Annotated in this window: 105 protein-coding genes and 1 other RNA gene (1 of these 106 running past the window's edge); 37 read left to right on the top strand and 69 right to left on the bottom strand. The window is 65.9% G+C overall.

The genetic code is table 11. The features are described from left to right. Positions 1–465 precede the first annotated feature (465 nt). From IPP98_06110 to IPP98_06170, 13 genes are all read right to left on the bottom strand, one after another. Positions 466–3,396: a calcium-translocating P-type ATPase, PMCA-type gene (locus IPP98_06110; protein MBL0178687.1), complete on the bottom strand. Its 2,931-nt coding sequence runs from the start codon at positions 3,394–3,396 to the stop codon at positions 466–468. Positions 3,397–3,734: 338 nt separating this feature from the next. Further along, positions 3,735–4,085 carry an OmpA family protein gene (locus IPP98_06115; protein MBL0178688.1) on the bottom strand — a complete coding sequence of 117 codons (351 nt, stop codon included), beginning with the start codon at positions 4,083–4,085 and terminating at the stop codon, positions 3,735–3,737. Between the two features lie 674 nt (positions 4,086–4,759). Beyond that, a complete protein-coding gene (locus IPP98_06120) occupies positions 4,760–5,416 on the bottom strand; it encodes a TerD family protein (GenBank protein ID MBL0178689.1) in 657 nt (218 codons plus the stop codon). 17 nt (positions 5,417–5,433) lie between these two features. Next, a complete protein-coding gene (locus IPP98_06125; GenBank protein MBL0178690.1) occupies positions 5,434–5,994 on the bottom strand; it encodes a TerD family protein in 561 nt (186 codons plus the stop codon). Between the two features lie 21 nt (positions 5,995–6,015). Further along, positions 6,016–7,659 (bottom strand): hypothetical protein, encoded by a 1,644-nt coding sequence (locus IPP98_06130; protein MBL0178691.1) that lies wholly within the window; start codon positions 7,657–7,659, stop codon positions 6,016–6,018. Positions 7,660–7,667: 8 nt separating this feature from the next. Next, complete coding sequence (locus tag IPP98_06135) at positions 7,668–11,246, bottom strand: hypothetical protein (protein MBL0178692.1); 3,579 nt, start codon at positions 11,244–11,246, stop codon at positions 7,668–7,670. Further along, positions 11,243–12,868: a hypothetical protein gene (locus IPP98_06140; protein ID MBL0178693.1), complete on the bottom strand. Its 1,626-nt coding sequence runs from the start codon at positions 12,866–12,868 to the stop codon at positions 11,243–11,245. Before IPP98_06140 ends, IPP98_06135 begins: the two co-directional genes overlap by 4 nt. A 27-nt stretch (positions 12,869–12,895) precedes the next feature. Further along, a complete protein-coding gene (locus IPP98_06145) occupies positions 12,896–13,309 on the bottom strand; it encodes a hypothetical protein (protein ID MBL0178694.1) in 414 nt (137 codons plus the stop codon). A gap of 30 nt (positions 13,310–13,339) precedes the next feature. Beyond that, positions 13,340–14,788, bottom strand: coding sequence for a hypothetical protein (locus IPP98_06150; GenBank protein ID MBL0178695.1), 1,449 nt, complete (start codon positions 14,786–14,788; stop codon positions 13,340–13,342). Between the two features lie 164 nt (positions 14,789–14,952). Further along, positions 14,953–15,342, bottom strand: coding sequence for a TerB family tellurite resistance protein (locus IPP98_06155; GenBank protein ID MBL0178696.1), 390 nt, complete (start codon positions 15,340–15,342; stop codon positions 14,953–14,955). 198 nt (positions 15,343–15,540) lie between these two features. Continuing rightward, the gene (locus IPP98_06160) at positions 15,541–15,801 is read right to left on the bottom strand and encodes a hypothetical protein (protein ID MBL0178697.1); all 261 of its coding nucleotides are present in this window, start codon (positions 15,799–15,801) and stop codon (positions 15,541–15,543) included. Positions 15,802–16,492: 691 nt separating this feature from the next. Then, positions 16,493–18,073, bottom strand: a complete 1,581-nt coding sequence (locus IPP98_06165; GenBank protein ID MBL0178698.1) for a hypothetical protein — start codon at positions 18,071–18,073, stop codon at positions 16,493–16,495. A gap of 2 nt (positions 18,074–18,075) precedes the next feature. Beyond that, complete coding sequence (locus IPP98_06170) at positions 18,076–18,522, bottom strand: YbjN domain-containing protein (GenBank protein ID MBL0178699.1); 447 nt, start codon at positions 18,520–18,522, stop codon at positions 18,076–18,078. Positions 18,523–18,694: 172 nt separating this feature from the next. On the opposite strand from IPP98_06170, the gene IPP98_06175 reads away from it, so the two are divergent. From IPP98_06175 to IPP98_06205, 7 genes are all read left to right on the top strand, one after another. Continuing rightward, complete coding sequence (locus IPP98_06175; protein MBL0178700.1) at positions 18,695–19,129, top strand: hypothetical protein; 435 nt, start codon at positions 18,695–18,697, stop codon at positions 19,127–19,129. 6 nt (positions 19,130–19,135) lie between these two features. Then, on the top strand, positions 19,136–19,429 hold the full coding sequence (locus IPP98_06180) for a hypothetical protein (protein MBL0178701.1): 294 nt from the start codon (positions 19,136–19,138) through the stop codon (positions 19,427–19,429). 124 nt (positions 19,430–19,553) lie between these two features. Next, positions 19,554–21,206 carry an ATP-dependent Clp protease ATP-binding subunit gene (locus tag IPP98_06185; protein ID MBL0178702.1) on the top strand — a complete coding sequence of 551 codons (1,653 nt, stop codon included), beginning with the start codon at positions 19,554–19,556 and terminating at the stop codon, positions 21,204–21,206. Then, positions 21,203–21,457: a hypothetical protein gene (locus tag IPP98_06190; protein MBL0178703.1), complete on the top strand. Its 255-nt coding sequence runs from the start codon at positions 21,203–21,205 to the stop codon at positions 21,455–21,457. The genes IPP98_06185 and IPP98_06190 overlap by 4 nt, the downstream gene beginning before the upstream one ends. Beyond that, on the top strand, positions 21,454–21,783 hold the full coding sequence (locus IPP98_06195) for a hypothetical protein (GenBank protein ID MBL0178704.1): 330 nt from the start codon (positions 21,454–21,456) through the stop codon (positions 21,781–21,783). The genes IPP98_06190 and IPP98_06195 overlap by 4 nt, the downstream gene beginning before the upstream one ends. A gap of 284 nt (positions 21,784–22,067) precedes the next feature. Next, a complete protein-coding gene (locus IPP98_06200) occupies positions 22,068–23,333 on the top strand; it encodes a PcfJ domain-containing protein (GenBank protein ID MBL0178705.1) in 1,266 nt (421 codons plus the stop codon). Positions 23,334–23,398: 65 nt separating this feature from the next. Next, complete coding sequence (locus IPP98_06205) at positions 23,399–23,881, top strand: hypothetical protein (protein MBL0178706.1); 483 nt, start codon at positions 23,399–23,401, stop codon at positions 23,879–23,881. Positions 23,882–23,925: 44 nt separating this feature from the next. On the opposite strand, the gene IPP98_06210 is transcribed toward IPP98_06205, so the two are convergent. Together IPP98_06210 and IPP98_06215 are read right to left on the bottom strand one after the other, a co-directional pair. Next, positions 23,926–24,366 carry a hypothetical protein gene (locus tag IPP98_06210; GenBank protein MBL0178707.1) on the bottom strand — a complete coding sequence of 147 codons (441 nt, stop codon included), beginning with the start codon at positions 24,364–24,366 and terminating at the stop codon, positions 23,926–23,928. A 298-nt stretch (positions 24,367–24,664) separates the two neighbouring features. Then, complete coding sequence (locus IPP98_06215) at positions 24,665–25,006, bottom strand: hypothetical protein (GenBank protein ID MBL0178708.1); 342 nt, start codon at positions 25,004–25,006, stop codon at positions 24,665–24,667. 161 nt (positions 25,007–25,167) lie between these two features. On the opposite strand from IPP98_06215, the gene IPP98_06220 reads away from it, so the two are divergent. Further along, entirely contained in the window at positions 25,168–25,596 is a 429-nt protein-coding gene (locus IPP98_06220) for a hypothetical protein (GenBank protein ID MBL0178709.1), read from the top strand. Here IPP98_06220 and IPP98_06225 read toward each other — a convergent pair. From IPP98_06225 to mnmG, 10 genes are all read right to left on the bottom strand, one after another. Next, complete coding sequence (locus IPP98_06225) at positions 25,571–26,980, bottom strand: sulfatase-like hydrolase/transferase (GenBank protein MBL0178710.1); 1,410 nt, start codon at positions 26,978–26,980, stop codon at positions 25,571–25,573. The genes IPP98_06220 and IPP98_06225 overlap by 26 nt on opposite strands. Before the next feature lie 64 nt (positions 26,981–27,044). Beyond that, positions 27,045–27,383, bottom strand: a complete 339-nt coding sequence (locus IPP98_06230; protein MBL0178711.1) for a hypothetical protein — start codon at positions 27,381–27,383, stop codon at positions 27,045–27,047. Between the two features lie 479 nt (positions 27,384–27,862). Continuing rightward, entirely contained in the window at positions 27,863–28,045 is a 183-nt protein-coding gene (locus tag IPP98_06235) for a hypothetical protein (protein ID MBL0178712.1), read from the bottom strand. 79 nt (positions 28,046–28,124) lie between these two features. Further along, positions 28,125–29,162: an ABC transporter permease gene (locus IPP98_06240; GenBank protein MBL0178713.1), complete on the bottom strand. Its 1,038-nt coding sequence runs from the start codon at positions 29,160–29,162 to the stop codon at positions 28,125–28,127. Further along, positions 29,159–30,535 (bottom strand): ATP-binding cassette domain-containing protein, encoded by a 1,377-nt coding sequence (locus IPP98_06245; protein MBL0178714.1) that lies wholly within the window; start codon positions 30,533–30,535, stop codon positions 29,159–29,161. The genes IPP98_06240 and IPP98_06245 overlap by 4 nt, the downstream gene beginning before the upstream one ends. An 85-nt stretch (positions 30,536–30,620) precedes the next feature. Further along, a complete protein-coding gene (locus IPP98_06250; GenBank protein ID MBL0178715.1) occupies positions 30,621–31,388 on the bottom strand; it encodes a Nif3-like dinuclear metal center hexameric protein in 768 nt (255 codons plus the stop codon). After that, on the bottom strand, positions 31,385–32,362 hold the full coding sequence (locus IPP98_06255) for a BMP family protein (GenBank protein MBL0178716.1): 978 nt from the start codon (positions 32,360–32,362) through the stop codon (positions 31,385–31,387). Before IPP98_06255 ends, IPP98_06250 begins: the two co-directional genes overlap by 4 nt. An 80-nt stretch (positions 32,363–32,442) precedes the next feature. Then, on the bottom strand, positions 32,443–33,330 hold the full coding sequence (locus IPP98_06260) for a ParB/RepB/Spo0J family partition protein (GenBank protein MBL0178717.1): 888 nt from the start codon (positions 33,328–33,330) through the stop codon (positions 32,443–32,445). Further along, positions 33,327–34,130, bottom strand: coding sequence for a ParA family protein (locus IPP98_06265; protein MBL0178718.1), 804 nt, complete (start codon positions 34,128–34,130; stop codon positions 33,327–33,329). The genes IPP98_06260 and IPP98_06265 overlap by 4 nt, the downstream gene beginning before the upstream one ends. 726 nt (positions 34,131–34,856) lie before the next feature. Continuing rightward, on the bottom strand, positions 34,857–36,722 hold the full coding sequence (gene mnmG / locus IPP98_06270) for a tRNA uridine-5-carboxymethylaminomethyl(34) synthesis enzyme MnmG (GenBank protein ID MBL0178719.1): 1,866 nt from the start codon (positions 36,720–36,722) through the stop codon (positions 34,857–34,859). 609 nt (positions 36,723–37,331) lie between these two features. Here mnmG and IPP98_06275 point away from each other — a divergent pair. Continuing rightward, complete coding sequence (locus IPP98_06275; protein ID MBL0178720.1) at positions 37,332–39,164, top strand: CocE/NonD family hydrolase; 1,833 nt, start codon at positions 37,332–37,334, stop codon at positions 39,162–39,164. 87 nt (positions 39,165–39,251) lie between these two features. On the opposite strand, the gene IPP98_06280 is transcribed toward IPP98_06275, so the two are convergent. The 11 genes from IPP98_06280 to IPP98_06330 all read right to left on the bottom strand — a co-directional run bounded on the left by IPP98_06280 (position 39,252) and on the right by IPP98_06330 (position 50,699). Then, complete coding sequence (locus tag IPP98_06280) at positions 39,252–40,553, bottom strand: ABC transporter permease (GenBank protein MBL0178721.1); 1,302 nt, start codon at positions 40,551–40,553, stop codon at positions 39,252–39,254. Continuing rightward, on the bottom strand, positions 40,550–41,500 hold the full coding sequence (locus tag IPP98_06285; protein MBL0178722.1) for an ATP-binding cassette domain-containing protein: 951 nt from the start codon (positions 41,498–41,500) through the stop codon (positions 40,550–40,552). Before IPP98_06285 ends, IPP98_06280 begins: the two co-directional genes overlap by 4 nt. A 120-nt stretch (positions 41,501–41,620) precedes the next feature. Then, entirely contained in the window at positions 41,621–41,872 is a 252-nt protein-coding gene (locus IPP98_06290) for a hypothetical protein (GenBank protein ID MBL0178723.1), read from the bottom strand. A 5-nt stretch (positions 41,873–41,877) separates the two neighbouring features. Beyond that, positions 41,878–42,300 carry a BrxA/BrxB family bacilliredoxin gene (locus tag IPP98_06295; protein MBL0178724.1) on the bottom strand — a complete coding sequence of 141 codons (423 nt, stop codon included), beginning with the start codon at positions 42,298–42,300 and terminating at the stop codon, positions 41,878–41,880. Between the two features lie 140 nt (positions 42,301–42,440). Continuing rightward, positions 42,441–42,869 (bottom strand): SUF system NifU family Fe-S cluster assembly protein, encoded by a 429-nt coding sequence (locus IPP98_06300; GenBank protein MBL0178725.1) that lies wholly within the window; start codon positions 42,867–42,869, stop codon positions 42,441–42,443. Further along, on the bottom strand, positions 42,869–44,068 hold the full coding sequence (sufS, locus tag IPP98_06305) for a SufS family cysteine desulfurase (protein ID MBL0178726.1): 1,200 nt from the start codon (positions 44,066–44,068) through the stop codon (positions 42,869–42,871). The genes IPP98_06300 and sufS overlap by 1 nt, the downstream gene beginning before the upstream one ends. Next, entirely contained in the window at positions 44,065–45,384 is a 1,320-nt protein-coding gene (gene sufD / locus IPP98_06310) for a Fe-S cluster assembly protein SufD (protein MBL0178727.1), read from the bottom strand. Before sufD ends, sufS begins: the two co-directional genes overlap by 4 nt. Next, complete coding sequence (gene sufC, locus IPP98_06315) at positions 45,384–46,145, bottom strand: Fe-S cluster assembly ATPase SufC (GenBank protein ID MBL0178728.1); 762 nt, start codon at positions 46,143–46,145, stop codon at positions 45,384–45,386. The genes sufD and sufC overlap by 1 nt, the downstream gene beginning before the upstream one ends. 128 nt (positions 46,146–46,273) lie before the next feature. Continuing rightward, a complete protein-coding gene (gene sufB / locus IPP98_06320; GenBank protein ID MBL0178729.1) occupies positions 46,274–47,695 on the bottom strand; it encodes a Fe-S cluster assembly protein SufB in 1,422 nt (473 codons plus the stop codon). 8 nt (positions 47,696–47,703) lie between these two features. Next, a complete protein-coding gene (locus tag IPP98_06325; protein MBL0178730.1) occupies positions 47,704–48,321 on the bottom strand; it encodes a winged helix-turn-helix transcriptional regulator in 618 nt (205 codons plus the stop codon). Positions 48,322–48,539: 218 nt separating this feature from the next. Then, a complete protein-coding gene (locus IPP98_06330; GenBank protein MBL0178731.1) occupies positions 48,540–50,699 on the bottom strand; it encodes a patatin-like phospholipase family protein in 2,160 nt (719 codons plus the stop codon). A 162-nt stretch (positions 50,700–50,861) separates the two neighbouring features. Here IPP98_06330 and IPP98_06335 point away from each other — a divergent pair, with 162 nt between their 5' ends. After that, positions 50,862–51,125, top strand: a complete 264-nt coding sequence (locus IPP98_06335) for a ferredoxin family protein (GenBank protein MBL0178732.1) — start codon at positions 50,862–50,864, stop codon at positions 51,123–51,125. Positions 51,126–51,276: 151 nt separating this feature from the next. Here IPP98_06335 and IPP98_06340 read toward each other — a convergent pair whose 3' ends face one another. Beyond that, positions 51,277–52,077 (bottom strand): alpha/beta fold hydrolase, encoded by an 801-nt coding sequence (locus IPP98_06340; GenBank protein ID MBL0178733.1) that lies wholly within the window; start codon positions 52,075–52,077, stop codon positions 51,277–51,279. Between the two features lie 175 nt (positions 52,078–52,252). On the opposite strand from IPP98_06340, the gene IPP98_06345 reads away from it, so the two are divergent. The 3 genes from IPP98_06345 to IPP98_06355 are packed head-to-tail and all read left to right on the top strand — an operon-like array spanning position 52,253 to position 53,931. Continuing rightward, a complete protein-coding gene (locus tag IPP98_06345) occupies positions 52,253–52,426 on the top strand; it encodes a hypothetical protein (protein ID MBL0178734.1) in 174 nt (57 codons plus the stop codon). Continuing rightward, entirely contained in the window at positions 52,427–53,566 is a 1,140-nt protein-coding gene (locus IPP98_06350) for a ribonuclease D (protein MBL0178735.1), read from the top strand. 44 nt (positions 53,567–53,610) lie between these two features. Continuing rightward, entirely contained in the window at positions 53,611–53,931 is a 321-nt protein-coding gene (locus tag IPP98_06355) for a metal-sulfur cluster assembly factor (protein MBL0178736.1), read from the top strand. Positions 53,932–54,043: 112 nt separating this feature from the next. On the opposite strand, the gene IPP98_06360 is transcribed toward IPP98_06355, so the two are convergent. Continuing rightward, positions 54,044–55,201 (bottom strand): beta-lactamase family protein, encoded by a 1,158-nt coding sequence (locus tag IPP98_06360; protein MBL0178737.1) that lies wholly within the window; start codon positions 55,199–55,201, stop codon positions 54,044–54,046. 33 nt (positions 55,202–55,234) lie between these two features. After that, entirely contained in the window at positions 55,235–56,020 is a 786-nt protein-coding gene (locus IPP98_06365) for a matrixin family metalloprotease (protein ID MBL0178738.1), read from the bottom strand. 81 nt (positions 56,021–56,101) lie between these two features. On the opposite strand from IPP98_06365, the gene IPP98_06370 reads away from it, so the two are divergent. Next, complete coding sequence (locus tag IPP98_06370) at positions 56,102–58,363, top strand: MMPL family transporter (protein ID MBL0178739.1); 2,262 nt, start codon at positions 56,102–56,104, stop codon at positions 58,361–58,363. A 194-nt stretch (positions 58,364–58,557) separates the two neighbouring features. Here the strand turns inward: IPP98_06370 and polA are convergent, their stop codons facing one another. Beyond that, positions 58,558–61,446, bottom strand: coding sequence for a DNA polymerase I (gene polA, locus IPP98_06375; protein ID MBL0178740.1), 2,889 nt, complete (start codon positions 61,444–61,446; stop codon positions 58,558–58,560). Between the two features lie 27 nt (positions 61,447–61,473). Further along, the gene (locus IPP98_06380) at positions 61,474–62,835 is read right to left on the bottom strand and encodes a GWxTD domain-containing protein (protein MBL0178741.1); all 1,362 of its coding nucleotides are present in this window, start codon (positions 62,833–62,835) and stop codon (positions 61,474–61,476) included. A gap of 79 nt (positions 62,836–62,914) precedes the next feature. Between IPP98_06380 and IPP98_06385 the strand changes: the two genes are divergently transcribed. Both IPP98_06385 and pyrE read left to right on the top strand, forming a co-directional pair. Further along, positions 62,915–63,805: a serine/threonine protein kinase gene (locus IPP98_06385; protein MBL0178742.1), complete on the top strand. Its 891-nt coding sequence runs from the start codon at positions 62,915–62,917 to the stop codon at positions 63,803–63,805. Positions 63,806–63,819: 14 nt separating this feature from the next. Then, positions 63,820–64,374 (top strand): orotate phosphoribosyltransferase, encoded by a 555-nt coding sequence (gene pyrE / locus IPP98_06390; protein ID MBL0178743.1) that lies wholly within the window; start codon positions 63,820–63,822, stop codon positions 64,372–64,374. A gap of 88 nt (positions 64,375–64,462) precedes the next feature. On the opposite strand, the gene IPP98_06395 is transcribed toward pyrE, so the two are convergent. Continuing rightward, the gene (locus tag IPP98_06395; protein ID MBL0178744.1) at positions 64,463–65,296 is read right to left on the bottom strand and encodes a helix-turn-helix transcriptional regulator; all 834 of its coding nucleotides are present in this window, start codon (positions 65,294–65,296) and stop codon (positions 64,463–64,465) included. A 133-nt stretch (positions 65,297–65,429) separates the two neighbouring features. Between IPP98_06395 and rnpB the strand changes: the two genes are divergently transcribed. From rnpB to IPP98_06415, 4 genes are all read left to right on the top strand, one after another. Beyond that, an RNA gene (gene rnpB / locus IPP98_06400) (RNase P RNA component class A) lies at positions 65,430–65,820 on the top strand. A 67-nt stretch (positions 65,821–65,887) separates the two neighbouring features. Beyond that, complete coding sequence (locus IPP98_06405; protein MBL0178745.1) at positions 65,888–66,652, top strand: hypothetical protein; 765 nt, start codon at positions 65,888–65,890, stop codon at positions 66,650–66,652. 109 nt (positions 66,653–66,761) lie between these two features. Next, on the top strand, positions 66,762–67,619 hold the full coding sequence (locus IPP98_06410) for a hypothetical protein (GenBank protein MBL0178746.1): 858 nt from the start codon (positions 66,762–66,764) through the stop codon (positions 67,617–67,619). Then, the gene (locus IPP98_06415; GenBank protein MBL0178747.1) at positions 67,612–68,358 is read left to right on the top strand and encodes a transglycosylase domain-containing protein; all 747 of its coding nucleotides are present in this window, start codon (positions 67,612–67,614) and stop codon (positions 68,356–68,358) included. Before IPP98_06410 ends, IPP98_06415 begins: the two co-directional genes overlap by 8 nt. A 140-nt stretch (positions 68,359–68,498) precedes the next feature. Here the strand turns inward: IPP98_06415 and IPP98_06420 are convergent, their stop codons facing one another. The 3 genes from IPP98_06420 to dnaA form a co-directional block, all read right to left on the bottom strand. Next, positions 68,499–70,268, bottom strand: a complete 1,770-nt coding sequence (locus IPP98_06420; GenBank protein MBL0178748.1) for a M28 family peptidase — start codon at positions 70,266–70,268, stop codon at positions 68,499–68,501. Between the two features lie 130 nt (positions 70,269–70,398). Beyond that, positions 70,399–71,511, bottom strand: coding sequence for a DNA polymerase III subunit beta (gene dnaN / locus IPP98_06425; protein MBL0178749.1), 1,113 nt, complete (start codon positions 71,509–71,511; stop codon positions 70,399–70,401). Between the two features lie 229 nt (positions 71,512–71,740). Beyond that, a complete protein-coding gene (gene dnaA, locus IPP98_06430; GenBank protein MBL0178750.1) occupies positions 71,741–73,132 on the bottom strand; it encodes a chromosomal replication initiator protein DnaA in 1,392 nt (463 codons plus the stop codon). A 142-nt stretch (positions 73,133–73,274) separates the two neighbouring features. Here dnaA and rpmH point away from each other — a divergent pair, with 142 nt between their 5' ends. The 5 genes from rpmH to mnmE all read left to right on the top strand — a co-directional run bounded on the left by rpmH (position 73,275) and on the right by mnmE (position 77,247). Continuing rightward, positions 73,275–73,436 (top strand): 50S ribosomal protein L34, encoded by a 162-nt coding sequence (rpmH, locus tag IPP98_06435; GenBank protein ID MBL0178751.1) that lies wholly within the window; start codon positions 73,275–73,277, stop codon positions 73,434–73,436. A 32-nt stretch (positions 73,437–73,468) separates the two neighbouring features. Next, positions 73,469–73,780, top strand: a complete 312-nt coding sequence (rnpA, locus tag IPP98_06440) for a ribonuclease P protein component (protein MBL0178752.1) — start codon at positions 73,469–73,471, stop codon at positions 73,778–73,780. Beyond that, positions 73,777–74,040: a membrane protein insertion efficiency factor YidD gene (yidD, locus tag IPP98_06445; protein ID MBL0178753.1), complete on the top strand. Its 264-nt coding sequence runs from the start codon at positions 73,777–73,779 to the stop codon at positions 74,038–74,040. The genes rnpA and yidD overlap by 4 nt, the downstream gene beginning before the upstream one ends. A gap of 14 nt (positions 74,041–74,054) precedes the next feature. Next, entirely contained in the window at positions 74,055–75,779 is a 1,725-nt protein-coding gene (gene yidC, locus IPP98_06450; GenBank protein ID MBL0178754.1) for a membrane protein insertase YidC, read from the top strand. 130 nt (positions 75,780–75,909) lie between these two features. Further along, positions 75,910–77,247 carry a tRNA uridine-5-carboxymethylaminomethyl(34) synthesis GTPase MnmE gene (gene mnmE, locus IPP98_06455; GenBank protein ID MBL0178755.1) on the top strand — a complete coding sequence of 446 codons (1,338 nt, stop codon included), beginning with the start codon at positions 75,910–75,912 and terminating at the stop codon, positions 77,245–77,247. A 131-nt stretch (positions 77,248–77,378) separates the two neighbouring features. On the opposite strand, the gene IPP98_06460 is transcribed toward mnmE, so the two are convergent. The 4 genes from IPP98_06460 to IPP98_06475 form a co-directional block, all read right to left on the bottom strand. After that, complete coding sequence (locus IPP98_06460; GenBank protein ID MBL0178756.1) at positions 77,379–78,701, bottom strand: DUF58 domain-containing protein; 1,323 nt, start codon at positions 78,699–78,701, stop codon at positions 77,379–77,381. After that, positions 78,698–80,053: a MoxR family ATPase gene (locus IPP98_06465; protein ID MBL0178757.1), complete on the bottom strand. Its 1,356-nt coding sequence runs from the start codon at positions 80,051–80,053 to the stop codon at positions 78,698–78,700. Before IPP98_06465 ends, IPP98_06460 begins: the two co-directional genes overlap by 4 nt. 780 nt (positions 80,054–80,833) lie before the next feature. Next, on the bottom strand, positions 80,834–81,439 hold the full coding sequence (locus IPP98_06470; protein MBL0178758.1) for a DUF4129 domain-containing protein: 606 nt from the start codon (positions 81,437–81,439) through the stop codon (positions 80,834–80,836). Then, positions 81,436–82,182: a hypothetical protein gene (locus tag IPP98_06475; protein MBL0178759.1), complete on the bottom strand. Its 747-nt coding sequence runs from the start codon at positions 82,180–82,182 to the stop codon at positions 81,436–81,438. The genes IPP98_06470 and IPP98_06475 overlap by 4 nt, the downstream gene beginning before the upstream one ends. Positions 82,183–82,283: 101 nt before the next feature. Here IPP98_06475 and IPP98_06480 point away from each other — a divergent pair, with 101 nt between their 5' ends. Genes IPP98_06480 through IPP98_06490 form a run of 3 tightly spaced genes read left to right on the top strand, consistent with a single transcriptional unit; the run spans position 82,284 to position 85,564 of the window. Then, a complete protein-coding gene (locus IPP98_06480; GenBank protein MBL0178760.1) occupies positions 82,284–84,053 on the top strand; it encodes a stage II sporulation protein M in 1,770 nt (589 codons plus the stop codon). Positions 84,054–84,104: 51 nt separating this feature from the next. Beyond that, positions 84,105–85,277, top strand: a complete 1,173-nt coding sequence (locus IPP98_06485; GenBank protein ID MBL0178761.1) for a hypothetical protein — start codon at positions 84,105–84,107, stop codon at positions 85,275–85,277. Between the two features lie 56 nt (positions 85,278–85,333). After that, positions 85,334–85,564 (top strand): CDGSH iron-sulfur domain-containing protein, encoded by a 231-nt coding sequence (locus IPP98_06490; protein MBL0178762.1) that lies wholly within the window; start codon positions 85,334–85,336, stop codon positions 85,562–85,564. Between the two features lie 6 nt (positions 85,565–85,570). Here the strand turns inward: IPP98_06490 and IPP98_06495 are convergent, their stop codons facing one another. Then, positions 85,571–86,407: a hypothetical protein gene (locus IPP98_06495; GenBank protein MBL0178763.1), complete on the bottom strand. Its 837-nt coding sequence runs from the start codon at positions 86,405–86,407 to the stop codon at positions 85,571–85,573. A gap of 119 nt (positions 86,408–86,526) precedes the next feature. On the opposite strand from IPP98_06495, the gene IPP98_06500 reads away from it, so the two are divergent. Then, the gene (locus IPP98_06500; GenBank protein ID MBL0178764.1) at positions 86,527–89,733 is read left to right on the top strand and encodes a PAS domain S-box protein; all 3,207 of its coding nucleotides are present in this window, start codon (positions 86,527–86,529) and stop codon (positions 89,731–89,733) included. Positions 89,734–89,736: 3 nt separating this feature from the next. Here IPP98_06500 and IPP98_06505 read toward each other — a convergent pair whose 3' ends face one another. The 3 genes from IPP98_06505 to IPP98_06515 all read right to left on the bottom strand — a co-directional run bounded on the left by IPP98_06505 (position 89,737) and on the right by IPP98_06515 (position 92,244). Beyond that, on the bottom strand, positions 89,737–90,603 hold the full coding sequence (locus IPP98_06505; protein ID MBL0178765.1) for a rhomboid family intramembrane serine protease: 867 nt from the start codon (positions 90,601–90,603) through the stop codon (positions 89,737–89,739). 104 nt (positions 90,604–90,707) lie between these two features. Next, on the bottom strand, positions 90,708–91,712 hold the full coding sequence (locus tag IPP98_06510) for a D-alanine--D-alanine ligase (protein ID MBL0178766.1): 1,005 nt from the start codon (positions 91,710–91,712) through the stop codon (positions 90,708–90,710). Positions 91,713–91,776: 64 nt separating this feature from the next. Then, positions 91,777–92,244, bottom strand: coding sequence for a damage-inducible protein DinB (locus IPP98_06515; GenBank protein MBL0178767.1), 468 nt, complete (start codon positions 92,242–92,244; stop codon positions 91,777–91,779). Positions 92,245–92,383: 139 nt separating this feature from the next. Here IPP98_06515 and IPP98_06520 point away from each other — a divergent pair, with 139 nt between their 5' ends. Beyond that, entirely contained in the window at positions 92,384–92,944 is a 561-nt protein-coding gene (locus IPP98_06520; GenBank protein ID MBL0178768.1) for an RsmD family RNA methyltransferase, read from the top strand. Positions 92,945–92,976: 32 nt separating this feature from the next. Here IPP98_06520 and IPP98_06525 read toward each other — a convergent pair whose 3' ends face one another. The 16 genes from IPP98_06525 to upp all read right to left on the bottom strand — a co-directional run bounded on the left by IPP98_06525 (position 92,977) and on the right by upp (position 110,898). Next, positions 92,977–94,365 carry a pyridoxal-phosphate dependent enzyme gene (locus IPP98_06525; protein ID MBL0178769.1) on the bottom strand — a complete coding sequence of 463 codons (1,389 nt, stop codon included), beginning with the start codon at positions 94,363–94,365 and terminating at the stop codon, positions 92,977–92,979. Positions 94,366–94,519: 154 nt separating this feature from the next. Further along, positions 94,520–96,187 (bottom strand): Ig-like domain-containing protein, encoded by a 1,668-nt coding sequence (locus tag IPP98_06530; protein MBL0178770.1) that lies wholly within the window; start codon positions 96,185–96,187, stop codon positions 94,520–94,522. Between the two features lie 78 nt (positions 96,188–96,265). Continuing rightward, positions 96,266–96,646 carry a TonB family protein gene (locus IPP98_06535; GenBank protein MBL0178771.1) on the bottom strand — a complete coding sequence of 127 codons (381 nt, stop codon included), beginning with the start codon at positions 96,644–96,646 and terminating at the stop codon, positions 96,266–96,268. Positions 96,647–96,689: 43 nt separating this feature from the next. After that, positions 96,690–97,166 (bottom strand): CGNR zinc finger domain-containing protein, encoded by a 477-nt coding sequence (locus tag IPP98_06540; GenBank protein MBL0178772.1) that lies wholly within the window; start codon positions 97,164–97,166, stop codon positions 96,690–96,692. Positions 97,167–97,250: 84 nt separating this feature from the next. Next, on the bottom strand, positions 97,251–99,968 hold the full coding sequence (gene mutS / locus IPP98_06545) for a DNA mismatch repair protein MutS (GenBank protein ID MBL0178773.1): 2,718 nt from the start codon (positions 99,966–99,968) through the stop codon (positions 97,251–97,253). 98 nt (positions 99,969–100,066) lie between these two features. Continuing rightward, positions 100,067–101,029: an SPOR domain-containing protein gene (locus tag IPP98_06550; GenBank protein ID MBL0178774.1), complete on the bottom strand. Its 963-nt coding sequence runs from the start codon at positions 101,027–101,029 to the stop codon at positions 100,067–100,069. Between the two features lie 53 nt (positions 101,030–101,082). Beyond that, positions 101,083–102,138 (bottom strand): DNA polymerase III subunit delta, encoded by a 1,056-nt coding sequence (gene holA, locus IPP98_06555; protein ID MBL0178775.1) that lies wholly within the window; start codon positions 102,136–102,138, stop codon positions 101,083–101,085. Positions 102,139–102,250: 112 nt separating this feature from the next. Next, a complete protein-coding gene (locus tag IPP98_06560) occupies positions 102,251–102,475 on the bottom strand; it encodes a hypothetical protein (protein ID MBL0178776.1) in 225 nt (74 codons plus the stop codon). Between the two features lie 161 nt (positions 102,476–102,636). Beyond that, positions 102,637–103,308: a sigma-70 family RNA polymerase sigma factor gene (locus IPP98_06565; protein MBL0178777.1), complete on the bottom strand. Its 672-nt coding sequence runs from the start codon at positions 103,306–103,308 to the stop codon at positions 102,637–102,639. 63 nt (positions 103,309–103,371) lie between these two features. Continuing rightward, on the bottom strand, positions 103,372–103,908 hold the full coding sequence (locus IPP98_06570) for an NUDIX hydrolase (GenBank protein ID MBL0178778.1): 537 nt from the start codon (positions 103,906–103,908) through the stop codon (positions 103,372–103,374). Positions 103,909–104,017: 109 nt separating this feature from the next. Continuing rightward, entirely contained in the window at positions 104,018–105,448 is a 1,431-nt protein-coding gene (locus tag IPP98_06575) for an insulinase family protein (GenBank protein MBL0178779.1), read from the bottom strand. Next, positions 105,445–106,800, bottom strand: a complete 1,356-nt coding sequence (locus IPP98_06580) for an insulinase family protein (protein ID MBL0178780.1) — start codon at positions 106,798–106,800, stop codon at positions 105,445–105,447. Before IPP98_06580 ends, IPP98_06575 begins: the two co-directional genes overlap by 4 nt. 102 nt (positions 106,801–106,902) lie before the next feature. Continuing rightward, on the bottom strand, positions 106,903–108,312 hold the full coding sequence (locus IPP98_06585) for an MBL fold metallo-hydrolase (protein ID MBL0178781.1): 1,410 nt from the start codon (positions 108,310–108,312) through the stop codon (positions 106,903–106,905). Continuing rightward, the gene (locus tag IPP98_06590) at positions 108,309–108,851 is read right to left on the bottom strand and encodes a YdcF family protein (GenBank protein MBL0178782.1); all 543 of its coding nucleotides are present in this window, start codon (positions 108,849–108,851) and stop codon (positions 108,309–108,311) included. The genes IPP98_06585 and IPP98_06590 overlap by 4 nt, the downstream gene beginning before the upstream one ends. Positions 108,852–108,901: 50 nt before the next feature. After that, positions 108,902–110,260 carry an MBL fold metallo-hydrolase gene (locus IPP98_06595; GenBank protein ID MBL0178783.1) on the bottom strand — a complete coding sequence of 453 codons (1,359 nt, stop codon included), beginning with the start codon at positions 110,258–110,260 and terminating at the stop codon, positions 108,902–108,904. Further along, positions 110,257–110,898, bottom strand: coding sequence for a uracil phosphoribosyltransferase (upp, locus tag IPP98_06600; protein MBL0178784.1), 642 nt, complete (start codon positions 110,896–110,898; stop codon positions 110,257–110,259). Before upp ends, IPP98_06595 begins: the two co-directional genes overlap by 4 nt. Before the next feature lie 97 nt (positions 110,899–110,995). Here upp and IPP98_06605 point away from each other — a divergent pair, with 97 nt between their 5' ends. From IPP98_06605 to IPP98_06635, 7 genes are all read left to right on the top strand, one after another. After that, a complete protein-coding gene (locus IPP98_06605) occupies positions 110,996–111,916 on the top strand; it encodes a hypothetical protein (protein ID MBL0178785.1) in 921 nt (306 codons plus the stop codon). Then, the gene (locus tag IPP98_06610; GenBank protein MBL0178786.1) at positions 111,913–112,368 is read left to right on the top strand and encodes a YiiD C-terminal domain-containing protein; all 456 of its coding nucleotides are present in this window, start codon (positions 111,913–111,915) and stop codon (positions 112,366–112,368) included. Before IPP98_06605 ends, IPP98_06610 begins: the two co-directional genes overlap by 4 nt. Positions 112,369–112,563: 195 nt before the next feature. Continuing rightward, on the top strand, positions 112,564–113,166 hold the full coding sequence (locus IPP98_06615; protein ID MBL0178787.1) for an ATP-dependent Clp protease proteolytic subunit: 603 nt from the start codon (positions 112,564–112,566) through the stop codon (positions 113,164–113,166). A 128-nt stretch (positions 113,167–113,294) separates the two neighbouring features. Then, entirely contained in the window at positions 113,295–113,606 is a 312-nt protein-coding gene (locus IPP98_06620) for a carboxypeptidase regulatory-like domain-containing protein (protein MBL0178788.1), read from the top strand. Between the two features lie 163 nt (positions 113,607–113,769). Next, the gene (locus IPP98_06625) at positions 113,770–114,291 is read left to right on the top strand and encodes a hypothetical protein (GenBank protein MBL0178789.1); all 522 of its coding nucleotides are present in this window, start codon (positions 113,770–113,772) and stop codon (positions 114,289–114,291) included. Positions 114,292–114,367: 76 nt separating this feature from the next. After that, on the top strand, positions 114,368–114,928 hold the full coding sequence (locus IPP98_06630; protein MBL0178790.1) for a DinB family protein: 561 nt from the start codon (positions 114,368–114,370) through the stop codon (positions 114,926–114,928). Then, positions 114,928–115,343 carry the 5' portion of a DinB family protein gene (locus IPP98_06635; GenBank protein MBL0178791.1) on the top strand. It continues 91 nt past the right edge of the window, so the window shows 416 of its 507 coding nt (coding positions 1–416); the start codon lies at positions 114,928–114,930; its stop codon lies off the right edge, out of view. Before IPP98_06630 ends, IPP98_06635 begins: the two co-directional genes overlap by 1 nt.

A 115,343-nucleotide genomic window follows, 5' to 3' on the forward strand; every position in this document is an offset into this window, starting at 1 on the left:
AAACAACGCAACCAGGAGTTCCTGCCCGAATCGCGGTTACAATCAAATCACGTTGCAACACCCGATTCCTTGTGTCACAGCCATCGGAGTCTTCCTGACTCCAAGCCTGGCCGAATTGATCCCGGGCATACCCTGACTTCGGCGCACGACCCTTGACGGGGATGGCGCTCAGCGCCTCCGCAGCTCCCGGCTGGAGGGTTTGACCGGATAAACTGGTCGGAGTCGACGCGCCCACGAACAGGAAGAGCGCCAACCAAAGTCCTTTCTCAATACCCCCGTGGCCAATCTTCGTTGTGGCCAGCGTGCGATTGCGGGCCGATGCCCATATGAGCCACGCGGTCGAGGGCATGACTTTCCGAGCGCTCGGCATCAGCCGCACCTGGACGAAGTTAGACACGGTGGTCACGTAGCCAGCCGTATGGCGATTCTCCGGCCGAGTGCAACGGCACCGATTGAATGTTGTTTCTAGGAAGTCGACGCGGCTAGATGCGCTCCCCTTTTCGTACTTCTCAGGCGGCTGAGCTCTCCAACTACCAAGACAGGCATAGTGAAAAGTACAATGCGGAGCCAAGTTCCGAGATCGAGGGGGGTTGTACGGAACAGGCTGCCTCCGAAGTTGACGATGGCGACCTGACCGATGACGATGACTGCCACAATTCCTAAAAAGAATCCGTTGGCACCCAACCCACTGAGCCCGCTTCGATCAGTTCCAAACGCCTTAGCGTTAAAGATATTCCAGGCCTGCAGCATGACGAACGTGGTAAAGAAGATCGTCAAGCGCTCAAGTTCCGTGCTCCCGCCGAGAAATGGCGATTTCAAGAGAACCACCAACACAACAAGGAAAGTAAGGCCGGTTCCGAAGATCCTGCGCGCCATTGCACCGCTAACAATGAAATCATCTGGGTTCCGCGGCATGTTAAGCATGACACGGTCATCCGGAGGTGCCGTGGCAAGTGCAAGCGCGGCAAAACTATCCATGATCAGGTTTACCCAAAGCATTTGCGGGACCGTCAGCGGTAGTTCGACGCCAATGAAAGGGCCCAGAAAGGCGATGCCGCATGCAGCCACGTTGATAGTCAACTGGAACAGGATAAAGCGCTGGATATTGATATACAGCGATCGGCCCCACTTTACAGCCGTCGCAATCGACGCGAAGGAATCGTCAAGGATGATGATGTCACTCGCCTCCTTTGCGTACGCAGTGCCTGCACGGCCCATGGCGATGCCCACGCGCGCGTAGTTTAACGCCGGCGCGTCATTTGTCCCGTCGCCCGTCACAGCCACAACTCCGCCCCCTGCCTCCAACGCCCGGACAAGCTTCAGCTTATCATCCGGGCGGGCGCGGGCGAGGATGCGAAGGTCGGACGCGACCCCTATTGCTTCGTCCTCGCTGAGCGCCGCGAAGTCCAGCCCCAGCATCGCGCGACCAGGAACTTGTTCATCCGCTGGGCCCCACAGTCCGATCTGGCGACCGACTTCCTTGGCAGTCTCTATGTTGTCGCCTGTGACTATCTTGACGTGAATCCCTGCAGCCTGCACTTGTGCGACGGCGCCCGGGACGTCGGCGCGGACCGGGTCCGTGATTGCAACAAAGCCGAGCCACGTGAGGGCGGATGAGGCGTGCTGCTCTGGAAAGTCGGTAGCATTGGCCCCTGGAACAACGCAGTACGCGAACCCAAGCGTGCGCATAGCTCGCACTTCATAGGACGCAATTTCGCTACGGAGAGATGATCGCGCCTGATCTGTCATGGGCACTCGCCCTCCAGCGGTGACATGATCCACGCAGCGGGCAAGCACGATGTCGGGGGCGCCCTTCACGTGTAGTACCAGGTCCACCTCCTCGGCGGCCGGGCGGCCGAGCGTGGCCATGTATTTGTACTCAGTGGAGAAGGGCTGCTGGGCGATCAGGTCAAATGATGTACGAACGGTGCCATAATCGATTCCTATCTGCTCGCGCAGCCAAAAAAGCAGCGCTCCTTCCGTCGGATTTCCTACGACCTTGGCCCGACCGTCAGCATCCTCTCCAAGGTGCGCTGTAGCGTTCACAGCCAATGCGTTATGGAGCAGGCTCCGATCCTGGCTCACCTCGTCGACAAAGGGGAATATTGCTGCGTGGACTCGCATCTCGTTGCGAGTGAGCGTTCCGGTCTTGTCCGAGCAAATGTGCGTTGCGGCTCCAATCGTCTCGGTCGCATCGAGGCGCTTCACAAGACAATTTTGCGCAGTCATACGGCGCATATTGAACGCCAGGGAAAGCGTGGTGGCGAGGGCGAGTCCCTCGGGCACCGCGACGACGACGATGGTCACGGCAATCATGAAGTAGTCAAGCACTACCTTGGCGGCGTCAATAGGGATCCACACGGCAGTAACTGGAGTGTTGCTTGCCATCGCAACAATCAGGGCACCGACACTGGCGACAATGGCGCCACCGATCAGCAGGCCCAACCACGTGCCCCAGCCGGCCTCAAGCCATGGAGGTAGTTCCCGTTGCCGGCCAGTCAATTCAAAGAAATCGAATACGATCGGAATCCATATTGGTGCGAGCATCGTCGCGAGACCGATGAGCAGGAAGGGGATGGCGGTCCACTGTAGCGGAGTCATTGGGAGCCCCCCCAGCAGGAAGCCGCGCCCGATGAGTGCCAGGAAGGTGAGGCTGGCGATTCCGAATCCGATCACCCCGATCCATTTCGAGAGGCGTTCTAACTGCTGATCTAGAGGACTCTGCTCTCCCGTCTCTTCGGCTGCCGCGCGTGCCGTGCGACCGACCTCGGTCTGGTCACCAACTTCGGAGATTACCATCCGCCCCGACCCAACCACGAGCATGGTGCCGCGGTAAAGCCGGCTTGGCGAGTAGGTTCCGGGCTCAGACCCTTCGGTAGTCGAGAATTTCGGAACCGGCAGTGGTTCCCCGGTGAGGGAGCTCTCGTTCACCAGCATCGAGATGGACTCGAGGACGTCTCCGTCAGCGGGAACTTCAGCCCCTTGATTCAAAAGGACGACATCGCCAACCACGATCTCCTGTCGCGTTACTTCGGTGACGTGCCCGTCCCGCATGACGGGAATGAGGACGTCGTCACTGCTGCGATTCAGGACGTCAAATTCACGGCGTGCGCGGTGTTCGCTGAAGAAGGCCAGGCCAGTCGCGAGAAGCACCGCACACATAACTCCAACCCCTTCGCCGTATCCGCTCCCGCGTATGATTGCAATCGAGAAACTGATTGCAACGGCAAGGAGGAGGATCCGAATGACCGGGTCTTCAAAATTTCCGAGATAGAGCTTCCACCAGGCCTCACGCGGCGGCGGTGTGAGGACGTTCTTGCCATGCCTCGCCCGACTTTCGGAAACTTGTTCGGAGGACAACCCGGTGACACGAGATGCTGATGGCGCTGAGGCCATGCGTACTCCAACGTGACAAGGGTGAAAGAACTAGAACCGAACTAGACGACTTGAAGCCCCCTTCCGGTATATCAAGTACAGCTACCGGTTCGGAATGGCTTCGTAGGCAGGCTATTACGTCCACATTTTGAGATCGGTCATCGGGTGGGCGCCACCCTAGAGGTTCTGCCTGGTCGCCGAGACGGCTCGCGGCACCGCCTCGACGACATTCATGGGATGAGTGGCAAATCGGCACATCTGCTAGCTCTCAAGCAAGCTGCGCGTCGAGAATATCGGAACCAATGACAGGAATGGACTCAGGAACCGGATGGTCTCGGCTAGGCTCCGTGCGTTTGTGGCTAGAATCGGACTTCGATTCTCCGGTTCCTCGCGCGTCCACTGGCTGTGTCGTTGCTCGCTATCGGGGACTCGGCACCCTTTCCGGAAGCATCGACTCGGGCCACATCCACGCCTTCAGTTGCCAAGTACACCTTGAACGCTTCGGCCCGTCGCACCGAGAGGGCCAAGTTTGCCTGCGGATCGCCGTCACTGCTCGCGTGACCGGTTATTGAGACACGAGCGTTCGCATTCGCCGCAAGGTAGGTCTTGATTTCGGCAACCACGTTCGCCGGGACGAAGCTCAACCAACGACGAATTCGGCCCAAAGTATGCCGGGATGAGTACGCCATCCGCAGTGCGCCTCGGTCCATCCGCAACGCCCCCTGCTCCAGGTGTTCCGAGCGGGGCAGACTGGGTTGCGGTCCTACTAGCCGTCCTGGGCGTTCCTTCGGGTTTTACGCCGGAAGTAGCCGCACTCACCGATCCGTCGATCGACTTTGTGGCGCTCGGACGGCGGACGGCCGATTTATCATTTGACGTGGCAGAATCTCCGCCGCTCGGAGATGAGGAAGGCGTCGCTGCTGCCGCTTCTGCCGTTGCTGGAGCAGTACTAGGCAGTCCCGCGGCCGGTGGGGTTGTCACTGGCGATGGTGCCCCCGCCACTCCAGCACTGTCGGCCCCACCTGCACCCACGGCAAGATTACCTCGCAAACTTGAATCCCCGGCTGTCTCTGTGGCAGGGGACCCCGACCCGCCGTCTGCGACTCGCGGGCGACCAAAGAAGAACCAACCCGCGCCTGCCAAGAGGACGGCAGTCCCGAGTATGAAGGCGCCGCTGCGCTTCCGTTCAGTGGCGACGGGCCCAACCCGGTCATCACCGCCATTGGGTGCCGCTGCGCCTCTCCCTGTTGATCCTACACCGCCACCCTTGGCCAGATTGATTTCTTTCCCTGCGCTGTCGCCCTTTGCAAGGTTGAAATCCTTACCGCTCCCTCCGCCTTTGTCGAGATTGAAGCCCATTATCGTGTCCGGGTTTAGGGGTACGTTATGTGTAGATGCTCATCAGTTCGCCCAGGCTTCCGCTGTGACCTCGTCCCATCGCCTCGAATTGCCATGATATTCCATCTCGGTAGAGGCGGCCAAATTCGACAGCATCCTCATCTCCGAAGCTCTCCTTCAGGTCGTAGCGTGCCAACTCCATGTCGTTCGACTCATTGAGAATGCGAATGTAGCAATCATCCACCATACCGAAATTTTGCGCGAGGGTACGCCGGTCCTTGTTTGTATCGTTGGGGTATTTGCAGATGGTGACGCAGATAATGATCTGTTCAACGGCTGCACTGACCCGTGGAAGGTTGATGAGCATATCCTCTTTGTCGTCCCCTTCACCGCTCCTGCGCCCGTCCGGGTCATCGATTGCGCCAAGAATCGCGCGGTCATCCGAGACAGGCCTGAACAGGCCTTTCTCCTTGGTGTCTTCGATCCCGTTCCCCATGTTAACTTGGCCATAAAAGACAAAATGGCTGTCAGAGGCGATTTTGAACGTCTTTCCAATCGCGAACGCTGAGACGTCAAGGTCAAAGTCCGGGCCGCCTGGTTCTTCATTCGGAGACCAGCCCATCCCAATTCGAACGGTCTGTAACCCAGGTGCCGCCTTTGAGAGATCAAATCGATCCCCCTTCTTCAAGTTGAAGCTTCCCATGGCCACCCATTCCCCGGCTAAGTGTAGAGTCCCACTAACGCTTCCAACCCGCCACCGAATGCATCACCCATCGCTTCAAACTTCCACTCGCGTTCCGAGCGATAGAGGCGCCCAATCATCATCGAGTCGGCATCCCCAAACTGTTCTGTAAGTGTGAAACTGCAGATCTCCTCGTCATTCGACATGTTCACGACTCGAATGGCCGCGTTGCGCACATTCCCGAAATTGTGGCCCCGTTCTTCCGCCTCGTGAATCGTCACCGTAAAGAGAATCTGTTCCACCTGGCTCGCGACTTTGGCTAGATCAACTTGGATGACCTCATCGTCACCTTCGCCCGCCCCGTCACGATTGTCACCCATATGCTCCACGGCGCCGTCTTCGCTAACGAGGTTGTTGTAGAAGACGAAGAACTGTTCACTCGGTACTTTGTTCGTAGTGCCGAGCATGAACACTGATGCATCACAATCCGCTGGTTTGCCGTTGACGATCGTCTTATCCCAGCTGAGGCCAATGTGTATCTTCTGGAGGCCTCGTTTGGTTAAGTCGATCGGTTGCTTCTTCCGTAGTTCAATGGACATTATCACTCCGCGAAAAGAGAGTTATTCTCCGCTGCCCTTCTTTTTCTTAGTCGGCTTGCGCCTCGCTGGTGCCCGGGCGGGTTGCTGCTGGTTAGTTAGAGCCGGGGGAGGAGCGGGTTGAGCTCCTGGATCCGATGGTGTGTCTGGTTTTACGACGGCTTTTGTACTCCGCTTGCCCGGAAGAGGGGGAGGGGCGGGTGTTTGAGTTGACGGCCGTGGCAGTCGACTCACCCTAGATTCCTCCCGAGATTCAACTCGGTCCGGGAGAATCTCTTCCTTGCGCTTTTCAGGACGTCCGACCGGGGGCAGTGGTGGACGAACCGGAGTATTACCACGCATGGGCGGGTGAATAGGCGGCATTGGTGGGGCTGGCACCTTCGCACCCTCACTACTACGGCCGCCTGCTATTCTGATTTCTCTTGACGAAGATCCATGAAGCGGTGGAAGCGGAGGTGGCGCAGGCGGCCTCGGCGGGAGTGGGGGTGGAGTGACTCGAACCTCGCGGGTAGCAGTGGCCCCACCAGAGGCTGGTTTCGTCGTGACCGTGATCTTGATCTCCACCCGCTCTTCACTACCGACAATTTCCTGATCAGAAAGCGCAAAGATCCCGCGGGACAGTAACTCAACGAAGTTATCGAATGGAGGAATCACTTTGGTGGCGCCGAATTCCCGCTCGAAGGACTTCACGAATTCAGGCGAGCCAACCGATATCCCATTAAGCACGATCTTCTCAGTGCGCATCATGGAAGAACAGTTGGATACGAACGACTGGAATCGGAACGCGATGTACTTCAGAGAGCCTGCTGCCATTTGCTCAAGTTCGCGGCGGTCGACAATGACGCGGGCCTTGCAGAAGTCTAGCAATTCAATCACAACGTCTAGTTGATCATACTCGAACCGGTTTATTTCAACCGCTGCCCTCTTGTGAAAGCGCTTGATTTCCTCCTCAAGCAACAACGGATCGAGGAGGATTCGGGATGAGCTGCGCTTGGCAGCCTTCTGCACAAGCAGCTTTGCAAGGTCTCCAACACGGAAGTCTACTCCCTTCCCGATGAGGACCTCTGAAGCGCGCTTCACGATCGCACCATCACATTCGAGATAGTGAAAGCGCATATCTCCAAAGGAGGGTTCGACTATCGCGATGTTGCCTTTGGACGGAACGACTGCCTTCCGCTGCAAGCTCTTAACAAACGCCGAATGGTAATCCGTCGGATTCTGGAGAGCGTACCCATCACCTGCAAAGAATTCACGCAACCTGTCCTGGGCGTCGGGGTGAATACCAGGAACAAAGCAGAGGTGCACTGGTATCGCCGCTTCCATGTCAATGAACTGATCGAACGCCCTCATCCGCTCAGAATACGCGGCCTTCACCTTCTGGCTCACGTCTTGAAGCAATTGGATTGCCGGAATCTCTAGGTCGAATCGCCGAAAGGTCTGCTGCTGATCACGAATGATGGCGTAGAAGTCACCGAACGCGGAGCCGTCCTTGGCTTCATACCGCTCCCTCGCAAAGTCGTCATTTCGTACGTCGCCACCACTTACGAAAAAATAGAGCAACGGCTTCTGTGTCTCGCCAATCGTCAACACCTCCCATGCACTCTCATTCGGGAGAATAGTGCCGACGAAATGGTCCTCAAAAAATATGATGGCGAGCGCTGTATTCATCGATGTATTTATTGACCAAAGAGCTTTGGAGAAAGGACGGTATCCAGGAAGCACATACCTTCCAGGATGATTATTGGCGCCTCAAAATCGAATTTGCTTTGGTCTTCGCCGCCGCCCTGCGCTCTTAGAGTCTCGAGTGCCTTCCGCGCCAGTCGATAGTCGGGAATGTTATCAATGTATGCCTTTAGCCTCATTCCACGAAGATCCTGATCAAGTGTTGGCATATTCACCCCGAAGTATTCTCGCGTGAACTGCCGGAAGATCTGTGCGAAGTCGCCAAATCTCTTAAATTCCTGCGGCGTGGCGAACTGATTGCCGAAGTGTTGGAGGAAGCGTCCCTCTACGGGGGCCAACTCCTCAATTGGGGCGCCATTGTACGTGTATCCCTCCTCACCGATCAGCTCCGCGATGGGTTCCGGAGTCGTCTTGATTACGCGGGAGGCCGCCAAACCGAAGGACACCTCTGCCTTCACATGCTTAGCGCTGGTTGGCCTGATTTGTAGACCAATCTTGTGTTGCCGCGCCTGAGGTCCGTAGCCGGAGAAAAAGCATGCTTCGAAGTAGTCAAGTGCGGCTGCCTCGTTCACTGCGGGCAGCCAGTCAAACATTCTACCACCCTTTCCGAAGCAGCCAATCATGACGTCGGTAAACGTACCGAAGTAGTCTCCCGGGTTTTCCTCCTGCGTTTGGCGGATGCGGGATGCCAACTGGCCCGCATAAAACATTATCAAGCCCGTCATGAAGGCGTTGAGCGTGAATAGTTCAGGGCAATCAGCCGCAATGCTTCGATAAAAGTCAGCGAGTTGCCCTTCGGCATTCAATCTGTCTACGATCTGATTGTAGTAGTAGCTGGCGGTGTTCCCGTTCAGCCGATCGGGTGGCACAGTGATTCCGTGGATGCTTAAAGTTCTCTTTCGACAGAAGGACCTCAATACATCCTGAAACTTTGGAGACTTTCGGGTTGCGTCAGCAAGCCTGCCTGCAGCAAGCCTGATCGATCCTTCCTTGATGAGAGTCTCGCTGAAATCATCCGGACGATCAGATGTCCTATCCTTCTTCTGAGCAATGCAGAGAATGTCCGTCGTCGAGCCACCTACATCGAACCCAATAATGAGACCTCGCTGATCTGCCTGAAAGCCGACGTCGAGGGCATGCTTGCAGACTGAAGCGGCTTCCGTCTGTGCCTGAAGCTCAAGCGGACTTCTTGATCGCGCCCCAAGTGTCGCTACTTTGGCGTTCCCATATTCTCTTTCTGTCGCTTCGAGTGGGTTGAGGGTGCCAACCGCTAGCCACAACTGCTGATAGTGCGTCCGCGTGGGACTGCTCATGGCAGATGGATATGCCCAGACCAGCGACTCGGGATACCTCTCAAGCTCTAGGAGTTCGGCATAGGTGCACAGCCACAACACCTTGAGGAGTCCTTCCTTGTAAGCGTTCTCCTTCTTGTCATGACTCCACTTCATATTGAACTTGATGTAGCTCGGCTGGTTTGTGAATTGCACGGTGTATGTAGAATCCGTAGCTTCCACGACTGGAATGTTGCGCTCGAAGACCGGGAAGCCTCCCTTGATTGCGGCAGCAAGTGCGATACTGGGATCAACGTCTACACCGGGCACACGACATTCATCGTGGGTCATGATCATTGACTTGATCAAATTGCTTGCTGTTTCTTCGTTTTGGAAGAAGAACACTTCACTTGGTGTCGCAGAAACTTTTGTGTTGTTCGCAACATCTGACCCCAGCAGACCAAGACGCCTATTCTTGAATTCGACCAACTTGGGGTCTTGTCCTGCCTCAGCATAGCTGATGCAAATGTTGTTGCTCCCGAAATCGAAGCCCACACGGACCCCTGTCAAATTGCGGGAACGATTGCGCAGGTCCTTGAGGGTATTTCGATCGCCAGAAGTCAGACTACGGAAGACAACGTACCCTGAACACTTGTTCTTAAACTGCAACTCCACGCCCTTGAATGGTTCTGCACTCTCGTAGATTTCATACTTCAGGTCGGTCGTGCCGACCTTGTTGATATCGTACTCGACGACGATTGCGGCCTGATCCTCTTCCGCCACCTTCTTGCCGTTCACGGCGATTTTCCGAAAGCGGTAAGCTCCAGGCTGCTCGTCCACCAGGAGATTGAACCCGACCTTGTCAGCTCGAAGAGGGTAGGCCTTGAGCTCAGGTCCGTTGTGGGGTAGTTCGGAGTACAGGTAGTACTGCTTCCAGATCTTGGATACGAAATTCGGCCAGCACAGAATTCGCTGGCCTTCAATTCGTACTGGCTCCTTGAAGCTCTTTGTGAATGAAGTTGCGTTCCCGTTGACATCGACTTGCAGCGTCACCTGGAGCGACTTTGATGCCATGTCAAAGATGCCCGACATATAGGACCTGATGTCACCACCACTCTGGAGCAGCCCGCCGAGATTGTCTTGGAAGATTGCCAAGCCCTTCTCCGACAGCGGAATCGAGAAGTACTTGTCACCCTTGTCGGATGGTACCTTGAGGAGGTGGACTCCGGCGGATGCGGCTTCTGCGTCATCGTTGAAGATGATCTCTGCGACAGTACTTGTATCCGGGTTCAAGAGAAGTTCGGCCAATTCAACTTCAACGGGGCTGACACCATCGCTCAGTTGCAGTGTTGACTGATCGCCGGAAATTCTCCCTCCCCACCCATACAGTGTGGTCTGGAAGTTGAAGAGTCGATCAAAAGGCGCCGAGAACTTCTTCAAATTTGGGGCGATCGCCTTCTTGTCGAAGTCGAAGCCCTTTCTTGTGGCATATGCCTCGATGTCAGTCATCCACCGCGTGAGGAAGACCTCAACCCTACTGACCGATGGCTTCCGCTTCGTAAAGTGAGACTTATAGTCGTCCATCGACCGAACAATGTGAGCAACATAGGCGTAGAGCTTCTCTACCTCTTCGTGCGTGAGATTCGCCCGCAAGGGATCCGTGAACTTCTTCGTGATTTGGCTGTAGAAGCCCTTCTTTGTGTTGATGTCGTAACTGGGGGCGGTGAATAGGAGCGCCTCGGGCGCCGTACCCCCGATCACAAGCCCGTTGTAGCGGATGATGTAGAGAAAGGGCTTCGCCCTCTTGGTAGTGTCCGTTTGTTCGTGCTGATCACACCACAGCTCCGCATCATCAAAGAGCATGTTCCCGAAGGCGCCCTTGGGTTCATACATATTGGTCGTCTCGCCCTTGTCCCGACCATCCGAATACTCAAGGCGTACCTTTTCGACCGTTATGGGTTGATTGTCGAGGGCGAGGCATGCCACTAGCCCTTTCCATTCGTCCTGAAGTGTTTTGTAGAAGGCCAGCAGTCCACGCAGATCTTCACCGGCCTGGGCGACGTAACTGATGGCATACTTGAACATGGCCGGGCGTGCAAAGGGAGTTGGAATGCCCGAAATCAGCCTGTTCAACTCTTCACTGCTTTCAATGTTTACGTCTGGTGTGACAATCCCGGAAATGAACATGTCAGGAGCCTGGAGCTTATTCCAAGCATACTCCGACCCAGCGGCTTGCCCATGGCTCGTGGTAATGACGAGCGGCTTCAGGTGTTTGGTTCCAGACATAGTGATTTCGCTCAATTGTGGAGAATGTTGAACAGCTTCGTCAACGTGTTATACGCGTGGCCCAGAAACCGCTCATTGAGACGCTCCACTTTCTGCCTCTCAGCAGAGGGCCGAACTGATTGGTCGTCTTGGATCACCTTGCGGAATTCGTCGTAGGGATCACCGGAGCCAAGGCCGAACTTTCCTTTCCTCGCGAACTGGTGCGCTTCATCGGAAAAAATCTTGCCAAAATGGAAGTCTCGGAGTTGCTTCGCGTTTCCGCTTAGAGCGTCCGTGTGAAAGAGGAATGGCCCATTGACACTCTGGCGCACCTGAAAGAGCCAACCAGGGACCACACTCGACGCGGTGAAACTGAAAGCGAATGACTTGAGGTACTCGTCAAGATCCTTGGCGTCATCGAGAGGAAGGTTGATGTAATCAGGAATTCCAAACGTCTTGAATTTCTTGATGAGATTGTCCGTACCATTCTGTCCCTCCCCGGCCCTTTCTCGATTGATTACGATATGGGCCAACGCCAGGAGAGCACCGGCACGATTCATGAAGTCCTTTGCATGCTCGTTTCCGACAAAATCTTGAAAGTCGAACAGAAACGCGTCGTTCTGCCAATCAGCGGAACGGTACACGATGTCGTGTTGTTCCTGGCTTCCGACGCGGTTGAAGAAGTCATGAGCCGCCGCGGCACACAACAGTTCCGTGATGTGGGCGGGGTTTTTCTGCTCGTCGCCGCCCGTGACCGTGCGGCTTGAGGTGTCACCCATGGAAAAATTCGTTTGATGCGGCCAGCCAACGTGGTACATCAGTTGGTAGGTCTTCTTAACTGTTTCATCGTCGTCATAGAACATCAAGGCCGCTTGACTGTTCCTGGAGAAGTTGTTGGAGTCAGCAATAATCTTCTGTTCCTTACGCTGAGCTGCGTCAGGAACATTGAAGTTGAAGTACTCGGTGAGCAGGCTGCAACCAAATCGCGCATCGGGATGGATCCGCGCATTCTTATCACGAATGCGCAGGGCATCATCGAGTGCGCGGGGTAGCACCGGAATGGAGGAGGCCCCTGTTCCGCCAAAAATGGAACCGAAGATGAAGACCCTCGCACGCTCCTCGGCTTGATAGATTTTGTTGATGAAGTCGAGAAGGGACTGATCTGCTTTCCCCGCATGGCCGTCCCGCACCTTTCTGGCCGCATCAACAATACAGTGATACATGAGATGCGAACCAAGATGGGTCTGAGCGCGGTATCCATGGTTGAGCTTGAACTGCTGGACATCCTTGTCAAAAAAGAGATCCGATAGTGCCTGATTGTCTCGCCGAGTCTCTTCGCTGCCACTATTCAGGCCGCTGATCAACTCGTAGGTGAGACGCTCACCGGCATATTCGGGGGCGAACTTATGGAGATTGAGCTTAGCTGAAAAGAACGAATTAGCCGTGGGCTTGCCCTGGTCCATTCCCTTGATGCGAATGTAGCGCTCGATCAGTTGTTCACTCCGCCCCTTATTCCCATTGTTCGTATCGGTATCAATAGAGAGAATATCGATTTCACGATTATCGAACATGCCCATCGCGCACAAATGCGTAAACGCCTCGAGGCAACGCATTCCCGTTCCACCGATTCCGATCACAAAGTACTTGTCTGCAGCCATAGGTAGTGTCGCCAGTGTGATATGTGGCTAACGTCCTGCGGAGAACCAATTGGCAAGCTTTCCCGTTGAGAACACCTTCGTGAGCACGAACCCCACTACTAGATAGGTCAATAGTGCGATCGCGCATCCGGTAGCGTTGATGGTCATAAACTTGGCCTGCAAGTTCGTGGATACTCCCGATGCCACTGCGAATGCGTTGTAGCCAAAGAACGTCGCAAGCATGGCAAAGAGGAGTAGCCAGTAGGAGAGCCGGCGCTTCCCTGGATCCTTGGGCCGTGAGCCTCCTTCGAACTTTATCGAGTGCGCAATCACGACCGCGAGCAGCAGGAATAGCCCCCCAGTAACAGCCCCTGCGATGTACGTGCGCATTGCAAGCGCGTCCAGATCCCTAGGGGTCTTTACTATGACTTGAGGGAGAATCACGAGCAAGGAGCTGAGCATTGTGCCAACCGGGTTTGAGGTAGCTGTGGCCTATCGCGCAATCTTCACGTAGAACGTGTACAGCACTTTACCCTTGATGCTAGCAGTAACGTCTCGTAGTGCTAGACCTACACTGGACCCTAACGAAGGGATCTTGTACCCGCCGCCGTAGCTGAGGGAGAGGACCTCTTCCTGGTCTGAGGAACTCACTAGCGTCGCGGCCGCGACCACAATGTCGATCTGAAACACGGCCGTTCGGGCGTTGCCGGAATAGTCTGGCTTTAACTTGATTCCGACTTCCTTTGTTTCACTATTGTAGACAAAATCGAACATGCTGTCCGTCGGCTCTCCGCGACTGAACGTTGCGACGATTGGCTTGTTCGCCACGGTGTCCTTTTTCCCTGTCTCGACATCCGTCGTGACCTCGGGCGGGGCTTGAGTCGCCGCGTCAAATAGTTGCTCAAGCGGGCCGGAAATGTCGTAGACCTTCATTCCAAAGGTGACGTCCTTTAAAAAGGATACCTTCGAATCCACCCGGACTTTGCTGATAATACGCTTATCCGTTTGACTTGCGTCCTGGTTGAATGCGAGCAAATCCTCGGCATTAAAGTCGTAGTACTCAAAGGCACGCTTCGACGGGCTCGGAGCAAACTCCTGCGGTACGACGTTTTCATTGGCATTGCCCCCGGTTGCTGCTGTGTTATGCGAGACGGTGAATGCACCAGGGTTGTACGCGAAGTGCTTGGTCACGCCCGCGGTTTGATTCCGGTACTGTTCCTCTAGAAATGGAACCACTGACGACGTGAACGCTGTGTCAGATTCAAGGATGCCGCGCGGAGTGAAGACAAGTGTATAGATCCAATTCGGGTATGTCTTGGCGCGATTCTTGTCGAACCAATAGTCTGGTTTTGCGTACTGGGTCGCGAAGATATCAAGCTGGTTGCCAGCGGTTAGCCACTCCTTGAAGTTGTTCTGACCCCAGGCCGATGCATCAATTGGGTGCGGGGCGGGGGAGCCGGGCAGGGATTGCTTGAGTGTTATGTCCTCAACACGCTCGAAGTCGGTCACAAAGAGCGACACGCGGTCCCGGTGAGACACGATTCTGTCGAGCGCTACCTTCAATCGTGATCCTGCATCAACGTAGTTCTTCAGATCCATGAAATTTGCAGCCGGTGACGCGATATCAATCGGCGCTGGCTCCGCAACCGCACCTACGCGGAAATATGTAACGTTGCGACCACCCAAGAAATTCTTGAGTCTGTCATTGATGTCGGCGGTTGCCCGCATCCCTTCGCCCATCCCTGCGGAGTAATCCAGAAAGGCGTCAATCGTTCTTGTGGTCACCGACGGCGTTTCCGGAAAGGCCATCGCATGGTACCGCGTGAGGAGTTCGGCGTCGACGACCATCTCCGGTGGCGGGCAGCCAACAAGAAGAGCGGGTGCGCAGAGCACCGCTCCCAACCTGAAAATTCTGCCACCTAGCAATGCAGCAAACTTCATGATTGTCGCCCCATATCAAGATGGCGAAGTTTGGGACGTGGCGGGACGGCCGCCCATCCCGTAAGACCTGGCCCCACTACTGGCCAATGCAAGTACAGTGTGGCAACGACATCTATCGCCGCACCAGCGAGTTCATCCATCGCGGCGCTCAATGCGCTACATGACTAGTTCTGGGCGGCGATGAAGGCTGTCAAGCGGGGTGGCATACCCGTGGCCCTCTTGGCGAGCATCTCCAAGAGTTGCTTCTCTACCGCGTCGACCTTGCCATCCCCTTCAAGGCGGAGAATTAGCCAGTCCGCTTCACCCTCATCAACTACGCCAGGAGTGCGATCGTCGTCCAGGAGGAAGGAGCAGATCGCCTCAGAAAAGAGCACACCCCAACTTGGGTCATTGTCCGCGCCCGAGCACTTGTTGTTCAATTCGAAGAGGAGGTCCGCTTCTGCTGCATCGATACGCCCGTCTGCATACAAGGCGCCGCGAAGGACCGCGACTTCACCTGCATCGATCTTCCCGTCCAGCAAGATGGCCTTGGAGAGTGCATTTAGATCAGTCATCACATTGCTCCCAATCATGGTAAAAAGTGCGCGGCACTCGAATCGTGCCCTTGAAGAACCCAATCGAACTTGGCTGGTCGGCTCATGCTCGTTCCCTTGCAACTCACCGCATCCCCTGCTGACTGATTATTAAGATGCCCCCCGGGAGTGCCCGTCCATAACTCCGAAGGCCAGTCGGATCGAGTAGTGATGCATAGCCTATAGCATCAATATCCTCACGACCATCAGGATCCAGCCCACCGCGATAATGACCGAAGCGAGCTTTCGCGCCACCTGCACCAGCACAAGAAAGATGGTCAACACCGCGAGGTAGCCAAGCGGATCGATCAGGTCGGCCGGTATGGTGATCCCCGGCAACAGCTTTTCAAGTAGCCACCCCAGCAGCGCCCCGATGTAATGGGCAGCCGACGAGGCGAACGTCAGAAGTTGGGCTAGGATCTCACGGGCCGAGGCAGTCACGGCCGGTTTGCATGATCGTGTGACGCTGTACGCACTCTCACCATGAGAGTGGCGGCGCCCACGGAGTCACGGCCAAGGCGCGGGCTCGACCGTAGCATCCCAGATCATCGGGCCCACACGGATCAGGTCGCCAAATCCGGCCGCGCGGACTGTCCCTCGGACCACCACGGTGGTGTTCCTCGCGGGTGGGGCATTGCTGGCCACTACCCAAATCGCATCCTGCCCACGACCCAACCGGAATCCACTAAAGCCGAGTAACTCGATCGGAATTACCTCTCCCACTTCGCCGCGCAGGCGAATTACTTGACCTGCAAACTGATCTGGTGCCGTCATCACCTGATCGATTCCGGTCTCGCCGCGTCGGTTCGCAAACGCCAAGCCGCCGACCACGGCAGCTGCCAGGACCACGAGGACGCCGACGATTGAGAAGGTGCGACCAGGGTGAGACACGAAATGAACCTCGACCGCCCAGGAGCTGTGGTGCGATGGGCGCGCAAATTCGGAATGATCTCGGTGATACTGGCGACGCTGGGGGGACGGCCACCCTGATCCTCCGGGTGCCCGCTTGGCGCCGCCTATCCTAGGATACTGCCGGGTCCCGCTTCCCGAAAGGGGTGGCGGACGTGGCGTCCCATGCACCCCGGAAGCGATCCTCGTCGAGGGGCGCGACGAGGCAGCGTGGAGAGACGACCTAGGGTACCGGCGCGTTGAGCAACCCGTAGCCTTCTTTCCCTGCGCGGAAAGCAATGCGCATCGGGTGGTTGTAGACGAAAGAATCGATCGCCGTGCGGACGACGCCGCCGCCCACCCAGTGACGGCTGTCCTGGTTTGGGGATTCCTTGGTTCCATAGCTCATATCGGTGCCGCCTTTCTGTTCGGAGGTCCACCCCCCAACATCTCCGCTCGCACGATCCAACGTCGCCTCAAGGAACCCCTGGGCGTCGTAAAACTTCGCGTTGCTCTGTCCGCCAGCGACTGTCTTGCACCCGACGCGTGTCCTCGGGGCAGGCCGGTAAGTTCCATTGGGGTTCGCAACCAACTTACCTGTCTGAAGTGGGTCTCCCGGAAGGTACGTATACGTTCTTCGTCGACCGTCGGGGCCGGCTTCATCCTCAACCTGCATCTGCGAAATACTCGTAAGTGCCTGGGCGAGGTCGTTCGCATCCATGGCCCTGCAGCCCTGGAGCAGCGCTCCGGTCGGGTTTTCAATGAACACCACCGACCAGTCACCCGGGAGCGCGGGATGGTACTTGCCATCGTCCCCAACCCACACGCCCGCTGAGGTCATCGCGGTCCCGCTAAAGTTCGGCTGTCCCCTGCTGATGAGCGTGATCGTTGCCGTGTTGACGGCGCCAAGCGTCACGCTGTGCGTGAGCAAATTGCTGGCGAGCGGCCGCCACGCCCCGTTCACCGTCATCTCCCCATACACGTATGCCTCGACCTGCGTGCCTCCTATCCCGAGAGCATAGGTGCCTTGGGGCCGCGTGATCGTCGTGTCGGCCGGGACGTTGATCGTCTCGGCACCCACCGTCACGTTGGTCCGGACCAACGGCATCCCCGTCACCTCGGTAACGAGTATCCGCAGCGTCCCCATCGCGATTCCCGTCACGGTGGTGGGCGTCCCGGTCACCTTGGCCGTCGCGTTGTAGGCCGCAGGCATCAGGGTCAGCGACCCCGCGAGGATGACCGGGACTTGCACCGTGCCGGAGCTCCCCACCACCACAAAGCGCCGGCCATCGCTGGCCGCCGCGTCGAGACTGTCGGTACCGGTCGGCCCGGTGAGGGTATAGCCGATGCTCTGCCCCACCGGCACACTGCTGAGGGACGGCACGCCCGAGGCCGTGAGCGGGGTGTAGCCGATGGTGAAGCCCTGGGTGGCACTGGTGACCCCTGACTTGGACACCACAACCTGACCACCACCGCCGCCGGTCGGCACGAGGGTGGCCTGAACACTCCCGTTGCCGGTCGCCACGGTGCTGCCGAGGTAACTGATCGTCACGGTGGGCGTGCTGCGGTCGCTGGCGGTGCCGCTCCCGGAGATCCGGACGGTGTCGCCCTGAAGGACGCTGGCGGGCGTCGCGACCGCTGAGGTCACGGCGAGTGTGGTCGCCGGCGGTGGGCCGCCGGACGGGTTACCGCCTCCGCAGGCCGCCAGGGCGAGGACGGCACCCGCGCGCCAGAGCTTGATGGTCATCGGCAACTCGATGCAGGAAGGCCGGGAACCGAAGGATACGTCGGGGTTGTGGCTGGGCGTAGCCGCGCCCTGCGCCATCCTCATCCCCCCATCCGGTCCACCGCCCGCTGCCCTCCCCACCGGGCCACGATCGCGTTGTCCTGCGCATCAGCGGTGGTGCTGACGGCCATGACCGCCTCATACAACTGGGTGCTGTCACACCCCGGGCCCACTATGCCATGCTCAAAGACGATCTCATCCGCTGCGGAGAGCGAGAACGCCCCGAACGGCATCCGACCATTCTCGCGCAGCAGGTACTCGAGCAAGTCGCCTCGGATCTTGGCGCCCGTCACCACCACCGCGCGGACCTGCACGACGGCTCCCACGCCATCGAGCGGCAACACCCGGACGTCGACCACCGCCGACCCCATGACGAGCCGAATCACCGGGGAATCGTCGAACCGCAGCGTGAAGTCGCCGAACAGCTCCTCCATGAGGCCCCGAACCTGCTCGTAGGTGACTCGCTGCCCCTCAGATCTGAACTCCATGCCGAGCCTCCCGATCCCCTATGCGACCATGACGACCACACGCCCCACGATACAATACCCCCAACCGCCAAGCTCCGACATCTGGCGGCTCTGGAATTGACGGAGCAAGCGCTGGGTGGTATTTCGGAGGAGACTCCTCAAACCCCGCCCGTCCACCACCCAGGAGCACACCATGGCCTCCGTTGCCGTGCTGCAAACCAAGGAGAAGGTCCAACGCTTCCTCACCGACCTCGTCGAGCGCGTCGGCATCGACTCGGACGGCGACTTCCACTTCCGCCACGGCTCGGCGCACATCTTCGTCCGGGTGAGCGAGTGGCACGACGAGGAGACTTTGGTGCGCGTATGGGCACCCACCAACATCGGCATCCCGCCCACACCCGAACTGTTCAAGTACCTCGCGCTCGAAGGGAGCAACTACCTCTTCGGTCGGATCGATGCCATCGAGGACGAAGGCAAGGTCAATGTCCACTTTGCCCATACCCTGCTCGGAACGTACCTGGACCCCGAGGAATTGAAGTCCGTCGCGGCCGTGGTGGCGAAGACGGCCGATGAGATCGACGACAAGATCAAGAGTCTCTTCGGTGGCCGCGTCTTTCACGAGGAGTAAGGACCGATGCAGCTGTCGCGTGACGTACAGCTCCTGCGTGACTACGCCGCCGCCGAGGCGAAACGGGCCGGCCATGGGGTGATCGAACCACTGCACGTTGCGGCGGCCCTCGCCCGGAAGGACGCCGCGGGCTTTGCCTCCGCCTTCGGCGACTCGGCCTCGGCAGCGGTGATGCGGGCGCTCAAGGGATTGCCAGTCGCCTCGGGCCCGGCGGTCGAGTCACCTGCCCTCACCGAACTGCTGGGCGGATTGGCGATCGGCGAACGATCCCGAAGGCCTGCTGCGGGCGGTGATTGCTAGGGTGGCCGCCGTGCCGCCTGCTGCGGAAACAACGGCGACGGCCGCACCGCCCGCGGCACCGGCGGCAGAGACCGAGCCGCCGCGTCACCAAATCCCCTCGTCATTGACCCGATGCATCGAAGTCGTGCCACCGCGCACCGACATCCTCGATCGTGAGGACGTCGTGCGCCAACTAGTGTACGCCCTCAGTCAGCATGAACCAGATTCGGTGGCACTCGTTGGTGGGCTCGGGAGTGGCCGCACGGCCATCCTTGGCGCGCTCGCGGCGCACCTCGAGACGCTCCCCACCAACTCGCCGCTGGCCAAGTTGCCCATCTTTCGGGTGCGAGCGGACCGCGTGATCGGCGAGGAGCGCGCCAACACGCTCCGCAGGATCATCAAGGAAGTCGACCCCGCCATCATCCTCGCACTCGACGACACCGACCTGCTCGGCGCACTTGGCGGCGAGTACCCCGACCCTCAATCGGTCGGTGTCATCAACGCCCTGGTTTCCGATCCGAACCGCCGCAGCATCTTGGTACTCACGCCCGCAGGATTGACCAAACTCGGCACGATCGACCGCAGTCTGGTTGATCGCCTCCATGTGATCGACCTTGAGCCGCTCACGCGGACTGCCCTGCGCGCGATCGCGGAGGCACGCGCGCCGGCGCTGGCCGCCTTCCACCAGGTGGAGATTCCCGCGGCGATTCTCGATGCCGCGACTGAGCCACCTGAGCCGGATGATCGGTCCGAACACCCCGGCCTGATGCTGGAGCGTCTCGACCTCGGCTGCGCACGGGCGGCACATGCTCCCGAGCGCGTCGTGACGCGACTCGACTTGATGCCGGAGGCCGGCCTCGACCTGGTGCCGGATTTCGACCTCGCCGATGTCCGCGCGGCGCTCGGATCACGGATTCTCGGCCAGGAAGGCGCCATCGCGAGTGTCGTCAACCGACTCGCCATGACGCGTCGCAAGCTTGACCTCAATCCGGTCCGGCCCGACGGTGTCTTCCTCTTCGTCGGGCCGACCGGCGTGGGGAAGACAGCGCTCGGCACGGCGCTGGCGGAGACGGTGTATGGGGACCCGGAGGCGTGCATCCGACTGGACATGAGCGAGTATGCCCACGACTGGGCACTCTCGCGGCTGGTGGGGCCGCAGCCTGGATATGTGGGCTACACCGAGCCCGCAGGCTGGCTGACAACGCGCATCGCCGAGCGGCCGAACTGCGTGCTGCTACTCGATGAAATCGAGAAGGCCCACCCGACGGTCTGGAATGCCTTCTTGCAGGTGTTTGACGCCGGTCGCCTCACCGATTCCCGGGGGACGGTCGTAACCTTCTCGGATGTGATCGTGATCATGACCTCGAATTTGGGGAGCGAGTCGTATCGGAAGGCGCCGCTCGGCTTTCTCGGTGGCGATCAGATCCAGACGGTCAACGCGAAGGCGGTGGAGGCGGTAAAGGAGGCGATGGCGCCGGAGCTCGTGAACCGACTCGACGAGATCGTCGTCTTCCAGCCGCTAAGCGCGGCGGCCATCACGTCGATCGCCGAACAGGAGATCGACCGGGTGATCCACCGGCTGACAACCTCCGGCTACCAGGTCACGGTGCCAACGCCGGTGGTGGAGTGGATCGCGAGGAACGGCTACGATCCCGCCTATGGTGCCAGGCACCTGAGTCGGAGCATCGAGCGGTACCTGCTGCAATCGCTGGTGGCACAACCCCCGGGCCGCTGGAGCGCGGCAATGGAGGATGGGATGATTCGGTGGGCTTCGGACCACGACGGAGTGGCCTCATGACGCGGCATGGACTCTCGCATGGCACGGCAACCTTGGTGACCGTGGTCGCTGCAGGACTGTTGACGGAACATGCGCGGCAGCATCTGCCACTCCTCGCCCGGGCGCTGGATGGCGTCGCCGCCCAGATCTACCGCACGGGATGGATCAAGATCCCGCAAGAGGCCCTCACACCGCTGCTGCTTGGTTCGCTGCTGGCCGTGCTGTGGGGTGTGGCGTTCGCCGTGATCACGGGAAGCCGGAGTCGAAGTTGACGCGGGAAGAGGTCGCCCAGCACCTCCTCTCCCTCCGCGGCCACACCAGCGCCGACGACCTGCTGCAGGACCTGATCGAGGCGGCCGTCCGTTACGCCAGGTTGCGCGTCGATTGGGCGCTCCGGGATCGCGAGGGGCGGAGCGCGCTCGACCCCACTCGCAGCGCGGCCCACAACGCGCTGATCGACAGCTGCAACATCCTCGGGCGGGCCATGGGACGGGCCGGCGAGGATACGGCGTGGCGCGATGCGCTGGGCCATGATCGCAAGGTGATCGGCGACATGGCGTGCCACCTGCATTGCCTGCTGGGAGTGGCGGCGCGGTAGGGACTGCGGGACGAGATCCCGAATCCTCCACAAGTCACCATCCCCCACCATTTGGCAGGGACCGAAATTGCTCCCCGTTGACACCCCCTCGGCGGCGTAGCGATTGTTGCAAAGTCTCCTTTGCCCACCCCGCCCCACAATCTGACCCAGCAGGTCGCCCCAGTGTACTTGCAGCCGCCGTACCCGACCCGTGGGGGCTCGGGAGCATGACCGTCTCCATCCCTCCGGCACGATTCGTCGCTGGCTGTCTCGAGGTGGACCGGCCCCAAGGGGACCTTTGCCGAGTGGCTCCCTGGCCCGATCTCGGGGTACGGTCGGTGTACCGCGAGCTGGCAGTACCTGCCGGCGAAGAAGAGTTCCCGATCGATGTCTCCGTTGCTCGCCACGAATGGGTCGGGATACTCCCGCCGGTGGAGCCATTCCGGAAACGGGGTCGTGAGACCGAGCAGTTGCTGCTCCTTTCGGTCGCCCCTGCGCCGGTGGGCGGACAGGCGGGAGAATCCGCGGTCGCCTGGCGCGAGTTCCTGAGCCGGATCCCGCTCGAGGTTCTGGAACACGTCGTCCGCTTCCGTCCTCCGCACCTGCATCTACTCCGGTCCATCGCACGGCACCCGAGCATGCTCGACTTGGTGCGGAGCACCCCGGCATTGGCCTGGATGCTCGCCCATGCCGGAGAATTCCTCGGTGATGGTCATCCGCCGCTGGTTCCTGGAGAGATGGATCGGCTCGTGGCAAGCCGCCAACGCCTGATCGCCGCGCGTTTTGGCCTCGGAGACACGACGGCGACGATCCGGCTGCTCCGGAAGCTTCCAACGGCCTCGGTTCAGGTCGGTGCGCTGCGCGCCGTTCGCCGATTGCTCCGGAACGCAGATAGAGCGGCGTTCCTTGCCCACCTGCCGAAGGTCAATGTCGGGGTGTTGCTGCTTCTCGATTCCGACGACGGCGAGCGACTCGCCACGGACTCGCTCTGCCGAGAGGTCGCGGATCAGCGGGCAGAGGACCACGAGCCCGACACCCTCATGCTCCTTCAGGATCTGGGGCGGATGGCGGTGATTCTCCGACGCCCGCTGGATCGCTACCGGTCCATTGCCGCCGTCCGACATGATCACGCCGAGATGGTGCACCAGATGAACCAGCGGCCGAGGGCGCCACTGCGGCAGGAACCGGTTGTGCACCGGCCGGTCCCCATTACGCGGGTCAACACCGGAGACATCTTCCCGCCGCCGCCATTTCCTGGACTCGAGGATGGGTCGATCACGCCGCTCACGTCGTCCAGCGCGCTCGACAAGGAAGGGAAGGCGATGCACCACTGTGTGGCCGCGTATGGGCCGCTGGTGCAACTGGGGTCGTTGTACATCTATCGCGTGTTGCGCCCGCAGCGCGCGACAGTCGAACTGCGCATGGATGGCCGGGAGTGGCAACTCGGGCAGCTCAAGGGGCGCGACAATCGGGAGGTGTCGGACAGCACTCGGCAGGCGGTCGTCGCGTGGCTGGAGAAGGCACGACGGTATGTGGCTCGGAGTAGCCATTCACCGAGAGTCATGGCATAACCGAGCTGTGGTTAAAGATGGCGGATGTTGGGTGGCCCCGGCACTGGGGGCCGGGGGAGCGGCGAATGGAAATCGCAGAAGTCAAAGTGAGGGTGCACGCGATTGAAGCCGCGCTCGCCAGGGCGCCGTTCGTGGAGTTCCATGCCTTCGAACGCGACGGTCGCATGCTTCGCGTTGCCCTGACGGAGCGACTCCGGAAGGCCGCTCGCAAGGAGGGGGTCTGGTGCTCACCCGAGATGCTGGTCACACTCAAGAATGCAGCGTACGGGTTCGACGAACGGAACGCCCGCAGCGTCGGTGGGCGCGACGGCGTTTTCCTGATGGACCGAACCTTCAAGCCCGCGAATGAGATGATGGACAAGCTCTTTGATCGCTTTATCGACAAGCCCGGCAGCGGGATCGATGAGATGGCCAGAGCCTTGGGCGCCCCGAAATTAGATTTGCTACCGGTGCGTTTGGTCTCGCACCACATGCGCTTGCTCGGCGTCCTGGCCCGCCGCGATACAGCCGACTGGTTGGTGCTCGTGGACTGCGATCGCGCGGAGTAGCAGAGGGGGCATGACGCCGACCCCCAAGCGGGATCCCTTCAGTGCTAGGCGGAATGCCTTCCCAGCAGTGCCATCACCCGCACCAGCTCCCGGTCATCATCAGCGTAGGGCGCTTCAAACGGCGCAATTCGAATCCACTGCTCCCGTTGCTCCGGATGTACGTAGGACTCAAGGTCATCAAGCAGCAGCGTGGTTGAGATTTCGGCACCCTCGATGAATCGGAGATCCTTGTACTGCCCAGTACACTGGAGGTGTGGCAGCGTCTCGAACCACTCGGGCGCCGACCCCTCGTCAGCCAGGCGACGTGCCACATCCCGAAACCTGGCTTCATTGACCGCCGTGTAGATCAGGACGTGCGAGACCCGGTCGCGACAAAATTCGAGGAAGGCGTAAAGGCCCGGTCGAGGAAACTGACTGACCGCGTTCGAGATCAGGGTACCTTCGAGGTCGAGCGCGAGGGTTTCTACACTACGGCTTGGGGACATTGGAACCTCGGTGATTGACAGTCGCGGCTGCATGATGCGGATATTGGGCGACCCGCTCCCCAAGTCTTGTGATGGTGAGGGGCGCGCGGGATCGGGGTCGTGGACGCGAGGACCGCGTAGGGGCGAGGCATGCCTCGCCCCTCTCTCCCACGCGCATGGGCCCATAACCCGGCGTGCGACGTCGGACCGCAGCGTCAGCGAGCCCCGACCCGGGCGCCCCTGCACACCTTGCTACATCGACCACACGCCGGCTGCGCCGGCGCCGCGCATTGACATGCGCGGCTGAAGATTCCCGTCGTCACCGCCCCAACCCCGCCGGCCCCTTCCTCCGCCCCACCGCCACCGCCAGCACCGCCAACGCCAGCAAATACGGCAGCGCCAGGAAGAGCTGATACGGCACCGCGCTCCCGCTCGCCTGGAAGGTGAACTGCAGCGCCGTCGCCGCGCCGAAGAGCAGCGCGGCCATCGCGGCGCCAAGCGGATGCCAGCGGCCCAGCACCACGATGGCGATCGCGATGAAGCCGCGCCCCGCCGTCATCTTCTCGGTGAAGGTGCCGACCTGTGCCAGCACGAGCGAGGCGCCCGCGAGTCCGGCGAAGGCACCACCGATCAACGTGCCGATGGTCCGCACCCGCCCCACCCGTACTCCCATCGCGCTGCGCCGCGCTCGGCGATTCCCCCGCCGCACGCAGCTCCAGCCCGAACCGCGTGCGGAAGAGCAGCCACGCGACCGCGGGCACCAACAGATAGACGGCGTAGCTGAGCAGCGACTGGCTGAAGAGTGCCGGGCCGATCAATGGAATGGCGCTGAGCCCGGGGATCGGCACTGCCGCCATCGTCGGCACCGTGAGCCCTGCGCCTGCATTGCCGAAGGCGATCCGCGCGATCAACCCGGTGAGCCCAGTCATGCCGAGCGTCACCGCGGTGCCGGTGATGATCTGGTCGGCGCGCGCGCCGATCGCGACCGCGGCGACGATCGCCGATGTCGCGACGCCGGCGAGCACACCCGCCGCAACGCCACCCGCCGCACCGAATGACACCGCACCCACCGCCGCGCCGAGCGCGCCGGCGAGCATCGCGCCCTCGATGCCGAGGTTGAGCACGCCGCCGCGTTCGCTCACCGTTTCGCCGAGCGCGGCCAGCGCCAGCGGCGTGGCGACGCGCACCGTCGCCGCCGCGAAGCCACTGACCAGCGCGAGTTCAATCACTTCGGCTTCACCGGATGCTTGAGGCGTCGATCCTCGACCCGGCGGATCGAATCGAGCTGCGCACTGATCGCCGGTTGCGCGGCGCGCAGGTCGCGCTGCTCCCCGGGATCCTGCGCCAGGTTGAAGACGCGCATGGTGTCCTGCATCCAGACCGCCTTCCAGTTGCCCCGCAGGACCGCGCTCTGGTTCCGATCGGGGGAGTACCACACCTGGTACGGTCGCAGCGCGAAGCTCGCCCCGACGCCGATGATCGGAGCGAAGGAGCGGCCGTCGATGTCGCTCGGCGCCGGCATCCCCGCGACCTGCGTCAGCGTGGCGTGCAGGTCGGTGAAGTCGACGCGTCCGGCGTAGTTGCCGCCCGGCTTCACGACGCCGGGCCAGGTGAAGATCCCGGGAACGCGCAGCCCGCCGTCGTAGAGATCGCCCTTGAAGCCGCGGTATCCCATGGTGCCGTTGAACCAGCGGCCGGCGATGTCGCTCTGACCGTCGTTGGCGATCTTCAGGAAGGTCGCGCCGTTGTCGGAGAGGAAGACGATCAGCGTCTTCCGCGTGAGGCCGAGCGAGTCGAGCAGCGCGCGGATTGCCCCGACGTCCTGATCGAGCCGGCTCACCTGCGCCGCGTAGCTCTTCTTGGGGAGCGGCCACGGCTTGTCGGCATAGGCGCCGAGCGTCGGGGTTTCGTAGCCGCCATCGGGCGAGCTCCGTGCAATCTCGTTGTGGATGTGCGGAAGGTTGGTGGCCCAGTAGAGGAAGAAGCGGCGGCCGGCGTTGGCGCGCACGAACGCAAATGCGCGGTCGCGCATCAGGTCGGGGGCGTAGGCCCGTTTCACCGTTGCCTGACCCGCTCCCATCTTGGTCGGCTTCGGCACCACGTTGCCCGTGCGCAGCGAATCGGTACCGTCGATCAGGAACTCGGGATAGAAGTTGTGCGCGTGCACCTGGTCGCGATAGCCGAAGAAGACGTCGAAGCCTTGCGCCTGCGGCCACGACTCGGGGCGGGCATCCCACGAGAGCCCCCACTTCCCGAAGAGCCCCGTCGCGTACCCCGCACTCCGCAGCCGCTCGGCGAGCGTCACGTCCTCGGGCCGCAAGTAGTCGTTGTCGTTGTCGTCGAGGCGGCAGGTGCCGTTGTGATGCCCCGTCATCAGCGAGCAGCGCGCCGGGCCGCAGACGCCGGCACTCGAGCGGAACTCGGTGAAGCGCATCCCGTCGCGCGCCAGCCGGTCGATGTTCGGCGTCGCGATCTCCTGCTGCCCCCACGCGCCGAGCTCGCCGATCCCGAGGTCGTCCGCGAGGATGACCACGATGTTGGGCGGTTCCACGCCGGCGCCGCTGCGGGAGCCGGCCCCGGCGCAGGCGGCGAGGAAGAGCATCGGGACGAATCGGAGTCTGGTGGCGAAGGTCATAGGTCGTAGGTCGTAGGTCGTAAGTCGTTGGTATGCGGATCGATCATCGATCATCGATGGACGATCATCGATTCACCGTCAGCGTATGCACCCGAAACGTCACGAAGCCATCCTCGTCCTCGCTCTTGAGCATCACGCGATTGGCGCCGAACGCGACGACCGGGTCCTTGCCGGTGCCGACGAGGCGGCCGAGGATGGTGCCGTCCTTCTGGACGGCGGTCCACGCCCAGGTCGTCTCGGCAACATGTACCCGCCATCCTGATCCAGGCGACGCCGTCCGGGCCAACAGCGCCCTGGCGATCAGCGGCAGAGTCGCCGGGCCGCCCGCCCGACTCGGGAGCGCCGCACCCGCCCGCGCCTCGGGCCGGCGTCGACCGCCTGCGCCCGCCTCCGGGGCGGCCACGCGACCGCACCATCGCCGCATCATCAACGCCCAGTGTCGCAGGCGAGACAAGGAAGTCCCCCCACTGGTGACAGGATCGGCGCTTGCGGACGTCCGCCCCAGTGCGCCGGCCCGGGATGGACAGAGCACGACGGTCGGCGCCGCGTCCAATCGAGCGGGCGCCACTGCACCGGGGTCTGCGACCAGATCGGTGTGAAGGCAAGCCGTCGTCGAGAGATCCCGTCACCGCCTGCCGACACGCCACCGCGGCCCGCAGGCTGCTCCACTCCCAGCACCAAAGGAGAGGCGGTTGCGCGCCATCCTCAGACGCCGATCGCCAAGCCATGACACGTCCCCGGCGCGGAATTCCCCGGCCCTCTCCGGCCCGGCCGATCCGTTCACGACGCCGCCACCACGGACCATTCGGCAAACAAGACGATTCGTCCATCGAGGAGCACGCGGTTCACACCCGCGTCAGGTCACCTCGAGCTCGCTCCCCTTCACCTCGTCACCGGCTTCTTGCTCATCACGAAGCGTGGTGCCCGATCAAACGCATCCGCCGGATGCTCGTAGATCGCCACGCCGGCCGAGTCGCGGACGACCGGTGCGAGCGGCGCAGTGTTGCCGGTGGCCAGGCCGCCGGCGGCATCCTCCGCGGCGCCGCGCAGGGGCGCAGCGAGCATGGTCGAAAGGGGTTAGGGAGCGCAGGTGCTGCGCCGGTGGATGCGGATCGATCATCGATCCGCCCACACCCCCGCTTCATCATCGCTGTTCGCTGTTCGCCGTTCGCTGCGCCACGACCATCGTCACGATCACCACCGCCTGCACCACCTGCACCGCCACGGCCGGGATCCCGGCGTCGCGCTGCATCGCCCCGGCGCCTGCTTCGAGGGCCCCAAAGAGCACTCCTGCTATGACCACGCCGAGCGGCTGGAGCCGCCCGAGCAGCGCTACTGCGATCGCGGTGAAGCCGTAGCCGGGGGAGAGATTGAGGTAGAGCGCATAGGATACGCCGCTGACCTCGACCGCACCACCGAGCCCGGCCAGCGCGCCACTCGCCAGCAGCGCCACCGCCAGCAGCCGCCCGCTCCGGATCCCGCCGCTCACCTCGGCGGCGCGTGGCCCCGCGCCGACGGCGCGCAACTCGAAGCCCCAGCGCGTCTTGCGCAGCAACACCATCAATCCGACCGCCACCAGAACCGCCAGCACCAGCCCCAGGTGCAGCCGCGCCCCGGGGAGCAGCTTCGGCAGCTGGGCCGAGGCGGCGATCGCCGCGCTCTGCGGATAGACATGGGTCGGCTCCTGCATCGGACCGCTCACCGCCCAGCTCACCGCCGCCTCGGCCACAAAGTTCAGCAAAAGCGTCGAGATCACCTCGGTCACCCCGAAGCGCAGCTTGAGGAACACCGGCACCGCCATCCAGGCGATCCCGCCGATCATCCCGGCCGCGAGCACGATCGGCAGCGCCACCACCATCGGCAGCCCGCCGACATGCGTCCCCGCCCACGCCGCCGCCATCGCGCCGAGGGCGAACTGCCCCTCCATCCCGATGTTGAGTGCACCGCCTCGGCTCCCGAGGGTAAAGGCGAGCCCGAGCAGGATGAGCGGGGTGGCGCGGACGAGTGTCGCCGAGGTGATGGCGTACCACGAGCCGAAGGCGCCGCGCCAAAGCGCGCCGAGGGCGAGCGGCACATCGAAGCCGGCGACCAGGAGGAAGAGGGCGAGCAATACGAGCCCGAGGGCGAACGCTCCGCCGGTGACCATCGCATCGCGAAGGCCCGCCCGCGAGGAGGTAGTCACGTCGTGTCTCCCACAGCGAGCATCGCATCGCCCACCACGTCGCGCGGGGTGCCGATCGGCAGTTCGGTCAGCGTGCCATTGGCCATCACGAAGAGTCGATCGGCGATCTCGAGCACCTCGTCGAGATCGGAGGAGTGGACGACGACCGCCGCCCCACTCGCCGCCGCAGCACGCAGCCGTTCATGGATCGCCGCCGTGGCCTGCACGTCGAGGCCGCGCGTCGGATCCTCCACCACCAACACCCTGGGCGCCCGCTCGAGTACGCGCGCAAAGATCAGCTTCTGCTGGTTGCCGCCGCTGAGCGATGCGGCCGGGGTATCGGCATCGCCGCCACGCACGTCAAACGCCTCAAGCAGTTCGGCCGTCCGCACCCTGAGCGCCGGCCAGTCGAGCCACCAGGGTGCGGTGTGGTCGCCGAGCAGGATGTTCTCGGTCAACGTGAGCGCGGGGATGATTCCCTCGGTAGTGCGATCCTCCGGCACGAACGCGACGGGCCCGCTCACGGTGAGTGACCCACTCCGCGGCGCGGCCTCGTCGAGCCCGGCGATGGCGCGGAGCAGCGCCCGCTGCCCATTCCCCTCGATCGCCGCGACGCCGACGACCTCACCGGACCGGATCACGAAGTCGAGTGGCACCCGCTCCACCACCAACCGCTCGGCGCGCACCACCACCTCGCCGATCACCGGCGCCATGCGCTCGACGCGCGGCAGGTCGCCGCCGATCATCGCGCGCGAGAGACTCGCCGGCGTCTCGCCTGCCACTGGCCCGGTGAAGGTCACCTTCCCGCGACGCAGCACCGTGACCCGATCAGCCGCCGCGAACACCTCGTCGAGCTTGTGGGTGATCAGCACCACCGCCCCACCCTTCGCCGCGAAGTCGCGCACCAGCTGCAACAGCTCCGTCACCTCGCGCGGGGCGAGCACCGCACTCGGTTCGTCCAGTAGCAGCACCCGCGCATCGCCCGCCAACGCCTTCACGATCTCGAGCCGCTGCCGCAGCTGCACCGAGAGCGTCTCGACGACCGCCGTCGCGTCGAGCGGCAGCCCGAGCCGCGCAATCACCTCCGCGGCGCGCCGCTCGGCCGCCCGCCCCGTCTCCCGCCACCCCGCCGCCAGCGCGATGTTCTCCGCGACGGTGAAGGCGGGGATCGAGGAGAAGTGCTGGGCGACAGTGCCAACGGGCGCAGCATGCTGCGCCCGGACGCTGCCCGCATCCGGAGAGATCTGCCCCGCCGCAATCCGGATCAGCGTGCTCTTCCCCGCGCCGTTCTCGCCGAGCAACGCATGCACCTCGCCGGCGGCAACGTCGAAGGAGACGTCGTCGAGGGCGAGGAGGGCGCCGAAGCGCTTCGAGATATTGGTGAGGGAGAGCATGGAGTATGAGATGATGGATCATGGATGATGGATGATGGATATGCACGCAAGCCATCCATCATCCATCATCTATCATCCATCATCCTCAGAGCCCCGTCGGATGATCATGAAACGCCCACGCCACGCCGAACCGCTCCGCGAGCAGTTGGGCGAGCGCCTTCACGCCGACCGTCTCGGTGGCGTAGTGGCCGGCGTAAAGGACGTTGACGCCGTACTCGAGCGCGTCGAAGGTGGTGTGGTGCGCGCCTTCGCCGGTGATGTAGGTGTCGAGGCCCGCGGCGGCCGCCTGTTCGATCCGACCGCCCGCGCCGCCGGTGATGATCCCGACGCGCGTGGTCGTCTCCGGGCCGCCGGGGATCAGGTGCACCTGGTCGCCCAGCAGCTCCGTCAGCCTGGTCACCAACAAGTCGCGCGGTGAGATCAGGTGGCCCGACGCGCCGAACGGCATTCCCTTGTAGCTGTCGAACGGCACCGGGTCGAGGATGCCGAGCATCTTGGCGAGGACCGCGTTGTTGCCAACCTCGGGATGCACGTCGAGCGGGATGTGTGCGCTGTACACCGCCACGTCGTGATCGAGCAGCGCCTTGATCCGCCGGTAGCGCCGGCCGGTCACCGGACGATTGCCGTCCCAGAAGAGGCCGTGGTGCACCAGCAGCATCGTGCCGCGCGGACACTCCGATACCACCTTGTCGATGGTTCGCTGCGTCGCGTCGACGGCGGCCACGATCGATGTCACCTCACCCTCGTTCGCCACCTGCAATCCGTTCACCGCACCCGACTCGTCGGGCACCTCACGGATCCGCAGGTAGCCGTCGAGGAAGTCGACCATCTCGCTCAGCGCGGCAGTTCTCATGGCGTCTTCACTCCGGCAACGACGAGGGTTCCCGCGATGATCGAATCGCGCGCGGCCTGCACCCGCTCCGCGAGCCCGGTGGGCCAGATGCGCGTGAGCGCCGGGTTCGTGGCGAAGGAGATCACGCCGCTCTCCAGTCCGAATGACTCGACGCGCGGCGTAAAGCGGTTCTCCTTCACCTCGCGCGCCACCAGGAGCATCGCGCGCGGCAGGTCGAGCACCGCCGAGCCGACCACCCGCTCGGGCGCGAGCGCGGTCTGGTCGGCATTCGCCCCATAGACATAAACATTGGGCGATTCCTTCGCGGCGCCGAAGAGGCCAATGGCCGCCGCATCCGCGTTGTGGTGCAATTGGTCGACGCCGAGGCGGATCATCGCAAGCGCCGCTTCCTTGCCGGCGGCGGCGTCATCGAAATTGCCGAGGTAGGTGAGCCGCGTCTCGACGCCGGGATGCGTCGCCTGCGCGCCCTGCACCCAGCCATCGTAGCCGAGCTTGATCGGTGGCAACTCCATCCCGCCAACGAAGCCGATCTTGCCGCTCTTGGTGAGTGCGCCGGCCACCATCCCGGCGAGGTAGGTGGCTTCGTGAATGCGGAAGACCAGCGGCACCACCTTCCCGGCGACCTGCTGCCCCGAGGTGATCACGAAGACGGTGTTGGGGAAATCCTTCGCGACGCGCTCGGCAGGCGCCTGGAATTCGTAGCCATGTCCGTACACCATCGTGTAGCCGGCGGCCGCGTACGAGCGGAGTGCCTCTTCCTGGTCGGCCGGGGTGCGCGCCTCGATGTGCGAGATGGCTGCGCCGAGCGAGTCCTTGATCTGCTCGAGCCCCGCGAAGGCCCCGGCATTCCACGCCGCATCGGCGATGGATCCGGGCGTGATCAGCGCCACGCGGAACGCGCCGTCGTTGGCCGATGGCTTCGGCGCACACGCGCCGACGAGCAGGAGTGCGGACAGCAGAAGGAGACGGCGCATGCCAGGACCTGGGTGAGGGTCGGCTGTCGAAGTCGAATCAGGAACTGGGTGCTACCCCGCCACCCGGCGGGTGGTTCGCGTCACCCTTCGAATGGCGCCCCGAGGAGCATCTCGAGCAGGCGCGCGAGATCGTCGTTGGAGTAATACGAAATGGCGAGGAGGCCGCGCCCGCGCCGCTTGGCGGTGAGGCGGACGTCGGTGCCGAGGCGCTTGCGCAGAGCGTCTTCGATGCGGCGCGCATCGGCCGACGACGACTTCGCCGCGGGTGGCTTCTTCATCATCTTGCCGCGCGCCTTCTCGGGTGCCTCACCGCGCACTACCGCCTCGACCTCGCGCACCGACCACCCCTTCTCGACCGCTTCCTGCGCCAGACGCGAGATCTCGCGTTGATCCTCGATCGCGAGCAACGCGCGCGCATGCCCCTCGGCGAGATGCTTCCCGGCGAGCAGCTCCTGCACATCGGCGGGCAACTTCAGCAGGCGCAGCGTGTTGGCGATGGTCGAGCGATCCTTGCCAACGAGCCGCGCCACTTCGGCCTGCGGAATCGAGAACTCCGCCATCAGCCGTTGATAGCCGGCGGCTTCGTCGAGCGCGGAAAGATCGTCGCGCTGCAGGTTCTCGATCAGGGCGAGCGTGAGCGCGGTGCGATCATCGAACTCGCGAACGACCGCGGAGACCTTGGCCCACCCCAGGCGCTGCACCGCACGCCAGCGGCGTTCGCCGGCGATCAACTCGTAGCGATTCCCGACCGGACGCACCACGATCGGCTGCAACAATCCCGACGCCTCGATCGACGAGGTGAGTTCGGCGAGCGCGTCCTCGTCGAAGGTCCGACGCGGCTGATACGGATTCGCGGAGATCGCGCCAACGGCGATTTCGCGCAGCGCACCAGTTGCCTCGGCCTGCTCACGCGAGATCGGACCGAGCAGCGACTCGAGTCCGCGCCCCAACCGCTTTGAGTCGCTCATGTCGCGCCTCCCCCGCTGCGGCCCTTGGTGAGACCGACCGTGCGCTTCATCAACTCCTGCGCGACGGCCAGGTAACTCTTGGCGCCGATCGACTGCACATCGTACAGGAGGATCGGCTTGCCGAACGACGGCGCCTCGGCCAGGCGCACGTTTCGCGGAATCACGGTGCGGAAGACCTTCGCGCCGAAATACTCCTTCGCCTCAGTGACGACCTGCTTCGAGAGGTTGAGACGGTTGTCGTACATCGTGAGGAGGACGCCTTCGATCTGGAAGTCCGGATTGAAGTTCTGCTGGACGACGCGTATCGTGTTGAGCAGCTGTGAGATACCCTCCAACGCGTAGTATTCGCATTGGATCGGAATGATGACCGCATCGGCGGCCGTGAGGACGTTGAGGGTCACCAGGCCGAGCGAGGGGGGGCAGTCGATCAGGATGTACTCGTAGTCATCCTGAATGGCGTCGATGACGCCGCGCAGAATGGTCTCCCGATTCGGCATGCCGATGAGTTCGAGCTCGGCGCCGACGAGATCCTGGGTGGCCGGAAGGACATGCAGGAAGGGGAGCTGGGGGTCCTGCCGCACCACATCTTTGACGCTAAGTCCATCAATCAGAATGTCATAGAGCGACCGTTCCACGCTCCCCTTCTCGATCCCGACCCCAGACGTGGCGTTCCCTTGGGGGTCGGCGTCGATGAGCAGGGTCTTCCGCTCCGCGATGGCCAGAGAGGCGGCGAGGTTGACAGCAGTCGTGGTCTTGCCGACGCCACCCTTCTGGTTGGCGATCGCGATGGTACGGGCCATGGGGAGTCCGGTGGGAGAAGCTAACTCCGAAAGATATGGGGGTTTGGTCGGGACGGATAGCGGGAGGCCAGAGTTTCACGTGAAACGGGTACCGCGAACGGCGAACAAGGGATTATGGATAATCGATGGTCGAGGTAGGCGGGGGGCGCGCGGAGTCGGGGTCGTTGACGCGAGGACCGTCCAGTCGCTCGCCGGGTGACCATCTGTCAGTCGGGCCTCAGCCCCGCCGGCGTGCGACGTCGGACCGCAGCGTCAGCGAGCCCCGACCCGTGCGCCTCCCGCGGGGGCGACCCCCAGTGTGCAGCGGGCCCGACCTGGGGGCTCCGGTCTCGCGTGTTCCAAGCGTCTTCGCCGCGGCGCCCCCTATACAGCATGCCGGGGGCGCCGCAATCGGCACGTCCGGCGGAGGGGAGGGCTCGACGACACGGAACCCGCTCGTCCGGCCCCCCAGCGCCGGGCCCGCTGAGGATGCGGTGCGATGCTGGGGGGCGCGCGGAGTCGGGGTCGTGGACGCGAGGACCGTCCAGTCGCTCGCCGGGTGACCATCCGTCACTCGGGCTTGGGCCCCGCCGGCGTGCGACGTCGGACCGCAGCGTCAGCGAACCCCGACCCGCGCGCCCCGGCTAGGCCGGAGCCCCCAGGCCGGGCCCGCCCAGCAGTGGTATCGACCATCGACCATCGACCATCGATCATCGATCATCGCCGCCCCCGTTTCACGTGAAACAGCTACTTCACGCGCTCCCGACGAAGCACTTCGACCAGCAGATGCTGCAGATCCGCCGGGGAAACCCCCGGAACCCGCCCAGCCTGCGCCAGCGTCGTCGGTTGCACCCGCGCCAACTTCTCGCGAGCCTCCCAGGAAAGCCGCTCCATCTGCCGCCACGGCAAATCCGCCGGCAACGGTGTTGCCTCAAGCCGCACCAACTTCTCGGCGACGACTCGCTCCCTGGCCAGGTAACCGCCATAGCGAAGCTCGATCGCCGACCACTCGCAATCGTCGGCGCCCACGTCGACCCCCGCCGCCTCGAACAGTGCCACCAGCGACACCCCCGGACGCTTCACCAGCTCCGCGATCCGCACCGGCTCGCTGATCCCATTGCTTCCACTCGCCGCGAGGATCCCGTTCGCCTGCGCCGGCGACACCGCCGTCTCCACGGCGAGCCGGCCCACCGCCTCCTCACGCTCCAATCGCTCCTCGGCAGCAGCCCGCTCACCGTCCGACCAGAGGTTCCGGGCCGTCGCAATCGGCAACATGCGCCGTAACGCGTTGTCCTGCCTCAACATAAGACGATGTTCAGCGCGAGAAGTGAATAGCCGATACGGTTCGTCGACGCCCTTGGACACCAAGTCGTCCACCAAGACGCCGCAGTACCCCTCGCTCCGGCCGATGGCGATGGGCTCCAGGTCGAGCGCCCACGCTGCCGCGTTCATCCCGGCGACCGCTCCCTGCCCTGCGGCCTCTTCATATCCGGTCGTCCCGTTGATCTGCCCGGCGGTGTAGAGCCCGGGGATCGCCTTCACGGCGAGATGCCGATCCAACTGCGTCGGTGGCAGGTAGTCGTACTCGATCGCGTACCCCGCGCGCGTCATCTCGACCTGCTGCATGCCCGGAATCAATCGCAGCATCTGCAGTTGCACGTCAGGGGGCAGCGACGTCGAGAGTCCTCCGACATAGAGTTCGTCGGTGTCGAGTCCTTCGGGCTCGAGAAAGACCTGATGGCGCGCGGCGTCGGGGAACTTCACCACCTTGTCCTCGACACTCGGACAGTAACGCGGACCACGACCGGAGATCGCGCCGCCATAGAGCGCCGAGTCGGCGAGGTGCCGGGTGATGAGTGCCTTCACCGGATCACCCGCCCAGGTCAGCCAACAGGGACGCTGTGCCGGATGCGGTGCGCGCACGTGGGAGGAGAACCAGTACGGCACGGCATCGGAATCCTGACGCGCCATCACCGAGGTGTCGATGGTCCGGCCATCGACGCGCGGCGGCGTGCCGGTCTTGAAGCGTTCAACCGCTAACCCAAGCGCAGCAAGGTGTTCCGAGAGTTCGACCGAGGGCGGCTCACCGGCGCGGCCCGCGGGAATCGTGTGCGACGTGCCGACGTGAATGCGCCCGCGCAGGAACGTCCCGGTCGTGATCACCACCGAACGCGCACGCACCGACACACCGTCATCCGTGAGCACGCCGACGACTGCGCCGCCTTCGATCAGGAAGCGCGCAGCGGTCCCCTCCGCCAATTGCACCGGGTGCGTGACTGGCAGCGACTCGAGCAGCGAACGCACCGCACGGCGATACAGCGTGCGATCACACTGCGCGCGCGGACTCGCGACTGCGGGACCCTTGCTCTGGTTCAGCATCCGGAACTGGATCATCGCGCGGTCGGTCGCGCGCCCCATGATCCCGCCGAGGGCGTCGACCTCGCGCGCGATGGTCCCCTTGGCGATGCCGCCGATCGCCGGGTTGCACGACATCTGGCCGATGGTGTCGAGCCGCTGCGTGAGCAGGATCACCCGCGCGCCGGAGCGCGCCGCCAACGCGGCCGCTTCGGTGCCGGCGTGACCGCCACCCAGGACGAGGACATCACAGTGCATGCGACAATCTACGTGGGGGCGGGCCATGCGAAGATGCCCCCCAGCCGCGCATGTCATTGCGCGGCGCCGGCGTTGAGATCCCCGCTTTGGGGGGCGGGCCCAGCCTGGGGGCTCCGGTCTCGCGTGTTCCAAGCGTCTTCGCCGCGGCGCCCCCTATACAGCATGCCGGGGGCGCCGCAATCGGCACATCCGGCGGAGGGGAGGGCTCGACGACACGGAACCCGCTCGCCCGGCCCCCCAGCGCCGGGCCCGCTTAGGATCTCAGCCGGGGCGCACGGCGGCGGGGTCGCGGGCGCGAGGCCTCGTCGAGCGCGCAAACCAAATGAGGGGCGCAGCCGTTTGGCTGCGCCCCATCTGTTTGGCGGCGGCGACCCCATGGTGGCGACGCACCAGCGGAGCCGCCGCCCGGCGCGCGGCTTGAGGACCGACGCGCCCGCGAGCCCCGCGACGGGCGCCCTGCAAGAGGTCCTTCGACTGCGCGCCGCTACGCCTGCCCAGCGTCCGGGGGCAGCGACTTCCGAGAGCCTGCCCTGACCAGAGCGAAGGGCCCCACTGCGGGGGCGGGGCAGAAATCGCAGTACATTCCCTCATCCCCATTCCGGACAATCGATGCGCCTCCCCTCGCTGCTCCTGCTGCCGGCTCTTTGCGTTGCCCTGCCCGCACAGACTGCCGCACCGGCCAAGCCCGCCTACAGCTACGTCAAGCTCGTCGACACCATGGTCGCCATGCGCGACGGCGTGAAGCTGCACACCTCGATCTATGTGCCGCAGAACTACAGCGGCCCGCTGCCGATCGTCTTCACCCGCACGCCGTACAGCATCACCGGCTCGGCCGGCCGCATGACCGGCAGCTATCGCGAACTCGCCGAGGATGGCTACGCCTTCGCCTTCCAGGACATCCGCGGCCACTACGGCAGCGAAGGCACCTTCGTGATGCAGCGCGCCCCACGCGATCGCAACGATCCGAAGGCCATCGACGAAGGAAGCGATGCCTACGACACCATCGACTGGCTCGTCAAGCGCGTCCCCGGCAACAACGGTCGCGTCGGCATGCTTGGCGTTTCCTACGACGGCTGGGTCGTCGTCCAGGCGCTGATGGATCCGCACCCCGCCTTCAAGGCCGCGTCACCGCAGGCATCGCCCGCCGACATGTGGATGGGTGATGACTTCCACCATCAGGGGGCATTCCGCCTGTCGTACGGATTCGAGTACGCCTACGACATGGAACAGGGAAAGGTCTCCAAGCAGTTCGCCTTCGATCGCGCCGACACCTATGACTGGTACTTGGCGCTCGGCTCGCTCGCGCGGGTCAACCAGGACGTCTTCAAGGGAACCATCCCCACCTGGAACGACTTCGCGGCGCACCCGAACTACGACGCCTTCTGGAAGAAGCAGGCGGCGGTGCCGTACCTTCAGCAGCCGGTCACCGTCCCGACGCTCAATGTGGCTGGGTGGTGGGACCAGGAAGATTTCTACGGGCCGGTCACCATCTACCGCGCCATGGAGAAGCACGACGCGAAGAACATGAACTTCCTGGTGGTGGGGCCGTGGAACCACGGCGGCTGGGGTGGCACCGGCAAGACGCTGGGACCGATCGACTTCGGCAGCAACACCGGCGACTACTACCGGCAGTCGATCCAGCGGCCGTTCTTCGCCTGCCATCTCAGGGGCGCAGCCGATGGCTGCACACCCGCCGAGGCGACGCTCTTCCGCGCGGGAGAGAATCGGTGGGTCAGCAACACGACCTTCCCTCGGCGCGACAACGTCACCCAGACGCCGATCTACACCGCCGCGTCAGGGGCCCTCTCCTTCTCGGCGCCGAAGGCCGCGGCCGCCGCCGACTCCTTCATCTCCGACCCGGCCAATCCGGTACCGTATCGTCGGCGGCCAATCCAGCCGACGTATGGCTCCGGCTCGCAGTGGCGCGCCTGGCTGACCGAAGACCAGCGCCTCGTCGACCATCGCCCCGACGTGCTCACCTGGCAGACCGGCGTGCTCGATGCCCCCGTCACCATCAGTGGCGAGATCATGGCCACGCTCTATGCGTCGACCAGCCAGAGCGACGCCGACTGGGTCGTCAAGCTGATCGACGTCTATCCCGACTCGCTCCCCTCGCCAATGGGCGGCTTCCAGTTCATGGTCGCCAACGACGTTCTGCGCGGCCGCTACCTCGAGTCATTCGAGACACCGCGTGCGCTCGTGCCGAACAAGGTCGAGAAGTTCACCGTCGACCTGCACACGCAGGAGTACACCTTCAAGCCGGGTCACCGGATCATGGTGCAGGTCCAGAGCACCTGGTTCCCGCTGATCGATCGCAACCCGCAGCGCTACGTCCCGAACATCTTCAACGCCAGCGCCGCCGATTTCCGGAAGGCCGTCCATGCGGTGCAGCGATCGGCGCGGTGGCCGACGCATGTGAGCCTGCCGATTCTCCGCCCTTAATGCGGGCGGGGGCCCGCATGGCCTGTACGGGCGCAGCATGCTGCGCCCGTACACCATGACCATGGCCCGCGTGGGTAAGCGTCCCGATCACCCCGCTCTCACCCACCGGAACACTTCGCGCAGCGTCGGCTTCTTGCCGTACATCAGGATCCCGGTTCGGTAGATCCGTCCCGCGACCCAGACGACGCCGAGCAGCGCGGCGACCATGATCACCAGTGACAGTGCCAATTCTGGCAGCGGCACCGCCGCCATCGACCAGCGCACCGGCATCACGAACGGCGCCGTGAAGGGGATCAGCGAAAGCACCGTGCCGAGGCCGCCGGACGGGTCCTTGATCACGGCGAAGACGCCGAAGAAACCGACCATGATCACCATGATGACGCCGGAGATCGCCTGCTGCGCCTCCTGGGTCGAGTTCACCATCGATCCCACGGCGGCGAAGACGGCGCCGAAGAGCAGGAAGCCGAGGGCGAAGTAGGTCAGGAAGACCACCAGCAGGTCGGTCGGAATCGACGGGATCGGCAGCGTCTGCATCGTCTCCACCGGCACCTTCAACAGCCCGGCAAGCACCGCGCGATTCTGCCCCACCACGAAGACCGTGCCGACCCAGATCGACATCTGCAGCAGGCCGACCGCGCCGACACCGATCACCTTGCCGAGCAGCATCTGGAAGGGCCGCAGCGACGAGGCGAGAATCTCCATGATGCGCGACGTCTTCTCCTCGATCACCGACATCATCGTCTGCTGGCCGAAGAGCACCACCGAGATGTAGAGCAGGAAGCCCATGATGTAGGCCAGAAGGAACGATGCGGCACCACTCTCGCCCGTCGGCTTCCCGTCGGCCACCTTGGTGGTCTTCATGTCGGCCGGCCGCATCGCGGCAGTCACCACACCGGCATCGACGCCGGCGCGCTCAAGTCGCGTTCCCACGACCACGGAGGAGATCAGCCGCTCGAGTTCGCCCATGGTCTCGAAGGACGAAACATTGGTGCCGAAGTACGCGACCTTCCCGGCGGCCAGCGTGTTCTCCGGCAGGATCATCACGCCATCCAGCGGCTCAGCCACGTCGCGCGAGGTGCGCTGCAGGAGCGAGTCGCGCTTGGCGGTCGGGTCCCCGGCGAGCGTGATGTGCTCGATGGTGTACTTGGGCCGGACGCCATCCTTGAAGGTCGGCTTCGCCAGGGCGGCAACGATCTGCACCCCGGTGGAATCGGCGGTGCCGTCGATCACGGCAATCCGCGTGGTCCGGTCGGTGCCGCGCATCATCAGCGCCGGCACGGTCATCGCAAACACCATGAGCAACGGCAGGCCGAGGGTGGCCAGCAGGAAGGCACGGGTGCGGACGCGCTCGATGAACTCCCGGCGCACGACGGCAAAGATCTTGTTCACGCGGCCTCCCCGGTGCGCGCGGCGACCGCGGCGTTACCAACCTTGGCGATGAAGATGGCCTGCAGCGACGGCTCGACGATCTCGAAGCGACTGAGCCCGACGCCCTCGCGGATCAGCGCGTGGAGCAACGCTTCCGGATCGGCGCCCTCCGCCATGCGCAGATCGGCCGAAGCGCCGTAGTCGTCGATGGTCTCGATCAGCCGCCGATCGGCCAGCACCCGCTCCGCCTTCTCGCGATCGTGGGTGAAGCCGAGGGCGATATGCCGCCCACCGAAGCCGGCCTTGATCTCCTGCAGGGTGCCGTCGACCACCTTCTCGCCGCGGGCGATGATCACGATGTGATCGCACATCCGCTCCGCCTGCTCCATGATGTGGGTCGAGAAGAGGACGGTGACCCCCGACTTGGCGAGCTCGATCACCACGTCCTTCATCACCTGGGAGTTGACCGGGTCGAGTCCCGAGAAGGGCTCGTCCAGCACCACCAGCTCGGGGTCGTGGAGCAGCGATCCGGCGAACTGGACCTTCTGCTGCATCCCCTTGGAGAGGTCCTCGACCTTCTTCTGGGCCCAGTCGGCGATCCCGAGCCGGTCGAGCCACTTGGCGGCCCGTCGCTTCGCCTCGCTCCGGGCGATCCCCTTCACTTCGCCGAAGAAGACCAGATGATCGAGCACTTTCATCTTCTTGTAGAGGCCGCGCTCCTCGGGGAGGAAGCCGATCCGGGGGGAGAGGTCACGCCCCTTCCGGTCCGACCCGAAGAGGGAGATCGACCCCTCGTCCGGCTCGATGATGTCCATCATCATCCGGATCGAGGTGGACTTCCCGGCCCCATTGGGGCCCAACAAACCGAAAATGCCGCCGGTTGGGACCTCGAAGGAGAGGTCCTTGACGGCGACATGGCCTGAAAAGCGTTTGGTGACCTTCTCGAAGCGAACAGCGGCAGCTGCCACAGAGTTCCCCAGGTAGGAGTGGACGGGGGAACTTACTGCCTCAGGCGGTCGGGAGTTTCAGTGGTGAACAACCGATCATCGATCATCGATCATCGATCATCGATGATCGATGATCGACTATCAGAACTTCCCGACGGAGAGGAACTCGTCGGCCGGGATCACCAGCGTCCTGTGCTCCGGCGGCACCCCGAACTTCCGCAGCTGGGCCAGCCATCCCTCCCGGTCATTCCCGGGCTCGAGGATCGTGGTGTCGCGCATCACGACCCCGCGCTCCTGGCGCTCGTGCCAGCGACCGACGTAGGTCCGGCCGCTGGCCCCCTCGATCAGCACGGTGATCCCGTGCAGCTCGTCGTGCCCGGGGTGAAGCACCATGCCGCTCACGCGCAGTGGGTCTCGAAGGCGGTGACGATCGCGGCGGCGATCATCTCGGGCGACCGCCCCTCGATCTCGTGCCGATGGATGAACGCGACCACCTCGCCATCCTTGAGCAACGCCGCCGACGGCGATGACGGCTGGTACTGCCCGAAGTACGACCGCACGCGCGCCGTGGCGTCGAGGTCCTGCCCCGCAAATACCGTCAACAGCTTCGCCGGCTTGGCCGTCGCCGTCGCGAGTGCCTTGGCCAGCGCCGGCCGTGCGCCACCCGCTGCGCAACCGCACATCGAGTTCACGAAGACGAACGCGGTCCCTTCCGCATTGCCGAGCGCGGCATCGACCTCGTCGACGGTCTTCATTTCCTGCACGCCGAGGCGGGTGACTTCTTCGCGCATCGGCTTGATCATCAGTTCGGGGTAAGGCATAGGGTGGAGCTCCTAGTTAAGTCGTTAGTCGTTAGTCGTTAGTCGTTAGTCGTTAGTCGTTAGTCGTTAGTCGTTAGAAAAAGCCGTGAGCGTGGGGTTTCCGGTCACACCCTAACGACCAATGACTAACGACCAACGACTCAGGTCCCGGGATTCAAAGCTTCTTTGAGCACGTGCCACACCATCGTCGCACACTTCACGCGCATCGGATACACCGACAATCCCTTGAAGGCGACCAATTTGCCGAGGCCGTCCAAGTCACCGGGCTGGCCGGTGAGCATGGCGTGGAAGCCGTCGAAGAGCGCCATCGCCTCGGGGATCGTCTTCCCCTTGATGGCGGTGGTCATCATCGAGGAGGAGGCGCGGCTGACCGCGCATCCCTGCCCCTGGAAGCCGACCTCGGTGATCCGCCCCTCGGCGTCGACCACCAGGTCGAGCGACACTTCGTCGCCGCAGAGCGGGTTGCGCCCCTCGGCGTGATGCGTTGGCGCGTCGAGCCGCTTGAAGTTCCGCGGCGAGCGATCGTGCTCGATGATCAGCGTCTGGTACATCTCGTCCATGCCGGCCATCAGCGGAAGAGCTCCCGCACCTTCTCGAGCCCCGTCCCCAGGGCACGCACGTCGGCCTCGGTCGTGTAGGGCCCGAACGAGGCACGCGCCGTCGCCGGCACGCCGAAGCGGGCATGCAACGGCTGGGTGCAGTGGTGGCCCGCGCGAATGCAGATCCCGCGCGAGTCGAGGATCGAGGCGATATCGTGCGGATGCGCACCAGTCATCGTGAAGGTCAGCACCCCGACGCTCTGCGTCGGCTTGGCCAGCAACTTCACGCCTGGGATGGCCTCGAGCATTTCGCGGCCGAGGTGGAGCAGCCGTTCGTCTTCGGCCTGCCACGCCGCGCGGTCCTCGGACATGACCCACTGCATCGCGGCGTCCATCCCGATGACGCCCGCGATGTTCGGCGTCCCCGCCTCGAAGCGCTGCGGCCCCGACGCGAAGGTGGTCCGCTCGAAGGAGACGCGGTCGATCATGTCGCCGCCCCCCTGATAGGGCGGCATCGCGGCCAGCAGTTCTCGCCGCGCCCAGAGGACGCCGACACCGGTCGGCCCGAAGAGCTTGTGGGCGGAGAAGCAGTAGAAGTCGGCGCCGAGCGCCGTCAGGTCAACCGGGAAGTGCCCGACCGCTTGCGCGCCGTCGACCAGCACCGGGACACCGTGGACCCGCGCCATGCTGGTCAGCTGGGCGATCGGGTTGATGGTGCCAAGCGTGTTCGAGACGTGCGCCACCGCGAGCAGCGCCGGCCCCTCGGCCAGCAACTTCCCGGCGGCCGCGAGGTCGAGCTCGCCCGTGTCGGTGACCGGGATCGCCTTCAGTGCCGCGCCGGCCAGCTGCCAGGGAACGATGTTGGCGTGGTGCTCCATCTCGGTGACCAGCACCCACGTCCCCGGCCCGACCTTGGGGTGGAGGAACGACTGCGCCACCAGATTGGTCGAGCCGGTGGTGCCGGTGGTGAAGACGATCTCGTCCTCGCGCACGCCGCCGAGAAAACGCGCCACGGTGGCGCGGGTTCCGTCGTAGGCCATCGTGGCGCGCTCGGAGAACTCGTAGACACCGCGATGGATGTTGGCGTTCCACCCCTCGTAGAACGCCATCTCGGCGTCGATCACGACCTGGGGCTTCTGCGTGGTGGCGCCGCTGTCGAGGTACACCAGCGGCTCCCCGCGCGAGGTGCGGGCAAAGATCGGGAACTGCGCCCGCACGGACTCACTCATCCCAGCATCTCCTCGAGCCGATCGCGCACGATCCGCTCGATGCCGTTCCGCACCGCGGGAATGGTCACCTCGGTCAGCACTTCCGCCGCGAAGGCCCAGATCAGGAGTTCCTGCGCCGTGCGGCCGCCGATGCCGCGCGTCTGCAGATAGTAGCGCTGCTGCTCGTTCAAACGGCCGACCGTGGCGCCGTGGGTGCACTTCACGTCGTCGGCGAAGATCTCGAGCTGCGGCTTGGTGTCGACCTTGGCCTGATCGGAGAGGAGCAGGTTGCGGTTGGTCTGCTTGGCATCGGTCTTCTGCGCGATCGGCTCGACGAAGACCTTGCCGTTGAAGACGGCGCGCGACTTGTCGGCCAACACGCCCTTGTAGACCTCCCACGAGTTGCAGTTGGGCTGGTCGTGGAAGATCGCCGAGTGGGTATCGGCGAGCTGCTCGTGCTGCGTGAGGTAGAGGCCGTACATCAGCGTCTCGACCTGCTCGCCCGCGAGACGGGCATGCAGGTTGTGGCGCGACACCTTCCCGCCGATCGACAGCGCGAACGAGCGGTAGTGCGACGCCCGGGCCTGATGCGCGTGGGTGTAGCCGACATGCCAGGCGCGGGCGCCTTCGCGCTGCACCCGGATGTGCTCGACCCACGACGCTTCGCCAAGCACCACCTCGGTGACGGCATTGCTCAGGTGGAGTGTGTCGGCCAGCGAAACGAACTGTTCCACGACGGCGCCGCGTGCGGCCTTGGCCGCAGTGATCAGCACGCGCGGCGCGACCAGGGCGCCATCCGCGGCGGAGGTCGTCAGGTGCAAGATCTCGAGCGGCGCCGCCAGTTCCGTCCCGGCGGCGAGGTGCAGCACCACGCCATCGGTGAAGGTCGCCAGCGAGAGCGCCGAGAACGGCGTCGCAGTCGGCAGCGCGATGGTGCCGAGGTGCGTCTCGACCGCGGCGTCACCGGCGGCAATTGCCGCTCGCAATGACGAGGCCTGAATGGAGGCCGGGAGGTTCGAGAGCGCCGCGACGAAGACGCCGTCGACCAGGACGGCGAGCGGTCCATCGGCAAGACGCAGCGCGGCGACATCCGCCGCCGTCACCGGCGCCGAGGCGCCGACGGCCGTCCACGCGGTGGCCGCAATCGGGGCGACCGGCGTGAAGCGCCACTCTTCGTCGCGCGTCGACGGGACGCCGACTTCGGCGAAGCGGGCGGCGGCCGCCTGACGGCGGGCCACGAGCCATGCCGGCCCGGTGCCGGTGGCTGCGTCGGCGAGGGCAGCGAACGCCATGGCGCCCACGCTGATCGAGGGCGTGATGCTCGTGGTGCTGCTCATCAGACTGCCACTCCCTCGGGCAGGCCCGTCAGCCACTCGTAGCCCTTCGCCTCGAGCTCGTGCGCCAGCTCCTTGCCGCCTGACTTCACGATCTTCCCGCCGGCCAGCACATGCACGAAATCCGGCACGATGTAATCGAGCAGGCGCTGGTAGTGGGTCACCAGGATGATGGCGCGTTCCGGCGAGCGGAGCTTGTTGACGCCGTCGGCGACAATCCGCAGCGCATCGATGTCGAGGCCGGAGTCGGTCTCGTCGAGGATCGCGAGCTTCGGCTCAAGCACCGCCATCTGCAGGATCTCGTTCCGCTTCTTCTCGCCACCGGAGAAGCCGAAGTTGACCGCCCGCTCCATGATCTCCGGGCCCCACTCGACCACCTTGAGCTTCTCCTCGAGCAGGTCGAGGAAGTCCATCGGGTCGAGCTCGTCGAGCCCGCGCGCCTTGCGGACCTCGTTGTACGCCATGCGGAGGAAGTAGGCGTTGGTCACGCCCGGGATCTCCACCGGATACTGGAATGCCAGGAAGACGCCGGCCCAGGCGCGCTCCTCCGCCTCCATGTCGAGCAGGTCCTCGCCCTCGAGCGTCGCGGTGCCGCTGGTGACGTCGTAGGCCGGATGCCCCGAGAGCACCTGCGCCAGCGTGCTCTTGCCGGAGCCGTTCGGGCCCATGATGGCGTGGACTTCGCCGGCGTTCACGGTCAGCGAGATCCCCTTGAGGATCTCCTTCTCGTCGACGGAGGCGTGGAGGTTCGAGATCTGGAGCAGTGCCATTCGTTGAGATCCTTGAACAGGTCGTTAGTCGTTAGTCATTGGTCGTTAGAGGTTGGTCATTCCGTGGCAGGGCAGGCGATCGCTCGGCACCCTAACGACTAACGACCAACGACTAACGGCTCCTACCCTACGCTTCCTTCCAGCGACACCCCCAGCAGCTTCTGCGCCTCCAGTGCGAACTCCATCGGGAGCTCCCGGAAGACTTCCTTGCAGAAGCCGTTGACGATCAGCGAGATCGCGTGCTCGGTGTTCAGGCCACGCGCCTTGCAGTAGAAGATCTGGTCTTCGCCGATCTTGCTGGTGCTCGCCTCGTGCTCCACGTCGGAAGTGCTGTTCTGCACGTCGATGTAGGGGAAGGTGTGCGCCCCGCAGGCGTTGCCGATGAGCATCGAGTCGCACTGGGTGTAATTGCGCGCCCCGTGCGCCTTCGGGAGGATCTTCACCTGGCCGCGGTAGGAGTTCTGCCCGCGCCCGGCGCTGATCCCCTTCGAGACGATGGTGCTCTTCGTGTTGCGGCCGATGTGGATCATCTTGGTGCCGGTGTCGGCCTGCTGCATGCCGTTCACCACCGCCACCGAGTAGAACTCGCCGATGCTGTCGTCGCCCTGGAGGATCACTGACGGGTACTTCCAGGTGATCGCCGAGCCGGTCTCGACCTGGGTCCACGAGATCTTGGCCCGTGCCCCCGCCTTGCCGCGCTTGGTGACGAAGTTGTAGATCCCGCCGACGCCGTTCTCGTCGCCGGCGTACCAGTTCTGCACCGTGCTGTACTTGATGGTCGCGTCATCGAGGGCGACCAGCTCCACCACCGCCGCGTGCAGCTGATTCTCGTCGCGCTTCGGCGCCGTGCAGCCCTCGAGGTACGAGACGTACGCGCCCTCTTCGGCCACGATCAGCGTCCGCTCGAACTGCCCGGTGTTGGCGGCGTTGATGCGGAAGTAGGTCGACAGCTCCATCGGGCAGCGCACACCCTTCGGGATGTACACGAACGAGCCGTCGGAGAAGACCGCCGAATTCAGCGCGGCGAAATAGTTGTCGGAGGCCGGCACGACCGAGCCGAGGTACTTCTGCACCAGCTCGGGATGCTCCTTCACCGCTTCGCCGAAGGAGCAGAAGATCACCCCTTCCTTGGCGAGCGCCGCCTTGAACGTCGTGCCGACCGAGACGGAGTCGAAGATCGCGTCGACGGCGACGCCGGCCAGCAGCTTCTGCTCGCTGAGCGGGATGCCGAGCTTCTCGTACGTGGCCAGCAGCTTCGGATCGACGTCGTCGAGCGAGCCGAGCGGCGTCGTGGTCTTCGGTGCCGAGAAATAGGCGATCGCCTGGTAGTCGATCGGCGTGTAGTGCACGTTCGGCCAGGTCGGCTCGGTCATCTCCTGCCAACGGCGGAACGCCTTCAAGCGCCAATCGAGCAGCCACTCGGGCTCCTCCTTCTTGGCGGAGATGAAGCGGACCGTCTCCTCGGAGAGTCCCGGGGGCATCGTGTCCTGCTCGATGTCGGTGACCCAGCCGTGCTTGTACTCGCGATTGACCAGCGCGTCCATCTCGGTGCTCACGAAGCCTCCAAGCCTGCGTCGTCGCCCGGATTGGCGACTCGATAGCTGCATGTGCCGCAACCGCCCGCGATGCGCGAGCGGCGCTCGATTGGTGCCCCGAAGACCTGCGCCAGGAAGCGTTCCTCGGCGGCGCAGACTTCAGGAAAACGTTCCGCGACCAGGCGATGCGGACAGTGGTGCTCGGTGAGGAGCCCCCCCGTCGCCGCATGCACCCAGGTCGCCATGTACCCCTCGGCGTCGAGCACCCGCGCGACCACCTCTCCCCGCTGCTCCGGGGTGACTCCGCGCGTCTCGACCTCCAGCCGCTCGGCGAGCGACCGGTACTGCTGCTCCAGCAGCGCCACCGCCGCGTCCCGCCCCGACGTCGCGACCAGGTGGTCGAGCAGGTCGGTCAGGGTCCGCTCGTAGCGGTCCGGAAAGAGGCTATGTCCTTTGGGAGTAAGGCGATAGGTGTGCGCCGGGGCGCCGACACCCTTCGAGGTCCGGTCGAACCCGACGACCCCCTCGGCCTCCAACTCCTTCAGATGATGCCGCACCGCGTTCAGCGAATACCCCAGCGCGGCCGCAAGATCCCCGGCCGTCGCCCCACCCTCGCGCTTCAGGTGCAGCAGCACCAGCCCGCGGGGACCGCGGTGCCCGACCGGAACGGCCGTATCAGCAAAGGAAAGCGCTGGAGATGCCATAAGGGGGCAAGACTACGCGGAATTTGGGGATTTGTCAATTCGTGCGAAGATATTGGTGCGATTGCCCATGTTACCCATGCGGTTGGTCGTCGTGTGTGTAAGGGCGCAGCATGCTGCGCCCCTACACAGATCTCACCGCACGGACGGGGTCAAAACCACCGCCCCACCCTCAAGAACAACGCCTCCCGTCCCGCATCGTTCCAGCCATACTCCACACGGACCGGACCGAGGGGAGTGTCCGAGCCGATCCCGACTCTGGCGCCGGCAACCCAGCCGCCCCGCGCAAAGACCCCGCGGGACCGGAGCGCGAGGTCGCGATTGGTAGCCGTGCCGTCCGTGCTCGGGAGACCGATCAGCGTCGTGGGCGTGCTTCCGATCGCGGTTCGGCCGATCGCGCCCTGCAACCGAACCCGGAGCGGACCGATGACCGCGCGGGAGACCGCCAAGGCGCCGAACGCCTCGCGGTCGCCACGGCGTTCGCCGAGGTGGAGGCCGGGGAAGCCGTCCTCGCCGCCGAGCGAGAAGGTGAGCGGCACGGGCAGCATCTCGCCGACGCCGAGGCGGAGGTGAGGCTCGAAGCGCATCCCGCCCCACTCGCCACGGCTTCGGAATTCGCCGGTGACCAAGCGATAGCGTGAGGTGTACGCTGCCTCCACGCGCGTCGCCTGGTCGCGATCGTCACTCAGTCGCTCGATGATCAGGCGACCACCGGCGGCGGAGGCGGTGGATCGGAACCGCGTCCGCAGATCGGCCGCATCCCAGCTGCGGAACTCTGCCATCAGCGAGAGCCGCACGTCACGGCCGACGAACCGCTCGACGCCGGTGGTGATGGCGAGATGCTGCAGGTCATCGGAAGGCACTTCGAAGCCGTCCACATCGAAGCGGCGCACATCCTCGCCATGCAAGCCGAGTGTCGCGACGGGTGAGAAGACGGCGCGGCCGAGCAGCGTCTGGCGCCGACCAGTCAGGTCGAGGTCACGACGAAAGCGACCGAGCGCCAGTACACCGGATGCTTCGGCGTGCAGCACCGGAAGATTGCGATCGGCGAAGCCACCCCACACTCGCCCACCGAGCTCGGTGTCATACGCGATTCCGATGCCGGCCACGCGGCGCGGCAACCGTCGCAGGATCGGCTGCAGACGGACCGTGTCGCCGCTGCCGACCGGACCGAGCCAGATCTCGCGGAAGACCTCGCGCTCGCCGAGCGAAAAGAGTTGCGCCTGCAACTCGGCCTCGTTCACCGCGCGGGGCGCCTCGAGCGCGAGGGTGCGTCGCAGCAGCCGTACACCGGAGGGGTCGGATGCATCACCACGGAGCCCAAGCAACTTCCGCGGCATTGCGATCGGCGGACGCGGCGTGGCGGCGAGCCCCTGACAACTCCAGCGCGCCACCATCGAATCACCGGCAATGCGGCCGAGGCGAATGAGCGAATCGACGGCCGCGGACGAAAAATCGAGTGCACGAAATCCTTCGACCGAGGGCCGGATCATCAGGTCGTCGGCCCCGAGTGAGTCGGCTGGCTGGCGGAAGAGCCAATTGAGGAGACGATCAGCGATCACCAGTGGTGAATCGAGATCGAGGGTGTCGGCCGGCCGTTCGGTGACGTCGCTGACCAGGACGCGCACCGCGCCTTCGTTGCGGGCGACACCAACCGGAATGTTGGCCGCCAAGCCGCCGTCGGTGAGGGTCAACGCGCCGATCTTCTCGGGAGAGAAGACCAACGGAATCGCGATCGACGCGCGCACCGCCTGGGCGAGGTCGCCGCCACGCAACACCACCACGCTGCGATCGCGCAGGTTGGTGGCCACCACGCGCAGCGGAATCGGGAGGTGATCGAAGTTGCCGCGTGCGAGGAGGTTGCCGCGAAGCATCGCCCCGTTGAGCGCCGCGGTCACCTGATACTGCCGGACTGCGGGACTCTGGATCGAGAAGCCGGCCTCGCCCTCTTCCCAGAGCAGCAGCGGAAGGAGCGATCCCCAGACGACGGGGCCGCGGAGTTCCTTGGCGCGGAAGATGTCACGGGCGGCGAGCGCCCGTGCGAGGGAATCGATCTCGCGAGCCGGATAGCCGGCGGCATAGAGCGCGCCGATCATGGCGCCCATCGAGGTGCCGACGATCAGGTCGGGGCGGACGCCAGCGGCTTCGAGCGCGGCAATCACCCCCACATGCGCCAGTCCCTTGGCGCCGCCGCCGCTCAAGACCAGGGCGGTGACGCCCGGGCGGCAGGCAGGTGCCTGTGCTGGCATTGCGGTCGCCGTGATGGCGCAGCCGAGGAGGGCAACAAGGGTCCGACGAGCCAGCGAGATCATGGCGCGAAACGTAACGCGCCGGGTGGCCACGGCGGTCGGCGGCATGCCCCGAAATCGTCTCCCCCTTGCGCCGGGGGCGGGCGCGTTCCTACACTCTCCCCTGACCGCGGGACCCCCTACCCGTGTAACCCAGCCGGCGCAGTCCGGAGGAGTGCTCGTTCGATGCCGTACATCATTACCGATGCCTGTATCGGCGTGAAGGATCGCGCCTGCGTGGATGTCTGCCCCGTCGACTGCATTTACGAAGGGGAGGAGCAGCTCTTCATCCACCCCGATGAGTGCATTGACTGTGGCGCCTGTGAACCGGAGTGCCCGGTCAGCGCGATCTATCCGGAGGAAGATGTGCCGGCGAACCTCCAGGCGTTCATCGCGAAGAACAAGGACATCTTCGACTCGGACACGCCGCCGGGACGTCCGCGCAAGTAACCGCGTGAGCGCACCAACGAGACGCCCCCGGAGCCAAAGCTCCGGGGGCGTCCTTATTGGCAGGATACCTGCTGTCTGGCGGTGACGAAGGGGGAAGGATCGTCGGGGCCGCCACAGAGAAATACGCCCGGCCCCGGCCAATGGTTTCAGGCTAGCGTCCGGCGGGCAGGCGATCGAGAAATTGCTGCATCGCCGCCGTCGTCTCGGCCGGTCGTTCCAGGGTCGGCAGGTGGCCTGCGCCCTTCACCTCGACCAATACCGCGCCAGGAATCGCCGACGCCATGGCGCGCGCCACGTCGGGTGGTGTCAGCCGATCCTCGCTCCCCACGATCACCAGCGTCGGTGTGTTGGCGAGTGTCGGCAGCAGGTCGCGGGAATCGGCACGATCGCGCATCGCGGTCACGGCAGCGACGATCGTCTCCCGCGGCGTCAGCGCCATTTGAGACACCACGGTGTCGCGCAGCTTCGGCGTCACGTCCGCGGCGAAGAGCTTCCCGCCAAGCGCCAGTGCGATGGGCCCGACCCCCTCACTCCGCACTCGATCGATCGTCGTGGTGCGCGCCGCACGTGCGGCCTCGTCGTCGGGACGCGGCGACGTGTCGAGCAGGATCACACCGAGCAACCGTTCACGATGTCGCCGGACAAATTCGAAGGCGATGTAGCCGCCCATCGACAGCCCCGCGATGACCGCACGTTGAATTCCGAGCGCGTCGAGCAGCGCGGCAAGGTCGTCGGCGTGTTCGGTAAGCGTGGTCGGCGACGGTGAGTCGCACGAGGCACCGAAGCCACGCAGGTCCGGCACGATACACTGGACGCCCTCGAGCCCTTCCAGTTGCGGCTTCCACATGCTCTGGTCGAGTGGATAGCCGTGGACCAGCAGCAAGGGGATCGCGCCCTCCCCGACCTCGACGTACTCGAGCGGGTGGCCGTTGGGGAGGGTGATGGTGCTCATGTCGACATCCTGCAGGTGAGGGTGAGGGGTGAGGGGTGAAACGTGAAAGGTGAAACGGAATCCGGGGTGAAAGCACGTTTCACGTCTCACGACGCCCCCTCACCCCTCACCCAGCGGGGCCGAAGGCCGAGCCCCAATCGACTACCTTTCCTTCAACTCAACGCTCTGGTGACGCATGGCGCCCTCAACCGACTACATCCGGCACGCCGCGAAGCTGACTCGGCAACTGGCGATGGACGCCTCGATGGGCACGCCGCCAGAGCTCACCGCCGAATATCTCAAGACCCTCGCCAAGGCGCTTGAGCAGGTGGTAGACGGCCTGGAGCAGGCCTCGAAGCGGAAGGACTAGATGGCCGACGTGCGCCTGGTGGATCGACCCGAGACGTTCCACGCCCTCCTCGATGAGGTACGCGGCGCCCCGCTGGTCGCGCTCGACACCGAGGCGGCGTCGTTCCACCGCTTCCACGACCGGATCTACCTGGTCCAGCTCTCCACCCGGACGCTCACGGCGGTCATCGACCCCCTCGGCGTCGGCGATCTCACGCCGATCGGCGACCTGCTGGCCGACCCCGCCATCGAAGTGATCTTCCACGACGCCGATTACGACCTGCGGCTCTTCGACAAGCAGTTCAGCTTCCGCGCGAGCCATCTCTTCGATACCCGGATTGCCGCCCAGTTCCTCAACGAACCCGGGATCGGCCTCGGCGCCCTCCTCGCCAAGTACTTCAACGTCACCGCCGACAAGCGCTTCCAGCGCGCCGACTGGTCGGCACGGCCGCTGTCAGCGCCGATGCTCGACTACGCGGCGGGCGATACGGTTCACCTGTGTGAGTTGCGAGACATACTCCTAGAACAACTTGACGCCATGGGGCGCACCGAGTGGGTCGCCGAGGAATTCGAGAACCTCGAGAAGATCCGCTGGACCGGTGGTGGCGAGGGACCGGAGACCGCCTTCCTCCGTCTGAAGGGCGCCAAGGCGTTACAGCGCCGCGAGTTGGCGATTCTCCGGGAGCTCTACAATTGGCGCGAGGAAACCTCCGCCCGACTCGACCGCGCCTCCTTCCGGGTCTTGGGCAATGAGGTCCTCTTTGCCCTGGCCCAGCAGCCGGTGCATACCCTCGAAGAACTTGGCCGGGTGAAGGGGGTAGGACAGGAAGGCGCCCAGCGCCGCGGCAACGAGATCCTCGCCGCGATCGCCAAAGGCGAAGCGATCCCCGAGCGGGATCTCCCGCGGGTGGAGCGGCCGGCCCGGCGCATCCCCGATCCCGCCTTCGAGGCGCGCGTCGAGGCGCTCAAGCACCGGCGCAACCGGTTGGCGGAGGAGCTTCAGCTCGCGCCCGGGGTATTGTGCCCTAACGGAACCCTCGAGGCGATTGCCCGGGCGGAACCTGCCTCCCTCGACGCGCTCGCCACGATTCCCGAGCTGCGCCGCTGGCAGGTGAAGGTCCTTGGGCCCTCGCTGCTCCAGGCGGTTGCCGCCAGCGGATGAGCGCCGCGCTCACTCAATGCCGACTTGCACGTTAGGATTAGCAGATGACCGCCGACGCCCGACCCCCTGTGACCCCCGAACTCGCCAAGAAGGCGCTCCGTGCCGTGAAGGACCCGGAGCTGGGGCTGAACGTGATCGACATCGGCCTGATCTACGACGTCGCCGTCGCCGATGACGGCGCCGCGAAGGTGACGATGACGCTGACCTCCCCAGGCTGCCCCTCGGGCGCCGAGATCATGGAGGACGTCCGCCGCACCCTCGCCGACCTGGAAGGGATCAGCAACGTCGAGGTCGAGTTGGTGTGGGAGCCGTACTGGACGCCGGAACGGATGGATCCGAGAGTCAGAGCCTTCTTGGGTCACTAGGGATGATGGATGATGGACAATGGATGGACCACGATCGAGGGAGCACCGAAGAACATTTCGGCGCTCCCTTTTCAGTTTATCCATCATCCATCATCCATCATCCATCATCCTATCAGCAGCTCTTTCCGACCGCCCGTCTCGCCGCGTCGCTCACCTTCGCGCGAATCTCCCGAATCTGTTCGAACGACCTGGTCGCGTTGCGCGGATCGTAACTGCGATTGGTGAGCAGCACCACGAAGAGGTCGGCCGCCGGGTCGATCCAGATCAACGTGCCCGTCCATCCCGTGTGCCCAAAGGTCGTGGCGGTGGCGCAGCGGCCGTAGAGCGGTGGTTTGCCGTCGCCCGGATTGAGGATCGGTGTATCCCAGCCGAGGGCGCGGGTCCCCGACGCGAAGCTGCGTTCGGTGAAGCGGAGCGCGGTCGCGGTGTTGAGCCAGGGCGAGGGCGCCGCCACGTCGCCAAGCGCATGGAGCCACGACCGCGCGAAGCGGGCGAGATCGGCGCCGGTGGAGAAGACGCCGGCGTGCCCCGCGACGCCGCCCAGGATGCGGGCGTTCTCGTCATTGACCACGCCGCCGATGGCTCGGCCGCGCAGTTTCGCGGTCGGTACCGCGCGCGTCTGGTCGGCGGCCGGCGGCGACCAGAACGTGGTGCGCATCCCCAGCGGCTCGAACACTTCCTGTCGCGAGACGCTGTCGAATGGCTCGCCGGCCACTCGCTCCACCACCATCGCCGCCAGCATCGCATTGAGGTCGCTGTACAGCGCGGAGGCACCCGGCATTCTCGCCAGCGGCACGGTCAGCAACTTCTCGCGCGCGGCGGAGATGGTGGGGTGCCCGCGATAGAGCGCCTCGTACGGCGGCAAGCCACTGGTATGATCGAGCAGCATCCGCACCGTGACCTGATCCTTGGAAACTCCCATGAACTCGGGGAGGTAGCGCTCAACCGGTGCCTCGAGGTCGAGTTGGCCGCGCTCGACGAGCTTGGCGACCGTGCTTGCGGTGGCGACCACCTTGCTGAGCGAGGCGATGTCCCAGAGGGTGGAAGCGGGATCGGGACGCGTCGTGCGGTTGCTCCAGGTGAAGTGGCCGTAGCCCTTCTGGTAGAGCACGCTGTCGCGGCGACCGACCATCACCACGGCGGCAGGATAGATGCCGCGGCGGATGCCATCCTCGATGGCCGCATCGATCGCCTGGAGTGCGGTGGCGCGCTGCGCGGCAATCGACGATGGCAGGGCGACGAGAGACAACAGGAGGAGAACGCGTTGCATACTGCTAGAGACGCACGACGAGGGTGATCCGTGTCACGGCGTGCGGATCGGACCAGGAGTGACAGCGTAGAGGAGTTGCAGGGTGGCGCGGTCGCGCCGGGATGGTGACCCCACCGGCGAGGTGTGATACATCAGGTCGTCCTCGCGGTCAGAGTGGGGCAAGCCAAGGGCGTGGCCGAATTCGTGGGCGGCGACGCGGCGGCGAATCGCCGGCGGGACGACCAGGGAGTCAGGGTTCTGGCGCAGCGCGAGGGACATCGTCACGCTCTGCACGACGCCGTCGCTGCCCCAGCGAACCCCGGTGAGCCCCAACTGCGACTCGACGCCGAGCATCGGGCTCCAGGAGACGGTGATATCGGCCGTCGAGTCCGCGGTCTCCTGCAGATCGAACCCCGCCTCGTTGCTGCTCCACACCGCCATTCCGGCCCGCGCATCGGCGAGCGCGCCCTCCCAGTCGGGCAGCGCGCTGTCGGTGACGAAACGGACCGTGAGGACTCGGCGCTGGCGGTCCTCCCAGCGGATCACGGTGGAATCGCTGGTGGCGAACATCGAGTCGAGATAGACGCGCCGCCCCTCCCGCGCGATCCGGCGGCGGGTGGCCAGCCGCGCCTGGAGGTCAATCGCCGGCGTGCCGAGGGGCGGTGCATTGATCGCCTCGGGGAGCGGGCCGATCTGCCGAGCCGCTGGACGCCCCGGCGCCGGGGAATCGGCTGCCGGTGGCGGGGGCACGGGGCGCTCTGCGGCCCGACGCGAAGCGCCCCCCACCACGACCACGGTGACGAGGAGGGCGAAGCTGGCGATGGTCAGACGCTGGTCCATCTTGGGAATATCGGCTGTGCCGTCCCACGGGGCGAGGGGTGTTGGCTGGCGCAGAGGGATGGGCGCTCCTACCATTGTGCCGTGTTCGACTCTCTGGGACGGGCCCTGGTGCGCTGGCGCTGGGCCGTCATTGCGATCTGGGCCGTCATCGGTGTCCTCGCGGCGGTCCGCGCCGGGGACACCGTCGGCATGCTCAAGCTTCGGGGCGGCGCCAACGCCACGACCGAGGCGCGCGTCGCCGATTCGCTCCTCTCCGCACGCTTCTCCCGGCCGATCAGCGAATTCTTTGCGGTGACGGTGCAGGGCCCCGCCCGGATGACGGAGGGGATCCCCGGGCAGCTGCTCGACTCCCTCCTCGCCGCGGCGCGCGCCCAACCGTTCGCAAGCGGCGTCGTGTCCGTCCGCACCACCAAGGACTCGACATTCGTCGCGCGCGACGGCCGCACCACCTTCTTCCTGGTGGCGCTCAACCGGCGCGATGGCGATTCCGTCGCCGCGGCCGTGGCCCCACTGCGGCAGGCCCTCGACTCCGTCCTCCGTCGCTTCCCCGACCGCGACGCCTACAGCGTGCTGGTGACCGGCCGCGCCCCGCTCGACCTCGACATTCGCGCCGTCTCGGCCGAGGACGCCACCCGCAACGAGACGAAGCTGGTGCCGATCACCCTGGCGATCCTGATCCTCGCCTTCGGCGCGCTGGTGGCTGCGTTCCTCCCGATCATCGTCGGCGTGATGGCGATCGCGATCACGCTCACGCTGGTCGGTTGGGTGGCCACCTTCTTCCCGATGTCGATCTTCGTGCTCAACATGATCTCGATGATCGGCCTGGGTGTCGGGATCGACTATTCGTTGCTGGTGATCACCCGCTTCCGCGAGGAGCTGAACGCCGGGCTTCGCCCGCGTGAGGCGGCGGCCCGCACCTTCAGCACCGCCGGGCACGCGGTGATGGTGTCGGGGATGACGGTGGTGGTCGGCTTCGGCGCGTTGCTGCTCACGCCACTGACCGAGACGCGCTCGGTGGGGATCGCCGGACTGCTGGTGGTGGCCGTGGCCGTGCTGCTCGCCACCACACTGCTCCCCGCCCTTCTCTCGCTGCTGGGGCGCAACATCGACCGGCCGCGCTGGCTCGCGCGCCGGCTCGCCTGGTACCACCGGCCGCAGATCTGGGAGCGCTGGGCGCGCTCGCTCTCGCGCCATCCGTATCGCGCGCTGGTCATTGGCGGGACGATCATCGCACTGCTCACGCTGCCCGCGCTCAAGCTGCGGATCGGGCTGCCCTCGCGGCACTGGTGGCCGGAAGAGACCGAGGCCGGGGCCGGTGTCGCCACGCTGGAGCGGATGGGGATGTCGGGGTACATCCAGCCGGTGCGCGTACTGATCGAATTCCCCGAAGGGAGCGATGGCACCGGTGCCACGGCGCTCCGCGGCCTCAAGGGACTCTCCGACTCGCTGCGCGCCGACCCGCGCGTGCGCGACGTGAAGTCGCTGGTCGACATCGCTCCCGGCACCTCGATCCTCGAGTACTCGCTGCTCTACAGCGAACCCGACACCGTGCGCGCGCGCTATCCCGATTTCCTCGACGCGTACCTGGGGCGCGACGGCCGCACCACGCTGATGGACGTGATCCTGGCCGACACCACGACCCTCACCACGGCGATGGACGTGGTGACGGAGATTCGTGCTCGCGTGGCCTCGGGTCAGATCAAGCAACTGAAGAACGCGCAGGTGCGGGTCGGCGGCTACGTCGCCTCCGCGCTCGACTTCCAGTCGTTGCTGCTCAAGCGCTTCCCGCTGATCGTCGCCCTGATCCTCGGCGTCACCGCGCTGATGCTCGCGATCGTCTTCAAGTCGGTGCTGGTGCCGATCAAGGCCGTGGTGATGAACTCGCTCTCGGTCGCGGCGACGTTCGGGTTGATCGTGCTGGTGTTCCAGGAGGGGATCGGCGGCTCGCTCTTCGGCATCACCGGCCCGACCTCGGCGATCTACGTGCTGGTACCGGTGATCGTCTTCGCCGTCGTCTTCGGCCTGTCGATGGACTACGAGGTCTTCCTGCTGGCGCGCATCAAGGAAGCCTTCGATCGCACCGGCCAGAACACGCTCGCCACCCGCGAAGGCCTCTCGGCGACGGCCTCGGTGATCACCTCGGCGGCGCTGATCATGATCGCCGTCTTCGGGGCCTTCGCCTTTGCCCGCATCCTGCTGATGCAGTTCGTCGGCTTCGGCCTGGCCGTCGCCGTGCTGCTCGATGCCACCATCATCCGCATGGTGCTGGTGCCGAGCCTGATGCAGATCGCGGGGGCGTGGAATTGGTGGCCGGGGTACAAGCCGCCGCGGAAAGATCCGTAGGGGCGCAGCATGCTGCGCCCGTCTTGCCCTGTCGTGATGCTGGCATAGGGCGCAGCATGCTGCGCCCGTACATGAGGAGATCGGAGTGCGTCCCGGGGCGTATGCCGTGATGCCGGGGGTCGTGGGGTGGTCGCCGGTGTATGGGCGCAGCATGCTGCGCCCTTACATCATGACATCACACCGCGACGTTGGCATCACGACTTCGCATCCACCCAGTTCTCCCCGATCCCGATGCCCACCTGCAGTGGGACCTTCAGCACCGCCGCGCCCTCCATGTGCTCCTTCACCAGCGCCGCCGTCGCCTCCGCCTCCTCGGCGGGCGCCTCGACGACGAGTTCGTCGTGCACCTGGAGCAACAGGCGGGACTTCAATCCCGCTGCGGGCAAGGCGGCGTGGATCTCGACCATCGCCCGCTTGATCAGGTCGGCCGCCGAGCCCTGCAGCGGCGTGTTCTGCGCAGTGCGCTCGGCAAACGCGCGCAAGTTGAAGTTCTTGTCGCGGATCTCGGGGATGTAGCGCCGACGCCCGAAGAGCGTCTCGACATACCCCTGCTCGCGCGCGAGCTCGACCTGCTTGTCGAGGAAGGCACGCACCCCGCTGAATCGCGAGAAGTAGTCGCCGATGAAATTCTTCGCCTCGTCCTGCGTGATACCGAGCATCTTGGAGAGCGCGAACGGCCCCTGGCCGTAGATGGTGCCGAAGTTGATCGTCTTGGCGCGCGCGCGCATCTCGCTGGTCACCTCCGCGAGCGGTACGCCGAAGATGATCGCGGCGGTCTGCCTGTGGATGTCGCCCCCGGAGCGGAACGCCTCGACGAACGCCGGATCTTCGGAGAGGTGCGCCATCAGCCGCAGTTCGATCTGCGAATAGTCGGCCACCACGAACTTCCACCCCGGCTGCGGGATGAAGCCGCGGCGGATCAGTTCGCCGCGCGGCGTGCGGATCGGGATGTTCTGCAGGTTCGGATCGTTCGACGAGAGCCGCCCCGTCTGCGCCCCCACCTGGTTGAACGAGGTGTGGATGCGCCCCGTGGTGCGGTTCACCTTGGTCGGCAGCACGTCGACGTAGGTGTTCTTGAGCTTCTGCAGTTCGCGGTAGCCGAGGATCAGCTTCGGCAGTTCGTGCCCCATGTCGGCGAGCTGCTCGAGCACTTCGGCGTCGGTCGACGGCCCGGTCTTGGTCTTCTTGAGGACGGGCAGCCCCTGCTCCTCGAAGAGGATCACGGCGAGCTGCTTCGGCGAATTGATGTTGAGCGCCTTGCCACCCGCGGCCGCCTGGATCTGGGTCTCCAGCACCTCGAGGTCGTGACCGAGGATCCGCCCCAGCTCCGCGAAGCGGGGGAGGTCAATCAGTATCCCCGTCCACTCCATGTCGACGAGTACCGGGATCAGCGGCATCTCGAGTGTCTCGAGCAACGGGCGGAGCGCTGCCTGGTCGAGCGTCGGCGCGAACCAGTCGTGCAGTGCCAGCACCATCGCACTGTCGGCACCGCAGTAGGACGCCGCGGCCGCCACCGACACTTCGGCGAACGGGATCTGCTGCTTTCCCTTGCCGGTGAGGTCGGTGTACTGCGTCATCAGCGTGCCGAAGGCTTCGAGTACCAGCGCATCGATCCCGTGCGAGCGCCGCGACGGATCGGCAACGAACGACGCCAGCATCGAGTCGTAGGCGAGGCCACCCACCTCGATCCCGGCGCGCCGCATCACCTGCACGTCGTACTTCAGGTTGTGTCCCGCCTTCTTCACCGTGGCGTCGCGCAGCAGCTCGGCGAGTGGCGCGCAGGCGGCGCTGGTGATGGGCGGGAGATTCTTCGGCGCGTCGTCGCGAGGCGGCGTCACCCCGGCGTCGGTCGACGTGCCCGAGAAGAGGTCCGACGCCGGCGAGCGGTGCCCGAACGGCATGTACCAGACATCCTTCGCGTTGATCGCGATCGACAACCCGATCAGCTCGGCGTCATGCGGCTCCAGCGACGACGTCTCGGTGTCGAAGGCGATCATCGGCGCCGCACGCCACATCGCGACGAGGGCCGGCAGTGCGGCCGGATCGTCGACGATGGTGACGTTGATGTCGGGGGCCGAGCGGTCGACGACTGGCGGCGCCTCGGCGGCCACCGCGGTGGCGCCTGGCGCGGGGGCCGCTGCCGTGGCACCCACCGGGAAAAGCGCCGGGTCCTGGTCGGTGCCGAGGTTGCCGAGGCGCGGCACCAGCGAGGAAAACTCCAGCTCCTGACAGAAGCGCATCAGCGCGGCCTTGTCGGGGGCGTGCACCACGAGGGCATCGAGGTCGAGTTCGACCGGGACGTCGGTCATGATGGTCACCAACCGCTTCGAGAGCCGTGCCTGCTCGGCCTGTTCGAGCAGCGCCTCGCGGGAGCGCTTCTTGGTGACGTTGGCGGCGTTGGCGAGGATGGTCTCGAGGTCGCCGAACTGCTGCAGCAGCTCGACGGCACCCTTCTCGCCGATCCCCTTCACGCCGGGAACGTTGTCGGAAGCATCGCCGAGCAGCGCGAGATAATCGGTGACCTGATGCGGAGGGATGCCCAGGCGATCGGCGCCGTTGGTGGTATCGACCCAGACCTCGTCGACGCCGCCGGGGCCGCCGCGACCGGGGTTCAGCAGCGAGACGCCGGGGCGGATCAGCTGGTAGAAGTCCTTGTCGCCGGAGACGATCACCGTCTGCAGTCCCTTGGCGGCACCGCGGAGCGCGAGCGTGCCGATCACGTCGTCGGCCTCGTACCCCTGCACCTGCACGAGCGGGATGCCGAAGGCGACCAGCAGCTGCTTGACCCGCGCGACGGCGGTGTCGAAGTCGGCCTGCAGTTCGTCGTCGAGCTTCTCGCGGGTCGACTTGTATTCGGGATACTCAAGCGTGCGGAAGGAATCGCCCGCGTCGTTGACCCAGACCAGGTAGTCGGGGCGGTACTTCTCGCGGAGTCGGAGGAGGAAGTTGGTGATCCCCCAGGCCGCCGAGGTGTTCTCGCCCTTGGCGGTGCGAAGCGGCCTGGAGATGAGGGCGAAGAACGCCCGGAAAATCAGCGCAAATCCGTCAACGAGGAAGAGTTGCTGCGGGGTATGGTTGGGCATGCGGGAAGAATAACCCGCGGGATCGCCCTACCGCCGCTTCATCCGGGCCTTGGCGCTCTCGAAGTCGCCCCGGCTCTGGGGTGCCAGCCGGAAGCGCCCGAAGCCGCTGACGTCCTCGAAGTAGAGCGTGACGCGCGCCTCGTTGTAGGTCCAGCGCATGTAGCGGACCGGCCCGGTCTGCAGCGACTGGTCGTAGATCTCGTCGGGTTCGCCCAGGGCGATGAAGACCTCGCCGCGATCGGTGCGCCAGCCGGCGATCCCTTCGTCGCGGAAGCGGGTGTTGGCGTAGGCGAGCCGCGAGAAGTAGTTGGCGAGCAACTCGTTCTCGGGGGTCCCGGTGTTCGGGTCCGTCTCGCGCACGAAGTCGCGCCACAGTTGGCCGCGGTCCTCGCGACTCGCCTTCCGCATCAGGGCGATCTTGGCGTCGTTCCCGAAATAGCGGAGCAGGTCGAGCAGGTCGTCGAAGTTGGTGACCACCCAGTTCGACGAGAACGAGACGATGCCGTTGATGAGGCGGGCGTTGGGTGGCGCCCCGACCACCACGGTGAGCTGGCCGAGGGGGGCCGAGTCGGGTGCGATGCGGACAAACTGGCTCTCGACCTCGCGGGCGCCGGTGAAGCGTGCCGTCGACCGGAAGACGACCGAGTCGCGCTCGTCGCGGATCTCGATCGGCACGCTGGTCGGCTGGGTGAAGCCGGTCCCTTCGAAGTAGACGAGCAGGGTGTCCTCGCCGAAGGCAATCGTCCCGCGCGGGTTGAGCACCACCCGGAGCGAGTCATTTCGCTTGCCGCGGCCAGCGACCTCATAGGCCAGCAGGGGGGCGGAGACGGTCCCGGGGGTGAAGGCGGTGACCGTCAACGGCTGCTTGCCGGTGCCGACCCGGTCGCTGCCGCGGTCGCGCACCCGCACCGTGACGGTGTAGTCGCCGGGCGCCAACTGGACGACCTGCTGGAGCAGGACCGACTCGTCGATCCGGCCGGTTTCCTGGAAGGTGTCGACCCGAAGGTTCTCGTCACGACCGACCGAGATCGGGGCCGCGCCCGGCCGTTCGAAGAGGTATTCGACGCGGTAGCGCGCCAGCCAGGCGCTGCCGCTCCGCTCGAAGGCGAAGGCGCGGTTCCCCAGCGAGAGGCCGACGATCGCCTGCGTGGAGTCGCCATGGCCGGGGACGAGCGCCACCGTGCCGATGAAGGGGATCTGGTCCGCCGAGACGATCCGGCCGAGGCGGCTGTACATCGCCATCGGGTCGAAGAGTTGGAGGAGCTGCTGGTCCGGGGAGGAGCCCTTGCTGGAGCCGACACGCTGCCAGCTGGTGCAGCCGGCGATGAGGGCAAGGAGCAGGGCTGGGGCGCCCAGGGCGCCGACGCGACGACGAAGGATGTAGGGCATAGTGTAGTATAGGACGTCTGAACGGCCTCTGCTTGCGCTTGCCGGGGCGGCGGGGCGCACTGTACCTTTACGGCATCCCATGGCACAAGATCCTTTTATCGGGCGCACGATCGCCGGCTACACGCTGCAAAAGGCCGTCGGTGAGGGCGGGACCGCAGAAGTCTACTTCGCCGAACACCCCGAGCGGGGTCCCGTCGCGCTGAAGTTGCTGCGTCCCCGACTTGCCGCCGACCCGGTTGCGGTCAAGCGCTTCCTGCGCGAGGCCGAATTCGGCGCGCGCGTCGTCCATCCCAATGTGGTGCGCACCTTCGACTTCGGCGAAGCCGACGGCGTACAGTACCTCGCGCTGGAATGGGCCGCTGGCGAGCCTTTGGAGACGTTCATCGCGCGCTCGGGGCCGCTGGCGGCACCGGTCGCCGCGAACATCGTGGTGCAGCTCGGCGCCGCGCTGCAGGAAGCGCATCGGGTCGGGATCATCCATCGCGATCTCAAGCCGGCGAACATCATGTACGACCCGGCAACCCAGAAGGCACGGCTGCTCGATTTCGGCATCGCGCGCGACGCCGAATTGCCGGCCGAAGAGCGGCTCACGCGCGCGGGATTCTTCGTCGGCACGCTGCAGTACGTGGCCCCCGAAGCACTCAGCGGCGAGCTGGTGGGTGAGCAGGCCGACGTCTATTCGCTGGCCGTGATTGCTTACCAGCTTCTGACCGAATTGACGCCATTTCCGGGCAAGAACCCGCGCGAACTCTTCCAGCAGCTGCTGACCCAGGACCCGATCTCGCTCAACGAGGCGGTGAAGGGGCTCAAGTTCTCGTCGCGGCTCGAGGAAGTGGTGATGAAGGGACTCGCCCGCGACCTCGGCAAGCGCTGGAAGACGGTGACCGACTTCACCAATGCCTTCCAGGAGGCCGTGACGGCCCAACCGGAGAAGAAGGGCGGCTTCTTCTCGTCGCTCTTCAAGAAGTAACCAGGACCCTCCCCATGACTGCAGCAGCCCATGATGCGCTCGTCGCCTTGTTGCGCGAGCGCTCGGTGCGTTTCGGCGACTTCATCCTCGCCTCCGGCGCACGTTCCACCTACTACATCGATTGCCGGCTCACCACGATGAGCGCGCAGGGACAGGCGCTGATCGGCCCGATCGCGCTCGGCGCCATTCGCGCCGCGGGATGGGCGCCGGCCAGTGTCGGCGGGCTGACGATGGGCGCGGACCCGGTGAGCTACGCGATTGCCCGCGCCTCGATCGACCACGCGCCGATCGTCGATGCCTTCTCGGTGCGCAAGGCCGCCAAGGAACACGGCACCGCGCGCAAGGTCGAAGGCAACTTCTCCGCCGGTGATGCCGTGGTGGTCATCGAAGACGTGATCACCTCGGGCGGCTCCGCCCTCACCGCGATCGACTCCGTCCGCGAGGCCGGTGGCACGGTGATCGGGGTGCTGGCGGTCGTCGATCGCGAGGCCGGTGGCCGCGAGAAGATCGAGGCGACGGGGGTGCCGGTGATTGCGTTGGTGTCGGCGCGGGAGTTGGGATTGAACTGATGGATAATGGATGATGGATCATGGATGATGGATCACCGAGCGCGCGGGTTCCGTCATCTATCATCCATCATCCATCATCCCGTTTCCGTCATCCCCTTCCCGGCGCCAGCGGATGAAACCGCCGCCAGGTCTCGACATGCGGCTTCACCAGTCGGTCGAGGAATCGATCGAGCACGCTGCAGAACGGAAAGCGTGCGCGGAATTCGCTCGGCGTGATCCCCAGCACCACGCGCAGGTGCCGCCCGAACGATTGGGGTGACGCGTAGTCGAGTCGATACGCGACGTCCGCCACCGTCAGCTCCCCCTCATCAAACAACTTCGCCGCGTGACAGAGCCGCACGGCCACCAGGTGATCCTTGGGCGACGGCAAGCCGGCGCGTGCGAAGCGCGACACGAAGGTCGAGGGCGTGACCACCAGTCGGCGTGCGAGTTGCCGGACCGTCGTCGTCTCCGGCGCACTGCGGCAGAGTTCCTCCCAGAAGCGCTGGGACCCACCCGGGAGGGGGGCGAGGGTCGCGAGCACCGGCGTGAGGATCGTGTGGGCCCGCTCGGCCGGGGGCGCGCCGAGGACCTCGCGCAACCGTCGCCAGCCCGCCGGGTCGGTGGTGTCGACGACGCGGCGCACGCCGGTGGCGCCGAGGCGGAGGAGCGCCTCGCTCGAGCCGGCATGATGGGTCGAGAGGAGGGCCACGGTGGGGATCGCGGGGAAAGCACGGGCAAACTGCTCCAGCAGCGCCGGGGCTTCCCCGGCGCAGCGCCCGACCGATACCAGAATGGCATCGACGGGGCGCTCGCGGACCACCCGAATCGCGTCCCGGACCGATTCGCGGTGGACCAGCGAGAAGTAGCCGTTTCCGGCGGCATCCACCCGGGAGCGTTCCTGGGGTTCGAGGACGGCGGCGATCGTGGGGGTCGGTGGCATCGGAGCTCCTGGGTGAATGACACCCCCAGAGTGCTGGTCCCGGCTCAACCCCGGCTCAATGGGGAGTGGAACTGTCGGGTGACACAGAGGGTCCCAATGACGCGTAGGGGACCCGCCGACTAGCTTTCCGGTTCGGGTAGGACGCGATGATCGCGGTGTCGAGGCGACTCGGCATCGAGGAAAGTCCGAGCTCCAGAGGGCAGATCGCCAGGTAACGCCTGGGCGCCGTGAGGCGACGGACAGGGCAACAGAAAGCAAACCGCCGATGACCCCGAGAGCTTGCTCGACGGGCACAGGCAAGGGTGAAACGGTGGGGTAAGAGCCCACCGCTCCGCACGTAAGTGTCGGAGGCACGGTAACCCCCGGTCGGAGCAAGGCCAAATAGGCGGCGAGGTGCGGCCCGCACCGCTATAGCCGCGGGTAGGCTGCTCGAGGCGTTCGGTGACGAACGTCCCAGACAGATGATCATCCGGGCCGGGTCACACCGGCACGAACAAAACTCGGCTTACGGTCTTACCCGCCCCGCGCCGCCGCATGGTGGCGCGGGTTCCCACTGGATCCCGCACGGGATCCCTACTCAAGAGGTTCGGCATGCTGGTTGGTTTCCTGGCCCTCGCAACGCTCACCGGGACCGTCACGGGCCCGACAGCGCCGCAGCGCTACCGGATCGAAGTGAAGGCGCAGCAGGAAGTGGACATGTCGGCGATGGGTGGCGGCAAGCAGACCTCCGACCTCGGCGTGATCGGCTTCGTCTCCGTGACGATGAGCGACACCACCGGTGGCCAGCTCGCGCACATCGTGGTCGACTCGATCGTGATCCCCGCCGGCATCGAGCTGCCGCCGCAGCTGGGCGACGCGGCCGGGGGCGCCAAGGGTGTCTTCTTCCACGGCGTCATCATCAACGGCAAGGCGAAGGACGGCCTCAAGCCGTCGGCGCAGAACCCGCTCGTGGCGCTGCTTGCCGGCGGCGTCGAGAATCTCTTCCCGGGCCTCCGCCCTGCTGCAAAGGTCGGCGATACCTGGTCGGACACCGTCAAGACGGACAAGAGCACCGACGGCGTCAAGCAGAATTCCACCACGCTGCTCAACTGGACCGTCTCGACCGGGACGATGGCGTCGATGACCTTCGATGCCACCACCACCGGCACGATGATGAGCGAAGGACCGAGCCCGAACGGCAAGCAGACCATCAATGCCAAGATCAGCGGCACGCGGTCGCTCACCGGCCCGGCGATCGGTCCGATGACGAAGGGCACCATCAAGGCCATGCAGGACCTGCTCGTCTCCATCGAAGGGATGGCGGATTCCATTCCGGTCAGCGCCACGACCGAAGTGACGTTCACGATCATTCCCTGATCTCGGGAAGTGAGGAGTCGCCGTCGCCCCTCGCGGGCGGCGGCGACTTTGCATTTCCATCCCCCCGTGCCAACCTTCCCTGCGACCCTCACCGGACCCCTTCATGCTGATGACCTCCCAACGCGGGCTCACGATCGCCGCGCTCCTCGCCCTTGCGGGGTGCGGGAAGTCGCCGACACCGGTGACACGCCCCACGCCAAACACCAACGTTGCCTCCGCGAAGCCGGCCGCGGGCGCCATCGCCCTGTCGACGCTCTGGCAGAGTCGGGTGCTCCTCGAGCGTCGTGATTCGCTGATCCTCACCCTCCCCAATGGCGGCAAGCAGCTGCAGCGACTGGGGCGGAACGCCCTCTTCGCCCTGCGGATCGAGGGGAAGAACCTCACGGTCACGCTCGACTCCCTGCAGCTGATCCCCGCCTCCGCCGAAGCCTCCCGGGAAGCGGTCGGCACCACCTGGACCGGGTGGCTCGGCGCCTACGGCAAGCTCGAGAACTTCACCGCCTCACGGGGGGGCGTCCTCGTCGAGGAGTTGACCCAGACGGTCGCCAACCTCCTGCCCAGGCTCCCCCGCGGCGGTGCCCGCCCCGGCGACCGCTGGGCCGACACCAGCAAGAAAAACATCCGCGTCGAGATCTTCCGGACCGACGACCAGCGCACCGGACAGTGGCGAGTCGCCGCACCGATGGATCGTGAGGGCATCCGCGTCATCCCGGTCCAGGTCCGGGAGGCGTTCGAACAGATCGGCCGCGGTTCCTCGGCCGGGCGCAACATGACGATGACCGCACAGGGTAGTCGTAGTGCTCAGTACTACATGACATTGGACGGCCGGGTTGAGGTCGCCACGGTCGTCGATTCCGCCGCCAAGCTGATCACCATCCCCGGCAGCCAGCAGTCGATTCCCACAATGCAGTACAGCCGCACCCTGATCCGGTTCCGGCCGCTCGCCGCCAAGTCGCCGAATGAGTGAAGGGAAGAAACCGTCGGTCTGGCGGCGGATCTGGCAGGGGCTCGTCATCGCGGTCGGGTTGTTCATCTTCTGGCTCTTCGCCGTCTGGCCGCCGCCGCTCTGGTACCGGGTCACCTTCCCCCGGCAGACCGCCTTCCAGGCGATGCGCCGCCGCGAGAACCCCGAGGCCGCCCAAAAGCGACAGTATACCCCGGTGCGGATGTCGGCGATCGCCCCGGTGATGGCGCGCGCAGTCCTGGTGGCCGAGGACCACCGCTTCTACGAGCACGGCGGCGTCGACTACGTCGAGCTCCGGAAGGCGCTGGGCTACCGCCGGGACTCCTTCAACTTCACCGACGCCAAGGATCGCAAGGACCTCGCGCGGGCCATCGTGCGGAGCGACCTCGGCGATGCCCGCGGCGCGAGCACCCTCACCCAACAGCTCGCGAAGAACCTCTACCTCTCGCCGTCGCGCAATCCACTGCGCAAGGTGAAGGAAGTGGTCACCGCGTGGCGACTGGAACTCTGGCTCGGCAAGGACCGCATCCTCGAGCTCTACCTCAACACCGCCGAGCTGGGTGACGAGATCTGGGGCGTCGAAGCGGCGAGTCGCGCGTACTTCGGAAAGCCCGCTTCACGACTCACACGCGTCGAGGCCGCGACACTCGCCGGCACCCTCCCTGCCCCGACCACGTCGAATCCAAGAGAACGACCGGGGCGGATGCTGTGGAAGCGGGATTGGATTTTGGGGCATATGTAGACGGCGAACGGCGAGCAGCGAACGGCGATGTTGGTAAGACGTAAAACGTGAGAGGTGAAACGGAGCCCAGGTTGGCAACCGTTTCACCTCTTACCTTTCACGTCCCACGCGCTCGGCTGTTCGCCGTTCGCCGTTCGCTGCTATCTCGTGCAGCTCGCGCTCTTGTCCTGCTTGTCGGCCGGCAGCAACTGCAGGCGCTCCGGGCGATTGGCGACGGTCCGCGCGATCTCGGCGACGAAGCGGCCGACGCGCGCGCCGTGCTCGTAGTCGATGTACTGCGGCTCGTCGGTCGGCATGTGGTAGTCCACCGCGTAGCCGAGCGAGAAGTAGGTGACCGGGATCTGCTTGTTGAAATAGCTCACCTGGTCGGAGCGGCAGAAGCGGTTCAACGCGTTGGTGCGATCCCACGAGTAGTCGATCACCATCGGCTCGGCGCGCACGGCATTGAGCGAGTCGATCACGTCGCCGAAGTTGTCGGAGAGCCGGCGCGAGCCGAGCATCTGCACCGAGGCGGGACCGCCGTAGCGGACGTCGGTGACGCGACCCTTGCCGAGCATGTCCATGTTGTGCGCGGCGACGATCTTGTCGAGCGGGATCGTCGGATGGTCGACGAACCACTTCGAGCCCACCAGCCCCTTCTCCTCGCCGATGTGGAAGTTGAAGATCATCGAGCGGGCCGGCGCCGGTTCCGTCGCGAAGCGCTCGGCGATCTCCAACAACACCACGGTGCCTGAGCCGTCGTCGTCGGCGCCGTTGTTCACGGTGTCGGGACGGGCGGGGCGGACCGCGCGCGCCTTGGCGATCAGCGCGTTGATCTGGGCCCACTGTTCGGCGGTCACCGTCGCGACGCGATCATTGGCGCCCTGCGGCCGCATGACGCGGTTGTAGGCGCGGAGCGAATCGTGCTCCGGCGGATTGCCGTTGACCATCCCGATGTGGTCGGTGTGCGCGCCGATCAGGACATACTCATCCTTGAGCTTCGGATCGGAACCCGGCAGCATCGCGATCACGTTGCGGCCCGGCGTCTTCGACATCGTCCACTCGCTGACCCACTTGCCGCTGACACTCTTCCCGACGGTGCCGACCTTCAACTGCGCGAGCGGCCCGCCAAGGAGCCCCTCGGCGGCAGCCATCGAGATGTTGGCCGCGGGGACGCCGGCGATGTCGCCCGGGTTGGCGGGCTTGAGCGCGATCCGCAGCGTAAAGGCGTTGATCCGCTGCGCCTCAGGCATGGCATCGAGTCCGGCCACCAGGACGCCGATGGCGCCGGCCTTCTGGGCACGCTGGTCACGCACGGTGGGGACACCACCGCGGCCACCGCCAGCGGCGGGAGCCGCCGGCGGGGCCGGCGAGAAGACGACGATCTTGCCCGCGACCGCAGCGGCATCGAGTGCCGTGGTGTCGCCCCAGCGGCCGCCGAAGACGGTGGCCGTCGCGCCGGCATTCATCCGGTTGCTGATGCCGTTCACCGCCGATGGCGTCATCGGCACCCACTCGATGATCGGCGTCAGCTTGCGGCCATCGGCGATCAGCTCGCTGATCTTGACGTCGTAACCGGTCGGCCCGAAGGGAACATCCTGGAAGAACGTCCCATTCTCGCCTGCCGGCTTGAGCCCGAGGCGGGTCATTTCCTTCGCGATGTACGCGGTGGTCTTGTAGCTGCCGAGGGTGCCCGCCTCGCGACCCATCATCGAGTCATCGGCGATCTGGTACAGCCGGGTGCGGAGGTCGTTGGCGTCGATGGCTGGCGTGGTCGGACGCGGCGCCCAGGTGCGGGGCCCTTCGTCGGGCCAGACGGTCTTGGCCGCGCCGGCCTTGGCCTTGGGAGCGCTCGTTCCTGGGTTCTTGACCTGCGCCGTCAGCGGCAGGGCGAGGACGGCCAGCAGGGCAACGGGGAGAATTCGCTTCATCAGGACTCCAGAGCAGTGGCAGCAAGTCGAAATGGGAACCGTGGTCTCGAGGGTGGTTCGCTCTTCCGTACGAGCGGAGCCTTCCCGGAGTTCTCGATTCCCGTTTCTCGTTTAGGTCGTGCGGGTCCAATCAGTCGATCAGTCGCAGCGGCATCACCAGTGTGAGGTAGGCGGCCGGGTCGTCCCAGCCCACCGGCTCGACCGTCGCGGCCCGTTCCGGCGCCTTGAAGGTGAGACGAACTTCCTCGGTCGGCATGTACTTCAGCACTTCGAGGAGGTAGTTGGCGTTGAAGCCGATATCGAGCGGTTCGCCCTCGTAGGAGACGGTGATCTCCTCCTGCGCCTCGCCGAGGTCCGGGGTGGTCACCGAGAGGCGGCAGGAGCCGTCGCCGAAGGACATCCGGATCCGGTGGGTCTGGTCGGAGGCGACGATGCTCATGCGGCGCAGCGCGGCGATCAGGGTGGCCTTCTCCACGGTCGCGAACTTGTCGTTCTCGCGCGGGATGACCTGCTCGTAATTCGGGTACGGCCCCTCGATCAGTCGGGTGAAGACCTGGGTGGTCGCCGACTTGAAGCCGAGGTGGTTGTCGGAGCGGCCGATCTCGATCTCGTCGTCCGCCCCGAAGAGCTTCCGGAACTGCTCGAGCGCCTTCGGCGGCACGATCAACTCGGCCGGCTGCGCCGTGCCACCCTGGAGCGGCACTTCCATCTTCGCGAGCCGGTGACCGTTCGTGGCCACCATCCGCATCCGGTCGGCCGTGAGCTGCCACAGGACGCCGTTGAGGATCGGGCGGCTCTCCTCGGTCGAGGCAGCGAACGCGACGTGTGCCACGAGCTTCTGGAGGTCACGGGCGGTGGTCCGCGAGGCGCCATCGAAGGTCACCTGCGGGAACGCCGGGAATTCTTCGCGCGGCAATCCGAGCAGCTTGAACTTCGACCGGCCGCATTCGATCGTGACCCGCTGTTCACCCTGGGTCGTGAAGCGGATGCCGGCACTCGGCAGTTCGCGCACCAACTCCTGGAGCTTCCGCGCTGGCAGCGTGATCGCCCCTTCCTGGTCGACCGACGCCGGCACGGTGGTGCTCACGGCGATGTCGAGGTCGGTGCCGGAGAGCCGAAGCCCGTCCTTCGTGGCTTCGAGCAGGATGTTGGCGAGCACGGGGAGCGTCGTCTTGGACGGCACGGCAGCGCTGACGGCGCTGACGCCTTCGGAGAGCTGTTCCCGCGTGATGGTGAACTTCATCGGCGATCCCCAGGGTTGCCAAGAACTACTGCTGTTTTCAAGATATATATGATAGTAGTAGTAGTAGAGGGGGCTGAAATGTGTATCAAACCCCTAACTGCTTCCGGTACACGGTACTGCACAGTTTGTCCCTGTTTACGCCGCGTGGACGAGCGGGGATAGTCGAACGAGTTCCCCACGATCTCCCACACTTCCCCACGTTCTGTCGGGGACGCCGCAAACATTGTGGTCAGACTGTCAACAACTCCTGCCGGGCCGAGTCGACGCGGGCGCGGAAGTCGCGATCGCGGCCGAGTTGCGTCTGCACCTTGTCCACCGAATGGATCACGGTGGAGTGGTCGCGGCCGCCAAACGCCTGGCCGATCTCGACCAGCTGCATCTGCAACAGCTCGCGGGCGAGGAACATCGCGATCTGCCGCGGCACGGTCAGCGTCTTGATGCGCGCCTTGGAGCGCAGCCCCTCGGGCGTCACGCCCCAACGCCGCGCCACGACCTCCTGGACCTTCTCGATCGTCGGCAGCGTCTTCTGGCGTGCCTCGGCGTCGTCGCCCGGCCGCATCTTGTCGCTGAGCGCCTCGCGGGCCAGCTCGATCGAGATCTCCTTGTGCCGCAGCGAGGCGTAGAGGAGGAGCTTGATGATGCACCCCTCCAGCTCGCGCACGTTCGACCGGACATTCTCGGCGATGAAGCGGAGGACGTCGTCGGGGATCGTCGTCTCGAGGTGGTCCTGCTCCTGCTTCTTGCGCAGGATCGCGATGCGGTGCTCGAGGTCGGGTTGCTTGACGTCGGCGACCATGCCCCACTCGAAGCGCGACACCAGCCGCGCCTCGAGCCCGGGGATCTCCTTCGGCAACCGGTCCGAGGTCAGCACGATCTGCTTGCCGGCCTCGTAGAGCGCATTGAAGGTGTGGAAGAACTCTTCCTGGGTCGCTTCCTTCCCTTCGAGGAAGTGCACGTCGTCGACGATGAAGAGATCGACGTCGCTGCGATAGCGGCGGCGCAGGTCGGCCATCGACCGACCGTGGATCCCCTCGATCACTTCGTTGATGAACTGCTCGGCGCTGATGTAGAGCACCCGCGTCGCCGGCGCGCGCGACAACACTTCATGGGCAATGGCCTGCATGAGGTGGGTCTTGCCGAGGCCGGTCGAGCCGTAGATGAAGAAGGGGTTGTACTGCTTCCCCGGGGCTTCGGCGACGGCATGGGCGGCGGCGGCGGCCAGTTCGTTCGACTTGCCGATGACGAAGTGACCGAAGGTGTAGCGGTCGTTCAGCGGCTGGGCGCTCGGATTCACCGGCGTGACCGGGGTCGCGGGCGCCTCGGGCGCCGCGGTCGGGACGAAGAGGTCCATCTGGGGCCGCTTCTGACGCTCGGCGGCGACCTGGAACACCACGGCGACCGGCTCCCCGGCGGCGGCGCTCGCCACCTGCACCAGCGTCGGCGCGTACTTCTCCTCGTTCCAGCGCTTGGCGAGGTCGTCGGGGGTGCTGACCAGCAGCGTGCCGCCTTCAAACGAAATTGCCTCGTTCGAGGCCAACCAGGTCTGGATCATGCCCTCCGGAATGACGGGCTTGGCGCCGTCGAGGACTCGCTTCCAGAGGTCTTTGGCGGACAGCGGCATCAGGCTCTATGACGGGAGACAGGGTCAGGCGGCGTTGCTAGGGAGGCCGATTCTAGGTCCCGAATGTGGAAAAGTCAAACCCCTTGAATTCCTGGGGCCCGAGGGCTACGTTGCTCGGCTACTTTGGAAGGAGAGTTCTACCATGATGCCAACGTACAAGCCCCGCAACAAGCGTCGCGTGGCCAAGCACGGGTTCCGGAACCGGATGGAAGACCGTTGGGGTCGCGCCGTCCTGTCCCGCCGCCGCAAGAAGGGTCGGAAGGCCTTGACGGTTTCCATCGGCTCGAAGCACGCCCGCGTCTGACCGACGACGAGCGCTTTCCGCGCTCGCGTCGGTTGGTCCGCAGTGACGAGGTCCGCCGGGTCTTCCGGAGTGGACAGCGGAGCCGCCACCCCTCGGTGGACATTCATTGGAAGGCCGGCGAATCGGGCCATCCGCGTCTCGGACTCGTTACCCCGAAGTTCCGACAGACCGCGGTGGCCCGCAATCGTATTCGGCGGTGGCTGAAGGAGCTGTGGCGACGCGAGCTTCAGTCTTCCCTCCCCGCCCTGGACGTCGTGATCCGGGCGCGTCCGGAGGTGTATGCCACCAGCTATGCCGCCCTCCGGCTGGAACTGCTGGCCTGGTGCGCCGAGCGGGCCGAGTGACCACCCCCCCGCCGGTCCCTGAAACGCCCGAGGCACCGACCCCGTCAGGTCCAGCCCGTGCCCTTGCCCTCCTTATTCGCGGCTATCAGCGCTTCATTTCACCGGCTCTCCCCCCGGCGTGTCGATTCGCGCCGAGCTGTTCCCAGTACGCCCTGGAGGCGGTGCGCCGCCACGGGGCCCTGGCTGGGGGGTGGCTGGCCATCAAACGGGTCGCCCGCTGCCATCCCTGGCATCCGGGTGGTTATGACCCGGTTCCCTGACCTGTGAGCTGCTCGTGAACGATCGTAGGCCGTTGATCGCGATCGCGTTGATTCTGGTAATCGCCGTTACGCCGATGTTCCTGAAGCGCCCTGCCCCGCTGCCAGGGGCCGCCGATTCGTCGGTCGTCGCCAAGGCAGGTGGGCCCGCCCCGCTCGCGGGGGCGACCGATTCGCCTTCGACGATGCAGGCGGCCCCGGCCGGCGACAGCGCCGCGTCGGTCGTGCGCGTCCCCGAGCGCGTCGTCTCGGTGCGGTCGCCGCTCTATCGCTACGGCATCTCGACGCGCGGCGGGCAGTTCGTCTCGTCACGCTTCCAGTCGTACACCACCATGTACCCGAGCGACACGCTTGCCTCGGGCAAGCGCGACACACTCGAGCTGCTGCGCGCCGACGCGCCCCTGCTGACCGGCAAGCTGGTCGTCTCGGGCGACACGGTGCATCTCGACCGGATCGACTTCACCGCGAGCGCCGATTCGTTGGTGGCGGTCGACGCGCCAGCGACGCTGACGCTCAACGGGCAGTCCGGGCGCTATGCGATCGCGCTGCGCTACGAGTTCGCGCCGGATGACTATCGCGTCCGGGTGAGCGGCACCGTCACCGGCCTCGCCGGCACCGGCGCTACCCTGCTCCTCGGCCTTGCCGACGGCTTCCGCGAGACGGAAGACGACACGGTCGCCAATCATCGCGAGAGCGGCGTCGTCACCAAGCTCGACAAGACCACGCTCACCCGCTTCTCGTCGCTGGAAGTGGGCGAGTCGCGCGTCCTCAACGGCCCGTTCGAGTGGGTCGCCGTCAAGTCGAAGTACTTCGTCGCCGGCCTCTTCGCGTATGACAGCACCGCCGTCGGTGGCGCGCGCGGCCTGATCGGCGCGGTGCGGGCGCACGCCCGGCAGACCAACATCAAGACGCCAACGCGCGCGGAAGTCGTGGCGTCGGTCGTGGTGCCGCCCAGCGGACAGTTCGGCTGGTCGCTCTTCCTCGGCCCGATGGAATACGACCACCTCACCCGCGCAGGGCACGATTTCGACGACGTGAATCCCTACGGCTGGCCGGGTTTCCGCACCGTGATCCGCCCGTTCGCCGTCGGGATCCGCAGCTTCTTCGTCTGGCTGCACTCGTCGACCGGCCTGAGCTACGGCTGGGTGATCGTCATCTTCGGCATCCTGGTGCGCCTGCTGCTCTGGCCGCTCAACCAGAAGGCGATGCGCTCGATGGTCGCCATGCAGGCGATCCAGCCGCAGCTCACCGCGCTGCAGACGCGCTACAAGGAAGACCCGCAGCGGCAGCAGGCGGAGATGTTCAAGCTGTACAAGGAGAACAAGGTCAATCCATTCGGCGGCTGCTGGCCGATGCTGTTGCCCTACCCCTTGCTCCTGGCCGTCTTCTTCGTGCTCGCGAACACGATCGAATTGCGCGGTGTCCCCTTCCTCTGGATGACGGACCTCTCGCGCTTCGACCCGCTCTACATCATCCCGGTGATCATGGCCGTGTCGATGTTCGCCGTCTCCAAGATCGGCCAGATGGGGATGCCGCCGAATCCGCAGGCGAAGATGATGATGTATATGATGCCGGTGATGATGCTGGTGCTCTTCTCGCGCTTCGCGGCCGGGTTGAACCTGTACTACACCATCCAGAACATCGTCTCGCTGCCGCAGCAATGGATGATCATGAAGGAGCGGAAGAAGTTGGTGCCGAAGGCGGCGCCGGCGGTTGAGGTGAAGACGAAGGGAAGTCGTTAGTCGTTGGTCGTTAGTCGTTAGTTGTTAGAGGTGAGAGGTGAGACGTCGCCCGCGTGGGCAGGCGTCTCACCTCTTACCTTTCACCCGACACCCCTAATGACCAACGACTAACGACTAACGACCCTCACCGATGCCCAACGGCTCCACAATCGTTGCAGTCGCCACCGCCCCAGGCCTCGGCGCCATCGCCGTCGTGCGCCTGGCGGGTCCGGAGGCGTTCCCGGTGGCGCAGCAGCTCGCGCCGGCGCTGGAGGGTGGCCGTCCTCGTGAGGCGCAGCTGGTGGCGCTAGTCGGGTCGGACGGCGAGGCGATCGATCAGGCCCTGGTGACCTGCTTCCCGGCGCCGCACTCCTTCACCGGTGACGACACGGTGGAGTTCTCGGTGCATGGTGGCGCCCTGGTGCCGGGGTTGGTCGTCGCGGCGATCGTGGCGGCCGGGGCGCGGCCGGCGGACCCGGGAGAATTCACCCGGCGGGCGGTGCTCAACGGCAAACTCGACCTGTTGCAGGCCGAGGCCGTCGGCGACCTCATCTCGGCGACCGCCCCGGGGCAGGCAAGGGTGGCGCTGCGGCAGCTCGATGGCGCACTCTCGAGGCGGATTGCCGCCCTTCGTGAGGAGATGCTCCAGACCCAGGCCCTGCTGGCCTACGCGGTCGACTTTCCCGAAGAGGACGACGGACCGGTCGCCCCCGAGCGGCCGGTGGCGGCCGTACGCGGACTCATCGCGCAGCTCGAGGGGCTGCTGGCGACCGCGGCCGATGGTGAGCGGGTGCGGCAAGGCGCCCTCGTGGTCCTGGCCGGACCACCCAACGCCGGCAAGTCGACCCTCTTCAATGCCCTCCTCGGCAGCGAGCGTGCCTTGGTCACCGAGATCCCCGGCACCACCCGCGACGCGATCGAGGCCGATACCACGGTCGGGGGCTGGCCCGTGCGCCTGGTTGATACCGCGGGCCTCCGCGATAGCCACGACCGGCTTGAGGCGATGGGCGTCGAAGTGTCGTTGCGCTACCTAGCGGCTGCGGATATCGTGCTTTACTGCAATGAGTTAGCAGAAGACACCAAAAGAAGTGAATATTCATTTAGTCATTCTTGCGAAGTGGTGCCGCTGGTAACAAAGTCAGACCGTAGTGTTGGTGTACTACGGGGTACTACTAACTACACCTTTGTCTCCTCCCACACTGGCGATGGCATCGCCGACCTCCGACGCCTCCTCGCCGAGCGCCTCTTCGGTGCCGTGGGGCGCTCCGCCGATGATGGCGGCCTCCTCACCAGGGCTCGGCATCGAGCCGCCATCGAGACCGGGCTGGTGGCGCTGCGGCTCGCCCACGCAGAGCTCGGGGCAGGGGAGGTTGTGCTGGGGGCGCACCAGCTGCAAGAGGCGGTGGCTGCGCTGGATGGATTGATTGGGGTGGTGGATCGGGAGGAGGTGTTCGATCGGGTGTTTACGGGGTTCTGCATCGGCAAGTAGGGGCGACGCATGCGTCGCCCTTACACATGGCGCGATCGGCGCGGAGGGAGGGCGCATGCGTCGCCCTTACACATGGCGCGATCGGCGCGGAGGGAGGGCGCATGCGTCGCCCTGCCAGCCCGCGCGCCAGGCTACACGAGCGCCCGCCGCTTCAGTAGCTCGTATTGCTCCACCACCATTCGCGCCGCGTTGTCGGGTAGCACATCGAGCACCAGGACGCCGTGGGCCCGCATCTCGGCCAACGCCCCCTCGCGCGCCTCCAGCAATTCTTCGGCAGCGGCGCGTTCATACGCCTCCTCCACCTGCAGCGGCCGCCGGGTCGCGATCCGTTCGAGCGCGGTGTCGCGGAGCGTGACCGCCAGAGGCAGGTGGCGCGGGCGGAGTGCGCCCGCCTGGGCCACGACGGCATCACTCGCGGTGCGGTCGACGACGTCGGTGAAGAGCACCGTGAGCCCGCGCTTGCGGTGGCGCGCGGCGAGGTAGGCAAACGCCGCCGGGTAGTCGGGCTCGACCATCCGCCCCTCGATCGTGGCCAGCGCGTCGAGCACTTGCCGCAGGGCGCGCCGGCCGCGGGCCGGCGGGATGAAGCGCATCACCTGGTCGGCAAAGACAAAGAGCCCGATGTTGTCGTCGTGCAGGACCGCGCTGTGCGCCAGCTCCAGCGCGGCGTCGATCGCCGCCTCGAGCCGAGGACGCCCCTCGCTCTCGGCGGTCAGCAGCCGGCCGGCATCGATCATCATCAACACCTGCTGCCGACGTTCATCCTCGTAGCGCCGCACCATCAACTTGCCGCGGCGTGCCGTCGCCTTCCAGTCGATCGAGCGCGTTTCCTCGCCCGGCACCCACTCGTGCAGGCTCTCGAAGACGCGCCCCTCGCCCAACCGGCGCACGGTGCGTTGCCCCGCTTCGCGCCGGCGTTGCGCTTGCGTCGGCAGCGCGCGGATCGCGGCATGGCGCAGGTTGGGATACACCGTCACGCTCCACGGGAGCAGGCGAGTGGCTTGCCGCCACGCCAGCCCCCAGCGGCCGAGGCCGCGGAGATGCACCAGTCCCGCGGTGGCCTTGCCCCGCCGAGCGGGGGTGAAGGCCAGTTCCTCATGTGCGGTGCCAGTTGCCGGCAGCAGCAACATGCGCGTCCGGTCGCCGGGCCAGTCGAGCGGGGCAGGGAGTTCCTCGCGCACCAGCAACTGCACCGGACGTGAGCGGGGGTTGTTCCACGCGTAGTGCACCGGCAGGGTCCGGCCCACGGAGAATGCCGGCGGCGCGTCGCGGGTGACTGGCCATTCCTCGAGCGGCAGTGAGGCCGCGTCGCGGGCGTCGAGGAGGAAGGCCAGCACCCAGAGCAGGTCGAGCGTCAGCCACACCACACCGGCCGCCGGCCACCAGATGGCCAGCGGGGCGACGGCGGCGAGTGCCGCGGCGACCAGGAACCAGCGACGCGAGGGGAGGATCACCCGCGCGGCGCCTCAATGCGCTGGATCAGCGTCGACAAGGCATCGTCCGCCGAGACCCCTTCGAGTTCGAGTTCTGGCGCGACGACGACCCGGTGCCGCAACACGGCCGGCGCGAGCCGCTTCACGTCGTCGGGGGTGACGTACTCGCGTCCATCGACGAGCGCGGCCGCCTGCGCCACCTTGAGCAACGCGACACTTGCCCGCGGCGACGCGCCGAGGGTGAGCGCCGGTGCATTGCGGGTCGCTCGCACCAGTGCCGTGATGTACTCGACCAGCGGCAACTCGACCCGTACGCGCCGCACCGCCGCCCGCAGCGTGGCCAACCCCGTCGCGTCGAGCACCTGCTGGATGCCGAACGTCGCCACCGAGGAGGAGTCGAAGCCCCCGAGCACCCGATGCAGGACACCGCTTTCGACATCGGCCTCGGGGTAGCCGAGCGTGCTCTTGATCAGGAAGCGATCGAGTTCCGCCTCGGGGAGCGGATAGGTCCCCTCGAATTCGATCGGATTCTGGGTGGCGAAGACGGTGAACGAGGCGCTCATCGGGTGACTGGTGCCGTCCACGGTGACGCTGCGCTCGCCCATTGCCTCGAGCAGTGCCGCCTGCGTCTTGGCCGGCGCGCGATTGATCTCGTCGGCGAGCACCAGGTCGGCGAACAATGGCCCGGCGCGAAAGGTGAAGTCACCGCTCGCGTTGAGGATGCTCACCCCGGTGATGTCGGAGGGCATCAGGTCGGCGGTGAACTGGATCCGGCGAAACGCCAGGCCGAGCGCCTCGTTGAACGCGCGGACCAGAAGGGTCTTGGCGGTGCCCGGGGGCCCTTCGAGCAGGACGTGTCCGGCAGCGAGGAGCGCATGGAGCGACTCGCGAACGACCACCTCCTGGCCCAGCACGACGCGTTGAATTTCGGTGAGCACGCGGCTCGCGGTCTCGGCGTGTGCGACAGCCTCATCGGCTGTCAGGTGCGAATGCTCTGCCACAACTCCTCCGCGGCGTTCGCCGCTTGCAAGACGCTCGACGCCGGTTGCCCGGGTGTCGTCAGGTGGATCAGGGTGTCGAGCGCGCGGCGGCCTTCGGCCGTCGTGGTGTTGCCATCCTGCTCGACCAGCCAGCGACGCCAATCGCCACGAGACCGCAGCGCCGTTGGCGTCAAGCGACGACGCAGTCCGCGCACGATGGCGCCAATGGCCTCGTCGTGGCCCTTCGCCGCCGAGAGGGCGGTGGCCAGGGCGCGCAGATGCTCGATCGGATTGCGCCGCCGCCGGTCGATGCGGGCACCGATCTGTCCGAAGCGGAAGGCGCCGAACAGCAGCATCAGGACGCCGACGCCCGCGAGTTGCCAGGCGGCCCATCCCCAGGGGGAGCGCCAGCTCCAGTCGACGACGGCATCGCTGAGTGATCCGCTCGCGCCGAAACCATGATGGTACTCCTCGAAGACCACCTGATCGTATCGGCCAGCCACCAGGCCGAGGACGAAGGGGCCCGCGCCGTTGTCGTGCCGACGTACGACGCGATTGCGGAAGAGCGCGACATCGGCCACGAGGAGGATGCTGCCCGACGAATCGGCGGGTTCCAGGCGCACGGCGACCACGCCTCGTGCGGTGGTGAGCAGTGGCGTGACGCGCGCGTAGCGCGGCACGGTGCAGCGCGTCGCTCCGGTATCGAAGACGCGACTGGAATCGGCAGCGATCCCTTCGCCGGTGGGCTGCAGGACGGCATGGACGCTCATCGGCGCTTCGCGCACCGCGAGTGAATCGAAGAGGTGGGGTTCGACTCGATACCCGTAGCAGCGCATCAACGAACTCGTCGCGGTTCCGGCCAGGAGCACGTCGCCGGTGCGCCGGAAGCGGTCGATGGCGGCCCGATCCGGACCGCTGAGTGGCGCCGACGGATTCAGCAGCGCGAGCAAGGTGCGTTGGCCGCTCTCGGGATCTGCCAGGCGCGTGGTCCGGTCGCGCTGCCGGCGCACCGATATCCCCAGGCCGCGAGTGGCCTCGAGGATGCCCGACGTCCCGCCCGGTCCGGTGACCAGTGTCGAGGCGCGCTCATCCTCGGCGATCCGCTTGTCGCTGCCGGCAAGCACTCCCGCGATGGTGACGAACACCGCGGCGGTGGTGAGGACCAGCAGCAGTTCAGTGCGCGGGCGCATAGCGCTCCGGCGCGGCGCGACGGCGCCATTCGGCATAGTCGGCCGCGTCACACCCGGCACCGCCGAAGACGATGCGGTAGAGCTGGCGGACCAGGTCGCGGAATTCCTCGCGCGCTTCGCCGCGGAGCGCGGGTTCACCGAGGTATTCAGCTGGTGTCTTGCTGGGGTGGAAGTGCATCGCGCCCCAGCCATCGAGTGTCAGGACCAGTGCGAGAAAATCGGCCTGGACCGCTTCACGATAGCGCCCCGCGCCGGCGAGACGATCGGCCTCGGTTCGGAACCAGGCGGCATCACGTCGTTCTGCCGCGCTCGGCAGGATCGCGGCGACGGCCGGCGGCGCGCGCAGTGTCTGCCACACCAGCCAGCCGATGTGCACCAGGACGGCGACCAGGATCATCACCAGAATGCCAACCACGACCAGATAGAGCGCGGGGCTGTTCGATTCGAGGTGCCTGATCCAGTCCATCACTTCGGCGAAGCGCAGCCGCACGGCGGCAAGGGGATCCGTCGGCTCGGTCCACCGATACGTTGGCGCGGCGAAGACCGAGTCGAGGAGGGTGCGGAGCGAATCACCGGGGGCCGTCGTCACGTCGCGGGGACGTCCGAGGCCATGAGTTCGAGGTCGAAGCCTTCCTTGCGCACCCGGATGTCGTAGTAGAGCACGACCGTCGCGACATAGACGAAGGGATAGACGAAGATGCTCAGGATCGAGGTGGCGACCATCATCAGAACGCCAGGCTCCGTGCTCCCCGCGCGGATCGCCAGGATGGCACCGATCATGATGGTCGGGACGACCAGCAGGAGCGAGGTGATGCCGATCACCGCGAGAATCTTCCGGCGGAAGCCCTTGCTGAGATCCCAGGAGCGCTGCAAGGCGTCGATACCCGGCTTGTCTTCGAGGACCACGACCACCGAGCTCAGCATGAGTCCGGACATCGCGATGATCCCGGGGATGATGAGCAACACGAGCCCGGTCACGATCAGCATCGCACTGCCGATGGACGACACCAGCAGTCGACCAATGAAGCCGAAGGCGTCGCGGATGGCGTCCACGGCGCGGACCGTGCCGCCGAGGTAGGCCTCCGACACCACCGAGGTGGTGGCGGCGATGCCGATGGTCGAGAGCACAAACGAGAGCAGCAGGTGGGTCAGGCCCAACGGGACGTTGGCCAGCAACCCCCCGGAGCGCTCCACGTAGATCCCCAGGGAGTCAGGGAGCACCCGGGTGATGGCCGCAATGGTGACCAGCGGGACGAAGTGCGCGCGGTATACCCCGAAGGAGACGTCGAGCACTTCACCAGCAGAGAGCGGACGCAACACCGGTGCGCTCATCGAGAAACACTCCTGGAGGAGGGGAGTTGGTCGGGGAAGTTTCGACGCCGTAGATTACCGGGAATTCGCCGTTCCGGCACCCCCCACCGCCAATCGGATTCATGGCCGACACTCCGGCACCGACCTATCGGCAGCATTTCGAGCTCGAAACACCTGAGCACGTCGTCCTCGACTACGAGCTCGCCGGGGTCGGCAGCCGCGCGCTCGCCGCCCTCGTCGACATGCTGCTGGTGTCCATCCTGTCGGTGGTGGTGACGGTCTCACTGCTCTTCTGGGGAAACTTCTCCGGTTGGATCAGCGCGCTGCAGGTCCTGCTGCTCTACTCGTTGATCTGGCTCTACTTTGCGCTCTTCGAAGGCTTGCGGCGCGGCCAGACGCCGGGGAAGCGCATGGTCGGGATTCGCACCATCCGCGACAGCGGGCATGGGTTGACCTTCGCCGACGCCGCGACCCGCCACCTGCTGACACCGATCGACATGGTCGGCATGATCGGGTTGGTCCTGATCGCCGTGCACCCGCGGGCCAAGCGACTCGGCGACCTGGTCGCCGGGACGGTCGTGGTGCGCGATCAACCCGTCGAGGTGGCCCGGCCGGCCGAGCCGATGGACATCGCGGTCGATGCGGAGGAGGATGGCTCGCCGGAACTGGCCGACGACGAGTTTGCCCTGATCCGCGAATTCATCGGGCGCGCGCCATCGCTGCCGCGTCCGGTGCGGAATCGGTTCGCCACGCAGTTCGCGGCGCGCTTTGCCGGCCGCTTTCCGGAGCGTCCGGGCGACGAATTCCAGTTCCTGCAGACGTTGTTCATCCGCGAACGTGGTCGTCGGCGCGGCAAGTTCGGCGCGCGGAGCGGCGGCGGCCGACGCGCCGTGTCGGAGCGACTGCTGGCGCGGAAGGGTGCCCGCTGGGACGCCTTCGATCAGTTGGCCGGACGCGTCGCGCGCGGCGGCCTCGATGTCTTGAGCGCCGAGGAGTTGCCGGACTTCGCCGCGCGCTACCGGGAGGTCGCCGCCGACCTCGCGCGGGTCCGTACCTATGGCGCCGACCCCGTCGTGTCGGCGCGGCTCGAGCGACTGGTCGCGGCCGGGCACAACGCGCTCTATCGTGCGGAGCGGCGGAGTTGGCGCCGACTGTCGCGCTTTCTGGTCGTCGAGGCGCCGGCGGCGGTGGTGGCGTCGTGGCGCACGGTGCTGCTCGCGGCCGCACTCTTCATCGTGCCAGGGATCGGCGGCTACGCGCTGCTGCGCGAACAACCCGGCCTCGCCCCGTCTCTCATCCCCGACGTGATGCTCGAGCGCGCCGAGGCCGGGAAGAGCCGCGGCCCCGCGGGGAGCGGGTACGTCGAGGTGTCGGCCGACAAGCGGCCGGTGATGGCCACGTCGATCATCGCCAACAACGTGCGCGTCGCGGTCGCCTGCTTTGCCTCCGGTGTGGTGTTCGGCGTCGGATCGCTGATTCTGCTGGCCCTGAACGGGCTGCAACTCGGTGCCGCCAGCGGACACTTCGCGAACCTCGGCGTACTGGGGTACCTCTGGAGTTTCGTGGTCGGGCACGGTGTGCTGGAGCTCTTCGCAATCTGGGTGGCGGGCGCCGCCGGCTTCCTGCTCGGCCGGGCGGTGATCGTCCCCGGCGACTACAGCCGTCGTGATGCGCTGGTGTTGGCCTCGCGGCGCGCGTTGCCGATGGTCGCCGCCGCGGTGGTGCTCCTGATCGTCGCCGGGCTGATCGAGGGATTGATCTCGGCGAGCACGGCGACCCTCCGCACGCGGCTGCTGGTGAGCGGTGGATCGGCGCTCGTTCTGGCGACCTATCTGCTGTTCGGCGCGATGGCACGGCGCCGCAGCAGTGACGCTCTCGACGTCTCACGTTGACGATCGCTGCTCTCCGCCATTTCCCGTTCACCCTGTCCCCCTGAGGGTTTCATGATGGCATTGCGTCAGCACAGCGCACCGAACCGGTTGTGGAGTCTGCGCGCCATCGTCGGGCTCGTCCTGCTAACGGCATGCGGCAAGAACCCTGAACGGCCGCGCGTCGATCAGGCGGCGTGGCAGGTCGATTCCGTCCCCCTCCTCGACATCGGCTCGGCACCCGATGACACCACGGAGTGGATTGGTGTGGCGGAAGGGGTGACGATGGTCGGCGACAGTGAGATCGTCGTGGCCGATCGAGGCTTTGCATCGTTGCGATACTTCGACCGGACTGGCGCCTTCAAACGGGCCGCAGGGCGTGCGGGCAGCGGGCCGGGTGAATTCGACTATATCGCACGGCTGTTTCACTGCGGCGATTCGTTGGTCGTTCAGGATATCGGCAGCCGCCAGTTCATGGTGTTCGGAGAATCCGGTGCCTTCGCCCGAGCGTACCGCCCACAGGGGCCGGCCGGCGCTCGCTTCGACTCACCGTACCGGCTGGCCTGCGGTCCGAGTGGAGCGTTCATCGACATCGGCTGGAACAACGACCCGCAGGTGAAGGCGCCAACTCGCGTCCGCGGCACGGCCCCCCTCTGGCTCGCCGACGCAGCCGGTGCTCCTGCGGTGGTCCTTGGGGAATTCCCGGCGTCAGAGCGTCTGGCGACCCCAGGGGGTTCCGGTCCGCACGCGCTCGGCAAGGAGCCGGTGCTCGCCCTTGGTCGCGATCGGGCCTATTACGGCGCCGCCGATTCCTTTCTGGTGAACGTCTTCGACCTGCAGGGCAAGCCGCTGCCGTCGATCCAGAAGCCATCGGTGCCGCTGGGGACAACCGAGGCGGACCGCGCGAGGTACCGACTGCTCGACACCCTGGGGAAGAAGGACGTGGCCCGACGGCTCCACCAGTGGGAGCAGTTCACTTTCCCGCCGACGGTGCCGGCGTATACCGCCTTCCTGGTCGACCGCGAGGACAATTTGTGGGTGCGGATGTTTCCGCGGTCCGAGGAGAACCGGGTGCGCTGGGTGATCTTCTCGCCACGCGGGGCCGAGATCGGCAGCCTCGATCTTCCGGATGTACTCGAGGTCCACGACATCGGTGCCGATTATGTGCTTGGCATCGAGACTCGGCAGGAGGATGGTGGGCAGCAGGTGCGAATGTACCGGCTCCATCGGGCGTCATCCGGCCGGTGATCCCTGCATCCTGCGGCTGATTGGGGCGACGGATGCGTCGCCCTTATCTTTCCGCCATGTCAGAGACCCCCACGCCCCTTCGCGTCACCATCCGCAGTGCCACGCCCTGCGCGCCCTACGTCCTCAACGGCGATTTCGAAGTCGTCGACGGTGACGGCAACCCGATCGAGTTGCCACCGCGGGTCAATCAGCAGCGGCTTTCGCTCTGTTCCTGCGGCCAGAGCGCCAAGTGGCCGGTCTGCGACGGCACCCACAAGGGCCTGACCCCGATCGCGCCGACGCCCTGAGGCGTCTCAGGCCGGCAGTCGGAGTGCCTCGTGCACGCCGACCCGCGCCACGCGGTCCGCGGTGAGCCGCCAGGCGAGGTAGCGCCCGGCACCCGGCGGAATCACCGTACCCTGATGGGTCCGTATCGTGGCGGGGGTTTCCGCGACCAACCAGCGCAACACCAGGCCCAGCCCCGACTCGTCGAGGTCGGGGGTGAGCAGCGCGTTCAACCCCCGCTCCCGCTCCCGAAGCCGACCGATTTCGCCGCGCCGCAGGCCGATGAGTCGATGCGTCGGCGTGGCCGGAAAGACCGCCTGCGAGAGATGGATCGCCACGCCGACCGCATAGATCCACTCACGCAGCGGGACGGTGCGCGTCAGTTCCCAACTGTCCCACGTGGTGAGTGGGGTGTCGCGGAGGATCGCGGCGGAATCGGCCGCACCCCACCGGGTGATGGCGGCCTGGCCGCGCACCTGGGCCAGCAGCAGGGCGGCGTTGTCCGGCTCACGATCGAGAAAGAGCACCACCAACGGTGGTTGGCCGGGGAGAGGGAGGACGGCCTCACCCTCATCGCTGCCCGCGATGAGCACCGTGGTATGGGGAAGGTCGGCGCCGAGGCGTGCCGCGGTCTGCTTGGCGTCGCGCAGTTGCTGCTGCAGCGAGAGGTCGGAGGCTCGGACCGTTGCCCGCGCCAGCACCGACGGATCGGTCGCCAGTGGCAGTGTCTCGAGGTGGGGTGCCCGCTGACGCCGGATCCGCTCGAGGATCGCCGCGTGGCGCTCGACCAGATGGTGCGTGGCGTGCGCGTCGTCGGGTGCTCCCCGCGCCGCCGCCCAGGGCGTGACCAGATCAAGCAATGGCATGAGCCGTCGAAGCTACCGACGGGAGCGCCGGGGGGACAGGTGGTGGATTTCCCCCCCGCTGGCCGGTCGGACGCCGTATCTTGCACGGAGTTGGCCCTCTCTCACCGACGGGTGGTGCCATGACCAGCCAGGGGCAGTCAGCCCTCATCGACGCGATTCACGACATCGACGACATCGTCGCTGTCGCGGACGCGACGGGCGTGGTCGTGTACGCCAACCGACAGGCGATCGACCTGCTGCGACTCGTCCCCGGGGTCACGACGCTGTGGGACGCCGTGCCCGCGTCGATGGCGGCGCGCCTGCGCGACGTGGTCCGAGGCACGATCGCCGAACAATCGACCGTCGAGTTCACCGAGCGCATCGGCGTCCGGAATGACTGGTTCGACCTCCGTTTTCAGGCCCGCGGCGAGCGGGTGGTGATGATCGGCCGGGAAGCCAACGCCCGGGTGATTCGCGACCAGCTCACCGAATTCGAATCGCGTCTGACACGAACGGGCGACCGGAGCGTTACCGCCGAGGAGCTCCTCGCGCGCGCGACTGCCGAATTCCGCTCCATGGCGGGCTGGGATGTCGGCGAGTCGTGGATGCTCATGGGCGGGCGCGAATGGAAGTTTATTGCGTCGGTGACGAGCGGTCGTCCGGGTTTGGCCGAGTTCCAGGCGGCGATGCGCGAGCAGCGATTCGAAATGGACTTCGGCTTGCCCGGCTTGGCCGCACGGACGCGGCATCCGGTCTACCTCGATGCGCTGACCCCGGAACATGGCTTCGTTCGCGACAACCTCGCGGCGGCGGCCGGGCTTGTTGCGGGACTGGCGGTTCCCCTCCTCAGCAACGGCAGCACCATCGCCATCCTCGTCTTCCTCCATGGCGAGTCGTTCGGCGATGATCCGTCGCGCGGACTGGTCGAGGCCTTTCTGCCACGACTCGCGGAGCTGATCGGGCATGCCCGTGAGCTCGAGATGGCCGACCACCTTTTCGAACTCTCGCTCGACGGACTCGTCGTGGCGGGCACCGACACCTACTTCCGACGCGTGAATCCGGCGTTCTGCGAGATGCTCGGTCGCACCGAGCACGAGCTGCTGAGCGTGCCGTGGGATCACTGGATTCATCCTGATGATCTGGCCGCCACAGAGGTCCAGAACCAGCGGCTGACACGTGGCCTGCGGACTGTCAGTCCCTTCGCGAATCGCTATCGCCACGCCGATGGTGGCTGGCGATGGCTCGAGTGGGCGGTCTTTCCCGATGCCGCCCACGACCTCATCTACGGCACCGTCCGCGATGTGACCGAGAAGCGCCGGACCACCGAGATCGAGTCGTTGCATCGGGACGCCCTCGAGCATCTGGCCCGCCGTGCGCCGCTCGCCGAGATCCTGACCGACCTGGTTCGGTCCGCCGAAATCCTCGTCCCCGAGGCGGTCGGTTCGATCCTGTTGGTGCGCGACGGCCGCTTGTACGGGGGCGCGGCACCCAATCTCCCGGCTGCGTACATCAAAGCGCTGGAAGGGCAGGCGATCGGCCCCACTGCCGGCACCTGTGGCTCCGCCGCCTGGCGCGACGCCGTGGTCATCACCACCGACATCCAGCACGACCCGCTCTGGGACGAGTGGCGCGGACTGGCGGCCCAGCACGGCCTTGTGGCCTGCTGGTCGGTCCCGTTCCATACCGCCGACGGGGCCGTGGCCGGCACCGTGGCGATCTACCCCGACTCGACCCGCCCACCGACCACCATCCAACTCGCCATGATGGAGACCATCGCGCGACTCGCGTCGGTGGCGGTGGAGCACCGCCGCGTCGACGAGGAATTGCGGCTGCTGCAGGCGGCGATCGAGAACCTCAACGACATGGTGATGATCACCGAGGCCGGGCCGATGGACGAGCCCGGTTCGCGGATCCGATTCGTCAATCGAGCCTTCGAGCGCGTGACGGGGTGGCTCCGGAGCGATGTCATCGGCCGGTCACCGCGCTTTCTGCACGGCGACGTGACCGATCGGGCCACCCTGGACCGGGTGCGGACGGCGCTGGCGCAGTGGCAACCCGTGCGCGAGGAGCTGCAGAACGTTCGTCGCGACGGCACGCCGTTCTGGGTCGAGATGGACATTGCCCCCGTGGCGGACGCGACGGGATCATTCACCCACTGGGTGGCGGTCAATCGCGACATCACCGAGCGGCGGAATCTCGAGGAACAGCTGCGCGAATCGCAGAAGATGGAGGCGGTCGGTCGGCTCGCCGGCGGAATCGCCCACGACTTCAACAACATGCTGACGGCCATTTCCGGCTTCGCGGAGTTGCTCGCGCTGGACCTGCAGGACGCGACAGCCGAGGCCAAGTCGCACCTGCGGGAGATCGTGCGCGCCGCCACGCGCTCCGCGGAGCTGACGCGCAAACTGCTCGCCTTCTCGCGCAAGCAGCTCCTGCAACCGCGCACCATCGACCTCTCCGACGCGGTGCGCGAACTCAGCACACTGCTCGGGCGCATCGTCGGCGAATCGATCCACCAGCGACTGCGGTTGGCCGACGAGCAGGTCTGTGTGACTGTCGACCCAGGTCAGCTCGAGCAGGTGCTGTTGAATCTGGTCGTCAACGCCAAGGATGCGATGCCGACCGGTGGCTCGCTGCAGATCGAGACCGCCGAGGTCGTGCTCACGGACGACTTCGCGGCGAGCCATGTCGGGATCCCGCCGGGGACCTACGGGATGCTGGCGGTGACCGACACCGGCGTCGGCATTGATCCGGCGGTGCGGGCGCGGATCTTCGAGCCGTTCTTCACCACCAAGGCGGAGCACGGCGGTACCGGTCTTGGCCTCTCGACCGTGATCGGCATCGTGACCCAGAGCGGCGGCCATGTGGTCGTGGAGAGCGAGCTGGGCTCGGGGACGACCATGACGGTCTATTTCCCGCTGGTGGAGGCTCCGCCCACGCCGCAGGAGCCCGACGCGCCGCCCACCGCGGAGACCGGTTCTGGCACCATCCTCCTGGTGGAGGACGAGGAACTGCTCCGCTCGCTGGTGACGCGGATCTTCACGCGGGCCGGTTTCACTGTCTTGTCGGCGCCAGACGGCGAACAGGCGCTCGAGATAGCGGCGCAACACACCGGTCCGCTCGACTTGCTGCTGACCGACGTGGTGCTGCCGGGCATTAATGGACGGGTGGTGGCGGAGGGGGTGCACGCGCTCCGCCCGGACACGCTGGTCCTCTTCATGTCCGGATACACCGAGGACGCCATCGTCCATGATGGCGTCCTCGGCGGAGACATCAATTTTCTGGAGAAGCCATTCTCCCGGCAGGAGTTGCTGACCAAGGTGATGGCAATGCTCGGCGCGCGCTGAGCGCTAGTGCAGTTCGCCGCGGCGCCGCTTCGCCGCCTCGTCGAGGAAGCGACGCTCGTCGGCACTGAGCGCATCGATGCCGGCCGCGCTGATCTTGTCGAGCAGTCGATCCATTTCCATCCGCTCATCCATCACCGGATCGCGCACCGGCGCACTCGGCGCCCGCTCCGCCAATCGCTCGCGCCGCGGCGCCGTCCCGCCGGTGCCGATTTCGGCGGCCGGCGCAGCGACCGGGACGCGCGTCCGCGGCGGCGCGATGTGCGGTGGCTCGAAGGACTTCCCGCCGCCCTGAATCACGAAGAAGAGCCAACCGCAGAGCAGTCCGCCGAGGTGGGCCACATGCGCCACGCCGTCGCTCCCCATCAGCGCGCCGAACAGGTCGAGCCCTGCCATGATCGCCACCAGCGTCCGCGCCTTGATCGGCATCGGCAGTGGGAAGACATAGAGCTTGGCATCGGGATGGAACTTCGCGAACGCGAACGCCACGCCGAGCACCGCGCCCGACGCGCCGATGAAGGGGTAGATGAACGACGGCGCGACGGTCCAGAGCAGCAGCGAGGTGATCGCCGCGCCGAGGCCGCAATAGAGATAGAAGAAGAGGAAGGCGGTGCTGCCGAGGCGCCGCTCGACCGGTGGGCCGAAGACGAAGAGGGCAATCGAATTGCCGACCAGGTGGAAGAGCCCGCCATGCACGAACATGTAGGTGACGAAGGTCCACGGCCGCGCCAAGGCCCGCGCCGGATCGAAGGTCACCAGGTCGAGCAGGACCTCCGACGGAAAGAGCGTCTGCTGCAACAGCAACACCACGGCGTTGATCGCGATCAGGCGACCAACCCAGGGGGTGATGCGGTCTTGCAGGGCAGTGCTCATGCGTCGGGTTCCGGTGGGTAGAGTCGTTAGTCGTTAGTCATTAGTCGTTAGGACATGCACGCCCCACAACCAACAACCAACAACTAACGACTAACGACTAACGACTACCTACGACAAATCCTCTCACACAGTTCCGCGAACCCGATCCCCGCCGCCTTCGCCGACTGCGGCAGCAGCGAGGTGGCGGTCATCCCCGGCAGGGTATTGGCCTCGAGGCAGAAGAGGCGGCCTTCGGCTGTGAGCCGGAAGTCGACCCGGGAATAGCCCCGCAGTTTCAGTGCCTGATGGGCCAGGAGGCCGAGTCGCTGGGCCTCGCGGGTGACCGTTTCTGGAATATCGGCCGGAAAGATCTCCTCCGACATCCCTGGCGTGTATTTGCACTCGTAGTCGAACAACTCGTGCTTCGGGATGATCTCGCCGACGGCGAGCGCCTCGTCGCCCAGGATGCCGACGGTCAGTTCCCGGCCCGGGACGAAGGCCTCCAGCATGACCTCGTCGTCATGGCGCGCCGCCTCCGCAATGGCGGGGACGAGTTCGGCCACCTCGCGCACCACGCTCAATCCGACCGTCGACCCCTGCTTGCTCGGCTTCACCACCAGCGGGAGGCCCAGCGAGGCGACGGCCTCGGTCAGGTCGGTCGGGGCCATCCGCCAGGCGGCGGTGGGGACCCCGGCAGTCTCGAAGAGTCGCTTCGCGACGTCCTTGTCCATCGCCAACCCCGAGGCAAGCGGCCCGGAACCGGTGTAGGGGATTCCGGCCACTTCGAGCAGGTGCTGGATGGTGCCGTCCTCGCCGCGCCCGCCATGCAGGGCGAGGAAGACGACGTCGGCTTGCCGGATCAGCGGTTCATCGAGCAGTCCGGCGAAGAGCACCCTGCGCTCCTCGGCTTCGAGCGCACCGACGTCGGGTGGCTCGGTGCCGACCCGGCCTCCCAGGACCCGTGCCTCGGCCGTGGCATCGAGGACGCCCTCGATCGTGTCGGCGACATGGACGACGTGCCCTCGCGAGCGCAACGCGGTCACCACCTGAGCTGCCGAGGCGATGGCGACGTCGCGCTCGGCGGAGGAACCGCCCGTGAGGACGAGAATGCGCAGTGGGGAAGCGGTCATCGCTGGATTGTACCCCGACAGCGGAGATTTGACCAACCAGCGAGGACCGCGTCGATTGGCGACCTCAGCGCTCGAAGAACGGGGGTGGTTCGATCCCGAGGGCGCGGAGATAGACGTAGCCCTGCGCGCGGTGGTGGATCTCGTTGTCGATGCCGTAGAGCAGCAGGTAGTAGACCGAGCCAGGGTACTGACCGAAGGCCACCCGATGCTCCTGGAAGCGCTCAAGCGGGATCTGCGGGAAGAAGGCGTCGAGGGTGGCGGTGTCGGCGTCCCAGAGGGCAAGCAGTTCGGCCTTCGTGGGTTGCCCCTCGGCGGACGATCCGACCCAGTCGCCGGTGACGATCCCCTTGAGCATCGGCGCGCCGATCATCAGCATCTCCATCACCAGGGCGCCGAAGGGGCGCATGCCGCCGACGGAGAAGCTCCAGAGCTGCTCCTCGGGAAACGCCTCGAGGACGCGGCGAGTGAGGCGGCGGTGCCCCTGCCAGTGCTCAAGGAGCTGGTCGGGGGAGATCACGTGGGGTTCGGACATGGTCTGGCCTCGATCGCGAAGGGTGATACTTCGGGGTTTGTTCGGTGGTTGAAATCTTACGGCCAGATCGGGAGACGCGCAACCGGGGCAGGGAGGCTCTGACTATGTTGCCTCCCGTCACTCATCCATCGAGGCCACCGTGCGCATCGTGAAGGGGAAATTCGCCGGTCGCCACCTGACCTCGCCGGCCGATCAGCGGGTCCGCCCCACCAAGGAGGTGGTGCGCGACGCGCTGCTCACGATGCTGGAACCCGAGTTGAAGGGGATCCGGGTGCTCGATCTCTTCGCGGGGACCGGTGCCTTGGGGCTCGAGGCCATCTCGCGTGGCGCCAAGAGCTGCGACTTCGTCGAGTTCCGCCCGGCGTCGTTGCACGCGCTCAAGGCCAACGTGGCGGCACTGCATCTCCTCGACCGCACCCGGATCTTCAAGAAGGACGCAGTACCCTGGACCGCGATGCTTGAGGCCGATCGCTACGACCTGGCCTTCGTCGACCCGCCGTACGAATCGAAGGTCCTCGACCGCATCCTCGACATGTGGCGCGCCAAGCCGTTCGCGCGGCTGCTGGCGGTGGAGCACGCCACGAGCCACGCGATCCCGAACGGGTCGCGGCGAAAAGTGTTTGGGGATTGCACGGTGACGATCTACAAAGCAGCGAACAGCGAAAAGCGATCGGCGAACAGCGAACCCACACCCGCCTAACGCGCGGTTCGCTGTTCGCTGGTCGCCGTTCGCTACCTCCCGATCATCAACTGCAACACATCATACCGACTCACAATGCCCACCAGCGCGTTGCCGTCGCGGACCAGCGCCGCCGGTGATTCGCGCGTGAGCATCGGCGCGAGCCGGTCCACCGGGAGCGAGAGCTCGACCTCGGGGTAGGGCTCCTCCATCACTTCGCGCACCGGACGATCGAGCAGGGTCGGTTGCTCGAGGGCCTTCGTCATCAGCGTGCCCTCGTTGAGCGCGCCAATGCAGCGACCATCCTCGATCACCGGAATCTGCGAGACATCCCAGGTGTGCATCAGGTTCACCGCCTGGCGTACCTGCGCCGACGGCGCGAGCTGCACCAGTGTGGGATGGGAGCCGCCGCGCTTGGCGAGGAGGTCGCCCACGGTCGGCTTCACCGTCTCGAGCAGCTGGTTCTCCTGCAGCCATTCGTCGTTGAACACCTTGCTCAGGTAGCGCTCGCCGGTGTCACAGAGAATGGTGACGATGCACGCCGTCGGGTCGTTGAGTTCGCGCGCCAACTGCAGCGAGAGATGCACGTTCACGCCCGCCGACCCGCCGACGAGGATGCCTTCCTCGCGCGCGAGGCGACGCGCCATCGCCATCGCATCGCGGTCGCTGCACTGGCGGAACTCATCGATCAGGTCCCACCACACCGTCGTCGGCGCCTTGTCGCCACCGATCCCCTCGACCTTGTACGGCGCGCCGTCGGTGCCGATGCTGCGGGTGCGATGGTAGCCAGCGTAGAGCGAGCCGACCGGGTCGCCGGCGATGATGCGGATCGCGGGGTTCTGTTCCTTCAGGTACTTGGCGATACCGCTCACCGTGCCGCCCGTTCCCGCGCCCGCCACCACGTGCGTCACCTTGCCGCCAGTCTGCGCCCAGATCTCCGGACCGGTGGTGGCGTAGTGCGCCTCGGGATTGACCTGGTTGTAGAACTGGTTGGCGAGGATCGCGCCCGGCGTGTCATGGGTGATCTGCTTCGCCTTCATGACGTAGTTCTCGGGATGATCGGGCGGCACCGCCGTCGGCGTGATGACCACCTCGGCGCCATACGCCTTGAGCAGCCGCACCTTTTCCTGCGACATCTTGTCGGGCATCGTGAAGATGCAGCGATACCCCTTCAGCGCGGCCGCGATGGCGAGGCCGACGCCGGTGTTGCCGCTGGTCCCCTCGACGACCGTCCCACCCGGCTTGAGGGTGCCGTCGCGCTCCGCCGCCTCGATGATGGCGAGGCCGATCCGGTCCTTCACCGAACCACCCGGATTGACGTACTCCGCCTTGCCGAAGACGGGCGTACGGAGGTCGCGACCAACCCGGCCCAGCCGAATCAGCGGGGTCTGGCCGATGGTGTCGAGGACGGAATCGTACGGGAAGGGATGGGGTGTATGCATGCGGAAAACTACAGCGAACGGCGAGCCGCGAACAGCGATCTGGGATCTGCGGGCGGCGCGCCGGTGTCCCCGTGCGTAAGGGCGACGCATGCGTCGCCCTCCGCACCTCTCGCGATCCTCGGGCAGGGCGACGCATGCGTCGCCCCTACATGCCTCACGTGAAGATCGTCGCCCGCACCGGGATGGCGCTGTCGGTGGTGGTCCCGTTGCCGAGCTGACCTCGAACATTGTTGCCCCAACAGTAGATGTCGACGCCCTCTCGACCGCAGGCATGCTCGCCACCGACGTCGATCTCGCTGAAGACGCGCCCACCCGGGATGAGCTGCGGGGTGGTGGCATTCCCCATGAAGGCACCCCAGCACCATGCCGCTCCCGCAGCGGTCAGGCCACAGACGCCACCGCGCCCGCCGCCGATCCGGACGAATCGCTGGGCCGTGGCCACGGCGACCGGCACGCTTCGGTTGGTCATGGTGCCGTCACCGAGCTGGCCACCATCGTTCTGCCCCCAGCAGAACACGGTGCCGTCGGCCTTTCGGCCACAATGCGATTGATCGCCGCCGGTGATCTCCGCGAAGAGGTGCCCGCCGCTCACTTGCGTCGGCGCGAAGACGCTGCCGCCAAAGTTGCCGTGGCCGATGGCTCCAGTGATGCTCGACCCCCAACACCATGCGACCCCGGCACTCGTCAGCCCACAGGTGCTGAAGGCCGTCACGGAGAGCGAAGCGAAGGTCATCCCGGGGGCTGCGGCGACTGGCGTCAGCTGATTCGTGACGCCGCCGTCGCCCAAGGCACCACTGCCCCCCTGACCCCAGCACCAGGCGGCACCCGATGCCTCCAGCGCACAGGCCGCCCCACCCCAGCCGAGGAACATCCGCGTAAAGGTCTTGCCGCCGCTCACCGCCACCGGGGCGAACTGGTCCGTGTTCCCACCGTTGCCGATCGCGCCCTGCACGCCCCGGCCCCAACACCACGGGGCGCCAGCGGCGGTGAGGGCGCAGGTGAAGAAGTTGCCGACGTACACCTTCGCGAACGAGAAGCCGCCCAGCACGGGCAGCGGCGTGGGTTGCGAGGCCGTCACCACGTTGCGCCCGAGTTGCCCGTTCTGCCCCTCTCCGGCACAGTAGACGATGGTCCCGGTGCCCTGGAACAACTGACAGGTGTGGTACGACTCGGCGCCGAAGGTGTCCATGGTGAGCGTGACGGGTGGCACGGTGATGGTGACCTGCGCGCTGCCGCTCTTCGTTTCGCTCGTGGCAGTGATGGTGACGGGTCCTCCGGCCGTTACCCCGGTGACGACGCCGGACTGCGACACCGTCGCCACGGACGCATCGCTGGTGGACCAGACGACCGCGCGCCCCGTGAGCGGGACATTCGCCGCGTCGCGCAGGGTGACGGTGAAGGTGGTCGTCGCGCCCGTCGCGATCGAGGCAGCGCCGCCGGAGATCGCGACCGAGTTGACCGGGGCGGGTGCCGGCGTGGAGACGGTCACCTGGGCGGTGCCGCTCTTCCCCTCGCTGGTGGCCGTGATCGTGATCGGCCCACCAGGGGCGATCGCCGTCACGACGCCGCTGCCGGTGACGGTGGCCACGGTCGCGTCGCTGGTCTGCCAGGTGATGGTGCGATCCGTCAGCACCGCGTTGGAGACGTCGCGGAGCGCGGGCGTCAACGTCTGCGTCCCGCCAACCGCGAGCGTTGTGGTTGCTGGCGTCAGCGTAACCGTCGAGACCGACGGCGGCGGTGGGGGCGGGGTGATCGGGTTGGAGGCGGGGCTGCTGCAGCCGGCGAGGATCGCGGCAAGGAGGACGGCTGAGGTGAAGCGCATCGGGCAGGTCCTGGAGAGGGGTCTGCCTGGACATGCGCCGAACGCCCCACGAATCAGCTCATCGAGCCGCGACCCCCCTCACTGGCTCGTCTTCAACGAATCCGGCAGCCGGAACCGGATCGGCACCTGAATCGGCGCGACCACCGCCGTGTCGTTGCGGGTCGCAGGGTGGAACTTGAGCCCGGGTGCGGCCGCCATCGCGGCGGCGTCGAACTCCGGGTGCCCGCTGGAGGTGGCAATCCGGGTCGAATCGCGGATCACCGATCCGGAGGAATCGACCACGAGATAGAGGAGGACTTCCCCCTCGACCTTCTTGGTGAAGAGCTCGGGAGGGTAGGGAATCTCGGGGCCGCCGGCGACCGGACGAGCCGCCCGAAGCGCCGCCGCGGGAGGCTCGCCCCCACACCCGGCGATCCCGAGGAGGAGGGCCGAGGCGAGGGCGGCAAGCGATGGACGCATGGGCAACATCCCGGAAATGTAAGCGATCATGAAATGCGGCAATTCACCCTACCCGCTGACGATGACGAGCCACCTTGGCCCGGTTGCCACACCCCTGCATATCGCACCAACGGCGCGACCGGTTTCGCGAGGCGTCCACGAAGAGGCGGCCGCAGCCATCACAACACTTCAGCCTGGCCAGATTCGGGCCGGTCAAGAGCAGCGCCGCGGACCACGCGACTGGCCAAAGCGCCCGCGCCAGATCCTCAGCGGGACCGATCCACCCCCAGCCATATCCTCGGACCGCTGGCAACACGCCGCGGTGATTCTGCCCCTGCGAAAGGATGCGGTTGAGTCGCCCAAGGTCGCGATCGGCTGCTCCCTCACCCAACGCCTCCGCCCGAAGCAGGCGGTGGATGACGACCCGAAACCTGGCCACAGCCCGCCCCGCCGCCGGGTTATCCACCCCCTCAGGGAGGTCGGTGCCGTTGGCAAAGTCGACGCAGAGCACACCGCCGATGTCTTGCTGGGATTGGGGCATGTAACCAACATAACATCTAATGGTGGTTACAGCGAGAGGATGATGGATGATGGATCATGGATGATGGATGGGGCCAATCATCCATCATCTATCATCCATCATCCCGCTTTTCAGGCGGGCCAACTCCTGCAACGCCTCCATCGGCGTCATCTGGTTCGGGTCGAGGGCGCGGAGGCGCTCGGCCAGTTCGGCGGCGCGGCGCTGGGCATCGCTCGGCGGGGGGGTGCGTAGGGGCGAAGCATGCTGCGCCCCTACGGCTTCGCGCTGCGCCCGTACCGATGGCCCCGTCGCCCGATGCTCGCCCGACGACGAAATCCCCGCCTGCAGGAGGTCGAAGAGCGAGGGCTGGGTCGGGTCGGGGTTGGCCGGTGGTGGCCCTTCGACGACGCGGTGGTCGGCCTCGAGGATGACGAGCACTTCCTTGGCGCGGCCGACCACACCGCTCGGGAGTCCGGCGAGTTGGGCCACGTGGATGCCGTAGGAGCGGTCGGTCCCCCCCGCCTCGAGGCGGTGGAGGAAGACGATCCCGTCGCCCGACTCCCGGACCGCCACGTTGCAGTTCCGGGCGTGGGCGAGCTGCTCCGGGAGCTGCATCAGTTCGTGGTAGTGGGTGGCGAACATCGTGCGGCAGCCGATCCGGTCGTGCAGATACTCGGTGACCGCCCAGGCGATCGCGACGCCGTCGTAGGTCGAGGTCCCCCGGCCGATCTCGTCGAGGAGGACCAGGGAGCGGGCGGTGGCGTTGTGGAGGATCGCCGAGGTTTCGGACATCTCGACCATGAAGGTCGACTGGCCGCGGGCCAAGTTGTCGGAGGCGCCCACCCGGGTGAAGAGGCGGTCGACCACCCCGATCCACGCCTCGCGGCAGGGGACAAAGCTCCCCATCTGGGCCAGGACGACGTTGAGTCCGATCTGGCGCAGGATGGTGCTCTTGCCCGCCATGTTCGGGCCGGTGACCAGGTGGACCCGCTCGACCTCGTCGAAGTGGACATCGTTCGGGACGAATCGTTCCCGCGGCATCATCCGCTCGATCACCGGATGGCGCGACCCTCTCAGGGTCAACCCGTAGCCGTCGTGCACCACCGGCCGGACATAGCGCTCGTTGACGGCGGTGTCGGCCAGCGAGGCAAGCACGTCGAGCCGCGCCAGCAGGCGTGCCGTGCCCTGCACGCGGGTGATCGCCCGGCCGACCAGGTCGCGCAGCGCCCCGAAGAGCGTCGCCTCGCGCTCACCGATCCGCTCCTCGGCGCCGAGGACCTTCGCCTCGTAGTCCTTCAACTCGGGGGTGACGTAGCGCTCGGCATTCGACAACGTCTGCCGCCGCTCGTAATCCTCGGGCACCGCGCTGGTGTTGGCGTGGGTCACCTCGAGGAAGTAGCCGAAGACCTTGTTGAAGCCGACCTTGAGCGAGGAGATCCCGGTGCGCTCGCGCTCGCGCTGCTGGATCGAGGCGAGCGCCTGCTTGCCGTTGTCGCGCAGGTCGCGCAGCTCGTCGAGTTCGGCGTCGTACCCCTGGGCGATCACGCCGCCATCGGCCAGCGTCACCGGTGGCCGCTCGACCAAACCGCGCGCCAGCTCCGCCGCAAGATCCTCAAGGCGATCGAACTGCGCAGCGGTGTACTCCAGCAGCGCGGCGACCCGCTCGGTGCCAGGCACCGTGCGCATTGCGAGCAGCGCGACGGATTCGCCGACCTGGGGCAGCGCGAGGAAGGAGTCGCGGAGTGCGCCGAGTTCACGCGGCGTGACCCGCCCCGCGGCGGCGCGCGCGGCGAGCCGTTCGACGTCGCGCACTCCATCGAGTGCGGCACGGAGCGTGGCACGCGCACTCCCCGCCTCGACCAGTGCGGCGACGGCGTCGAGCCGTGCCTCGATGCGCACCGGATCGCGGAGCGGCGAGAGCACCCATTGCCGCAACAGGCGCGCGCCCATCGGCGTCTGGGTGCGGTCGAGTGTCTCGACCAGCGTGACGCCCTTGGCACCGGCGCGCAGCGGCTCCACCAACTCGAGATTGCGGCGCGTCATCTCGTCGAGCCAGCAGAGTTCGTCGGGCCGGCGCACATCGGGGCGCGCGAGCTGCGGCAGTCCCTGCGGTTGCAACTCCAGCGCATAGCGGAGCAGCGCCCCGCCGGCACCGACCGCGGCGGCATCGTCGGTCGCGATGCCGAGGGCATCGAGCGAGGCAATCGCCAGGCGACGGCTCAGCTCCTCGGCGGCGAGCGCCGGATCGAACTCCCAGCGTTCGCGCTCGGTGCGGAGGATCTCCGGCTCGAGCACCACCTCACTCTCGCGCGGCACCACCACTTCGGCGGGCGAGAGGCGTCCGAGCGCTTCGGCGAGCCCATCGGCCGCCACCGTCTCGAGGATGAACTCGCCGGTGGTCAGGTCGAGCGCGGCGACACCCACGGCTTCACCGGCACCACGGGGCGCGACGGCGACGAGCCAGTTGTTGCGCGACCCCGGCGTCCACTCCTCGTCGAGGAACGCGCCTGGTGTCACCGTCTCGACGACGGCGCGCTTGACGATTCCTTTGGCGAACTTCGGATCCTCGATCTGCTCGCACACCGCCACGCGGAAGCCGGCGGCAATGAATTGGCGCAGATAGCCGGCGGCTGCCTTCACGGGCACGCCCGCGAGCGGCACCCCATCGCCCCGCGACGTCAACGTGATGTTGAGGACCCGCGCCGCGACCTGCGCGTCCTCGAAGAACATCTCGTAGAAATCGCCCATCCGAAAGAAGAGGATCGCGTCGGGATGACGCGCCTTGATCTCGCGGTACTGGAGGAGGAGGGGGGAGTCGGTCAATCAGATCTCAACGTCGGAGAAATTGATGTTGTGGTGAGGGGTGAGGGGGGAGAGGCATCCGCCCCCTCCCCCCTCCCCCCTCACTCCTCACATTCGCTTCACGGAGCTTTCACAACAAACGGCGCTCCACCCACCGCCGCCTTGAGCTTCCCCACGGCGGCCACCGCCGCCTCGCGCGTCGAGAATGGCCCGGCCTGCAACTTCGTCAGGCCCTTGGGGCCGGCGACGCGATACGCCATGTAGCCGGCCTTCTCGATCTGCTGCGTCGCGCGGCGGATCGACGCGGGGTCGCTGATTGCGGCCACCTGCACGCGCCATGGCGAGGTGGTGGACTTCCCCGCGGTGGTCGGTGCCGACGGCGGGGCCGTCGTGGTGGTGGGCGTTGAAGTGACAGGCGTCTTTGGCGGCATCACCTCGGGGCGCTTGAGACTGTCGCTCTTGGGGATCGCCGCGAGCCGCGCCAATTCCTCCGGCGTGCAGCGCTGCTTCGCGAACTCGAGCTGGTTCTTCAGTTCGAGGTCGCTGCCGACCTGCTGCAGCCCGCGCGTGATCCAGTCGCACGCCAGCGGCCCTTCGCGACGCTCGAAGGCGGCGCGTGCGCCGAAGAGCGCCGCCACCGGAATCACCGCCGACTCGGGAAAGTCAGTGAAGATGCGCTTCACGCGCAGCACGGCGCTCTCGCTGTTGCCGCTGCCGTAGTCGAGTTGGGCCAGGCGCAGCATCGCCTTGTCGGCCCATGCCGAGTTGGCGTGCTCGACCGCGATGCGCGCGTACTGGAGCCGGGCCTCACCCAGCGTCTTCGCCACCGCCGCCGAGGTGTAGAGCGCCTCGGGGAAGGCGGCGTCGGTCGCCCGGGTCTGCGAGAGAATCCGGCCGATCACGGCGCGCGCGGAATCGCCATACCCCTCCTGCGCCAGCCGGGTGACTTCGACGAAGCGCGGCGTGGTCGGGGGGAGCGGCGCCTGGGCGGCGGCCGGGGCGGCGGCGGCGGCGAGGATCACGACGAGGGCGAGCACGGGCGCAGCATGCTGCGCCCATACACCTGCGTACGGGCGCAGCATGCTGCGCCCCGACATGACGGGCACCTGCCCGCGGCGCGCGCATCGCGCGGGGCTCACGCCGCCTTCCGCGCGCGCGACGTCGCCAGCATCAAGACGAGATCGGTCACGATCCCTCCTTCATCGGAAATCGTGGTGTTCTTGAGGGCCGCATCGGCCGCGAGAGTCGCGGCGATCGCGGTGCGGAGGCGGGGCAACGACCAGCGCCCGACCACCTCGCCCACCAAGGCCGCGAACGGAGGATAACTACCCACGTTCGGGCGAATCTTGAACATCAGGCTCTTGACCTGTTCGGCCAGCTGCCGATCACGGATCTTCTTCGCCTCGGCGGTGCAGCGGCCCCAGCGGAGCACCAGCAGCGAGGTGCCGAGCAGATTGACCAACCGGACCCCGGAGACACCACTCAGCGCGAGCACCTGCGGAACCAGCGCAATGGCGCGGGCGGTGTCGTCGCGGAGCACGGCGTCGCGCCAGTCCTCGACCGTTTCGCCGAAGCGGATCCCCACCAGCGACCCGACCGTCTCGCGATCGATCGGCCCGGAGACCTCGAGCGAGGAGAGCTTGGCCACCTCGGCCGTCAACGTCCCCAGATCGCCACCGGTGGCCCGGAGGAGGTGCTCCAGCGCATCGGGCGCGAGGGTGATCCCGGCACCCTGCAGCCGGTCCTCCAGCCAGGCGTCGAGCGCCTCGCCCAGCAGAGCCTTGCAGTCGATCACGGTGCAGTGCGCGGCGAGGTCGGCATCGGGGTCCTCGTCGTTCCCCTGGACGAAGATCAGCACCGTCTCCGGCGCCGGCTTCTCGAGGTAGCGCACCGCGGGCTGCTTCCCCTTGCTCTTCCGCTTCCACGACTCGATGTCGCGAACCACCACCACGCGCACGTCGGCCATCATCGGCAGCGTGCTGCACGCCGCGGCGAGCTCGTCGGGCTCGAGATTGGAGGCGGAGAGATAGTCGAGGTTGAAGTCGCGCAGCCCGGGGTCGAGCGCCCGATCGAGCAGCGCCGCCAGCGCCTCATCCTTGAGGATCGCCTCGCTGCCGGCCAGATAGAACGCCCCGCGGGGAGGGGTCTTGGCAAGGGCGCGCTGGAGCTGGGGAAGGGAGAGGACGGCCATGGGGGAATGATAAGCGGCGGAGAGCAGGGGGTGAAACGTCAAACGTGAAACGGTCGCTGCCCGCAGGCTCCCGTTTCACGTCTCACCTTTCACGAGCCATTTCGGCGTGTGGTTACCGGATCGGCCTCACATTGAACCGCGCACTCAGCGCATGCACCATCCCATCCGACGGTTCGATATCGCTCACCCGCAACAGCTCCACGCCGATCTGCAACGCACGATTGTGCGCGCGACAGTGGCCGCACGTGCCCGAGTGCTCGCGCATGCGATGCGCCAACTCGGGATCGTTGCCGTCCCGAAAATCGGAGTAGTAGCGGCCGAACTCGCGACAGTTCATCTCTGGAGGGACTCCTGCGCGGGGGGAGGAGGTAAGGGAGTGTACGTCGAGATTGGGATGTGCGAAAGGGGGGTGCGTCAGAGAATGCCGACCGTCAAAATCCCCGATGTCAACGCACTGTGACACCGGGGATATGAAATGGTTCCGCCGCGTCGTTCCGGTCAGTCGAGGAAGGGCGCGATCATCTGCTGGAAGGAGGTCCGGGCCCGGTTCAGTCGGCTCTTCACCGTGCCCAGGTTGGTGTTGGTGACCTCGGCGATATCCTCGTAGCTCTTCCCCTCCAGCTCGCGCAGCACGAAGACAATGCGGTGGTGCGGCGAGAGTCGGGCGACCGTCGCCTCCACCAGTTCGCGGAGGTGACGGTTGGCGAAGAGGTCGTCCGGACGCGAGCGGGAATCCTCGAACTCGAGCGTCCGCCCCTCGTGCTCCCCCGGCGCGCGCGACGACTCGTGGAAGACCAGCGGCGAACGGGCGCGGTTCCGCAGCTCGTTCTTCGCGAGATTCGATCCAATGGTGTAGAGCCAGGTGGAAAACTTCCGGCTCTGGTCGAAGCGGTGCAGGTGACGGTGCACCCGCACGAACGCCTCCTGCACCAGATCCTCGGCCCGCTCGCGATCGCCGATCATCCGGAAAATGAAGTTCAGGAGCCGCGTCTGATATCGGCGCACCAACTCACCGAAGGCCCGCTCGTCGCCGGCCAGGTGCGCCGCCACAAGGCGGGAATTCTCGATGTTGGCGGCATCCGAGGCCGACGAGGCGACCATCGTCGGACGCTCACGCGCAGGGGCATCGGCGCCGGGCAGTGTGAAGCTGAGGAATGCGATCGCGGTCATGGGGACATCCTTCGTTGAAGGGTCACCACGAGAAGCTACCGCACTTTTTCAGTTTGTCAAAGGTTATCTTTTGAAAGCTTGGACAAAGAGGATTGCGTTCAGCGATTTGGTGTCGGTAATGGTTCCATTGTGCACCATTTCCAGCACCTTCGACCAGGGCAGCTGGTGCAGATCGAGTACTTCATCCGCCTCCAGTGCGCTCGATCCCGGCGTCAGCTCGCTCGCCAGGAAGAGGTGGATCACTTCGTCGGTGAAGCCCGGCGTGGTCCAGATCGAGGTCAGCCGCTCGACGTGACCAGCCTGGTAGCCGGTCTCTTCCCGTAGTTCGCGCCGAGCCGTCGTCTCCGGCGACTCCTCGCCATCCCGCCGACCCGCCGGAATCTCCCAGAGGTAGTCGCCGGTGGCGTGGCGAAACTGCCTGATGAGCAGCACGCGCGGATCGGCGTCCTGCACCGGATCGAGAAACGGCAGCACCGCCGACGCCCCCGGATGCCGCAGCATCTCGAGGTCACCGACGTTGCCATTGGGAAAGCGCACCGTGTCGATGTCGAGGGAGACGATGCGGCCGGAGTAGACGCGGCGGGTGGAGAGCAGTGCCATGCGGAAGGCTCGTCGATGGGATGATGGATGATAGATGATGGATGATAGATGTGTCGCAGTGATATCGACCGCACGCGACAGCATCCATCATCCATCATCCATCATCCTGCTATTTTTCGTACGTCTGCACCTCCACCGGTCCCAACCCCAGCTTCTCGATCCCGGCGCGGATCTTCGCCAGGTCACCCACGACGACCACGGTCATCTCGGCGGGATTCAGTCGCAGCTTTGCCATCCGCTGCGCGTCGGCGGTGGTGACGCCGTTGATCCGTGCGAGTTCGGCCGGGATGGTGGCGAGCGGCAACCGGAAGAGCAGTGCCGTGCTCATCGCGCCGGCAACCTGGCCCGCCGTCTCGTAGTCCGAGAGCGATCCGAGCACGAGGTAGTTCCGTGCGCGGCCGACTTCGGTGTCGGTGACGCCCTTGTCGCGCATGGCGGCGATCTCACGGAAGATCACCGCGAGCGACGAATCGGTCACGTCGGTGCGGACGTCGGTCGAGATGATGAACGGACCGGCGACCGGCGCGAACGCGAAGTTCGACCCGGCGCCGTACGTGTAGCCGAGCTGCTCGCGGAGCAGGTCGTTGAGCCGCGACGAGAAGGAGCCGCCGAGGATGGTGTTCATCACCACGGCCGCCGGGTAGTCCGGGTCGGTGCGCGACATTCCCGGCCCGCCGATCATGATCACCGACTGGGCGGCGTCGGGCTTGTCAACCAGGATCACGCGCGCCTTCCACTGGGTCGGACCCGACACGTCGCGCGCCGGCACCGAGGAGAGAATCACCGACGGGGCCTTCCAGCCGCTGAAGTGCTTGGCGGCCCAGCGCACCGCTTCCTGGAGCGTGACGTCGCCGCTCAGCACCAGCGTGGTGCGGCGCGGATCGGCGGCGGTGTTCCACCAGCCGCGCACGGCGACCGAGTCGAACTGGCTGACCGAGGCCGAATCGCCGTTGATGTTGCCGTGGTACGGGTGCGACGCCGGGAAGAGATTCCGGTAGAACACCTTGGTTGCCACGGCGCGCGGCGAGTCCTTGGCGCTGGTGAAGCCCGCCAGGCGCAACGCGCGCTGCCGATTGATGTCGACGCTCGAGAAGGTCGGCTTGAGGAGCATCAAGGCCATCAACTGGAAGCCGCGATCAACCGAGCGCTTCGGCACCGAGAGGGAGAGCGTGACGTTCTCGTACCCCGCCGCTGCGCGCAACGAGGCGCCGATGAAGTCCGTCTCCTCGGCCAACTGCAGCGCCGTCATGCCCCCCGCACCCTCACCAAGCAACCCCGCCGTGAAGGTGGCGAGGCCCGGCGCGGTGCCGCGGAGCCTGGCCCCGCCGTTGATGATCAACCGCGCCTCGACCAGCGGCACTTCAGCATTGCGGGCCACCTGGATCTTGAGGCCGTTCGGCAGCGAGGCGGTTTGTACCACCGGCACCGAGAGCTTCGGCGCGGGGCCGAGCGCCGGCGCCGTGGTGACCTGCGCGGACAGCGGCGCGACCATGACGGCCGCGGCCATCACGACGCGGAGAACCATTGCAGTGTGCTTCACGGCGTCACCCCCCGCGGCTCGGCCGCGAGCTCACGCTTCCCCATCGGCACCACCGAGACGATCGCGCGCGGCCCGGTGAGGTATTGCTTGACCACGCGCTGGACATCGGCGGGAGTCACGGCGCGCAACCGGTCGAGGTCGCGCTGGAATGCGTCGGGCACGCCCACCTCGAAGAAGTACTGGTTCAACTGGTCGGCCTTCCCGTCCACCGTCTGGGTGGAGCGCAGGAAGGCGGCCTCGAGCGCATTCTTGGCCTGCTCCATCTCGCGGGCCGTCGGCGGCGCCTCGCCGAGGCGGCGCAGCTCCTCGTCCACCGCACGCTGGACCGGAGCGATCGGCTTCCCCGGCTTGGGGCGGGCGACGATGTCGAAGTCGCCATCGTACCGCCGATGATCGGGCGACGCCATGACCATCGTGGCCGTCTGCTCGTCGTAGACCAGCCGCTTCGTGAGTCGCGCGTTCTTCGACCCGGCGAGAATCATCCGTGCCACCTGCAGCGCGGCGTCATCGGGGTCCCACGCCTTGACGGTCGGGAAGACATACTCGAGTTGTGCCACCTGCACCCGGTCCTCGAGGACCAGTGCGGTGTCCCGGGTCATCTTCGGCCGCGTAGGATTGATCGCGGTAATCGCGGGTCCGCGCGGGATGGCGCTGAAGTAGTGCTTCACCAGCGCGAGCACCGAGTCGTGCTTGACGGCGCCGGCGACGGTGATCACGGCGTTGTTCGGCGCATACCAGGTGCGGAAGAAGTCTTTCACGTCCTCGACCGAGGCCGCCGAGAGGTCAACCATCGAGCCGATCACCGGCCACGAGTACGGATGACCGGCCGGATAGAGCATCCGCGGCAGGTGGTCGGCCACCATGCCGTACGGCTGATTCTCGTAGCTCTGCCGCCGCTCGTTCTTCACGATGTCACGCTGGGCATCGACCTTCGCCGAGTCCATCGTCGGCAACAACCATCCCATCCGGTCGGCCTCGAGCCAGAGCATCAGCGGCAGCGCCGACACCGGCCCCGACTCGTAGTAGTTGGTGCGGTCTTCGGTCGTGGAGCCGTTGTTGTTGGCGCCGGCCGCCTCGAGGAGCCGATCGAACGCCGGATACACGGCATTCTGGGACCCCATGAACATCAGGTGCTCGAAGAGGTGCGCAAAGCCGGTGCGGCCGACCTTCTCCGACCCGGAGCCGGTGTGGTACCAGACGTTGACGCTGACGATCGGGGTGGACTGGTCCTCGTGCACGATCAGCCGGAGGCCGTTCGGCAGGGTGTCCACGGTGGCGGGGACCTTCAGCCCCTGCGCAGCGAGTGGAGACGCGCCCAAGAGCAGCGCGAGGGCAAACAGACGGGTGCGCAAGCGGAAACCTCCGTGGTTTGGGATGATGGATGATGGATGATAGATGATGGATAGGAGTCGATCCTCCATGATCGATCATCGATGATCGATCATCCTCATCCATCATCCACACTTACAGCGAAACTTCTCCCCATGACTCGGAATCATCACTTCTCGTACGCCTTCCTCTTCGAGGAGTTTCTTCATCCCGGCGAGGGATTCCGGTTCGCCGTGGACGCAGAAGGCGCGCTGGATCGGGCCGCCCAGGTTGCGCACCCAGCGGCGCAATTCATCGCTGCCGGCGTGGGCGGAGTAACCGTCGATCTTGACCACTTCGGCGCCGATGGTGGTTTCGACGCCGAGAATCTTCACGGGGTTGCGCCCCTCGCTGATCCGCCGCCCCAGCGTGTGCTCCGCCTGGAAGCCGACGAAGAGGATGGCGTTCTTCGGGTCGCCGGCATGGTTCGCCAGGTGGTGCAGGATCCGCCCCGCCTCCGCCATGCCACTCGCCGAGATGATGATCGCCGGCCCCTGCAGTGCGTTGAGCTTCTTCGACTCCTCGATGTCGCGGACGTAGTGCACGAGGTGGTTGTCGAAGATCGGGACGCCAGTCTTGATGAACCCCTCGTTCTGGTCGAAGACCTCGGGATGCAGCCGGAAGACGGCGGTCGCCTCGACGGCGAGCGGTGAGTCGATGTAGATCGGGATCTGCGGAATGCGTGCCGTGTTCGCGAGCTCGTGCAGCGCGTACACCAGCTCCTGCGTCCGTCCCACCGCGAACGACGGCACCAGGATCTTGCCGCCCCGCGCCGCGACGCGACTCACCACCTCGGCGAGGCGCGCCATCGCGTCCTCGGTGGTGTCGTGCTGCTTGAGCGCGTAGGTGCTTTCGATGATCAGCGTGTCGATCGCTCCCTTCGGACCGTCCGGATCGCGGATGATCGGCTGACCCCAGCGGCCGATGTCGCCCGAGAAGACCAACCGGTGCGCCGCCGCGCCACCCGCGCCCGCGATGCTGATGTCCACATTGGCACTGCCGAGGATGTGGCCGGCATCGCGGAAGGTCACCGTGAGATCATCGGCGACCTTGAACGGGCGACAGTACGGATGCGCCTCCATCAACTCCTGCACATGGTAGGCGTCGGCCATGGTGTAGAGCGGCTCGGAGCCCGGGCCGGCGCGTCCCTTCCGCTGCAGGTAGCGGAAGTCGCTCTCCTGGATGTGGGCCGAGTCGGGGAGCATGATGGCGCAGAGATCGCGCGTGGCGGGCGTCGCGAAGATCGGCTTGTCGAACTGGCGCGCCACCAGCAGCGGCAACCGCCCGCTGTGATCGATGTGCGCGTGCGAGAGAATCACCGCATCCAGTTGGCGCGGATCGAACGGCGTCTCGGCGTTGAGGCGATGCGATTCCTCGCGACGCCCCTGGAAGAGGCCGGCGTCGAGCGCCACGCGGTGGCCCCGCCATTCGAGGTGGTGGCAGGAACCGGTGACTTGGCCGGCGGCGCCCCAGAAGGTCAGCGAGATATCGGTCATCGGAAGAACCCCTGCAACACGAGAATCGGCAGCTTGCCAGCTTCGGCGAGGAGGTATTGCAGCTCCGTGCCGAAGCGTCGAGAGATCGGGGAGGTCGCCGTCGGCGACGTCCAGGCCTCGAGACCGAGGCGGCGCGCCTCGATCCGCAACCGGGCCAGATGGAAAGGATCGGAGACGAGGATCGCCCGGTTGAGCCCCTCGCCGTGGAGATAGTTCGCGACGGCGGTCATCGATCCCGCCGTGGTGCGCCCCTCTGGCGCCACCGCAATCGAGGTCGCCGGAATCCCGACGCTGACGAGGTAGCGCTGGCCGGCGGTCGCCTCGCTCATCCGGTCGCCCTCGACAATGCCACCGGTAACGACGATCAACTCGGCGTACCCTGCACGGAAGAGGACGGCGGCGTGGTCGAGGCGGGCCTGCAGGACGGGCGAGGGGCGGCCGTTGTACTGGGCGGCGCCGAGCACGACGATGGCATCGGCCTGATAGCGCTGGTCCTGGCGAGAGACGACCAGGACCGCGAAGAAGGAAAGCAGATACACGCTGGCGATTGCCGCAGCGAACGCCGCGACCCAGGCCTGCCGGCGGTTGCTCAGAAGGGGAACGATTCCCCCTGCCGCGGGACGATGACGTCGCGTACGCCCTCCTCCCGGAGAATGGTGACCATGATGGCCACGGCCAGGTCATCGCCGTGCACGACGAAGGCGCGCTTGATGGGGCCACCGAGGGCGCGGAGCCAGGTGCGCATCTCCTCGCCGTCGGCATGCCCCGAATAGGCGGTGAGGGTCTCGATGCCGGCCCGACGCTGGACCGACTCCCCGAGGATGGTGACCTCGCTGGCCCCCTCCTGCAGCAATCGTCCGACCGACTCTTCCTCGTTGGGTGCCAGGAAGATCACGGTATGGCGCTCGTCGCCCAGGCAGCGGCGCAGGTGATGCGCGGCGCGCCCGGTATCGCCGCTCTCGCCCGGGGCGATGATGATCGCCGGACCGGTGTGCCCATCGAGCCGCAGCCGGTCGGCGTCGCCGCGCACATAGTGGAGCAGGGCGTGATCGAACGGCCCACCGACTTCGGCATACGCCCGCTCGCCGATGCCGAGGGACTCCGGATGCAGCCGCATCATCGTCGGAAGGCAGACGTCGGTCGCGGAGTCGATCCAGATCGGCAATTCGGGGAGCTGGCCGCGCCGCCAGAGCGTCTGGACGGTGCGGATCAGCTCCTGCACCGGGCCGAGCGACGACGCCGGGATGATCACCTGACCACCACGTGCGGTGGTGTCGCGAATGATGGTCGCCAAATGCTGTTGCGCATCGGCGAACATTCCGTGCGACGCGTGCGCGAACGGCGAGCCGAGAATCAGCGTGTCGACTTCGCCCGGCATCACTTCCGGATCGGGGAGCAGCGCCGACCCGGAGCGGCCGATGCAGCCGCTGTAGATGATGCGGTGCGAGCCACCCTCGCCGGTGCGCAACTCGATCGAGGTCGAGCCGAGGATGTGGCCGGCGTCGAACATCTCGAAGACCAGGTTGCGACGAAGGTGGAGCGGGCGGTGCGTCGGCTGGCCGACGAATCGCTGTTGCGTCGCGATGACATCCTTGAGGCCGTACAGCGGCTCGCCATGATTCGCCGCGAGTTCCATCGCCGCTTCGGCGAGGAGAATGGCGGCGGTGTCGCGCGTCGCCGGCGTACCGTAGATCGGGCCATCGAAGCCGTGTCGCACCAGCTGCGGCGTGCGGCCGGAGTAGGCGAGGCCGGCCTGCGAGAGGAGAATCGCATCGACCTTGCGTGGGTCGAGGGGCAGCTCGCGATTCAGTGCGTCGGTGGTGGCGACGTTCCCCTGGAAGAGGCCGGCGTCGAGCAGGATGCGCGCGCCCGCCGCCTCGAGGAGAATCATCGAGCCGGTCGACGTCGCGGCGCCACCGAAGAAGGTCAACGTCCGAGGAGCGCTCATCGTGTCCCGAAGAGGCGGTCGCCGGCATCGCCGAGACCAGGGAGGATGTAGCCATCGGCGTTGAGTTGCCGATCAAGGGCAGCAGCGTACACCGGAACATCCGGGTGGGCGGCCGTGAAGGTGGCCACCCCTTCCGGGACGGCGACCAGGCAGATCAGCGCGATTTCCTTCGCGCCGGCCCGCTTGAGCTCGGTGGCCGCCTCGACAGCCGATCCACCAGTGGCCAGCATCGGATCGAGGAGGAAGAATCTGTGCTCCTCCACCGGAGTCGGCACCTTGAAGTAATAGGAGACCGGCTTGAGCGTGTCATGATCGCGAAAGAGGCCGATGTGACCGACCCGCGCGTTCGGGATCAACTGCACCACGGCCTCGACCATGCCGAGCCCGGCGCGGAGGATCGGCACCAGCGCCACCTTCGCGGCCAGCGTCTCGCCGGTCATCGTTTCGAGCGGCGTGACCACCTCGACCGGTGACGTCGGCAGGTCGCGGGTCACTTCATAGGTCATCAACGCCGCGATCTCGCCGACCAGCTGCTTGAAGTCGCGTGACGTGGTGGTGGCCGCGCGAAGCAGCGCCATCTTGTGGCGAATCAGCGGGTGATCGAGGACCGTGAGGCCGCGGGGCATCTGGGCGGACATTCCTCAATGATCTCGCCGCGCCGGGGTGTTGGCAATGCGGGGGCCGCTCACCGATACTTGGAGCATCCCCGGAGACCCTCCCGTCTGGAGTCCACTCATGCGTCGCGCCGCGTCCCTTGCCGTCCTGCTGGCCCTTGCTGCTGCCCCGGCCGCAGCGGCCCAGAGCAACCCGTTCAAGCTCCCGATCCGCTCCCTCCCGGCCTACACCGTCGAGTACAGCTACGGCGGCGACATGACCGGCAGCGGACGTTCCACGTCGGGCGGCGACAAGATGGCGTCGCGCTCGACCATGACCGGGAAGTTCTTCGGCAAGAGCGCCACCACGACCAGTTGGTCGCTCACCGACCCCGAAGTGATCTGGAACGCCGATCTCGACAAGAAGAAGGGGACCAAGATGGTCAACCCGCTGCCGAGCATGGCGAAGGCGTATGACGAGCTCGATGGGGCAGGGAAGGCGCGCTTCCAGGAGAACATCCAGTCGATGGCGGCGTTCGTGACGCGCGCACTGCCGGGCACGCCGTTCGAGGGGAAGTCGGCCGGCACGAAGACGATTGCGGGGGAGACCTGCACCGTGAAGCAGTTCGGCGCGTTCACCTTCTGCACCATGGACAAGGCGCCGGTCGCGCTCTACAGCGCGGGGTCGATGCTCTGCGTGAACTTCGAGCAGACCGCCACCAGCGTGACGCGTACCACCGATGCAACGCTCTTCGAACCGCCCGCGGGCATCAAGTGGACCGAGGACCTTGATCGGGTGCGCGCCGATTCCTCCGCCCGCGCCTGGATTCAGCAGCTGGCATCGAAGGAGCTGGCCGACTCGCTCGCCGCGGCGAAGACTAAGGCGAAGGAAGCCGGTGCCGGCGAAGGCGAGATGACCCCCGAGCAGCAGAAGCAGATGTGCGACGCCCTCAAGAACTTCGACCTCGGCAAGGCGATGTCGAACGCCTTCAAGAACGCGATGGCCGACGCCGGCAAGAACGCCCTGAAGAGCGGGCTCCGCGGGCTGATCAAGCGGCCGTGAGCCACGACGCCCTCGACGCGCTCCGGCGGGTCTGGCAGGAAGAACTGCCGATCACCGGGGCGCTCGGGATCGCGGTCGTCTCGGCGCCGCCGGGCGCGCTGGTCCTGCAGATGCCGCTGGCCCCCAATCGCAACCACAAGGGAACCGCATTCGCCGGTTCCCTTTCGGCGTTGACGACGCTCGCGGGCTGGAGTCTGCTCTGGCTGGCGCTCCGCGAGGCGGGCGACCATGCCCACGTGGTGATCCAGGACTCGACCATGCGCTACCTGCGGCCGGTGCATAGCGACGCCTTGGCGACCGCCGAGGCACCGGGCGTTGCAGCGATGAACCATTTTTGGGCGGCGCTGCGCCGGCATGGCCGGGGGCGGGTGACCGTCCAGGTCGTGGTGCGGGACGCCGCCGGGGTGGAGGTGGCGGCCATGACGGGGCGGTACGTGGTGGTGCGGGCGTAGGGGCGACGCATGCGTCGCCCTTACACATGGGGATATCTGCCTGGTCGGGCTGGTGTCGATGTGTGTTCGGGCGACGCACGCGTCGCCCGGCCCCCCGTGCCCCTGCCGCCCGCGCCGCGACGCGGCTAGGGTTCAGCGATTCTGCGGGGTGCGTCCCACCCTGCCCGGCAGCACTCCTACCATGATGTGAATCCCATGGCCGATACCGAGACCCCCGAGACCCCCGAGACGCCCGAAGCGGCGGCTGCCGCGAGCGCACCGATCGCCCAGCGCCTCTTCGACGCCCGCACCATCATCATTTCGGGCGAGATCACGCAGAAGTTGGCCGCCCGCGTGATGGCCGAGCTGCTGGCGCTCTCGGCCGCCTCGGCCACCGAGCCGATCACCATCTATATCAATTCGCAGGGTGGCCACGTCGAGGCGGGCGACACCATCCACGACATGATCCGCTTCGTGACCCCGCAGATCCGGATGGTCGGCACCGGCTGGGTCGCCAGCGCCGGCGCCCTGATCTTCGTCTCGGTCCCGGTCACCCAGCGCTACTGCCTCCCCAACACCCGCTTCCTGCTGCACCAGCCGGCCGGCGGCGCGGGCGGCACCGCCTCCGACATCGCCATCGAGGCGCGCGAGATCGTCAAGATGCGCGAGCGGCTCAACCTGATCTTCGCGCGCGAGACCGGGCAGCCGGTCTCCCGGATCGAGGACGACACCCACCGCAACTTCTGGCTCGGCGCCGAGGAAGCGAAGGCCTACGGCCTGGTGGGGAGCATCATCGGGAAGGCCACGGAACTCCCCTAAGCGGGCGGATCGCCGGAGGTACGGGCGCAGCATGCTGCGCCCATACCCATCGGGATCCTCGCGCGGCGTTGAGATTGCGGCTTTGGGCCCCGGGCGGTACACTCTCCGCCCCGTTCCCGAGGATCTCGATGTCCAGTTGCCGCCTCTCCGGTGTCGTCCGCGACCCGAGTGGCTCCCCCGTCCGCAGCGCCCTGGTGGTCCTCCTCCCCACCGGGGTGGGGACGGTCACGGGCGTGGGCGGGGAATTCGCCTTGCACCTCCCACCCGGGCGATTCCGGTTGCAGGTCCAGGCCGCCGGCTACAAGTGGGAAGAGAGCGAGGAGTTGCACCTGAGCCGCGGCGCCGTCGTGCGGCAGGAAATCGTCCTCACGCCCCGCCATCCCGCCGCCAATCTGCGCCCCTGGCGCGAACGACTCGGCCCCCGCGCCTCGCTGCGCTGACCACCCGCGCGCGCTGGACGGCACTCGCCCTATCTTTCCCGACATTGTCCCACCCCACCCCCATGCTCCAGAGGCCGTGATGCGCGCGTCCGCTCTCCTGCTGCTCCCGATGCTGGCCCTTCCGCTCGCCGCCCAGACCCCGGCGGCCCCCGCGGCGCCAGTCGTGATCCCGCCCGCTGCGGAGCAGATCGCCAAGGCGGTCCTGCCGCTGCCCGCCGAGTTCCGCGCCGATGCCTCGGTCCTCGGGTACAACGCGGCCGGCGACCTCGTGTCGCTGCGCAAGGGCACCGGCGGCATGCTCTGCCTCGCCGATGATCCGAAGGATGCCGATTACCATGGCGCCTGCTACCAGAAGTCGCTCGAGCCGTTCATGGCGCGCGGCCGCGCGCTCCGCGCCAAGGGGGTGAAGGGCGGCGAAGTGGACTCAGTGCGCTTTAAGGAAGTGAAGAGCGGCAAGTTGCCGATGCCGAAGGCCGGCGCGCTCTGGCAGCTCTTCGGGCCGCACAGCGGCGTCGACGCGGCGGCCGGCACCTACACCAAGGAAGTCCGCGCGCTGTACGTGATCTACATGCCGTTCGCGACGCCGGCGAGCACCGGCATTCCGTCGAAGGGCGCGCCCGGCATGCCGTGGCTGATGTTCCCCGGGACGCCGAAGGCGCACATCATGTTGACGCCGACGATGTAAGGACACGGTGACCCGGCACAGCGAACCGTGGATACGCCGGGTCACTCGGTCACTGATCACCGTTCGCCTTTCTCCGATGCATCCAGATCTCACCATCGTCACCAACCAACTCCTCGCCGCGCAGGCGGAGATCCATCGTCTCGCCGCGTCGGTCGACGAAACCACCTGGGTGACCCGCCCCGCGCCGACGTCGTGGTCGATGAGCGAGTGCGTCGGGCACCTGACGCTGACCACGGAAGCCTTCCTGCCGGCGATGCGCGAGCAGTTGCAGCGGCCGGAATCGCGCGCGCGGCGCGCCCCGGCACGGATGCGGCGATCGTTCCTCGCGTGGATGCTCTGTCGGGCACTTGAACCGCCGGCGCGCCAGAAGTATCCGACGATCGCCGCGTTCGTCCCCGACGAAGCGATGCCGAAGGCGGAGACGCTGGCCGAGTATGATCGTTCGCAGGAGGCATTGCTCGCGATGATCCGGTTGGGTGACGGCATCGACCTGACCCGCATCGAGCTGGTGTCGCCGTTCGATTCGCGGTTGCATTACTCGTTCTTCTCCGCGCTGCACATCGAGGCGGCCCACGCGCGCCGTCACATCTGGCAAGCCAACAAGGCCCGCGAGCGGCTTGGCGCGAAGGTGTCCTGATGATGATCGATGCCATCCGGCGCTGCGTGCGCCGCGACCTCGACACCCTGGCGGCCGAACTCGCCGCCTATCCCGATGACGCCGCCATGTGGGCGCTCCCCGCCGGCGCACCGAACAGTGCCGGAACGCTCACGCTGCATCTCGCCGGCAACCTGCGCCATTTCATCGGGGCCACGTTGGGTGACACCGGCTATGTCCGCGATCGGGAGCGCGAATTCTCCACCCGCGATGTCCCGCGCGAGGAGCTGTTCACGCTGATCACCACGACGCGGACCGAGGTCGACGCGACCCTCGCCGCGCTCGATCCCGCCTTCGTCGACGTGCCGTATCCGCTGCCGCTCCCCTTCTCCGATCCGACACAGGGCCATGTGATCCCCACCGGCCGCTTCCTGGTGCATCTCGCCACCCACCTCGC

The sequence above is a fragment of the Gemmatimonadota bacterium genome, assembly GCA_016720805.1.
GTDB lineage: Bacteria > Gemmatimonadota > Gemmatimonadetes > Gemmatimonadales > GWC2-71-9 > Palsa-1233.

Bases quoted from the DNA above. Each gene is read 5' to 3' on its own strand.
- IPP98_06110 (MBL0178687.1), bottom strand. From the start codon at position 3,396: ATGGCCTCAGCGCCATCAGCATCTCGTGTCACCGGGTTGTCCTCCGAA.
- IPP98_06115 (MBL0178688.1), bottom strand. From the start codon at position 4,085: ATGGACCGAGGCGCACTGCGGATGGCGTACTCATCCCGGCATACTTTG.
- IPP98_06120 (MBL0178689.1), bottom strand. From the start codon at position 5,416: ATGGGAAGCTTCAACTTGAAGAAGGGGGATCGATTTGATCTCTCAAAG.
- IPP98_06125 (MBL0178690.1), bottom strand. From the start codon at position 5,994: ATGTCCATTGAACTACGGAAGAAGCAACCGATCGACTTAACCAAACGA.
- IPP98_06130 (MBL0178691.1), bottom strand. From the start codon at position 7,659: ATGAATACAGCGCTCGCCATCATATTTTTTGAGGACCATTTCGTCGGC.
- IPP98_06140 (MBL0178693.1), bottom strand. From the start codon at position 12,868: ATGGCTGCAGACAAGTACTTTGTGATCGGAATCGGTGGAACGGGAATG.
- IPP98_06145 (MBL0178694.1), bottom strand. From the start codon at position 13,309: ATGCTCAGCTCCTTGCTCGTGATTCTCCCTCAAGTCATAGTAAAGACC.
- IPP98_06150 (MBL0178695.1), bottom strand. From the start codon at position 14,788: ATGAAGTTTGCTGCATTGCTAGGTGGCAGAATTTTCAGGTTGGGAGCG.
- IPP98_06155 (MBL0178696.1), bottom strand. From the start codon at position 15,342: ATGACTGATCTAAATGCACTCTCCAAGGCCATCTTGCTGGACGGGAAG.
- IPP98_06165 (MBL0178698.1), bottom strand. From the start codon at position 18,073: ATGGCGCAGGGCGCGGCTACGCCCAGCCACAACCCCGACGTATCCTTC.
- IPP98_06170 (MBL0178699.1), bottom strand. From the start codon at position 18,522: ATGGAGTTCAGATCTGAGGGGCAGCGAGTCACCTACGAGCAGGTTCGG.
- IPP98_06175 (MBL0178700.1), top strand. From the start codon at position 18,695: ATGGCCTCCGTTGCCGTGCTGCAAACCAAGGAGAAGGTCCAACGCTTC.
- IPP98_06180 (MBL0178701.1), top strand. From the start codon at position 19,136: ATGCAGCTGTCGCGTGACGTACAGCTCCTGCGTGACTACGCCGCCGCC.
- IPP98_06190 (MBL0178703.1), top strand. From the start codon at position 21,203: ATGACGCGGCATGGACTCTCGCATGGCACGGCAACCTTGGTGACCGTG.
- IPP98_06205 (MBL0178706.1), top strand. From the start codon at position 23,399: ATGGAAATCGCAGAAGTCAAAGTGAGGGTGCACGCGATTGAAGCCGCG.
- IPP98_06210 (MBL0178707.1), bottom strand. From the start codon at position 24,366: ATGTCCCCAAGCCGTAGTGTAGAAACCCTCGCGCTCGACCTCGAAGGT.
- IPP98_06220 (MBL0178709.1), top strand. From the start codon at position 25,168: ATGGCGCTGAGCCCGGGGATCGGCACTGCCGCCATCGTCGGCACCGTG.
- IPP98_06225 (MBL0178710.1), bottom strand. From the start codon at position 26,980: ATGACCTTCGCCACCAGACTCCGATTCGTCCCGATGCTCTTCCTCGCC.
- IPP98_06235 (MBL0178712.1), bottom strand. From the start codon at position 28,045: ATGCTCGCTGCGCCCCTGCGCGGCGCCGCGGAGGATGCCGCCGGCGGC.
- IPP98_06245 (MBL0178714.1), bottom strand. From the start codon at position 30,535: ATGCTCTCCCTCACCAATATCTCGAAGCGCTTCGGCGCCCTCCTCGCC.
- IPP98_06250 (MBL0178715.1), bottom strand. From the start codon at position 31,388: ATGAGAACTGCCGCGCTGAGCGAGATGGTCGACTTCCTCGACGGCTAC.
- IPP98_06255 (MBL0178716.1), bottom strand. From the start codon at position 32,362: ATGCGCCGTCTCCTTCTGCTGTCCGCACTCCTGCTCGTCGGCGCGTGT.
- IPP98_06260 (MBL0178717.1), bottom strand. From the start codon at position 33,330: ATGAGCGACTCAAAGCGGTTGGGGCGCGGACTCGAGTCGCTGCTCGGT.
- IPP98_06265 (MBL0178718.1), bottom strand. From the start codon at position 34,130: ATGGCCCGTACCATCGCGATCGCCAACCAGAAGGGTGGCGTCGGCAAG.
- mnmG (MBL0178719.1), bottom strand. From the start codon at position 36,722: ATGCACTGTGATGTCCTCGTCCTGGGTGGCGGTCACGCCGGCACCGAA.
- IPP98_06275 (MBL0178720.1), top strand. From the start codon at position 37,332: ATGCGCCTCCCCTCGCTGCTCCTGCTGCCGGCTCTTTGCGTTGCCCTG.
- IPP98_06290 (MBL0178723.1), bottom strand. From the start codon at position 41,872: ATGGTGCTTCACCCCGGGCACGACGAGCTGCACGGGATCACCGTGCTG.
- IPP98_06295 (MBL0178724.1), bottom strand. From the start codon at position 42,300: ATGCCTTACCCCGAACTGATGATCAAGCCGATGCGCGAAGAAGTCACC.
- IPP98_06300 (MBL0178725.1), bottom strand. From the start codon at position 42,869: ATGGCCGGCATGGACGAGATGTACCAGACGCTGATCATCGAGCACGAT.
- sufS (MBL0178726.1), bottom strand. From the start codon at position 44,068: ATGAGTGAGTCCGTGCGGGCGCAGTTCCCGATCTTTGCCCGCACCTCG.
- sufD (MBL0178727.1), bottom strand. From the start codon at position 45,384: ATGAGCAGCACCACGAGCATCACGCCCTCGATCAGCGTGGGCGCCATG.
- sufB (MBL0178729.1), bottom strand. From the start codon at position 47,695: ATGGACGCGCTGGTCAATCGCGAGTACAAGCACGGCTGGGTCACCGAC.
- IPP98_06330 (MBL0178731.1), bottom strand. From the start codon at position 50,699: ATGATCTCGCTGGCTCGTCGGACCCTTGTTGCCCTCCTCGGCTGCGCC.
- IPP98_06335 (MBL0178732.1), top strand. From the start codon at position 50,862: ATGCCGTACATCATTACCGATGCCTGTATCGGCGTGAAGGATCGCGCC.
- IPP98_06340 (MBL0178733.1), bottom strand. From the start codon at position 52,077: ATGAGCACCATCACCCTCCCCAACGGCCACCCGCTCGAGTACGTCGAG.
- IPP98_06345 (MBL0178734.1), top strand. From the start codon at position 52,253: ATGGCGCCCTCAACCGACTACATCCGGCACGCCGCGAAGCTGACTCGG.
- IPP98_06350 (MBL0178735.1), top strand. From the start codon at position 52,427: ATGGCCGACGTGCGCCTGGTGGATCGACCCGAGACGTTCCACGCCCTC.
- IPP98_06355 (MBL0178736.1), top strand. From the start codon at position 53,611: ATGACCGCCGACGCCCGACCCCCTGTGACCCCCGAACTCGCCAAGAAG.
- IPP98_06360 (MBL0178737.1), bottom strand. From the start codon at position 55,201: ATGCAACGCGTTCTCCTCCTGTTGTCTCTCGTCGCCCTGCCATCGTCG.
- IPP98_06365 (MBL0178738.1), bottom strand. From the start codon at position 56,020: ATGGACCAGCGTCTGACCATCGCCAGCTTCGCCCTCCTCGTCACCGTG.
- polA (MBL0178740.1), bottom strand. From the start codon at position 61,446: ATGCCCAACCATACCCCGCAGCAACTCTTCCTCGTTGACGGATTTGCG.
- IPP98_06380 (MBL0178741.1), bottom strand. From the start codon at position 62,835: ATGCCCTACATCCTTCGTCGTCGCGTCGGCGCCCTGGGCGCCCCAGCC.
- IPP98_06385 (MBL0178742.1), top strand. From the start codon at position 62,915: ATGGCACAAGATCCTTTTATCGGGCGCACGATCGCCGGCTACACGCTG.
- pyrE (MBL0178743.1), top strand. From the start codon at position 63,820: ATGACTGCAGCAGCCCATGATGCGCTCGTCGCCTTGTTGCGCGAGCGC.
- IPP98_06395 (MBL0178744.1), bottom strand. From the start codon at position 65,296: ATGCCACCGACCCCCACGATCGCCGCCGTCCTCGAACCCCAGGAACGC.
- IPP98_06405 (MBL0178745.1), top strand. From the start codon at position 65,888: ATGCTGGTTGGTTTCCTGGCCCTCGCAACGCTCACCGGGACCGTCACG.
- IPP98_06410 (MBL0178746.1), top strand. From the start codon at position 66,762: ATGACCTCCCAACGCGGGCTCACGATCGCCGCGCTCCTCGCCCTTGCG.
- IPP98_06415 (MBL0178747.1), top strand. From the start codon at position 67,612: ATGAGTGAAGGGAAGAAACCGTCGGTCTGGCGGCGGATCTGGCAGGGG.
- IPP98_06420 (MBL0178748.1), bottom strand. From the start codon at position 70,268: ATGAAGCGAATTCTCCCCGTTGCCCTGCTGGCCGTCCTCGCCCTGCCG.
- dnaN (MBL0178749.1), bottom strand. From the start codon at position 71,511: ATGAAGTTCACCATCACGCGGGAACAGCTCTCCGAAGGCGTCAGCGCC.
- dnaA (MBL0178750.1), bottom strand. From the start codon at position 73,132: ATGCCGCTGTCCGCCAAAGACCTCTGGAAGCGAGTCCTCGACGGCGCC.
- rpmH (MBL0178751.1), top strand. From the start codon at position 73,275: ATGATGCCAACGTACAAGCCCCGCAACAAGCGTCGCGTGGCCAAGCAC.
- mnmE (MBL0178755.1), top strand. From the start codon at position 75,910: ATGCCCAACGGCTCCACAATCGTTGCAGTCGCCACCGCCCCAGGCCTC.
- IPP98_06465 (MBL0178757.1), bottom strand. From the start codon at position 80,053: ATGGGCCGCCTGGCAACTCGCGGGCGTCGGCGTCCTGATGCTGCTGTT.
- IPP98_06475 (MBL0178759.1), bottom strand. From the start codon at position 82,182: ATGAGCGCACCGGTGTTGCGTCCGCTCTCTGCTGGTGAAGTGCTCGAC.
- IPP98_06480 (MBL0178760.1), top strand. From the start codon at position 82,284: ATGGCCGACACTCCGGCACCGACCTATCGGCAGCATTTCGAGCTCGAA.
- IPP98_06485 (MBL0178761.1), top strand. From the start codon at position 84,105: ATGATGGCATTGCGTCAGCACAGCGCACCGAACCGGTTGTGGAGTCTG.
- IPP98_06490 (MBL0178762.1), top strand. From the start codon at position 85,334: ATGTCAGAGACCCCCACGCCCCTTCGCGTCACCATCCGCAGTGCCACG.
- IPP98_06495 (MBL0178763.1), bottom strand. From the start codon at position 86,407: ATGCCATTGCTTGATCTGGTCACGCCCTGGGCGGCGGCGCGGGGAGCA.
- IPP98_06500 (MBL0178764.1), top strand. From the start codon at position 86,527: ATGACCAGCCAGGGGCAGTCAGCCCTCATCGACGCGATTCACGACATC.
- IPP98_06505 (MBL0178765.1), bottom strand. From the start codon at position 90,603: ATGAGCACTGCCCTGCAAGACCGCATCACCCCCTGGGTTGGTCGCCTG.
- IPP98_06510 (MBL0178766.1), bottom strand. From the start codon at position 91,712: ATGACCGCTTCCCCACTGCGCATTCTCGTCCTCACGGGCGGTTCCTCC.
- IPP98_06515 (MBL0178767.1), bottom strand. From the start codon at position 92,244: ATGTCCGAACCCCACGTGATCTCCCCCGACCAGCTCCTTGAGCACTGG.
- IPP98_06525 (MBL0178769.1), bottom strand. From the start codon at position 94,365: ATGCATACACCCCATCCCTTCCCGTACGATTCCGTCCTCGACACCATC.
- IPP98_06530 (MBL0178770.1), bottom strand. From the start codon at position 96,187: ATGCGCTTCACCTCAGCCGTCCTCCTTGCCGCGATCCTCGCCGGCTGC.
- IPP98_06535 (MBL0178771.1), bottom strand. From the start codon at position 96,646: ATGCGTCCATCGCTTGCCGCCCTCGCCTCGGCCCTCCTCCTCGGGATC.
- IPP98_06540 (MBL0178772.1), bottom strand. From the start codon at position 97,166: ATGCCCCAATCCCAGCAAGACATCGGCGGTGTGCTCTGCGTCGACTTT.
- IPP98_06550 (MBL0178774.1), bottom strand. From the start codon at position 101,029: ATGCTGCGCCCGTACGCAGGTGTATGGGCGCAGCATGCTGCGCCCGTG.
- holA (MBL0178775.1), bottom strand. From the start codon at position 102,138: ATGGCCGTCCTCTCCCTTCCCCAGCTCCAGCGCGCCCTTGCCAAGACC.
- IPP98_06560 (MBL0178776.1), bottom strand. From the start codon at position 102,475: ATGAACTGTCGCGAGTTCGGCCGCTACTACTCCGATTTTCGGGACGGC.
- IPP98_06565 (MBL0178777.1), bottom strand. From the start codon at position 103,308: ATGACCGCGATCGCATTCCTCAGCTTCACACTGCCCGGCGCCGATGCC.
- IPP98_06570 (MBL0178778.1), bottom strand. From the start codon at position 103,908: ATGGCACTGCTCTCCACCCGCCGCGTCTACTCCGGCCGCATCGTCTCC.
- IPP98_06585 (MBL0178781.1), bottom strand. From the start codon at position 108,312: ATGACCGATATCTCGCTGACCTTCTGGGGCGCCGCCGGCCAAGTCACC.
- IPP98_06595 (MBL0178783.1), bottom strand. From the start codon at position 110,260: ATGAGCGCTCCTCGGACGTTGACCTTCTTCGGTGGCGCCGCGACGTCG.
- upp (MBL0178784.1), bottom strand. From the start codon at position 110,898: ATGTCCGCCCAGATGCCCCGCGGCCTCACGGTCCTCGATCACCCGCTG.
- IPP98_06605 (MBL0178785.1), top strand. From the start codon at position 110,996: ATGCGTCGCGCCGCGTCCCTTGCCGTCCTGCTGGCCCTTGCTGCTGCC.
- IPP98_06615 (MBL0178787.1), top strand. From the start codon at position 112,564: ATGGCCGATACCGAGACCCCCGAGACCCCCGAGACGCCCGAAGCGGCG.
- IPP98_06620 (MBL0178788.1), top strand. From the start codon at position 113,295: ATGTCCAGTTGCCGCCTCTCCGGTGTCGTCCGCGACCCGAGTGGCTCC.
- IPP98_06630 (MBL0178790.1), top strand. From the start codon at position 114,368: ATGCATCCAGATCTCACCATCGTCACCAACCAACTCCTCGCCGCGCAG.